This is a genomic window from Actinomadura sp. WMMA1423, assembly GCF_006547145.1.
Taxonomy (GTDB): Bacteria; Actinomycetota; Actinomycetes; order Streptosporangiales; family Streptosporangiaceae; genus Spirillospora.
In genome coordinates this window covers 5628776-5738381 of the sequence record NZ_CP041244.1, presented here as the reverse complement: position 1 = coordinate 5738381, position 109606 = coordinate 5628776, and the positions used below count along the sequence as shown (strand labels likewise).

The following is a 109606-nucleotide window of genomic DNA, read 5'->3' as shown; positions in this document are numbered from 1 at the left end:
CCACGATGGGTACTCAGCGCGACGTGAGGGGGACACGATGCGAGCCAGCGAAGGCGACCGGCTGATCATCCACGGGCACCACGTGGGCGACCCGGGCCGCACGGCCGAGATCCTCGAGGTGCACGGGCGGGACGGGGAGCCGCCCTACCTGGTGCGGTGGGACGACGGCCACGAGAGCACCTTCTACCCGTCCTCGGACTCCACCATCGAGCACCAGCCGGCCGAGTGGTCGAGGCACTAGGACCGGCGGAGCGGCAGGCGGGAGAGCAGGCGAGGCAGAGGAAGCACGCGAGGCAGTAGCGCAACGGGGGGATCTCATGGACCGGTCGACGACCAGCGCCGAGCCCGAGGTGGCCGTGGAGCATCGGGGAAGCGTGCCGGAGGGCTCCACCGACTACGCGCGCACCAAGGTGAGCGCGGTGTTCCGGCATGCGCCGGAGCCCGTGCTGTTCGCACGCGTGAAGCTCGCCGTGTCGCCGGATCCGGCGGTGGAGCGGCCCGCGACGGCCCAGGCCAACCTGGACGTCAACGGCCGCCTCGTCCGGGCGCAGGTGGCGGCGCCGACCATGTCCGAGGCCATCGACCGGCTCCACGACCGGCTGCTGAACCGGCTCGACCGGGTCTCCCGGCACTGGGAGGCCCGCCGCGGCGCCTATCCGTCGAGCCCCGCGACGGGCCCGCACGAGTGGCGGCACGGAGCCGAGCCGACGCACCGCCCGGACTACTACCCGCGCCCGCCGGAGGAGCGGGAGCTGATCCGGCACAAGTCGTTCACCCTGACGGCAGAGACGCCCGACGAGGCGGCCTTCGACATGGAGGTGCTGGACTACGGGTTCCTGCTGTTCCGCGACATCGAGACGGGTGAGGACAGCGTCATCTACCCGGCCGACCACGGGTACCGGCTGGCGCAGGCGACCCCGCGCGAGCAGGTGGGCAAGCCCCGGGCCGTCCCGCTGACGGTAAACCCCCGTCCGGCGCCCAGGCTGACCGTGCGGGAGGCGATCGAGCACCTGGAGGAGGCCGGCCTGCGCTGGGTGTTCTTCCGCGACGCCGGGACGGGGCGGGGCAACGTCCTCTACCACCGCTACGACGGCCATTACGGCCTGATCATCCCCGCCTAGCCGGGCCCGGATCCGGCCCGGCCCGGAGGGCCGCCCTCCGGCTGCCCGTGGGTCCTTATCGGCCCTTCAGCAGGGCGGTTTCGGTCTGCCCATGCATTCCGCCACCAGGTGACAAGAAATCCCCCGAGTTCGGGTCTTGCGGCGCACGCCACCCCTGCTTACTATCCAGTAACCAAAGTCTGAATACGGTGATGTTCGGATTTGGGTGGATTCCCACGCGGCCCACAAGGCCGGCGGAATCCGAGGGCCACGCCCGCGACCGACATCACCGCGCCACCGACGCCGCGGTACGCGCGGAAGGGCCCCCGCCCGTCGCCGCAGGCGTCGGCACGGACGCGGAAAGGTTCCGCGTTCCCGCCCGCCCCCGGGCGACCCACCCCCCTGGGAGAAGCAAGCATGCACGCTGCGACCACCCCTGCCCGGCCGCGCCCCGCCAGTCGGCGCCGTCGCCTGCGGAGCATCGCCGCGGCGGCCGTCCTGGCCGCCGGCGCCATCGCGCCCGCCGTCTCCGCGACCTCCGCCCACGCCGCCCCCCTGCGCGAGGTCATGTTCGTCGGCAACAACTGGGAAGGCACCGCCGACGTCATCAAGTCCAGCGGCGACTTCGCCAAGATCGGCCGGATCAACGTCATCCCCGACAAGAGCCAGCGCCTCACCGCGATCTACCTCAACCCGATCAACCTGGCCGTCTACCTCGGCATCCGGGCCACCGCCGGCGAGGGCCACGACCAGCTCGTCGACGACCTGTACTCCACCCCCGACGGCACCGCCCTGGTCGCCTCGCGGCCCAGCTTCGGCGACGTCGTCTCCATCGACCTCGCCACCGGCAAGGTCAAGTGGCGGTTCGCCGTCTCCGGGTACCGCGCCGACCACATGTCCGTCTCCCCCGACGGGACGCGGGTCGCGGTGTCGGCCTCGCTCGGCAAGGTCGTCCACGTCCTGGACATCAACACCGGCAAGCAGCTCGGCTCGTTCGGCACCGGCGACAAGCCCCACGAGAACATCTTCACCAAAGACGGCAAGTACATCGTGAACATGTCCATCGGGAACGTCGAGACCGACCTCGACGACCCGTCCCAGGACTGGACCAAGGGCGACCGCCACATCACCGTCGCCGACGCGTCCACCTTCAAGGTCGTCAAGACCATCGACATGCGCTCGCGCCTGGACGCCTTCGGCCGCAAGGACCTGTCGAACGCGATCCGGCCCGCGGTGTTCTCGCCGGACGAGTCGAAGCTGTACTTCCAGGTCTCGTTCTTCAACGGCCTCGTGGAGTACGACGTGGCCACCGACAAGATCACCCGGATCAAGACCCTGCCCAAGAACCCGGCCACCAGCGACGACCGCAAGACCTTCGTCAACGACTCGCGCCACCACGGCCTGTCGATGAGTCCCGACGGCGGCAAGCTCTGCGTCGCCGGGACCATGGACGACTACGCCACCATCGTCAACCGCTCCACCCTCCAGGAGGGCCCGCTGGTCACCGCGTCCAAGCCCTACTGGGCGACGGTCAGCGGCGACGGCCGCGCCTGCGTCATCTCCGAGAGCGGCGCCGACCAGGTCACGGCCATCGACTTCGGCACCGGCCAGAAGATCACCTCCGTGCCCGTCGGCGACCACCCGCAGCGCGTCCGCGTGGCCCACATCCCCGCCACCTGGACCGGCACCACCGGCTGACCGCCCCCGAACCGGGACGCAGGGCCCCGGCCCCGCGTCCCGGTCCCGTTCCTGCGGTCCTTGGCCTCGGGGCCGGCCGGGGATTCGTAAGTGTTTTCGAATGGAGCGATGAGTTTCGTCGGTGGGGCGGGTCTACTCCGGTATGACGACAACGCATGAGCAGGTGGGCGGCGAGGTGCCGGGGGCCGAGGCCGCGGGGGCCGGTGGGAGGGGCAGGACGCCCGCCGTGGTGCGGCTGCTGGTGATGGCGACGTTCGTGGTCATCCTGAACGAGACGGTCATGATCAACGCCATCCCGCGGCTGATGGCGGACATGCGCGTCACCGAGCAGGCCGCGCAGTGGCTCTCCACGGCGTTCATGCTGACCATGGCCGCGGTGATCCCGGTGACGGGCTGGTTCCTGCAGCGGGTCACCACCCGCCGCGCCTACGCCACCGCGATGGGCGTGTTCCTCGCCGGGACGGCGCTGGCGGCGGTCGCGCCGGTGTTCGAGGTGCTGCTGGTCGCGCGGATCGTCCAGGCGACCGGCACCGCGGTGATGATGCCGCTGCTGATGACGACGCTGATGACCGTCGTCCCCGAGAACGACCGCGGCCGGGTGATGGGCACCGTGACCATGGCGATCTCGGTCGCGCCCGCGATGGGCCCGGCGGTGTCCGGCCTGATCCTGCAGCTCGGCTCGTGGCGGCTGCTGTTCGCGGCGGTGCTGCCGGTCGCGGCCCTGATCGCCTGGCGCGGCCTCGCGCGGCTGGAGAACGTCGGGGAGCCGCGGCCGGGCACGATCGACTGGTTCAGCGTCGCGGCCGCCGCCTTCGGGTTCGGTTCGCTGGTGTACGGGCTGAGCCGGTTCGGGCAGGGCGGCGCGGTGGTCCCCGCGCTGATCGTCGCGGTCGGGGCCGTCACGATCGCGGTCTTCGCGGTCCGGCAGCTCCGGTTGCAGCGGCGCGGCGTCCCGCTGCTGGACCTGCGCGTCCTGCGGCACCCGGTCTACGCCCTGTCCCTGCTCCTGATGTCGCTCGGCTTCATGGCGATGATGGGCTCGATGATCCTGCTGCCGATCTACCTGCAGAACCTGCGCGGCCTCACGCCGCTGGAGACCGGCCTGCTGATGATGCCCGGCGGGCTGGCGATGGGGCTGCTCGGCCCCGCGGTGGGACGGCTCTTCGACCGCTTCGGCGGGCGGATCCTCATCATCCCCGGGGCGGCGGGCATCGTGCTCGCCCTGGCCGGGTTCACCCAGATCTCGGAGACCATGCCGTACTGGCAGGTGCTCGGCCTGCACTCGCTGCTCATGGTGTCGCTGGCGGCGGCGTTCACCCCGGTGTTCACCCTCGGCCTCGGGGCGCTCCCGGCCTCCCTGTACTCGCACGGCAGCTCCATGCTGGGCACGCTCCAGCAGGTCGCCGCGGCCTTCGGGACGGCGCTGGTGGTGACCGTGATGGCCGGACGCGCCGAGAGCCGGGTCGCGGACGGCGTCACCGCCGCGCTCGCCCAGCTCGACGGGATGCGGCTGGCGTTCGTGGTCAGCGCGGCGCTGTCCCTGCTGATGGTCGGGGTCGCGTTCCTGCTGCCCAAGCGCGCGCGGGCCGCCGGCGAGCCGTCCCTGGCGGCGGTGGAGCCCGACGCCGACCGGAGCCTGGAGCCCGCCTGAGCCGTCACAGGCTGAGTCGTCACAGGTAATGGCGGAGGACCAGGTCGGCGGGGTAGGGGTCCAGGTAGGTCTGCTGGGTCAGGTAGTCCACACCCTCGCCCATGGCGTGGTGGCGCAGCAGGGCGATGGGGACGCTCAGGGGTGCCTGGCCCTGCCGGTAGGTCTCGATGGCGTCCAGGAGGTCGTGGCGGCGGGTGTCGTCGAGGTGGTCGCTGAGCATCCCGAAGACGTGCTGGAGGGCGTTCATGTGGCGGCCCCGTTTGGGGCGGACGGCGAGCGCCGCGCCGAACGCGCGCCGGTAGTCCTCCTCCAGCTCCCCGCGCGGGCGGCACCCCGCGTCCGCGACGATCCGTCCGAGCGCCTGGTAGGCGGACGGGTCGTGGGCGAGGATCTGCAGCTTGTGGCGGCTGTGGAAGGCGACCAGGTCGCGGGGGCGCCAGTCGGCGGCGAAGAGCTCGCGGAGCCGGGCGTGGGCGAAGATGCGCTCGATGAAGTGCTCGCGCAGGAGGGGGTCGCGGAGCCGGCCGTCCTCCTCGGCGGGCAGGTCCGGGAGCGCCTCGCGGACGAGGTCCGCGAACACGCCGCGGCCCCGGCGGTCCACGGGCTGGCCGTCGGTGCGCTCACCGGGCAGGCCGGAGGCGTAGCGGGGCAGGCGGAACAGCCCGCAGGACGGTGAGCGCGACTTGAGCACGTAGCCGTCCAGGTCCTCCAGCTGGGGCATGCGGGTCTCGGCGAGCGCGGTCATCGCGGCGGTGTGGTCCGCGGTCCCGTCCCTGGTGACGAGGTGCCCGTCGGTGCGCAGCCGGAGCGTGGGGCGCGGCGTCCCGAGGCCGATCTCCATCTCGGGGCATACCGGGACCCAGTCGACGTGCGGGTCCAGCACGTCGGTGAGGAACCGGTCGCGGCTGTGGCTCGCGTTGTACCGGACCGGCGCGCCGAGCAGGCAGCTCGACACCGCCAGCCTGGGGCGCGGGTAGGGGCCGCCGGCGGTCACAGGAGCTCTCTCATCCGGCGCAGGCCGCGGGCCGTGCGCGCCTTCACCGTGCCGAGCGGGACGGAGAGCCGGTCGGCGATCTCCGTCTGCGTCAGCTGGCCGAAGTGGGCCAGCACGATCGCCTGCCGCTGCGGCATGGGCAGCACCGCCAGGGCGTCCCGGACGTCGCAGGCGGTCTCCACCGACGGCGAGGCGTCGGGCGTCCGGGCGGCGGGCAGCTCGGCGTGCTCCTCCAGGGGCAGAGTCCTGCGGTAGTGGCGGGCCTCGGCGCGGAGCTGGTCGATGGCGCGCCTGCGGGCGATGGCGAGGACCCAGGGCTCCAGGGCGCGTTCCGGGTCGAAGCGCCCGCGCGACCGCCACACCTCCAGGAAGACCAGCTGGACGACGTCGTCCACCGCGTGCCGGGGCACGAGCCGGACGACGTGGCGGCGCACGAGCGGGCCGAGCACGGTGTAGCACTCGGCAAGCGCGGTCTCGTCACCGCGGGCGAGCCGCTCTCCCAGGTTCATGAGCTGGGCCTTTCCCGAAGGAATCGTTTCAAAACTTGTTCATAGTCGATTCCGCGGGCATTGTCCAACCCGGCGGGGCGCGGGGGTGGGGAGGCGCGCCGCTTTCGCGGTGAATCAGGGGGCCGCGGGGCCGTCCAAAATCTCGGTGACGGCTTGGGAAAGGCTTGTCGCGAGCCGGGCGGCGTCCGGCAGCCGGTCCCGCCGCCAGCCCGGTCCGCCGACCACGAGCCGCACCGCCGGCCGGGTGCCCGGCAGGCCGGCCAGCCACTCCGGGTCGCCGGTCTCGGCGGTCTGCGACCAGACGAAGACGGCGCCCGGCCCGGTGCGCCGGATCGCGGCGGCGAGGGCGTCCGCGGGCAACCGCGCCCCCAGCAGGCTTGACGCGACGCCTGCCTGCGCCAGGGCGGCGGCCAGCGCGTAGAGCGGCAGGCTGTGCTGCTCCTCCGGGGCGCAGGCGAGCAGGACGGGCCGGACGTTCAGCGGCCTCTCGGGCGGCTGAACCTCCGCCAGGCGGCCGAGCACCACCGTGGTCAGCAGGTGCTCGACCTCGACGCAGTCGCCGCCCGCCGCGTGCTTGCGGCCGATGCCGACCAGGACCGGGACCATCAGCCCGTCCCACGCCCGCACGACCCCGTCCCGCGCGATCGCGGCCCTGAGGGCGGCGGTCATCGCGGGGACGTCCAGCGCCATCGCCGCCCGGGCCAGCCCGCGCGCCTCGGCCGTGTCCGCTCCACCGGGCGCCTCGCCGACGGGCACCCGGTTGCCGCCCGCGCCGTGCCCGCGCGGCGAGCGCGGGGCGGGGGGCGGTTCACGCAGCGCGGCGTGGGCGGCCTCGCCCGGCGGGGCGCCCGCGAGGATCAGCCGCTGCATCGCTTCCAGGCGCGCCACGTCGGCGGGCGTGTAGCGGCGGTGGCCGCCCGGGCTGCGCCCGCTCGGACCGATGCCGTACCTGCGGTCCCACGTGCGCAGGGTCGCGGCCGCGAGGCCCAGGCGCCGCGCCACCGCGCCCACGCCCAGCCCCGGCTCCCGGTCCGTCTCCCCGCGCATGCTCTTCGGTCTCCTGTGCTGCTCCGACGGCACAGCGTACGGCCCGGCCGGCCGTACGGTCTCACTGGATTTCGCCGCGACCGCGCCTCCCGGTTGCATCCGGGAGCGGCCGCGGACGCGTTGACCTCCGCCAATGCGGACGTGCGGAAGGCGCGGGAGCGGGAAGGGTCCCGGCCATGGAGCCGACGAACGAGCAGGACACGACGAGGCACCGCGTCCGGACGAGCAGCCGGTGGGCGGTCTACGGAGCCACCGCGGCGGCGGTGACGGCGGCGGCAGCGGCCGGGGGCAAGGCGGTCGACGCCGACAGCCGCTGGTACCGGGCGCTGAGGAAGCCGCCGTGGCAGCCGCCTTCGTGGGCGTTCGGGGTCGTGTGGACGCCCCTCTACGCCACGGTCGCCTGGGCGGGCGGGCGCGCGCTGCTGAGGACGCGGGGCCGCCCGCGCCGCGCCCTGGCCGCGAGCCTGGGCGTCAACCTGGTGCTGAACGCGGGGTGGAACCACCTGTTCTTCGGCCGCCGCAGCCCGAACGCGGGGGTCGCGGGCACGCTCCTGCTGGACGCCAGCAACGCCGAACTGATCCGCCGCACGGCCCGCACCGACCGGGTCGCGGCCACCGCCCTCGTCCCGTACGCGGCGTGGTGCGCGTTCGCCACCGCGCTGAACGGCGACATCGCCTACCGCAACCGCTCGCGCCCGCTGCTCCGAAGACTCAGGTGATGGACACCTCGATCCTGCTGTTCACCCGCGACCTGCGGGTGCGCGACAACCCCGCCCTCGCCGCGGCGTGCGGGGCCGGGCGGGTCGTGCCGGTCTTCGTCTTCGACGACGCGATCCTCGGCGGCCCGTTCGCCGCGCCGAACCGCGTCCGGTTCCTCCTCGACAGCCTCGCCGACCTGCGAAGGTCGCTGACCGAGCTGGGCGGGGACCTCGTGGTGCGGCGCGGCGACCCGGCCCGCGAGACCGCCCGGCTCGCCCGCGAGACCGGCGCGCGCTCGCTGCTGCTCGCCGACGAGCGGTCCGCGTACGCGGCCCGGCGCCTCGCCCGCCTCCGCGAACTCGGACTGGAGGTGTCGGTCCTTCCCGGCATCACGGTCGTCCCGCCCGGTGACCTCACCCCCGCCAGCGGCGATCACTACAAGGTGTTCACCCCGTACTGGCGGGCCTGGGAGGAGGTCCGGTGGCGTCCGGCCGTGGACGCGCCGAAGGAGGTCCGGCTGCCGTCCGGCGTGGAGCCGGGCGCGTTGCCGCGCCTGGCCGAGCTGGTCCCGGGCACGCCGTCCCCCGACCTCGCGCCGGGCGGAGAGACGAAGGGGCGCGAACGCCTGGAGGCGTGGCTGCGCGAGGACGCGGCGGAGTACGACCGGGTCCGCGACGATCTCGCCGCCGACCGCACGTCCCGGCTCGGCCCGTACCTGAAGTTCGGCTGCGTCTCGCCGCGCGAGCTGGCCGGCTCCGCGCCGGACGCCTTCCGGCGCCAGCTGGCGTGGCGGGACTTCCACCACCAGGTCGCCGCCGCGTTCCCAGGCCTCCCCCGGCGCGACTACCGGCCCCGCGGCCAGACCTGGAAGGACGACGAGGACGGCTTCGCCGCGTGGCGCGACGGCACGACCGGCATCCCGATCGTGGACGCCGGAATGCGCCAGCTCCGCCGCGAGGGGTTCATGCACAACCGCGCCCGGCTCATCACCGCCTCCTTCCTGACCCGCGACCTCGGCATCGACTGGCGGCTCGGCCTGGGCCACTTCAACGAGCTGCTCGCCGACGGCGACATAGCCGACAACGCGGGGAACTGGCAGTGGGTCGCCGGGACGGGGAACAGCACGCGGCCCGACCAGGTGATGAACCCGTTCCGGCAGGCGTCGCGGTTCGACCCGCGCGGCGACTACGTCCGCAGGTACGTCCCCGAGCTGGCCGGCGTCGAAGGGGCCCGCGTCCACCGCCCCTGGGCGCTGGACGAGGACCGGAGGCGGCATCTCGACTACCCGCCGCCCATCCTCGCCCCCGACGACCGATGACCCCGCGACCGATCCCCCCGCGACCGACGACCCCGCGACCGACGACCCCGACCACCGCCGCGGGCGGCGAGGACCGTCCCCGCGGACGACCGAACGAGGAGACGCATGGACACCGGTAATGGGCGGACCTGCCTCGTCACGGGAGCCACCGGCTACATCGGGGGCCGCCTGGTGCCGAAGCTCCTGGACGCGGGCTTCCGGGTGCGCTGCATGGCGCGCTCGGCCCGGCGGCTCCGCGACCACCCGTGGGCGGACCGGGTCGAGATCGTGGAGGCCGACGCGACCGACCCCGAATCCTCCCGGCGGGCCCTGGAGGGCGTGGAGGTCGCCTACTACCTGATCCACGCCATCGGCGGCGACGGAGGCTTCGCGGAGACCGACCGCCTCGCCGCCCGCACGTTCTCGCGCGCGGCGCGGGAGGCGGGCGTCCGGCGGCTGGTCTACCTCGGCGGGATGGAACCGGAGGGGGAGCTGTCGCCGCACCTGCGGTCCCGCGCCGAGGTGGCCCGGATCCTGCTGGACGGCGGCGTCCCGACCGCGTGGCTGCGCGCCGCGGTGATCATCGGTGCGGGCTCGGCGTCGTTCGAGATGCTGCGCTACCTGACCGAGCGGCTGCCGGTCATGGTCACGCCGCGCTGGGTGCGCACCCGCATCCAGCCGATCGCGATCCAGGACGTCCTGTACTACCTGGTCGCCTCCGCGGACCTGCCCCCGGACGTCAACCGGGGGTTCGACATCGGCGGTCCGGACGTGCTCACCTACGCCGAGATGATCCGCGGGTACGCGCGCGTCGCGGGACTGAAGCCGCGGATCATCGTCCCGGTCCCGGTGCTGAGCCCGAGCCTGTCGAGCCACTGGGTGGGCGCCATCACCCCCGTCCCGGGCGCCCTGGCACGGCCGCTGGTGGAGTCGCTGCGCAACGAGGTCGTGTGCAGGGAGAACGACATCGCCGAGTACATACCGCCGCCCCCGGACGGGCCGATCGGGTTCGAGCGCTCGGTGGAGCGGGCGCTGCGCCGCGTCCGGCAGGCGGACGTCGCCACCCGCTGGTCGTCGGCGAGCACGCCCGGCGCGCCCAGCGACCCGCTGCCGACCGACCCCGACTGGGCGGGCGGCAGCCTCTACACCGACGAGCAGGTCCGCTGGACGAGCGCGCCGCCGGAGCGGCTGTGGGAGGTGGTCGAGGGGATCGGCGGGGACCGCGGCTGGTACTCCTTCCCCGTCGCCTGGCAGGCGCGGGGCGTCCTCGACCGGCTGGTGGGCGGGGTCGGTCTGCGGCGCGGCCGCCGCGACCCGCGCCTGCTGCGGATCGGGGAGACGGTGGACTTCTGGCGCGTGGAGGAGATCGAGCAGGGGCGGCTGCTGCGGCTCCGCGCGGAGATGCGGCTGCCGGGGCTGGCCTGGCTGGAGTTCCGGGTGCACACCGACGACTCCAGGACGTCCCTCACGCAGCGGGCCCTGTTCCATCCCCGGGGCCTCGCGGGCCACGCGTACTGGTGGGCGTTCCGCCCGTTCCACGAACGGATCTTCGGCGGGATGTGCACGGGCATCGTCCGCGCGGCCGAGCGGGGCAAGGCGCCGAAGGCCCGCCCGGCGGTACGGGCCGGCTGAGGCCCGGGCCGCCGTCCCCGCCGCGGGGCGATGCAACCGACCGGCCGTCGCGTCTCGAAGAACTGTGCAGACCCGAAGAACCGCGCAGACCAGACATCAGCGGTCTTGGACGGGCAGCGGATCCGGCTCGGGCCGACAGGGAACGACGACGGAGGAAACAGTGCGAACCCGACATCGTGGGGCTCACCCGCACGGCCACCCTGGACGGTGCTGATGGGGAGGAGTCCGCGGGCAGGAGGGCGGGGCCCGGTCGTGGTGATCGGGGCGGGCCTCGGCGGCCTGTCCGCCGCGATCCACCTGGCGGCGGGGGGCCGCGACGTGGTGGTGGTCGAGGCCAGGGACGTGCCAGGCGGGTGCTGCGGCACGGCGCGCACCGGCCGCCCAGGGCGCCCCGGCGAGTACAGGTTCGACACCGGCCCTTCGGTGCTGACCATGCCGGAGGTGCTCGCCGAGACGTTCGGCGCGGCGGGCGCGGACCTGGACAGCGTGCTGCCGCTGCGGCGCCTGGACCCCTTCTACCGGCTGGCGTTCCACGACGGGACCCGGCTGGACGTGGTGGGCGGCGCCGAGCGGATGGCCGGGAACGTCCGGGAGCTGTGCGGTCCGGCCGAGGCGGCGCGGTACCTGCGGTTCCGGCACCGGCTCGGGGAGATGTTCGAGGCGGAGTGGTCGTCGTTCATCGACGCGGACATGACCCGCCTGCGCGGAATGGCCCGCCCCTACGCGCTGCTCAGGCTGGCGGCGGCGGGCGGGTTCCGGCGCCTGGACCGCTTCGTCGCCGCCCACCTGACCGACGAGCGGCTCGTCCGGGCCCACACCTTCCAGTCCCTCTACGTGGGGCTGCCGCCGCACAAGGCCCTGGCGATCTACGCGGTCGTCGCGCACATGGACACCGTCGGCGGCGTCTACTTCCCGGAGCGCGGCGGTATGCACGCCGTGCCGCACGCGCTGGCGACCGTCGCGGAGAAGGCCGGGGCGTCGATCCACTACGGCGTCCGCGCCGATCGGGTCGAGACCGGCGCGGACGGGGTGGCCGCCGTCCGGCTGGACACCGGCGAGCGGATCCGCGCGAGCAGCGTCGTCGTGGCCTGCGACCTTCCGCGGGCGCACGCCGGGCTGCTGCCCGAGGCGGCCAGGGACTGGCGCCTGCGCAGGCCGCGGTACTCGCCGTCCTGCCTGGTCATGCACTTCGGGCTGGACCGGCGGCTGCCAGGCCGGGCCCACCACACCCTGCACTTCGGCCGCGAGTGGGGCGGCGTCTTCTCCGCCCTCTCGGCCGGGCGGCCGCAGCCCGATCCGAGCCTCCTCGTGACGTACCCCGAATCGGACGAGACGGCCGCACCCTCCGGGCACTCCACGCTGAGCGTCCTGGAGCCCGCGCCGAACCTGGCGGGCGGAGCCGACTGGGACCGCCTCGCCCCGCAGCTCGAGGACCGCCTGCTGGGCCGTCTCGCCGACCTCGGGTACGGCGACCTGTCGGGCGCCCCCGGAGCGACCTTCGACCCACCGGCGTGGGCGCGCCTCGGCCATTCGGCGGGCACGCCCTTCGCCCTCGACCACCGCTTCCGGCAGACGGCGTGGTTCCGCCCGTCCGGCCGGAGCCGCCGTGTCCCGGGGCTGCACTTCGCCGGGATGTACACCGCGCCCGGCGTGGGGGTCCCGCCGGCGCTGATCTCCGGGAGGCTGGCCGCCGCCCGGATCCTGGAGGGCGCCCGATGACGCTGACCGCGAGCTACGAGCACTGCCGCCGACTCAACGCCCGCCACGGGCGCTCCTTCTACCTGGCGACGCTGCTGCTGCCCGGGTGGAAGCGCAGGCACGTCCACGCGCTCTACGGGTTCGCCCGCTACGTGGACGACATCGTCGACGAGTACAAGGCCACCGGCGCGGACGGACGGGCCGCCGCGCTGGACCAGGTCAAGGACCGTCTCGACACGGCTCTGGCGGGGGAGCCCGTCCGCGACCCCGTGCTGCCCGCGTTCGTGCACACCGTGCGCTCCTTCGACGTCGAGCGCGAGGACATCGACGCGTTCCTGGACTCCATGCGGGCCGACCTGACCGTCACCCGGTACGCGACCTACGACGACCTGCTCGGCTACATGGAGGGCTCGGCCGCCGCCATCGGACTGATGATGCTGCCGGTCCTGGAGGCCCTGCCCGGCAGCGGGCGGTCGGCGCGCGAGCCCGCCCGGGAGCTGGGCCGGGCGTTCCAGCTGACCAACTTCATCCGCGACGTGGCCGAGGACCTGGAACGCGGCCGCGTCTACCTCCCGATGAACGACCTGAAGAGGTTCGGCGTGACCGAGGCCGACCTCGCCTCCGGCACCTGCACCCCGGGCCTCCGCGAGCTGGTGGCCTTCGAGGCCGATCGGGCCCGGGAGCACTACAGCCGCGCCCTGGAGGGCGTGAAGCTGCTGGTGCCGTCCTCGCGTCCCTGCATCCGCGCCGCGCACGAGCTGTACGGCGGCATCCTGGACGAGATCGCCGCGGCCGGCCACGACGTGCTGGCCGGGCGGGCGCGCGTCCCCCGCCGCCGCCGCGCCGTGATCTACGCGCGGCACCTGGTGGCGGCGTCGGCCGCGGGCCGGGCCGAGCGGCGCGTCCCGGCCGGGACGGTCTGACATGACGGACGGGACGGCGGAGCCGCGCGGAGGGCCGGCCCGGGTCGTGCTGGACGCCATGGGCGGCGACCACGGGCCCGCCGAGACGGTGCCGGGCGCGCTCGCGGCGCGCCGCGAGCACGGGGTGCCCGTCCTCCTCGTGGGACGGGCCGACGAGGTCGACGAGGAGCTGCGGCGGCACGGCGGCATCGGTGAGGTGGAGGTCCAGCACGCCGACGACGTGATCCCCATGGCGGACCGGGGTTCGAGCGCCGCCTTCCAGTCGAAGTCGAGCCTGATGGTGGGCTGCGAGCTGGCCCGGCGCGAGGGGGGCGCGTTCGTGTCGGCCGGGTCCACCGGCGCGGTGGTGACCTGCGCGGTCCGCGCCTTCGGGCGGCGCGGGGGCGTGCTGCGCCCGGCGCTGGCCGTGGCGCTGCCGAGCGCGACGGGCTTCACCGTCCTGGTCGACGCGGGCGGGACCGCCGACCCGACGGCGGAGATGCTGGCGCAGTTCGCGACGCTGGGCGCCGAGTACGCGCGCGGCGTCCTCGGCGTCGCCGATCCGTCGGTGGGCCTGCTGTCCATCGGGGCCGAGCCGGGGAAGGGGAACCGGCTCGTCCGCGACGCCGCGCTGCTGCTGCCGGAGATGCCCGTGCGCTTCCACGGCAACGTCGAGGGGCACGACGTGCTGGCCGGAACCGTCGACGTCGTCGTGACCGACGGGTTCACCGGGAACGTCGTGCTGAAGAACATTGAGGGCTGCGTCCGGACCACCCTCGGCCTCGTCGCCCGCACCGGGGCCGATACCGGTCCGCTGGAGGAGGTCGCGCGGCTCTACGCGGCCGACACCCACGGGGGCGCCGCCCTCCTGGGCCTGACCGGAACGGTGGTCGTGGCGCACGGATCGTCCAGCGCGACGGCCGTCGCACGCGCGTGCGCGGTGGCGCGCGACCTGGCGGCCCCCTCCCTCACCGCTCCCGCCGAGGTGGCTGAGATGACGCATGCGACCGGGGGCGCGGGGGCGCCCGGCGTCGTCGGCGGTCAGCGCGCGCCCGGGCCGGTGCCGTGAGCGGCTCCCTCACCTCCGCCGGGGGACAGCGGGTCGCGGCCGTCCCAGGAGCCGTCACTCCCGAACGGGACGAAGCGGGCGAAGAGCTCCTCGCTGTACCAGTCCTCGCGGCGGACCCGCCCGATCACGTCCCGGTGGGCGCCCGCCTGGTAGGCGTAGCGGCGGACGGACGCCTCGTCCCGCCAGAGCGAGAACGTCGCCTGCCGGGCGAGCGGCCACTCCCCGATCCCGACCGTGTCGAGGCAGCCGTCCTGCCCGCGCAGCAGCCGGTCCACGTCCGGGACGGAGCGGTAGAAGGCCACCAGCCGTCGCGGACGGACCGACGCCCTGGTCAGCACGGCCACCGGCCCGTGCGGCGAAGGCGGGGGGCCGGCGCCGGCGAGCGGATCGGCCCCTCCCCAGCCGCCGTGGGACGCCAGCGGCGCGAGGCGCACATGCCAGGCCTCCTCGGCCTCCTCCCGCCACCGCGCCGCGATCGGCGAGCTCGCGAGGAAGCGCTCCAGCGCCGGTTCGCCGTCCCACACCGCGAACAGGGCCCAGCGCCGCAGGTCGGCGCCGAGGCCCGTGGACCTGCCCCGCCCCGTCCCGAGCAGCCGCCAGAACCGCAGGCCGCCGGTGCCGCGCAGCACCGGCCGGTCGAACGCCATGTGCCGCATGGCGTCCGCTCCCGGATACCTGATGAGGTGGAACGAGGCGATGATTTCCGTTCTCGCGGCGGGGTTTCCCGTGCTCGTCGCGGTCATCGGCGGTTACCTGCTCGGCTCGGTGCCGGTCGCGGTGCTCGTCGGGCGCGCCCACGGGCTCGACCCGCGCGACGCCGGCGACCGCAACCCCGGCTTCTGGAACGTCAAGGAGCAACTCGGGCGGCGGGCCGCCGTGCCCGTCTTCGCGGGCGACATGCTCAAGGGGACGGCCGCCGGGCTGGTCGGGCTGCTCGCGAGCGGGGCCGGGGCGAGCGTCCTGCCGGTGTACGCGGCGGTCGGCGCGGCGATGGCCGGCCACGCCTGGCCGGCGTTCGCCGGCCGCCGGGGCGGACGCTCGATCCTCACGTTCGCGGGCGGGTTCGCGGTGATCTGCCCCGCGGCGTTCGCGCTCGGCCTCGCGCTGCTCTTCGCGGGGAGCCTCGCCTTCTCCTTCGCGTGGGGCACCCGCCTCGCGGTGTTCTCGCTGCCGGTGCTCCAGCTGTTCTTCGCGCCGGTCGAGCAGGTCGCCGGGACCGGGGCGCTCATGTGCCTCATCGGGCTGCGCTTCGGACAGGCCGCGCTGGCCGGACGGCGGGCCTGAACCCGCCGTGCCTCCGGCCGTCGCCGCGGCGGCGGTGCCTGCCGTGCTTCCTGCCGTAGTCCCGGCCGCGCCAGGAGCGCGCCGGCAGCAGGACGGACCAGGTGAGCCGGGCGGCCGCCGCCACGTCCAGAAGCGGGGACGCCGCCAGGCCGGGGCCGGGGCTGACGTAGCTGCCGCGCAGCGCCGTCACGAGCAGCAGCCGCTGCGCCAGCAGGCCGAGGTCGAGCGGCGTCGGCCGTCCCGCCGCGAGCCGCAGGACGGGAAGCGCGGCGGTGAGCCAGACCACGGCCAGATCGCCCGCCAGCCGGGCCGCCGGGGTCACGTCCCGCAGCGCGATGGACCGCCCCCACTCGCGCCACACGTTCGCGGCGGAGGTGTGCATGTCCACCTCCAGGAGCGGGCCGGCGTCCACGAACGCGACCCGCCAGCCGTCACGGGCGAGCAGCCGCCCGAGCGCCACATCGTCGGTGAGGTGGTGCCTGACCCGCGCGAACCCGTCGGCGTCGGCCATCCGCGCCTTGCGGAAGGCCATGCACTGGCCGTTGACGAGCAGCCGCTCCACGGCCGCCTCCCGCCGGATGGGACCGCCCGGGCGTGTCGGGCCGATGGGACCGAAGCGGTAGACGAGCGTGGCCAGGAGCGATGCGTGCAGGGCCTGCTCCACCGCGCCGCCGCAGATGAACCGGGGCCCCGCGCTCACCAGGTCGCAGGTGCGCAGCAGCGCCGCCAGCTCCGCGCAGAGGCCCGCCTTGGGACGCGTGTCGGCGTCCAGCATGACGACGATCGGGCCGGTCGCGGCCCGCACGCCCTGGTGCAGGGCCCACTGCTTGCCGACCCACCCGTCCGGCAGCGGGGCGCCGGAGACGACGACGGCGCCGAGCCCCTTGGCCAGCCGCGCGGTGCCGTCGCGGGACTCGTCGTCCACGACGATCACCTCTCCCACCGCCGGGTCGCCGAGCAGCGGCACGAGGCAGCCTTCGAGGCGGGCCTCCTCGTCGCGGGCCGGGATCACCACGGACACGCGCTCCGCGGGTGGCCCTGAGGTCCCCGCGCTCAGCGGCGCGGGACGGTGGCGGCCCCGGGCGAGCCGCGCCGCGACGACCGCGGCGGCCGCCGCCTGGAGCACGGTGAGCGGTCTCATCACGTCTCCGTCCGGTCGGACGGCGCGGGGCGGCGGGCACCCCTCAAGCCCCGGCGTCCGAAGTCCTCGTCGACGAGGGAGGCGACGATCCGCCCGCCCATCGTGACGAGCGGGAGGCCGCCGCCCGGATGCGCCGACCCGCCCACCAGGTAGAGACCGCGCCGCGGCCCGCGGTTGCCCGGCCTGCGGAACGGCGCGAAACGACCCTGGTAGGCGCTGCCGTAGATGGCCCCGCCCCAGGCCCCGTACCGGTCGCGCAGGTCGGCGGGCGTGAACATCTCCACGAAACGGAGCCGTCCCGAGAGGTCGTGCCCGCGCTTCGCGAGCCGCTCCAGCACCAGGTCCCGGTACGACTCGCGGGACATCGGCCACCGGCCGGGATCGCGGGCCGGGACGTTCACCAGCATCACCCAGTTCTCCGCCCCGTCCGGGGCCTGCGTCGGGTCGTCCACCGCCGAGCAGCCGATGTAGACGGTCGGGTCGTCCGGCGGCACCCTCCGCCGGAAGATGTCGTCGAACTCCTTCCGGTAGTCCGCGGAGAAGACGACGGAATGGTGCGGCAGCCCCTCCGTCCGGCCCTCCACACCCGCGAGCAGCAGCAGCGCCGACGACGACAGGCCGAGTCCCGCGAGCCTGCGCAGCCTCCGCCGGTCGGGGAGCAGCCACCCGTACAGCGCGGCGGCGTCGGCGTTGACGACCACGGCGTCCGCGCTCACCCGCTCCCCCGACTCCAGCACCACGCCCGTCACCGCCGAGCGGTCGGCGGTCACCTCCGCCACCTCGGTCCCCGTGTGCACCTCGACGCCGGCCTCGGCCAGGAGGCGGGCGAGGGCGTCGGCGATCCGGGGCAGGCCGCCCGGCACGTACCAGCCGCCGTCCCCGTGCTCGATGGCCGGGACGCAGCCGAGGGCGGCCGGCGCCCGGTACGGGCTCGACCCCGCGTAGGTCGCGTACCGGCCCACGTACTGGCGCAGCCGCGGGTCGTCGAAGAAGCGCCGCGCCAGCCCGTCCAGCGTCCGGCCCGGCGCGACCGCGAACAGGTCGCCGAACCGGGGCCGTTCGGGGGGACGGCCGAGCGGCCCGGCGAAGAACGTCCGCTGCGAGGCCGCGAGGCACTCCTCCGCCCACCGGTAGAAGGACCGCCATGCCGCTCCCTGCGCCGTGCCCAGGCCGTCGACCTCCTTCGCCATCAGGTCGGGGTCGCGGAACGCGCGCAGCCGCGCCCCGTCGGCGAAGTGGTACCGGCACAGCTCGTCCAGCTCCACCAGCGGGACGTCGGCGCCGAGTTCCCGGAACAGGTGCGGCATGGTCAGCAGCGACGGGCCCAGCGAGAACGTGAACCCGTCCCGCTCGCGCTCCGCCAGCTTCCCGCCGAGCCGGTCCAGCCGCTCGTAGAGGCGGACGCCGTGCCCGCCGCGCGCCATGCGAAGCGCGGCGGCCATCCCGCCGACCCCGCCGCCGACCACGATCACTTCCGCCATGCGCGCCTCCAAGCCGGGACGGCGAACGCCCCCATCGCCGCACCGCCCGCCACAGCGACCAGCGGGTCCCGGGGCTCGAACACCGCCGCGAACGCAACCGTCTCCATGCCCGCCATCACCGTGTAGAGCGTGACGAGCCCCCGCGACGGGCCGGATCCGCCTGCCGGGACCGGCTCCCGGAACGGGTACGCGGTGACCTGCCGTCCCAGGCTCTCCCGTCCGGCGCTCCCGCGCCCCGCGCTCTCCCGGCCCACCAGAAGGTCGATCACCAGCATGACCAGGAAGGACACGATCAGCCAGCCGGCGAAGTTGCTGACCGGCACGTCACGGTAGGGGCCGCCGTCCGCCCACGTCCACAGGTCGAGCCGCAGCATCTGCGGGTCGAGGAAGAGGTCCCACGCCGTCAGGGCCGCGGCCCCCACCGCCCACCGCGCGAGTCCCCGCTCCCGCACGAGCGCGGACGCGACGGCGTGCGCGGCCAGGCCCATGCCGCCCCACGCCACCGCCACGATGACCGGGACGCCGCCGACCTGGGGTTGCAGCACGGAGGTGTAGGAGTACTCCCCGAACGGCAGGCCCGTGCGGATCCCGACCCACTCGGCCGCGAACCCGATGGCGACCACCGCGGCGAAGGCCCCGGCCGCGCGGCCGGGGCCGTGCCGGCTCGCGAGGAACGCCACGGCGCTCGACGCGAGCAGCACCACGACGACGCTGGTCAGCCGGATCGGCTCAGGTCTCAGCCCGGACGCGACCTGGGCGACCACCATCGCGCCCAGCAGGCCGGCGCCGAGCAGTCCGAGGGGTCTCGACGCGGGGGCGTCCCAGCCGAGCCGTGTTCTGCGTACGAATCCCACATGACCACTTCGTACGGATGCGACCCCTCGGATGCATCGGCCGTCAGGCGGACGCGTCCTGCGGTCGGGCGGCCGCCGCGCGGCGCGGCAGCAGCAGGCCGACCGCCGCGATGAGCAGGCCGAGCCCGGCCGCCATGGCGAAGACCCGGTCGTAGCCGGCGGCGAGGGCCTCGGCCGCGGTCGACCCGCCGGGTGCCGCCCGAGTCCCGGCGGTGGCGGCCGCCGCCAGGACGGCGAGGCCCACCGCGCCGCCCGCCTGGGCGGCGGTGTTGGCCAGGCCGCCTATGATCCCCGCGTCGTCCGCGGGGACGCCGGCGGTCGTCGCGGCCATGAGGGTCGGGAACGTCAGCCCGATGCCGACCGCGACGAGCAGCGTGGGCCCGAGCACGGCGGTGGCGTAGCCGCCGCCGGCGCCGGCCTGGGAGAGCCAGCCGAACCCGGCCAGGAAGCAGCCGCAGCCCGCCAGTACCAGCAGCCGCGCTCCGGCGCGGGGCAGCAGCCCGGCGGCGATGCGTGCCACCACCATGAACATCACGGCCGCGGGCGTCTGCCCGAGCCCGGCCTGGAGCGCGCCGTAGCCGAGGACGTTCTGCAGGAACAGCGACGTGAAGTACCACATCGCGACGGCGATCCCTCCGAAGAGCAGCAGCATGCCGCTGCCCACGGCGACACCCCGGATCCTGAACAGCCGCAGCGGCATCAGCGGCCGGGCGGCGAAGCGGCCCTCCACCACGAGGAAGACGGCGAGGAGGAGCACGCCCGCCGCGGCCGGCCCGGCGACCGGCGCGGACGTCCAGCCGTGGTCGGTGCTCCGCATGACGCCGTAGATGAGCGCGGCCAGGCCCGCCGTCCCGGTGACGGCGCCGGTGAGGTCGAGCGGCTCGCGCCGCCCGGTCCGGGCGCCGGCCAGCGACGTCATGGCGACCACGATCAGCACCGCGCCGATCGGCACGTTGATCAGGAAGACCCACCGCCAGGACAGGCCGGTCGTGAGGGCGCCGCCCGCGACGGCGCCCGCCATCCCACCGACGCCGCCGGCGGCCGACCACGCCCCGAACGCCCGGGCGCGCTCACGCTCCCCCGGGAAGCCGGTGTTGATCACGGCCAGGGTCGCCGGGGCCAGCATCGCGGCCCCCACGCCCTGGACGACGCGGGCCGCGACCAGGACCTGCGGGGCGGTCGCCAGGCCTCCGACCAGACTGGACGCGGAGAACAGGAACATCCCGGCGGCCAGCGTCCGGCGGTGGCCGAACAGGTCGGCGGCGCGTCCGCCCAGCAGCATGAGGCCGGCGAAGGTGAGCAGGTAGCCGTTCACCACCCAGGCCAGGCCCGCGGCGCCGAAGCCGAGGTCCCGGTCGATCGAGGGCAGTGCGACGTTGACGATGGACGCGTCCAGAATCACCATGAACTGGCAGGCGCACACCAGCACCAGGACCATCCAGGCGGGCCCGCTCCTCGCCTCCACGGGGTCGCGGGTCAGGGTCTTCGCAATCGGTTCGGACGACACAAGCGCCTCCTAAGGGCGATCGGGGTGCGGCCGGTGCGCGGCGGGCTGCCCTGCGGGCGCCCGCCCCGCGCCGGCGGAGCCGGGACGGAACACGAACGGCACCGCCGCTCAGACCCTCTGCGGAGCGGCTTCGAGCCCGTCCGCGCCGGCCTGCCCCCCGAGCGCGGCGCTTCCGTTCGCCTCCGTGGCGCGGCTGCCGGCGAGCAGGCGCAGCGCGGTCTCGGCCAGGCGCCGGCCCTGGTAGCGGGCAGCGTCGAGTTCCGCCGTGTCAGGGCCCTCGCCGGACGGGCCTGACACCGACGAGGCGCCGTAGGGATTGCCCCCGGCGGCGTAGACGGCCGGATCGGTGTAGCCGGGTGGGACGATCAGCGCGCCCCAGTGGTAGAAGACGTTGGCCAGCGAGATGATCGTGGCCTCGTTGCCGCCGTGGCGGTTGAACGCGGAGGTGAACGCCGTCACCGGCTTGTCGGCGAGCACGCCCTCCCGCCACAGCCCGGCGCTCTGGTCGATGAACTGCTTGAGCTGCGCGGCGGGCGTGCCGAAGCGGGTCGGCGTGCCGAACGCGTACGCGTCGGCCCAGGCGAGGTCCTCGACCTCGGCCTCGGCGATCGATGCGGTCGCGTCGGCGTGCCGCCGCCACCGGGGGTTCTCGTCGATCGTGCTCCCGGACGCCAGCTCGGCGACCCGGCGCAGCCTCACCTCGGCCCCGGCCGAGGCGGCGCCCTCGGCGACGGCCTCCGCGAGCGCGTGCACCGCACCCGTCGAGCTGTAGTAGATCACGGCGACCTTCACGGACATGTCGGCTCCTCGACGTCGCGCTAGAATTAGTTATCCGCATAATGTTATGCGCATAACTATCTCGTCAAGGAGGGGCCGTGGACTTCGACCGAGCCGACGCGATCAACCAGGCCATCCGCCTGCTGAGCCTGCGCCACCGGGCCCGGGCCGCGGCGCTGCTGGCCCCGCTCGGCCTGCATCCCGGCCAGGAGACGCTGCTGCTCGAACTCGCCCGGACCGGCCCGAGGATCCAGGCCCAGCTCAGCGAGGCGCTCGGCTGCGAGCCGCCCAGCGTGACGCTCATGGTCCGCAAGCTGGAGGCGTCCGGCCACGTGCGCCGCGCGCCGGCGCCCACCGACAAGCGCGCCAGCATCGTGGAGCTCACCGACTCCGGGGCCGCCCTGGCCGAACGGATCAAGGAGATGTGGTGCGCCCTGGCGGAGGAGACGGTGGCCGGCCTGCCCGAGCGGACGGTGGCGGAACTGCCCGGCGTCCTCGGGACCCTGACCGCCAACGTCGACACCAGGCGCGCCCGGCACGACGGAACCGGGCGCGCGCAGTGAGCGCGGGCCCGGCGGACGGCGCACCACGGCCCGGCCCCGGGTGCGCCGCCTCCCGGCCTACCCCCGGCATCGCGCCAGGGGAAGGCCGGGGTCATCTCGTCTCGGCGTCACGCCCTCATGGCGTCGGGGTTCTGCCTCCGAAGGTCACGACGAGGCGGCCGTCCGACGCGAAGGACCAGCCGAGGGAGCCGGCGTAGGAGGAGCACCGGGAGCCGTTCGAGCCGGTCCAGAACTGGTTGGAGCCGTCGGCGTCGCCGACGACCTTGTCGTTCGAGCCGTCCACGCCGAACCTGCACGAGGTGTTGCCACGGAACACCGAGGTGCCCGCGTCGAAGGAGAAGTTCCGCTCCTCGTTGTCGACGCCGACGTTGTCCGACACCGTCATCGGGCCGGGATTGCGGTTGTAGGTGAAACCGTGGTGGCCGTTGCGGTAGGCGATGTTGCGCCGGACGACATGCCTGACCGCGATGTCCTCGCCGCCGAGCTTGTAGCCGTTGCGGTCGCCGTTCCCGGCCTGGCCGCCGTTGGACAGCGTGCCGTTGCCGTAGGAGAGGGAGTCCTCGATGGTGACCGGGCCGATGGCGCCGGTGTCGCTCTTGGTGTAGAGGTCCCAGCCGTCGTCGATGTTGTTGTGCGACACGTCGTAGCGGAACACGTTGCCGGAGCCGATGGTGAGTTTCGCGGCGAAGCCGTCCGCGTCCTCCCCGTCGGAGTCGGCGTTGTCGTGCGACTCCGCGCTCAGCACGAGGTTGTTCGAGGGCCACTGGTCGCGTGGGGTGTCGGAGGCGATCCGCGAGATCTGGAGCCCGGAGTCGCGGTTGAAGCGGGTCACCGTGCGCTCGATGACGTTGCCGCTGCCGCCCACGAAGATCCCGTTGTCGCCGGCGTGCTCGACGACGACGCCGCGGACGTGCCAGTACGACCCGTTCACGGCGAGGCCGCGGTTGGCGGGGTCCTCGCTCATGGCGGCGAAGTTCAGGACCGGTGTCTCGCCCGGGTAGGCGAGAAGTTCGGTGCGGTCGCCCTGCGCGCCGTTCCGGCCCTGCGGGATGGCGACCGTCTGCGAGTAGCGGTAGGTGCCGCCGCGCAGGTAGATCGTCCCGCCCGCGGTGACGCGCCCGATCGCCGAGGTCAGCGTCGTCGGATCCGACTGGGTCCCGGACGCTCCGTCCCTGCCGTCCGGTGCCGCGTAGAGCGTGTCGCCGCCGGTGGGCGGCGGGGTGTCGCCGGTGTCGGCCTCGACGTAGTCGATGTTGGGCAGGCCCTCGGCGCCGGTGGGGGTGAGCCGGACGGTGTTGGCCCCTCCGTTCACCGGGACCGTGAGCGTCATGGAGGCCCAGGTGTCCCAGGAGCCCGTGCCCTCGAAGGTGACGGCGGGGACGGTGGAGCCGTTCACCGCGACGTCGGTGGGCCGCGCGGCGGAGGTGCCGTTGGCGAAGCGGATCCGCAGGGTCGCGGTGCCCGCCGCCGAGGCGTTCACGGTTAACTGCGCGTAGGCGCCGGCCTGGTTCGTGCCGTTGCAGAACCCGGTGCCGGAGTAGCCGCTGTGGTTGGAGTCGATGGTGCCGGTGCACACCGCCGGCGCGGTCTCGGCCTCGTAGCGGACGGTGGCGGCGTGCGCGGCGGTGGTTCCGGACAGTGCGACGAGCGCGCCGGACAGCACGCCTCCGCACGCGATGAGGGATTTCAGGTGCATGGTCGTTCTCCGTTGGGACGTGATTATGCCCGAAGGCAGAGGAAAGGCGAGAATGGTACGGCGACCGACGGGCGCCGCACCGGATGCTTTCTGAGTCATATCGCGGGATCCGAAGCCCGGCGGGGGGCGAGCACGCACGGAAGCGATCGATGACACGGTCAAGACGCCTTTCTGTGGCGACGCGGCCCGGAATGAGTCCACGTCGAGGTGGGAGCGATGTGCGGTCGGCATCCGACCGCCTTCAGAAAGCGCTTTCCATCACGTTAGATCTGCGCCAAGAATACGTCAACAGGATTGCAATCCTTTCATGACGCGACCCCTCGGAAATACCCATCCAAACCCGCGCGATCTTACGGCGCGCCAGGACAGGAAGCAGCCACCGCATTGCCATTTCGCCCGTCTGAATCGGCGGCCCGGGGGCGGGCCTCCGCAGTCCTTTACGGGTGCGGACCGCCTGCGAACGCGGCGGTGAGCCAGGCGAAGGCCGCGTCCTGCATGGCGCGGTCGAAGCGGTGCGGAGCGTCGAAGAAGACGCCCGTGTAGCGGCCGGGCGCCTCCCGGTACGCGTCGGTGATCTGCCGATGGGCCCGGCGCATGCCGCGCGCGGGGAAGAGCGGGTCCGCGGCGGCGTAGAGCACCATCAGCGGAGCCGGGGCGCGTGCGGCCACCACTCCGGGCCAGTCCGCCACCCGGGTCAGGCCCGGCGGGAACATCATCCAGGAGTGGGCCGCGACGTGCTCCTCACCGAGGTCACGGAACGAGGAGACGGCCGCGGCCATGGCCACGGCGCCGATGCCGCGATCGAGCGCGCCCAGGACGGCGGCACGCACCCCGCCGCCCGACAACCCGATCGCGGCTACGGAAGCGGAGCCGGGAACGGAGGCGATGTCCGGACGGGAGCGCAGGTACGCCGCGGCCGCGAGGTCCTCTGACGCGAGGACGCCCGTGAAGGAGGTGCCCAGCAGCGTGCACGCCTTCGCCAGGACGTGCTCGTGCTCGCGGGCGGCGCGCTCGTAGCGTTCGGGTTCGCTCGCGTCCGCTCCCAAGCCCGCCACCCGCGGATCCGTCAGCGTGAACCGGCGGCTGCCCCAGGCGAACCCGTCGTGGACCAGCACCGCGAAGCCGCCCCGGGCCAGCTCGCCCGCGTAGGCCCGGCCGCCGTAGAGCCGGTCGCGCAGGCGTGCGACCTCCGGTTCCGGCGGCTCCGGGCCGTCCGCGATCTTCTCCTTGCCCGCCCACTTCATGCCGGCGTGGCAGTGCATCGCGAGGACTCCGGGCAGCGGGCCCGTGACACCGTGCGGGCGCAGCAGGTAGGCGCGGGTGCGGGGGCCGAAGCCGACCGTCCAGGACAGCTCCTCGCCGTCCAGGCCGTCGCGGGTCCAGCGGCGCTCGACCCGGACGTCACGGGCGCGCAGATCGAGGACGCCCAGCGCGGCCCTGAGCCGCGCGGACAGATCGCGCCCCGGCGGCGGGAAGAGCCCGCACTGCCGCGAGGCGACCTCCGCCAAGCCCGCGAACTCCCCCAGCCCCTCGAACTCCATCCGGCCCTCAGAGTCCGGCATGCTCGCGGGCTCCTTCGCGCCCCCCGGCTCCGGCGTGCTAGCGGGCTCCCCCGCGCCCCGAGACTCCGGCGCGCCGCCGGAGTCCACCGGGCTCCCGGGCACTGGCAGGTGTGCGGGCCGGGGTGGTCCGGGGGACATCAGTCGGCCTGCCGGGTGCCTCGTGCCGTGAGCGCGACGGGGGCACCGGTCGCGGCGGACCGGTCGGCGGACACGCCGATCATCACACTGGCGACGCCCGCGCGGTACCCGGCCTGCCGGGCGAGCGGGTCGTCCGACGGCCCCCGGAACACGTCGTCCAGCAGCAGGGCGTCGCCGCCGCCGTGCGCCCCCGCGCCCTTCTCGATCACGATCTCCTCCGGCTCCCGCCAGTGCCGGTGCAGCACCAGCCGCTCGGACGCGCCCGCCGCGTGCTCCTTGCCGGACGCAGTCGGGTCGATCGCGGCGTGCGGCGGCGTCCAGGCGCGCTCGACGACGTCCAGTTCCAGCCGTCCGGCGGTGCCGTTGACGACCGCCCGGTAGCCCTCGGCGGGCGCGTGCGCGTTGAGGGAGTAGGTGAGCAGCGCGCCGCCCTCGTAGCGGACGAGGACCGCCATGTTGTCGTCGATGGTCACGCCCTCGCCGAAGACGTCCTGGTCGCGCAGGTAGCCGTCCTCGTGCTCGGCGTCCAGGTAGAGGCTCTTCAGCCGGGGGTCGGCGGACATGTCCAGCAGGAACGGGTCGGTGCCGAGCCGGGCCGCGCCGCGGGCCCGCGCGGGCCGGTCGGTGAGGCCGCGGGCCCGTGCGTTCGCGGCGCCGTAGAAGCGCAGGGACGTCTGGGCGTAGACGGAGGCGGCGGCGTCGGCGATCCACCAGTTGACCAGGTCGAAGTGGTGGGTGGACTTGTGCACCAGCAGCCCGCCCGAGTTCGCCCTGGCGCGGTGCCAGCGGCGGAAGTAGTCGGCGCCGTGGATGGTGTCGAGCGCCCAGTCGAAGTGCACCGAGGTGACCTCGCCGACGGCGCCGTCCGCGACGAGCCGGCGGACGGCGCTGTTGCGCGGCGAGTAGCGGTAGTTGAAGGTGACGACGAGCCGGCCCGGCCCGCGCTCGGCCGCCTCGGCGATCGCGGCGCAGTCCTCGGCGGTGGTGCACAGCGGCTTCTCCACCACGACGTCCTTCCCGGCGTCGAGGGCCGCGACCACGTAGCGGGCGTGGACGGCGTCGACGGTCGTCACCACGACGGCGTCGGCGAGGTCGAGCATCGCCCCGAACCCGCCCGGGGCGAAGCACGGCACCTCGCGGCCGATCCGGTCGAGGTAGTAGCGCAGGCGCGTCCGGTTGGGGTCGCAGAGCGCGGTGATCTCACCGGTGTCGCTCCACTCGCCGAGCAGCGCGTCCACGTACATCTGCGCCCGGTGGCCGAGCCCGACGAAGGCGTATCGCATGAGGGAGCACTCCAGAGGCGGACGGCGCCGCGGGGATGGCTCGTGCGGCCCGGCCGTCCTCGGGCCGCACGAGCCGGACGATCAGGAGAGCGCGTTGTCGGCCTCGGTGAGGAAGGTCTTGGCCGCCGCGTCCGGCTGCGCCTTGCCGAACAGCACCGAGTCGGTCGCGCGCTTGAGGATGTCCTCCATCTCCATCGCGCCCTTGGGCGGGACGACGACCGGGCTGAGGTCGCCCTTGATCGAGTCCATGAAGGCCAGCACCTTCTGGTCCGCCGGGGTCAGCTTGCCCTTGATCGACGTGATGACCTTGGAGTTGGTGGGCAGGCCGCGGTCGCTGAGCAGGATCCCGCCCGCGTCCGGGTCGTTGACCAGGAAGTCGACGAACTTACGGGCGTTCTCGCTCTTGTCCGTCCTGGCCGAGATCGTGTAGTACATCGCCGGCTGGAGGAACATGCCCGAGGCGGAGGCGCCCGGCGCCTTCGGCATGCGCAGCAGGTCGAGCTCCTGCCCGGAGCCCTTGGTCAGGGCGTCGAGCTGGTTGCTCCACCAACTGCCGAAGACGCTGGTCTTGGATCCGAGCAGGGCCAGGTCGACCTTGGTCCCCGTCTCCAGCATCTTGCTCGCCGACGGCCCCGCCTTCGTGTCGATGATCTTCTTCAGCAGGGCCCACCAGTCCTTGATGGTCTGCTCCGACAGGGCCACCTTGCCGTCGCCGTAGAACTGCTCGCCGCGCTGCGCGGCGAAGATCTGCAGGAACGCCGGGTTCTCGTTGTACTCGGTGCCCCAGACCTTGCCGCCGCTCTTCTCGGTGATCCGCTGGGAGGTCGCGATGTAGTCGTCCCAGGTCCAGGTCTTGTCGTCCGGCGTCTTCTGGCCGTACTTCTCCAGGGCCGCCCTGTTGACGATCATCGGGAAGGCGTTGACCCCGGTGGGGATCGCGTACTGCTTGCCGTCGACCTGCCCGGCCTTGAGGACGCTCTGGTCGAGGTCGGCCGTGTTCACCTTGCCGGTCAGGTCGGCGAGGGTGCCGCGGCCCGCGTACTCCGCCAGGCCGCGGATCTCGATCGACATGACGTCCGGGGCGTCCCCGGCGGCGGTCTTGGTGGCCAGCTTCTCGTAGTAGCTGTCCCAGTCGGAGAAGTCGCCCTCGACGTCGATCCCCGGGTTCTTCTCCTCGAACTTGGCGATGGCCGCCTCGGTCAGCTTCTGCCGGGAGTCGCTGCCCCAGTAGGAGAAGACGATTTTGTTCTTGCCGCCGGAATCGCCGTCACCGCTGCCGCACGCGGTGGCGGAGACCGCGAGCAGGGTGATGGCGGTGGCCGCCAGGATGCGCTTCATGTGTCGTGTACCTCCGGGGACGGGGGTGGGGAGGGACGGGGGGCGGTTCGACGTGCGTTACTTGAGGCCGGTCGTCGCCATGCCGCGGACGAGGTACTTCTGGCCGGCCAGGAAGAAGCCGAAGATCGGACCGAGCGAGATGATCGACATCGCGAACATCGGCCCCCAGGAGGAGTCGCCGCTGGAGTCCATGAACTGGCGCAGCGCGACCGGGGCGGTGAGCCTGTCGGAGTTGGTGAGGTAGAGGTTCTGGGTGAAGAAGTCGTTCCACGTCCAGATGAAGGTGAAGATCGCCGTGGTGGCCAGCGCCGGGACGCAGAGCGGCATCACCACCTGCAGGAACGTGCGCCAGTAGCCGGCGCCGTCGATCGCCGCGGCCTCGTCCAGCTCCCGGGGGAGGGTGCGGATGAACTGCACCATCAGGAAGATGAAGAACGCGTCGGTGGCGAGGAACTTCGGCACCACGATCGGCCAGATCGTGTTGATCCAGTCGATCTTGTTGAACATGATGTACTGCGGCACGACCGTCACATGGTGCGGCAGCATGATCGAGCCCAGCATGAGCGCGAACCAGAACCGCTTGAACGGGAACTCCAGCCGGGCGAACGCGTAGGCCGCCATCGAGCAGGCCACCAGGTTCCCGACCACCGCGAGGGACGTGATGACCGCGGAGTTCCAGAGGTAGTAGCCGAAGGAGTGCTTGAGGGCGCCCCATCCGCCGGTGTAGTTCGCGCCCGTCACCTCGGAGGGCACCAGGCCGGGCTCCCGGAAGATCAGCTCCTCGGGCTTGACCGAGCTGGAGACCATCCAGAACAGCGGGTAGAGCATGAACAGCCCGAACCCGATCAGCAGCAGATGCCTGGTCACCCGCGAGACGGGCCGGAAGAGCACCGGGGCGCGCGTACCGCCCTTCATGCGCCCGCCCTGCGTCCCGCCGCCGTCCGGCGCCGTGCGCTTACCTGTCGTCGCCATAGAAGACCCAGAATCGAGACATGAGGAAGTTGACGGCGGTCAGGGCCGCGATGATGAGCAGGAGCACCCACGCCATGGCGGCCGCGTAGCCCATCTCGTAGTTCTTGAAGCCCTTGATGTAGAGGTAGAGCGTGTAGAAGAGGGTCGAGTCGACCGGCCCGCCGTTGCCGCCGCTGACGACGAACGACTGCGTGAACGACTGGAACGACTTGATCACTTCCAGCACGGCGTTGAAGAAGATGATCGGTGTGAGCAGCGGCAGCGTGATCGAGCGGAACTGCCGGAGCCGTCCGGCGCCGTCCACCCGGGCCGCCTCGTAGAGGCTCTGCGGGATCTGCCGCAGCCCGGCCAGGAAGATCACCATCGGGGCGCCGAACGTCCAGACGTGCAGGACGATCAGCGTCCAGAGCGCGGTGTCGGGGCTCGTGACCCAGCCCTGCCCCTCGTAGCCGAACCAGCCGAGGAACGTGTTGACGATCCCGTCCACCCCGAAGATCTTCTTCCACAGGATGGAGATCGCCACGCTGCCGCCGAGCAGCGAGGGCAGGTAGAAAACCGACCGGTAGAACGACAGCCCGCGCAGCCCCCGGTCCAGGGCCATGGCCAGCCCGAGGGCGAAGGCGAGCTGCAGCGGGACCGAGACGACGACGTAGGTCGTCGTGACCCTGAGGGAGTTCATGAACCGGGCGTCGGCCGTGAACATCGTGTCGTAGTTCTCCAGGCCGACCCAGTGCGCCTCGCTGAGCAGGCTGTAGTCGGTGAACGACAGGTACAGCGAGGCGATCATCGGGCCGAGCGTGATGGCGAACAGCCCGATGAACCAGGGAGCCAGGAACAGGTGGGCCGCCCACGCCTGCGAGCGGGCGCGGGAACCCGCGCGGCGCCGGGGGCGGCGCCGCGGGCCGCGCGCGTCCGCCTCGCCGGGCGGCGCGGCCGGCGGCTGCGGCGTCGCCGCCGTGCCGGACGCCGCGGATCTCAGCGTCATCACTGGCCCTTCGGGTGAGTCGGGCGAATCGAGATAGCGCTTTCTTAACGCTCCAGCGGCGATCACGTCAACCCTTTGCAGTGAGCTGGCTCACGATCGCTTTCGAGCTCGCTTCGAATAGCCCCAGGTCAAGCTCGAATTAGCCACACAGCGCGAGCGCTAGATTGATGCGCGTTGCGTGCCGTTACTACAACCGCTTGCAGTTCAGGCATGACCGAAGCGATAGGTGGTGACCGAAACGTGCTCCTGGCCGGGCAGCAGGACCGCGGACGGGAACGCGGGCCGGTTCGGCGCGTCCGGAAAGCGCTGGGTCTCCAGGCACAGCCCGGCGAACGGGCCGAACGGCGTGGCGACGCCGTCCAGCATGTGGCCGGTGTAGAACTGGACGCCCGGTTCGGTGGTCGTGACCTCCATCGTCCGGCCCGTGGCCGGGTCGATGACCGACGCCCCGCCCCGGAGCACGAAGCAGTGGTCGTAGCGGCCGCCGAGCCGCGCGCCCACCCGGGTGGGGGCGGTGAAGTCGAACGGCGTCCCGGCCACCGGGGCGGGGCCGCCGGTGGGGATCTTCCCCTCGTCGACCGGCAGGTAGCGGTCGGCCTCGATCGCCACCACCTGGCGGCGCACGTCCCTCGTGCCGGACAGGTCGAAGTAGGAGTGGTTGGTCAGGTTGACCACCGTGGGGGCGTCGGTCGTGGCCCGGTACTCCAGCCGCAGGGCGTCGCCGTCCAGCAGGTACCGGACCTCGGCGCGCAGCTCGCCGGGATAGCCCTCCTCGCCGTCCGGGCTCACCAGGCTCAGCAGCAGCTCCGCCGGGCCCGCCGACTCCACGCGCCACACCCGCTTGTCGAAGCCCCGGACGCCACCGTGCAGGCTGTGCTCGCCGTCGTTGAGGGCGAGCCGGTGCTCCCTGCCGTCGAGCGTGAACCGGCCCCCGGCGATGCGGTTGGCGTACCGGCCGACGACCGCGCCGAAGTACCGGCTGCGGTGCAGGTAGTCCTCCAGCGTGGCGAGGCCCAGGACCACGTCGGCGCCATCGGCGACCTCCAACCGCTGGAGGATCGCCCCGTAGGTGAGGACGCAGGCGCGCAGCCGCCCGTTGTCGAGCACGTACCGCTCGACCCGCTCGCCTCCGGGGGTGACGCCGAAGTCGGTCACGGCCTCGGACTCGGAGGTGGCGCCTTCTTCGGGGGTGGCGCCGGGGGCGCCGTCGTGAAGCCTCATGGGGATCCTTTCGGGGGAGCGGTGGACTCGCGGACGACCAGGTGCGTCTCCAGGACGGTGGCGGCGCTCATCGACCTGATGAGCAGGTCGACGGCCATGCGCCCGGCGTCGGCCGTGGGCATCGCGACCGTCGTGAGCTTCGGCCGGTGCAGCCGCCCGGTGACGCTGTCGTCGACGCCGACCACGCTGAGGTCGCCGGGCACGCTGAGGCCCCGCTCCTCCAGGGCCTCGATGAGGCCGATCGCGACGAGGTCGTTGTAGGCGAGGACGCCGGTGACCCCCGCCTCGGCCACCCGTTCGGCGACGGCGATGCCGCCCTCCTCGGTGGGCGCGTTGGGGCCGATGACGAGCGTGTCGAGGCCGGGCACGTCGGCCACGGCCCGGCGGATCTCACCGCTCGTCCAGGAGCCGGCCGGCCCCGCGACGAGGGCGACGCGCCGGTGGCCGAGCGCGGCGAGGTGCTCCATGGCGGCGCGCGCGCCCTGGGCGACGTCCATCACGACGGTCGGGACACCGCGCATGCGCCGGTTGACCAGGACGAACGGGATCGTCTCGGCGAGCTTGTCCAGAACCTTGTTCGACGAGCGCGGGCTGCACAGCACGATCCCGTCCACCTGCTTGGAGAAGGCCTGGACGAGGTCCTGCTCCTCCGCGGGGTCCTCGTCGGTGTCGGCGACGAACAGGTGGTAGTCCTGGCCGCGGGCGGCGGCCTGGGCCGCCTTGATCAGCGGGGGGAAGAACGGGTTGGCGAGGTCGGCCACGATCAGCCCGAGGTTGCCCGTCCGCCCCGTGGTGAGCGAGCGGGCAGCCCGGTTCGGCCGGTAGCCGAGCCGCTCGGCCACCGCGAGGACCCGGGTCCGCGTCTCGGCGTTGACCATGTGGGGCGCGGAGAACGTCCGCGACACCGTCGACACATGCACGCCGGAGGCGTGCGCCACATCCCGGATCGTCACTGCCATGGCACCCATACTAACGCAACCGTTTGCACGCCACGGATCATCAGAAGGGTTGTAATAGCTGGTCAGACGCCGTCTCTTGACGTACGACGGGAGTTGGGGCGATCGTTACTGCAACTGTTTGCAGGAGAATCGAAGGAGTCGACGCGGTGAGCAGAGTGCTCGTCACCGGTAGCGCGGGCCGGCTCGGCCGAAGCGTCGTGGCCGTGCTGGCGGCCGCCGGGCACGAGGTGATCGGCGTCGACACCGCCCCCGGCACCCCCCGGGACGCCGCCGCCACCCTACCGGCCGACCTCACCGACCTCGGCGAGGCCCATTCCGCCATCACCCGGTTCCGGCCGGACGCGGTCGTCCACCTCGCCGCCATCGCGGTCCCCTTCGGCCGGACGGACGCCACGACGTTCCGCGTCAACACCCAGCTCGCCTTCAACGTGTGCGCGGCCTCGGTCGCGCTCGGCGTGGAGAGGCTCGTGGTCGCCAGCAGCCCGACGGTGATGGGCTACGGCGCGCCCGGCGGCTGGGCGCCCGACTACCTGCCGCTGGACGAGGAGCACCCGGCCCGGCCGTGGAACGTCTACAGCCTGTCGAAGCTGGTCGCCGAGCAGACCGTGCGGACGTTCGCGCGCTCGGCGGTGGGCACGCGGATGGCCGCGTTCCGTCCCTGCTTCGTGGTCGCGCCCGAGGAGTGGGAGGGCGCCCCCACCCAGTCGGGCCACACGATCCGCGAGCGGCTGGACCGGCCCGAGATCGGCGGCGCCTCCTTGTTCAACTACCTCGACGCCCGGGACGCCGGCGCGTTCGTCGACGCCCTGCTCACCGGGCTTCCCCGGCTGGAGCGCAACGGCGAGGTGTTCTTCGCGGGCGCGGCCGACGCACTGGCCCGCGAGCCGCTGTCCGAACTGCTCCCCCGCTTCGTCCCGCAGGCCGAGGAGCAGGCCGAGGGCCTCACCGGCACCTCCCCCGCCTTCTCCTGCGCCAAGGCCGAGCGGCTGCTCGGCTGGACGCCCGCGCGCAGCTGGCGCACCGAACTCACCGAGCCCTCCTAGCCGCCGGCTCCCCCGAAGGGACGGTCGCCCATGGAACGGGTACCAGAATGATCAAAGATCTGTCGGTCGCGCTGCGGTCGGTGCCGCTGGCCAGGCCGTGGGGAGCGGACGTGCCCTGCAACCACGTCCTGGTCGTGACGCTCACGCTGGACGACGGACGCTCGGGGACCGGCATCTCCTGGACCCCGCAGATCGGGGCGCACGCGGTCAAGGCGCTGCTGGAGCACGACGTCCGGGACGCGGTCATCGGGCTTCCGGCGCACCCCGGCCTCGTCTGGGACCACCTGTCGGCCCACCTCGGCGAAGCAGGACGGACCGGGATCGTCCCGCTCGCCATGGCCGGAGTGGATCTCGCACTGTGGGACCTGGAGTGCGGCGAGCGCCCGCTGACGGAGGTGCTCGGGGCGCGGCGCGAGAGCGTCCCCGTCTACGGAAGCGGCGTCAACCTGCACTACACGCTGGAGGAACTGACCGCGCAGGCCGCGCGGTGGGCCGCCGCCGGGTACCGCGCCGTCAAGGTCAAGGTGGGCCGGCCCTCGCTCGCCGAGGACGTCGCGCGCGTGGCCGCCGTCCGCGACGTCATCGGCCCGGACACGGCGCTGATGATCGACGCCAACCAGCGGTGGGACCTGCACCGGGCGCGGACCGCGCTGCGGGCGCTGGAGCGGTTCGACCCGTTCTGGGTCGAGGAGCCGCTGCCCGCCGACGACGTCGCCGCCCACGCGGAGCTCCGCCGCTCCATCGGCACGCCGGTCGCGGTCGGGGAGAACGTCGCCACGGCGCACGGCTTCCGCGACCTGCTGACGGCGGGGGCGTGCGACGTCGTCCAGCCGAACGCGGTGCGGGTCGGCGGGATCACCCCGTTCCTGCGCGTCGCCGACCTCGCCCGCGTCTTCGACGTGCCCGTCTACCCGCACCTGCTCACCGAGCTGTCCGGGCAGCTCGCCCTGGCGCTGCACCACCCCGCGATGGTGGAGCTGGTCGAGGACGCCTCGCTCACCGACCTCGGACTGCTCGCCGCCCCGTCGCCCGTGGAGTTCGCCGGGACGGACCTGCGCGCGACGGGCGCCCCGACGAGGTGGGTGCGATGACCGCCGCGGAGGACGGGCCGGTCCGGGTCGTCGTGGCCGGGGTCCACGGTTACGGAAAGCACCATCTGGACAACGTCGCCCGGCTCGCCGCGGCGGGCCGGGCGGAACTGGCGGGGGTGTGCGACCTGCGGCCGCCGTCCGGGCTCGGCGTGCCCGTGTCGGCCGACCTGCCCTCGCTGATCGGCGAGACCGGGGCGGAGATCGCGGTGATCGCCACGCCGATCCACACCCACGCCCCGCTGGCCGTGGCCGCGCTCGGAGCCGGCGCGCACGTGCTCCTGGAGAAGCCGCCCGCGCCGTCGGTCGAGGAGTTCGAGAGGATCTCGGGCGCGGTGGCCCGGACGGGGCTGGCCTGCCAGGTCGGCTTCCAGTCGCTCGGCTCGGAGGCGGTCCCGGCCGCCCGGGAGCTGCTCGGCGGGGCGGTGCGCGGCATCGGGGTGGCCGGGGCCTGGAGCCGGCCGTTCGCCTACTACACCCGCTCGGCCTGGGCGGGACGCCGCAGGCTCGACGGCGCCGACGTCATGGACGGCGCCCTCACCAACCCCTTCGCCCACGCGGTGGCGACCGCCCTTGCCGTGGCGGGGGCGGACACGGCGGAGTCGATCGCCGGAGTCGAGCTCGAGCTGTACCGGGCCAACGCGATCGAGTCCGACGACACCTCCAGCGCCCGGGTCCGGCTCGCGGACGGGACCGCCATCGCGATCACCGTGTCGCTGTGCTCCGACCAGCGCACCGAGCCCTACCTGCACGTGCACGGCCGGGCCCGGTCCGCCCGCCTCTTCTACACGGTCGACGAGATCGAGTCGGACGGGGTCATCACCGGCTACGGCCGGGCGGACCTGCTCGACAACCTCATCGCGCACGTCCGTGAGGGCGCCGAACTGCTCGTGCCGCTCGCGCGCACGGGCGGCTTCACCCGGCTGCTCGACGCGATCCGCCTCGCCCCCGACCCGCGTCCCGTCGACGGGCGGTTCGTCCGGGCCGAGCCGTCCAGGCTGGTCCTGCCCGGTATCGAGGACCTCGCCGTGCGCGCCGCCGAGGAGCTGAAGACGCTCTCCGAGCTGGGCTTCCCCGGCAGCCTGGGGTCGGTGCGGGCACCCTGGCCCCAGACCGGGCTGCGAGTGGGCGGGCGGGAGGTGGCCGCCTACGTCGAGCGCGGCGACCTCCAGGCCGCCGACGCGCCGCGCCCCCACCTGCACCCCGTCCGGACCCTCGGCGGGAGGGTCGTCACCGAGAGCCGCCCGGACGACCACGTCCACCACCTCGGGGCCGGCGTCGCGATCTCCGACGTCGACGGCGTCAACTTCTGGGGCGGCTCCACCTACGTGCGCGGGGAAGGGCCGCGGATGCTCGCGAACCACGGGCGGCAGAGGCGCCGATCGCTGCGTACCGTCGACGGCGGCTACGCGGAGGAACTCGACTGGACGGGACCGGACGGGACCGTCCTCGCCACCGGCGAGCGGACCCTGACGGCGAGGCCCGTGCCCGCGCGGATCGCGTCCGGCGCGTGGGCGCTGGACTTCGCGTTCACGCTGACCGGCCGGACCGGGCGGCCGCTCGTCCTGCAGAGCTCGGCATGCAAGGGCCGGGTGGGCGCCGGGTACGGCGGCTTCTTCTGGCGCGCCCCCAAGGGCTCCGCCGGCCTGGCCGTCTTCACCGGCGAGGCGTCCGGTGAAGAGGCGGTGCACGGCAGCGCCACACCCTGGCTCGCACTGACCTCCGACGCGTGGAGCCTGGTCTTCGTCCAGACCACGGGGCTCGATCCCTGGTTCGTCCGGGTCGCCGAGTATCCGGGGGTCGGGCCCGCGCTGGCGTGGGACGAGCCGCTCACCGTCCCGGAACGGCTGGAGCGCGCTGTCACCGTGGTCGTCGCGGACGGGCGGCTCGCCCCGGACCGCGCCCGCCTCCTCGCGGACGAGGCGGCGGGCCCGGCGGGCGAGCGCGTCAGGCGGCGGTGAAGACCTCGGCGGCGGCGCTCTCGTGGAGCTCCTCGAGGAGGGTGATCTGGCTCTGGGCCCGCTCGCGCAGGGTGTCCAGCTCCCCCGCGTCCAGGTCCGGGAACCGGTCGGCGAGGAGGCGCAGCGTGCGCCATCCGGCGGCCTTGCCCTCGACGGCCAGGCGCAGGGACTCGTACTCCACCAGGTCGGTCAGCGGGGAGCGCTCCTTCAGGCGGCCGTTGAACTTGAGCCGTCCCGCGACCTCGGCGGCGGACACCACGAGGCTCTTGTAGCGGCGGACGGGGATGCCGAGCGAGCCCATGATGGCCAGCAGCGCCCCCCGGTCGGCCGCGATGTCCCCGGCCAGCCGCCGCAACCGCTCCTCGTCCGGCCTGCCCTGGTGCGCCCGGGCGAGCGCGCGGGACCTCCCCACGCCGGCGGCCGCGCCCGCGAGATGGTCGTTCAGGTAGATCGCCAGGAACGGTCCGGCACTGCTGTCCATACAGGGTCCTCTCGCGTGCGGGCCGTGGCCCTGCCGGGTGTGACGGTGGCCCGTCGGTGACTCACCTCGCGGTACCCGGAGGACGGGCGGGTACTCGCCCGCGCCACGCGGCCCGGCCGCCCGTCCCGTGCGGTCCGGACACCCCCTCGTCCGGAGTGGGCAAAAACCGGCCAATGTGCGCTTGTGCAGGTGAACGCACGGGTACGGCCCGACCGACCAAGGGGGGAAAATGATCAAGACACTGCACAAGCGGGGCATCAAGTCGCACCACATGTACACCGCGGGGCTCGGGTCGATCGGGCTGGCGCTCGCGTCGTGGGCGCTCTCCAGCCGGCTGGAGGAGGCGGGCATGGACCGCGCCGACAGGTGGGGCATCTTCGTCGGCGAGTGGGCTCCGACCTTCTTCGCCATCGGCCTCGCCCTGCGCATGGAGGAGATGCGGGAAGAGGGCACCGAGGTCCCGCAGCAGCGCGGCGAGATGGACGAGCGCGCCAGGGGCCGCGCCTCCCACGCGATGCGCTAGCAGGATCCTCGGGTTACGGCCCTCGTCCGCCCTCGCCGCACACCCGTAGAAGCCAGGCGTCTCGGACGCGATGTCTGGGACGATGGCCCGCATGACCGAACGCACCGGCCTGCGGGCGGCCGAGGAGGAACTGCTTCCGCCGGCGGACTGGGGACGCGGTCGGGGCACCGCGACCGGAGTACGGGCGGGGTGGGCGTTCGGGGCGCTGGTGGCGGTCCTCGCGCTCGGCCGGACGTGGGCGGCGCCGCGCATCGACGCGCGGGCCCTGGACGCCTGGGCCACGATCTTCGTGGCGGTGTGCGTGCAGGCGCTGCCGTTCCTGGTCTTCGGCGTCGCGCTGTCGGCCGCGATCACGGCGTTCGTCCCGGCATCGCTGTGGCGGCGGGTGCTGCCGCGCCGACCGGGTGCGGCGGTGCCGGTCGCGGGCGCGATGGGAGCCGTCCTGCCGGGGTGCGAGTGCGCGTCGGTGCCGGTCGCGGGCGGGCTGATGGCGCGCGGGGTGGCGCCCGCCGCCGCGCTGACGTTCCTGCTGGCCGCACCCGCGATCAACCCGGTCGTGCTGGTCGCCACGGCGGTCGCCTTCCCGGGCAGGCCGGACATGGTGGCCGGACGCTTCGCCGCCTCGCTGCTGGTGGCGGTGCTGGCCGGGTGGGCGTGGCTGGCGCTGGGCAGAAGCGAGTGGCTCAGGGTGCCCTCCCGCCCGCACGCGCACGGGGCAGCCGGACGCCTGGACGCCTTCCGGCAGGCCATGCGGCACGACGTCATGCACGCCGGAGGGTTCCTGGTCGTGGGCGCCGCGGCGGCCGCGACCATCAACGCCGCGGTCCCGTCGCACTGGGTCTCCTCGGCGGCGGGCAACGCCGTGGTGTCGGTCCTGCTGCTGGCGGTGCTGGCCGTGCTGATGTCCATCTGCTCCGAGGCCGACGCGTTCGTGGCGGCCAGCCTGTCGCAGTTCTCCACCACCGCGCGGCTGACCTTCCTCGTGGTCGGGCCGATGGTGGACCTCAAGCTGATCGCGTTGCAGGCGGGCTTCTTCGGCCGGCGCTTCGCGGTCCGGTTCGCCCCGCTGACGTTCTGCCTGGCGGTGGGGGTCAGCGCGCTGGTGGGAGGGCTTCTGCCGTGAGCAGGCCCGCACAGAACCTGCTGCTGGGCCTGCTCGGCGGCGCCATGCTGTGGATCACGCTGGGCAGCGGCGAGTACGTCAACTACGTCCGGCCCGGGTTCGGCTACCCGCTGGTGGCCGCGGCGATCACGCTGGTCGTTCTGGGGGCCGTCGGACTGCTCCGGGAGTGGCGGGACACCGGCGGCGAGGACCCGGCCGCCCACCACGACCGGGCGGCCCGCAGAGACCGGACGGCCCGGAAGAACCCTGCCGGCCACGACGACCACGGGCATGGGCCGGGTGTGGCATGGCTGCTCTGCCTGCCGGTCCTGGCGATCTTCGTGATCGCGCCGCCCGCGCTCGGCTCGTTCACCGCCGCGCGCGGCGCCGGCCGCGCCGCGCCGCCGCCGTCGCCCGCCGAAGGCTTCGCCCCGCTGCCGAGCACGGGTGCGCCCGTCCCCATGAGCATGGGCGAGTTCATCGGACGCGCCTACGAGGCGCAGATGGGCGACCCCGCCTCGCTCGAGGGGATTCCGGTGCGGCTGACGGGCTTCGTGAGCCCCCCGGCGAAGGGCGAGCGCGGCTGGCGCGTCACCCGGCTGAAGGTCGCCTGCTGCGCGGGGGACGCCGTTCCGTTCCCGGTGATCGTGCGCGGCCTGCCCCGGCCGCCCGCCGACACGTGGGTGCGGGTCGACGGGGTGTGGGAACCGCCCGCGACCGGGCGCCGGGCGACGGTGGTCCAGACGCTGCGCGGACGGTCCCTCCAGCGGATCGGCAGGCCCGGCGACCCTTACGAGTGACCGTCCTCGCCGATCACTCGGCGCCCGGCGGGACCTCGTCGCTCCCGGGCACCCGCCGGACCTCGATCTTGGCTCCGGGGGCCGCCGGGACCCGCTTGGCCCACTCGACCGCCTCCTGCTTCGAGGCGACGTCGAGCAGGAAGAAGCCCCCGAACAGCTCCTTGGTCTCGCCGTACGGCCCGTCGGAGACCACAGGGGTCTCGCCGCCGAACTCGACCACGACGCCCTCGTCCGGAGTGTCGAGCCCTTCCGCCGCGAGGAGGACGCCCGCCTTGTCCATCTCCTCGATGAAGCGGCGGGTAGTGGTCATCAACGCGTCGATGTCGGCCATCATGGCCGCGTTCGACTCGTCGGTGCCCCGCATGATCAGCAGGTACTTCGCCATCGCGTCCTCCTCGTCCGGCGGGGCCGCCTCTCGGCCCGCGCACTCACAGGTCGAACGGGCGGGCCGCGGATCGACACGGCCCCGGAGAATTCTCTCGCCGCGCTTCCGGAACCGGGAGCGGCGGACGGCCCGCACCCGGGGTGGCCGGGCACGGGCCGCCGTCTACTCCAGCGGGGCGGCCGCCTCCTGATGGGGGCGGGCCCGCCGTCATCGCCGGGTCCCGTCAGCAGGTCAGGTTGCTCCCTGCGGGGACGCCGAGGATCTGGGTGAAGCGCTGGTAGGCGTTCACCCGGCTCTGCACCTGGGCCGGGTTCCGGCCGTCGCATTCCAGGGACCCGTTGATGCTGCGGATCGTCTCGCCGAAGCCGCGGCCGTTGACCATCGCGTTGTGGCCGGTCATGCTGCCGGGGCCGCTCTGGGTCATCCAGTACCAGAGCCCGGTCCGCCACGAGACCGACGCGTCCCGTTCGACCAGCCACGGGTTGTTCAGCAGGTCGAGGCCGAGGGCGTCACCGGCCGCCTTGTAGTTGAAGTTCCAGCTCAGCTGGATGGGACCGCGCCCGTAGTACGCCGCCTGTCCGGCCGGGCAGCCGTAGGGCCGGCCCGCGTCGCAGTAGTGCGGGTAGTTCGCGGTGTTCTGCTCGACGACGTAGACCAGCCCACCGGTCTCATGGTTGACGTTGGCCAGGAAGGCGGCCGCCTCCTGCTTCTTCACGGTGTCGCTTCCCGTGTTGGCGAACGCCGGGAAGGCCGCCATCGCCGCGGTCAGGCCGCCGTAGCCGTAGAACGAGTTGCGGCTCGGGAACATCTGGGCGAACTGGGACTCGCTCACGACGAACCCGCCCTGGCCGGGCGGATCACCGGGATCGGACGGCCCGCCGCACGTCCCCTGATCGGCCCACACGTCGGCGCGGCCCGGCGTCTCGTTCTGCGTCCACCACTTCGCCGACCAGTTGTGCCCGTTGTAGGACACCGTGGCACCGCCGGTGTAGACGGCGGAGGAACTCCATGCCGCGGCGCAGTCCGCGGCGAGGGCCGGGGGCGCCGAGACGACGCCCGGCAGCGCCGCCGCCGCGAGCAGGGCGGCACCGAGCAGCAGGGCGCCGAGCAGCCGGGGGACGCGCGGCGAAGGGACGCGCCGCGCCTTGCGGACGGGCATCACTGGACGTTCACATCCACGCAGGCGTAGAAGGCGTTGGCCGTGTCGGCGATGTTCCAGACCGCCAGCACCTTCTGCCGCCCGGTGACGCCGCCGAGGTCGACCGAGTGCGAGACGGTGGACGGCGGCTGCTGGCCGTTGCCGTCGACCACGGCGACGCGCGTGCCGCCGACGTAGTACTCGTAGTTCGAGGTGCGGTGCCGGGCGGTGAACGTCCAGGTGAAGGTCACCGTCCGGCCGACGGTGGTGGCCCGCCAGCCCTTGGCGTCGTCGTCGAGTTCGGCGAACCGCGCGTTGCCGCCGCTGCAGCTGCGCAGGCCCTTCGGGCCCTCGACGCTCTGCGGCTCCCACTGGATGGAGCCGCACTGGACGATGTGCTGCGCGCACTGGGCCTGCCGGCTCATCGGCGCCGAGACGTATCCGTGCGCCCAGGCAGATGTCGCCGGTATCACCACGGCGACGAGCGGGGCGACGGCGGCGCCCGCCGTGACGGCGGCGATCCTGCGCGAGCGCTTCGTGCGGGGGATCTTCTTCATGCGGGGGGTCCTTGCGTGGTGGGGTGGTCATGGGAGGTCGTCGCGGCGGGGTCCGCCGCGAGGGGAGCAACCAGCGGACGCGGGGCCGGCCTCGCGGTGCCGGAGGCGTCGGGGTGGGGCGCGGGGCATGCACACTCCATCGGATAGGAAACTTTCCTATCGGATTTACGGCACGTTAACCCCGCGCGCGGGGCACGGCAAGGCTCCGGCTGGGGCCGCCGGAGCGGGCCTGCAGGACCAGTGCAGGCAGGGCGGCGAACCAGCCGGTTCCGGCCGCGAGATTCGGCACCATTCCCCATACCGGCATCCAGATGGTCGGCAGTGCCTGCCAAAGGCCCCGGCCCAGACCGGACCAAGGCCCCCGCCCAGGGCGTGCTCGACCCGCCTGAGAAGGCGGCGGCGAGGGGATGCGCGGACGCGCGTGGGGGGCAGGTTCCGGTCACCGGGACACCCCTTGGAGGGGCGCCCTCGCCCTTCTACGATCGGGCCACCCATTTCTGTCGCCTGACCGGCGGGAACATCCCGCGTCCGGCCGGGACGGCGGCGCCGACAGGGCCAGGCGCGGGCCCTCGTTAGCGGTCGCCTCGCTGCGCGGTGCCCGCTGAGAGGAACACATGGACCGGAGCGCTGATTACGTCGTGGTGGGGGCCGGAAGCGCCGGCTGCGTGCTGGCGAAGCGGCTGGCCGAGTCCGGGGCGAGCGTCGTCCTGGTGGAGGCGGGCGGGCCGGACCGGACCCCGCTGGTCCGCAAGCCGGGGCTGATCGCCGTCTTCCACAACATCCCGCAGCTGAAGAAGCGGCTGGACTGGGGCTTCTACAGCGTCCCGCAGAAGAGCGCGCTCGACCGGAGGATCCCGCAGGTCCGGGGGCGCGTCCTCGGGGGCTCGGGGTCGATCAACGGGATGCTGTTCGTGCGCGGCCACCGCAAGAACTACGACGACTGGGCCGCCGAGGGCTGCGCCGGGTGGGGCTTCGACGACGTCCTCGACAGCTACCGGCGGATGGAGAACTGGGAGGACGGCGCCTCCGACCTGCGCGGCGCGGGCGGCCCGATCCAGGTGACGCGGCAGCGGGACCTGACGCCGGCCTCGGAGGCGTTCATCGAGGCGGTCGTCCAGACGGCGGGCGTCAAGCGCAACGACGACTACAACGGCGCCGAGCAGGAGGGCGTGGGGATCTTCCAGCAGAGCGTCGCGGACGGTCTGCGCTACAGCTCGTCCGTCGGCTACCTGGACGACCACGGCCTGCCGAACCTGACGGTCCTCACGAACGTGGCCGTGCACCGGGTCGTGATCGAGAAGGGGCGGGCCACGGGCGTCGAGGTCGCCGGCAAGAAGGGCAAGGCGACGATCCGGGCGTCCCGTGAGGTCGTCCTGTCGGCGGGGGCGTTCGGTTCCCCGCACCTGCTGATGCTGTCGGGCGTGGGCCCGGCCGGCCACCTGAAGGACCACGGGATCGCGGTGCGCGCCGACCTTCCCGTGGGCGACAACCTGCACGACCACATGTTCGTGCCGATGACGTTCGTCATGGACACCGCCCGCCACAAGGGCACCGCGCCCTACTTCGCCAGAGGCGTCGCCAAGGAGTGGACGAGGGGCGGGACGTGGGTCGCCCGCAGCGTGTTCGAGGCGGTCGGCTTCGTCCGCAGCGGGCAGGCGGGCGAGATCCCCGACATCCAGCTGCACGCGCTGCCGTGGTCGTACCCGTTCCCGAACCAGGACGCGCCGGTGCGGCACGCCGTCGACAAGCGGTCCGCGCTCACGATCATGCCGACGCTGATCTACCCGAAGAGCCGCGGCACGGTGCGGCTGGGGTCGGCGGACCCGTCCGCCGCGCCGGTCATCGACCCGGGCTACCTCACCGAGCCCGACGACGCCCGGCTGCTGCTGGACGGCATCGAGCTGGTCCGCGAGGTGATGGCCGGCCAGGTGATCGCCGGGGACGTCAAGGAGGAGCTGTCGCCCGGGTCGCGGTTCCCGGGCCGGGAGGAGCTGGCGAGAGAGCTGCCCAACCGCGCCACGACGGTCTACCACCCGGTGGGGTCGTGCCGCATGGGGGCGGACGAGCGGGCCGTCGTCGACCCCGAGCTGCGCGTGCGCGGCATCGAGGGCCTCCGGGTGGCAGACGCGTCGATCATGCCGAGCATCATCGGCGGCAACACCAACGCCCCGAGCATGATGATCGGCGAGCACGGCGCCAAGCTGATCCTCGGCGGGTAGCCGGTCGCCGGCGAGCAGGAGGCGCCCCGGCCCGGACCAGCGGGTTCAGGTCGGGAAGCGCGTCACCCACCGCCGCTGCCAGGGTGTCTCCACGGCGCGCGGGTGGTGGTGCTCGCGCGCCCAGGAGACGGCCTCGGACGGGGCCGCCCCCGACAGGACGGCCAGGCACGCGATGACGGTGCCGGTGCGCCCGACGCCGCCCCCGCAGGCGACCTCGACCGAAGCGCCGGAACGTGCCCGCTCGTGCAGGGCGCGGATCCGCCGGACGGCCTCGTCCCCGTCGCGGGGCAGCAGGAAGTCCGGCCAGTCGATCCACTCGGACGGCCAGCGCAGCGCCGGTTCATGCCTGCGGCGGAGCCGGCCGGAGCCGAGGTAGAGCCCGAAGTCGGGGACGGGGCCGTCCGGGAGCGGATCGCGCAGGCCGCGCCCGCGGACCAGGGTGCCGTCCGGGAGCTCGATCGCGCCGGTGAGCGTCATCGGGCCACCGCCCGGCGGCGGGCGCGGTGGTTGGCGACGTTGAGCCTGTTCCCGCACAGCTCCGGCATGCAGTAGCGGCGGCGGCCGGCGCGGCTGGCGTCGGCGAACACGCCGCCGCAGCCGGGGGCGGCGCACGCGCGGAAACGGCCGTGGCCGAGCGCCCGGACGAGGCCGAGCAGCGCGACGCCGGCGACGGTGGCCAGCTCCGCGACGAGCGGGGCGTTCCGGGCCGTCGGGACGTACCACTGCCACCGGCCGGACCGGTCGCGGCGCAGCACGGGCGCGAGCCCGACATGCCCGGCCATCAGGGCCGCCCGCTCCACCGCCTCGTCCTCGGACTCCGACTCCAGCACGGCCCGAACCTCGCGGCGCAGGAAGCGGACCTTCTCGACGTCGCCCGCGGTCAGCGCCGCGGGGTCGTGGGCGACGACGTCGTAGGCGGCCAGGTCGTAGCCGGAGAGCACGGCGGCGAGGTCGCCGGGCTCGGCGAGCGCCTCGGCCCCCCGTGCTTCCGGCGATGTGGCGACCAGGCCGTTCGCGACCTCGACGCCCGCCGTGTAGTCGGCGATCGGGATGAGCACGGTCCACGTCCTCCTCTGCCCTGCTGTAAGGGTTATAGGAGAACTGTAGCCCTTACTCGGTGGCGACGTCGAACTGGAGCCCGCCGTTCACCGCGGAGACCTCGACGTGCCCGCCGTGCCCCAGGTCGCCGGACAGGAGCAGGTCCGAGAGCTGGTCGTCGACCTCGCGCTGGATCGTGCGGCGCAGCGGCCGGGCGCCGAACTCGGGCTGGTAGCCGCGCTCGGCGAGCCAGTCCACGGCCTCGGGGCTGAAGGCCACGGAGACGTCCTGCGCGCGCAGGCGGCGGCGCGTCTCGTCCAGCAGCAGGTCGGTGATCTGGCGGAGCTGGCCCTCCTCCAGCCGCTGGAAGACGATGATCTCGTCGATCCGGTTGAGGAACTCGGGCCGGAACGACTCGCGCAGCCGCCGCATGATCCGGTCGCTCAGCACGGCGCCGTCGCCGGACGTGCCGAAGCCGATCTCGGTGGTACCGGTGATCAGCTCCGAGCCCAGGTTGCTCGTCATGATCACGACGGTGTTCCGGAAGTCGACGGTGCGGCCCTGCGCGTCGGTGAGGCGGCCGTCGTCGAGGAGCTGGAGCAGGACGTTGAACACGTCCTGGTGCGCCTTCTCGATCTCGTCCAGCAGGATCACCGAGTACGGCTGGCGGCGGACCGCGTCGGTGAGCTGCCCCGCCTCCTCGTAGCCGACGTACCCGGGAGGCGCGCCCATCAGGCGGCTCACGGTGTGCCGCTCCTGGAACTCGCTCATGTCGAAGCGGATCATCCGGTCGCGGCTGCCGAACAGCGCCTCGGCCAGCGCCTTGGCCAGCTCGGTCTTGCCGACGCCGGTCGGGCCGAGGAACAGGAACCCGCCGATCGGGCGGTCCGGGTCGCCCATCCCGGCACGGGACCGCCGGACGGCCCGCGACACCGCCTCCACCGCGTCCTCCTGCCCGATCACGCGCTCGTGCAGGTGCCCCTCCAGGTTGGCGAGGCGCTCGCGCTCGGCCTGGGTGAGCTGGGTGACGGGAACGCCGGAGATCCGGGAGACGACCTCGGCGATGTCCTCCGTGGTCACCTCCGGGACCGTGGTCGGCCCGCCGTTGCCGCGCGTCGCGGTGAGGTCCTCCTCCAGCCGGGCGACCTCGTCGCGAAGCTCGGAGGCGCGCTCGTAGTCCTCGTCCGCGACGGCCTGGTCCTTCTCGCGGCGCCGCCGGTCGAGGCGCTGCTCCAGCTCGCGCCGCCCGCCGTCGCGCGTGGAGCGCAGCCGGACGCGGGCGCCCGCCTGGTCGATGAGGTCGATCGCCTTGTCCGGAAGGAACCGGTCGGTCAGGTAGCGGCTGGACAGGTCGACGGCCGCGACGAGCGCCTCGTCGGTGAAGCGGACCTGGTGGTGCGCCTCGTACCGGTCGCGGAGGCCGCGCAGGATCTCGATGCTGTCGTCGGCGCTCGGCTCCGGCACCAGAATCGGCTGGAACCGCCGCTCCAGCGCCGCGTCCTTCTCGATGTTGCGTCGGTACTCGTCGATCGTGGTCGCGCCGACCACGTGGAGCTCGCCTCGGGCGAGCGGGGGCTTCAGCATGTTGCCCGCCGACATCGCGCCCTCCGCGCTGCCCGCGCCCACGATCGTGTGGATCTCGTCGATGAACACGACGAGGCCCTCTGCGTGCTCGCGGATCTCGTCCACGAGCTTCTTCAGCCGCTCCTCGAAGTCGCCCCGGTAACGGGTGCCCGCGACGACCCCGCCCAGGTCGATCTGGACGATGCGCTTGCCGCGCAGCGTCTCGGGGACCTCGTCGTCCACGATCCGCTGGGCCAGCCCCTCGGCGATCGCGGTCTTGCCGACCCCCGGATCGCCGATCAGCACCGGGTTGTTCTTGGTGCGCCGCGAGAGGACCTCGACCGTCTCCTCGATCTGGTCCTCGCGCCCGATCACCGGATCGATGCGCCCCTCCCGCGCGAGGGCGGTCAGGTCGCGTCCGAACTCGTCCAGCGTCGGCGTCCCGGTCGACTGCCCGCCACCGGACGGCGGCTGCCCGGAGCCGCCGCCGGACGCCGCCTGCTGGAGCGAGTCGGGCGTCACGTGCTCGTGGTCGAGGATCCGGCCGGCGCTCGAACCGCGATCGAGCGCCAGCGCGAACAGCAGGTGCTCGGGCCCGATGTAGGACGAGCCGAGCGCCCGCGACACCTGGTGCGAGTCGAGCAGCGCCCGCTTGGCCGCGGGGGTCAGCTCGGGCGGGACGTCCCGGGGCTCACCCCGCCGCGCGTGGTCCTCGATCTCTTCTCTGATCTTGTCCGGATCGGCGCCGGCCCGAGCCATCCACTGCCGCGTCCCCTGCTGGCGCGTCGCCGCCCACAACAGGTGATCGGTGTCCAGATCGTCGCTGCCCCACTGCGCGGCCTGCGCGGCGGCGTCCCGCACGAGCTCCCGCGCGGGCTCGCTCATCAGCCGCGCGAGGCTGATCCGCTCCATGGGCCGCCGGTGCGCCCGCGCCCCGAAGAAGCGGGCGAGCATCTCCTCGAACGGGTCCATTCCCCCTGGCCCGTACCATCCCGCGGTCATCTCCGAAAACCCCCCGGTAGTCGAAGGACACGTCATAACAACGGACATCCCCCTGCCCATGGCATGCCCCAGGAACCCCTCGCGCCAACCGTCTCACGACCACGGACCTGGGCATACGCGTTTCGCGGACGCCTGCCCGGGCCCGATCGACCGAACGCGCTCAGCCCGCGTCGATGCCGGCCGGCCCCCTGCCGAACCGGCGCCGGAGCCGCCGCCACGTCCACCCGCTCCAAACCCCGAGGACGAGCAGGCCGAGCATGAGGAAGAACGTTGCCCAGATGGCGTCCGGCGACCACCCGGCCGGATAGACGGCCCCCCGATTGCCGGTGTCGCGTGCCTTCACCCGGTCTCCCGCACCGTCGACACGCTCGCCGGAACCCAGCAAAACGTCACGGCGCACCACGGAGCCGTCGTCGGAGACGAAGTCGCCCCGCCATGAGCAGGACTTGCCGCACTTCTTGTCACGGGCAGTGAAGACCCCGGTTTTGCCGCCGTGGAAGAGCGCGGCGTACGACGGCACCAGGTCCTGCGCCGTGAAGAAGACGGCAATGACCGCCAGTATCGGCACGGCAAAGTTGAGGAAAACCGTGTTGACCACTCTGTCGAGCATCTCGCACCCCTTATCGGAGACGCCCGAGCCTCCGTCGGGCGTTTACCGGTGGGGGGTGTCGTCCAGGCGGCCTGGCCGGAAGAGGCCAGCGGCGGGGTGCGCGTCCTCAGGGCCTCGGGACCGGTGCGGCGCCGACCCAGCGGCGGTAGGCGCTCGCGTCGACGTTGCCGCCGCACACGATGGTGACGACGTGCCGGTCGGCGAAGCGTGCGCGGTCTTCGAGGACCGCCGCGACACCGAGCGCGGCCGACGGTTCGGCGACGAGGCCCGCGCGGTCGAGGAGCAGCCCCATGCCGGTGGTGATCGACTCCTCCTCGACCAGGACGGCGTCGTCGGCGACCACGAGGAGGTCGTCCAGCACGGCCGGGATGGGGCGTCGCCCCGCGACGCCGTCCGCGATGGTGTCGGTCGATTCGGTGGTGACGACGCGCCGCCGGTGCCAGGAGCGCGTCATCGCGGGCGCGCCCCGCGGCTGGACGCAGATCACCTCGACCTCGGGCGCGAACGCCTTCAGCACGTGCCCCACACCCGTGGCCAGCGCCCCGCCGCCGAGAGCGATCAGGACGGTGTCGAACGGCGGCGCGGAGCCGGGGGAGGTCATGGCGTCCACCAGTTCCAGGCCGATGGTCGCCGCGCCTTCGCAGGTCTCGATGTCCAGGCTGTCCTCGACGAGGCGGATGCCGTCGCGCCGCGCTATCGCCACCGCCCGCTCGCGCGCCATGTCGAAGTCGCCGTCCACCAGCTCCAGCCTGGCGCCGAGCGCGCGGATGCGGTCGAGCTTGGCCGCCGGCGCGGAGCGGGAGGCCACGACGGTGATGTCGAGCCCCCGGCCGCGGCCCGACCATGCGAGGGCCTGGCCGAGGTTGCCCGCGCTGGCGCACACCGCGGCTCGGGGACCGTCACCGGCGAGCAGGCTCGCGACCAGCTCGGTGCCGCGCCCCTTGAAGCTGCGGACCGGGTTCGCCGTCTCGAGCTTGACGCTCACCGCGCACCCGAGGTCGGGCTCCAGCGCCTCGCAGCGGTACAGCGGGGTGTCGAGGAAGATCGGATCGATCAGCTGGCGGGCCGCCCGGATCCGGGCGGTGTCGAGACGCGTCTCCGGCACGGCAAGGCAGCCTAACCCAGCGGCGCGCGGGCTCGCGGCGGGACGGATCACAGCCCGGAACCGCCCGTCGCGTCGATCACCCGGCCGGTCACCCAGCGCGCGTCGTCGGAGGCGAGGAAGGCCACGACGCCCGCCACGTCCTCGGGCCGCCCGACCCGGCCCAGCGCGGCCAGCGACGCCGCCCGCTCCTGCGCCTCGGGGTTCCCGCGCAGCCAGCCCGCGTTGAGGTCGGTGTCGATGATGCCGGGGGCCACCGAGTTCGCCGTGATGCCCCGGGGGCCGAGTTCCTTGGCGAGGTTGAGGGTGAAGGTGTCGAGCGCGCCCTTGGTCGAGCCGTAGGCCATGATCTCCGGCATCGCGATGCGGGCCACGCCGCTGGAGATGTTGATGATCCTGCCGCCGCCGCGCAGCCGACCGAGCGCGTGCCGCACGATGAAGAACGGCGCGCGGACGTTCACGGCGAAGACCTCGTCGAAGGCCTCCTCGGTCAGCGACGCGAGGTCGGGGCTGCGGCCGGCTCCCGCGTTGTTGACGATGATGTCGACGGCCCCGCCGGGCGCGTGATCGGCGCCGGCGGCGTCGAACGCGGCCCACAGGCGGGCCGCGTCACCGTGCCGCCCCAACTCCGCGTGCAGGGCGAAGGCCCGGCCGCCCTCCGCGCGGATGCCCTCCACGACCTCCTTCGCCGCCGCCTCGTCGCGGGCGTAGGTGACGGCGACGGTGGCGCCGTCCCGGCCGAGACGCAGGGCGATGGCCCGTCCGATGCCGCGGCCTCCCCCGGTGACCAGCGCGATCTTTCCTTCGAGTGCACGTGCGCCCATGGCTGCGACCTCTCCTCCGAATTCTTGAGCGTTTGCTCAAGAAGGAAGTTAGCACACATTCTTGAGCGCTCGCTATAGAATCCTGGGGTGAGCGAGACACGTGCGAAGCGGGGGCGGCCGAGGGCGTTCGACCGCGACGCGGCCCTGACCGCCGCCACGCGGCTGTTCTGGGAACGCGGCTACGAGGCCACCTCCGTCGGCGAGCTGACCGAGGCGATGGGCATCAGGCCCGGCAGCCTGTACGCGGCCTTCGGTGACAAGAAGTCGCTGTTCAAGGAGGTGGTGCAGAGCTACGGACGCTCGCCCGTGGGCGCGTTCATGGGCATCGCCCTGGACGAGGAACCCACCGCCTACGGCGCCTTCGCCCGCATCCTGCGCGAGGCGGCCGTGATCTACACCGACGCCTCCCACCCGGCCGGCTGCCTGACGATCAGCGCGGCGACCAACGTGACCCCGCAGGACGCCGAGGTGGCGGCGTTCCTCCGCGATCTGCGGAACACGAACCTGGAGGGCTTCCGGACCCGTCTCCAGGCCGCACAGCGGGCGGGCGAACTGGCCGCCACGGCGGATCCCGGCACCGTGGCCGCGTACTTCGCCGCCGTCATCCAGGGCATGTCGCAACGCGCCGCCGACGGAGCCACGGCCACCGAACTCACCGCGACCGCCGAACTGGCCCTGACCGCATGGCCGGCGCCACAAAGTTGACCACTACGGCCGCCAAGGCGCTGCGTAGCGCAGGCGGCCCCTGACGGCGAACCGCTCCCTTGGCTCCTCGCCAAGGGGGCCGTCCGGTCGCCGTCAGATCTCGGGTGGGCGCTCGTAGGAGGCGGCGATCGCGGTGGCGCGGTCGCGCAGGGCGGTGCGCAGCCACTGCGGAGCCAGGGCTTCCACGCCGGCGGCGAGCTGCCACAGCGCCCACTCGGCGTGTCTCGGATCCTGGAAGGTCACCTCCATGCGCAGCCGGCCGTCGGCGCCGGTCTCCTCGGCGCGGACGGCCAGGGCGGTGCCCACCAGGTCGTCCCGCCGAGCCGGGTCCACCCGGACCAGCACGGCGACCTGGTCGCCCCCGGTCCGGAAACGCGTGCTGCGCTCCTGCCAGGTCCGGTCGAGATCGACCCGGTCGGGCCGCTGGGCGGGTTCTGTGAGCTCCTCGGCGGCCAGGACCCGCGACAGCCGGTAGGTGCGCTCCGCGCCGGACCTCGTCGCCAGGAGGTAGCCCTGGCCGCGGACGGTGACCAGGCCGATCGGGTCCACCGTGCGCCATTTCGGGGCCCGGCCCGCGGCCGCGTAGTGGATGCGCAGCTTGTGCCCGGCGAACACCGCGCGCCGGACCTCCGCCACTACGGCGTCGGGCACCTCCTCGGCGTCCTGCCGGCGCGAGAGGAGGTCGATCTCGGGGTCGATCAGCAGCCGCTCCGCCGCGACGGCCGCGGTGTCGCGGTGGGTCGCGGGCAGCGCGTCGACGACCTTGAGCATCGCCGAGGCGAGCGCCGAGCCGAGGCCGAAGGCCTGCGCGCCGCGCCGCGATCCGGCGACCAGCAGGGCCAGGGCCTCGTCGTGGTTCAGGCCGGTGAGCTCGGTCCGGAAACCGGGCAGCAACGCGAACCCGCCATTGCGGCCGCGCTCGGCATAGACCGGAACACCGGCCGCGGACAGCGCCTCGATGTCGCGCAGGACGGTGCGGGTGGACACCTCCAGCTCGCGGGCCAGCGCGGACGCGGACAGCCGGCCGTGGCGCCGCAGCAGCAGCACAAGCGAGACCAGCCGGTCGGCGCGCACCCGAGAACTCTACTGAAATACATGACACAGGATGTCGTGATTCGTTGGGAGGCTCATCAGTGCGGTCGACGGAACGCGGTGCCGGCGGAAGGGTCCGGCGACGCGGTCGACCCGTGCGTTGTCGACGAACCGAATGGAGTCTGTGACGATGGAGCGAACGGTGGTCAACCCGTGGGCGTGGTCCGTGGAGATGGGGTACGACCAGGGTCAGGTCGTCTCCGGACACACCCGCACCCTGTACTGCGCCGGACAGACCGCTATGAGCGACGACGGCAAGCCCCAGCATGCCGATGACATGGCGGCGCAGCTGGCGCTGAGCCTCGACAACCTGGAGGCAGTGCTCGGCGAGGCCGGCATGTCCCTGGCCGACCTCGTCCGGCTCAACGTCTACACCACCGACGTCGACCGGCTCTTCGAGCACTACGGCGTGCTCGCGTCGCGGTTGGGCGCGGCCAGGGTGGCGCCGCCCACGACGATGCTCGGGGTGACACGGCTGGCGATCCCCAGCCTGATGGTCGAGCTTGAGGGAACCGCCGTCGCGTGACGCGGTCGCGCCGGGTGTCCACAGGTTGTGGAGCGGTCGCTACCGGGCTCCGCCGTCGCCGGAAGTGCCGGACGTACCGGACTTGCGCTCGACGCCCCGGCGCATCGCCTCCACGAAGACCTTGGCCACGAGGCCCAGGAAGATCAGGTCGCCGAGCATCTGCACCGCCGTCAGGGCGCGGGCCGTCTGGGAGATCGGGACGATGTCGCTGAAACCGACCGAGGTGAAGATCGTGATGGTGAAGAACAGGGCGTCGATGTGCGTCAGCGGCTCGGAGAAACCGGGCGGGACGTCGTAGCTCATCAGGCGGTAGCTGGAGGCGAACACCAGCAGGAAGAGCCAGAGGGTCGTCCCCAGCGCCTCGATGGTGCGCAGCCGGGGGGAGTCCGACCGCGCGATCGACCGCGCCTGCCACGCGACGAGCACTCCCAGCGCGACCAGCGCCGCGGTCAGCACCGTGCCGCTCACCACGGTGAACGCCCTGTGCAAGGGGGCCGCGAAGTACACGGCGATCAGGGCCACCGTGGTCAGCGTCGTGCGGAGGACCACCCGGGCCCAGAGCACTATGCGGGCTCTTCGCGACTGAGCACTCACTCTCCGTCAATGCCCCGGAGCGCCCCGTCTGATCCGTGGACGGGGCGCTCGTCCAGACGGCAGGGCCCCGGCGGAGCCGTTCGACGCTAGATGAGGCCCTGGGCGAGCATGGCGTCGGCCACGCGTTCGAAACCGGCGATGTTGGCCCCGACCACGTAGTCACCGGGGGCGCCGTAGCGTTCGGCGGTCTCGTAGCAGGTGTCGTGGATTCTCGTCATGATGGCCGACAGCTCCTCCTCCACCCGGGAGAAGGGCCACGCGGCGCGGCTCGCGTTCTGCCGCATCTCCAGCGCGCTCACCGCGACGCCGCCCGCGTTGGCGGCCTTGCCGGGGCCGAACGCGACCTCGGCCTCCTGGAGGATGTGCACGGCCTCGGGCGTGGTCGGCATGTTGGCGCCCTCGGACACGGCCTTCACGCCGTTGCGGACGAGGATCGCGGCGGCTTCGGCGTCCAGCTCGTTCTGCGTCGCCGAGGGCAGCGCGATGTCGGCGGGGACGTCCCACACCCGGCCGCCCGGGACGAACCGCGCGGAGGCGCCGCGCAGGTCGGCGTAGTCGGAGACGCGCCCCCGGTCGACCTCCTTGACCTGCTTGAGCAGGTCGAGGTCGATCCCCTTCTCGTCCACGACATAGCCGGCGGAGTCGGAGACCGTGATGACGTTGGCGCCGAGTTGCTGGGCCTTCTCGATCGTGTAGATCGCGACGTTGCCGGAGCCGGACACGACGATCTGCTGGCCGTCCAGGTCCTCGCCGCGGCGGCGCAGCATCTCGGCCGTGAACATCACGTTGCCGTAGCCGGTCGCCTCCGTCCGGACGGCGGAGCCGCCCCACAGCATGCCCTTGCCGGTCAGCATCCCGGCCTCCCACCGGTTCGTGACGCGGCGGTACTGGCCGAACAGGTAGCCGATCTCGCGGGCGCCGACGCCGATGTCGCCCGCCGGGACGTCGGTGTGCTCGCCGACGTGGCGGTGCAGCTCGGTCATGAACGACTGGCAGAAGCGCATGACCTCGGCGTCGGAGCGGCCGTGCGGGTCGAAGTCGCTGCCGCCCTTGCCGCCGCCGATGCCGAGCCCGGTCAGCGCGTTCTTGAAGATCTGCTCGAAGCCGAGGAACTTGACGATTCCGAGGTTCACCGTGGGATGGAAGCGGAGCCCGCCCTTGTACGGCCCGAGCGCGCCGTTGTACTCGACGCGGAAGCCGCGGTTGACGTGGATCTCCCCGTCGTCGTCCTCCCACGGGACGCGGAACATGATCTGCCGTTCCGGCTCGATCACCCGCTCCACCAGCTTGGCGGTGGCGAGCCCGGGCCGCGCGGCCAGCACCGGGCCGAGGCACTCCAGCACCTCGTGCACGGCCTGGTGGAACTCGGCCTCGCCCGGATCGCGGCGCAGCACCCCCGAGTAGGTCTCCTCCAGGACGGCCATGGTCTCGGGCGGGGCCGGCAGGCGTGAGGCGAGGGGCATAGCTCAGATCCTTCCTTGGGACCCCTTCACTCTAGGACCCGTCCCCGGATGCTGCCGGAAGCCTCGCCGCAACGACCGCCGCCAGAACCGCGTCCTGCCTGGTCGGACGCGGTCCGGCGGCGGGAGAAGGTGGATCAGCCGGAGTCGCGGAGGCGGGAGGCGAGGACGGCGGCCTGGCTGCGGTCGAGGTCCTTGGTGGCGGTGAGCAGGGTCACGGTTCCCTGCTGAGCCAGTTCCCGCAGGTGGTCGAGGGCCGCCGCGCGCTCCGGCTCGCCCAGTTCGGCGTCGTAGCGGCGGGTGAACTCCTCGAACCTGTCGGCGTCGTGCCCGTACCACTTGCGGAGCTCGGTGGAAGGGGCGACGTCCTTCTCCCACTCGTCCAGGCGCGCCTTGTCCTTCGACAGGCCCCGCGGCCATACCCGGTCGACCAGGATCCGCGTCCCGTCCTCGGACGAGGGCGACTCGTACACCCTGCGCAGCCTTACGTCCATGGCGTCCCTATACCCGCGTCACGGAAGTGACCCACCTCCCCCTGGGCACCGTGACTTGTGGACCGCGGGCCGTTCGGCTCATCGCGGGGTTCGGGGGTGTCCTGGCGGCGGTGTCAGGGGTGGGCGGCCGGGTCCGTCGAGGTCCGGTGAGGCGGGCGTCCCCGGTGGGAACGCCCCGAAGGCGCGCTCCCTGCCCGGGGCGTCGTCCAGGCCCCGGCGGTCCGAGGCCCGGCCGTCCGGAACCAGGGCGTCCGGGACGCGGATGTCCGGGATCCGGCTGCCGGGGACCCGGACGCGGTCGGCGGCGGCGCGGCGGGCGAACTCGGCGGCGGCCGTCCGGCGGGCGAACTCCCCGGCGAGGGCGCGGCCGAGGACGTCGTCGTCTGGCCGGTGCCTCTCCAGGTATTCGAGGGCCTCGGCGAGTTCCGCGGAGGTCAGCCGCCGCACCGGCTTCCCGGTCCAGCGCGGCAGGCCTCCGGGCCGTCCGGTCGTCGAGACGGGCGGCGGTGCCGGTGGCGGGACGGACGGCGCGGCGCGCGGTTCGGGGTTCATGGGCGGGATCCTTTCAATTTCCGGGGCATTCCCGCCCCGGCGGCGGGCGGCGCGGTGTAAAGGGCCGCATTGGTGTCGCCGAACAGGATCGGCACGTGCATTAATGGAACCGGCAGGCCGGCGAGGCGGCCGCGGAGGCTCACGATCCTTTGCCGGGGAACCTCACGGCCGCGGCCCAAGCGCAGGCACTCGATGGCCGAGGTGCTGCACCGCAGCGCGGCGGCATCGGAGCCGCGCGACGATTCCAAGCCGCCGCGCCCGTTCCCGCCCGGCCGAAATCGCGGCCCCCGCGAGAATACCGGTGCGCCCGCGCAAGGGGACGCACCGGTATCTCACAGCATTTCAAGCGTCGCTGAACAACGATTTGCGTTCCGGCCGTCCGTTCACGCTCGCCGCCCGGCCGTTCGTGCCCGGCCGTCCGTTCGTGCTCGCGGCCCGGCCGTTCGTGCCCGGCGGCCGCCCATTGGTGCTCGGGGCGAGGCGGGAGGTCTTGGCGGGGCGCGGCAGCGCGGACTCCACCAGGTGGTCGTGGTCGGGCGCCGGGACGGCCGGGCGCTGCTCGGGCTCGGCCACCGGGCGCTGCTCGGGCTCGACCGCCGGGCGGGGCTCCTCGCGGGGCCGGTCGCGCAGCCGCCGCGCCGCCTGCCTGAGGGCGCGCTCGCCGACGAGCCGCGCCAGCTCCAGGCCCCAGCAGTCCAGCTTGTCGGCGTCGGTGAGGTCGTCGCGTCCGCTCAGCTCGGCGGCGAGGCCGCCGAGCCGCTGCGCCTCGGACAGGTCGAACTCGCGCATGAGGTGGCAGCACAGCTCCGCGAGGGCCGCGTGGTCGCGTTCGAACGACAGCCCCGCCAGGTCGTCGTGCGACAGCCTGCTGAGCGCGCGCTTGCGCTCCAGCTCGCCGTCGGCGAGGCGCAGGATGCCGCTGAGGAGGGCGACGGGGCCGATGCCGCCGCCGCGGCTCTGCGCGGGGGCGAACGACATGCGCAGCACCGCGGCGGAACCGAGCCCGGCCGCGATGACCCGGACGACCATGAGGCTCGCCGGGGGCGTGTAGAGGGGCAGCCCGAACGTCCAGCCGGAGGCGGTCACCGCGATCAGCGCGACGATCGACGCGCTGGCGTTGACGAAGACGAACAGCAGCCCGCCCGGGGAGAGCAGGGCGGCGACGGGCTTGTCGCGGTAGCGCGCGACGAGCTCGGCGAGGCCGATCGCGCCGCCGATCAGGGCGGCGAAGAGCATCTCGATGGTCATGGGCTTCCTCTAGGCGCTGCGGGCGGACGACCGGCCGAACGGGGACTCCTCGGTCCCGCCGCGCCGGGACGGCATGGGGGCGGGGCCGCGGCGCGGCGCCGGCTCGGCGCGGCCGGCCTCCAGGAAGACCAGCAGCCACTCGGCGGGGCCGGAGGCGACCCCGGTGCGCGTGCGCCGCGCCCGCTCGCGGGCGCCCAGAAAGGCCAGGAGCCACTCGGTGGGGCCGGGCGCCCCCGCGGCTCGGTTTCGTGAATCCATGCGGGAGACCATTCCGCAGCCGGAGATCGAAGTCGACTCCATCCGGGTCAAGCTTTCAAGGATCGTGCTGGCAATGCGACCATTTCCGTCAGGTCGGAAAAATCCAGCGGACGACACGATCTCCACCCGGCTGGCATGGCAATGCCGAACGATGGCCCGGCGCGCGGGAGTTTGTTTACGGAGAAATGGGGCGATGCTCCGGGCGGCCCGGTGGGAGGAGATCCGCATTTATGCGGCGGCGGAGCGCCCGCGCGATGCCGGAGCCGCGCCTCGCGACACGCCGTGGGGCCGCCGCACGGCTGTCAGCCGGGTGACAATCCGGCACCTTTGAAACTTTCCACGCATGCCTATCGGTCCGTCGCTCCCGCGACCGAACCTGAAGGAGCTGTCGGCTTCAGGAGGGCGTGCCATGGCTCGGACCACACCGTCCGCCGGGAAGGGCTTTCCGCTGTCCGGGCTCCCGCCCGGGGTCGCCGAGCCGATGCGCCCCCACCTGGAGGCGGCGGCGGTGGAGATGGTCGAGGAGATCCAGGGGCTCGTCCCGGAGTACGCGCGCCCGCCGGAGAGCCGGTACGGGCGGCGGATGCGGTGGGCCGTCGAGGAGACCGTCCGGCAGTTCGTGGACGCCATCGGCCGCCCCGGGATGGAGTGGGAGAGCGTCACCGGCATCTTCGAGGGGATCGGCGCGTACGAGGCGCGGAAGGGCCGCAGCCTGGACGGGCTGCAGGCGGCGATCCGGGTGAGCGGGCAGGTCGCGTGCCGCCGGTTCATCAAGGACGCCCGGCGCCTCGACTGGTCGCTGGACACGCTGGGCTGCGTCACCGAGTCGCTGTTCGTGTTCCTGGAGCGCGTCGCGAGCGCGGCGGCCCAGGGGTACGCGCGCGCCCAGGGCGAGCTGGCCGGGGAGCGGGAGCGGTTCCGGTGGCGGCTGCGCGACCTGCTGGTCATGGACCCGCCGGCCAGCGCGGAGGCGATCGCCGAGCTGGCGAGGTCCGCCGGCTGGCCGGTGCCGCGGACGCTGGCGGCCGTCGCGCTGCGGCCCGACCCCGGCGGGGCGCCTCCGGTGCTGCCGCCGGAGTTCCTCGCCGACTGGCACGCGCCGTCCCCGTACCTGATCTGCCCCGACCCGGACGGCCCCGGCCGGGACCGGCTGCCGGCCGCCCTCAAGGGCACGCCGTCGGCGGCGATCGGCCCGACCGTCCAGCCGTCCCGGGCCGCGCTGTCGCTGCGCTGGGCGCGGCAGGGGCTCGCGCTGATGGAGCGCGGCGTGCTGCCGGGCAAGGAGCCGCTGCGCTGCCTCGACCACCTGCCGAGCCTCGTCGCGGCGCAGAGCGAGGAGCTGCTGGACGTCGCGCTGAACGCCCGGCTGGGGGCGCTGATGGAGCTGCCGGCGCACCGGCGGGACGCCCTGTCGCGGACGCTGCTGACCTACATGGAATGCCGCGACAACGCGGTGGCGGCCTCGGAACGGCTCCTCGTGCACGAGCAGACCGTCCGGTACCGGATCCGCCGGCTGGAGGAGATCCTCGGCGGCGTGATGTCCGACCCGGACCGGCGCATCGAACTGCTGCTGCTCCTGCACCACCTCGTCCGGCTCGATCCCGGCGACCGGCGCCTCTCGCCCGGCGGCGGCGCCGGACGGCGGTGACGGGCGGTCGGGCGGCCGCCACCACCGTCCGGCCGATCGGTCAGCCGGTCGGGCAGGTGCCCTCGTACTGGGCGATGGCCGCGTCCGGGCTCGGTTCGGGACAGAGGAACCGCTCGTAGCGGGCGTCCTCGTCGACGAACCGCTTCATCCACGCGATGGCGTACTTCGCGATCGTCGTGTTCGGCGAGTTGAACGCCAGGTGCCCGGCGTTCTTCAGCTCCAGGTACGCCTTCTCCGGGACGGCCGTGAGAGAGCCGTAGTACTTCTCCGCCATCGAGTCGGCCGGCGCGATCTGGTCGTTGTCCGCACCCATGATCATGGTCGGCGCCTTGACGTTCTTCCAGTCGTAGTCGGTGTCCCACGGGGCGAGGGGAACGGCGGCCCGCAGCGACGCGCGCTTGTTCGCGGCCTCCAGCGTCCCGCCGCCGCCCATCGAGTGGCCCATGACGGCGAGGCGGGACGCGTCGATCCGGTCCTTCGCCTTGCTCTTGCCGGTCATGTAGTCGAGCGCGGCCAGGAGCTGCTCGCCGCGGGCGGCCGGGACGTCCAGGAGGCTGTTGGTCTCCAGGGTCATGACGACGAACCCCTGGGACGCGAGCCGCGGTCCGTACCAGTCGATCAGGGCCTGCGCGGAGAGGAATCCGGGCGAGACGGCGATGGCGCCGAACGTGCCCTGGCTCCGGTCGGTCGGCGCATAGATGGTGCCCTTGTTGAATCCGGCCCCGCTGCCCGCCGGAACATCGATCTTCTCGATGGCGAACGGGCCCCGCTCCGCCGTGATGCTCGCCTCGGTCGGGTCGGGCCCGCGCTCGTAGGGACCGGCGGCGAGGAGGCGGGCGGCGAGGGGACCGGCGGCGGGGCGGACGGGCGAGGCGGGGGCCGCGGCCTGCGCGGCGGGCGCCAGCGCGGCGGCGGCCGCGAGGGCGACGGCGGGGAGCACTCTGAGCGCGTGCGTGGCATGCCTGTTCATCGGGGCGCACCCTTCACTGGGCGAATCCCGCGACGGGGGTGGAGTTCGCGGGTTCATGAATTGTGAATCGCCCCGGCGTCCTTTGCTTCGCCCGCAACCGCACCTTCGCTCCACCGGTCTCGTCGCCGGCTAACAAACTGGTCAGGCGGCGAGGCGGTCGGCCGACCGCGCGGCGGCGGTCAGCCCCTCCAGACGGGCAGGTGGAGGGCGGAGGGGTGTTCGCGGTCGCGGAGGATCTCCAATCGCGTGCGCCGGGACGCGACGGCCCGTGCCGCGGGCTCCGCGGTGCCGTGGTTGCGGGCGAAGCGGGGGAAGGCGCCGCCCGCGAGCATGACGCGCAGGCGGTGGCCGCGCCGGAAGCGGTACGCGGTCGGGTGCATCTCGATCTCGGCGCGCACGATCCCGGTGGACGCGGGGCCGGTGGGCGCCAGGCGCAGGATGCCGTCGGTGACGTTGCGCGAGACGCCGTCGCGGTCGACGTCGCAGAGCCGGACGAACAGGTCGCCCCGCCCCGTGCTGGTGCGCACGTGGACGGTGGCCGACACGGGCCCGATCAGGTCGAGATCCTCCGCCAGTGGGGCGCCGGTGAGGACGGCCACGTCGTCCCGGCGTTCCAGTGGGGCGTTGTCGCGCTGCTTGCCCTTGCCTGGGGAGAGGAGCGGGCCGCCGACATTCGGGGTCGGGTCGAGGGGGTCGTAGGTGAACGTGGCGGGGTCCGCGTCCGGCTCGTCCCAGACGAGGCCGTGCGACAGGTAGAGCGCGGTGGGCCGGGTCTCGGGCGGAGGCCATTGGTCGAAGTCCAGCCAGGTGTTGGCCTGTTGCAGGTACAGCCTTACCGGCGCCCTGCAGAGTTGGGCCCTGTCTCCGTTCAGGTGGGCGCCCAGCCAGGAGACCTGGTCGTAGAGCATCGCGCGGAGGGCTTTGGCGTCGTGTCCCCAGGGGCCGATCGTGATGCGGACCTGGCGTCCCTCGGCGTGCAGGGCCGTGAAGTCCCTGAGCTGGCGGCGCAGGAAGAGGTCCCACCAGCCCGTGACCATCGTGGTGGGCGTGGTGGTCGCGGGGACGGCGGCGCTGTGGTCGGCGGCCTTCCAGAAGTCGTCGCCGGGCTCGGCGTGGGCCACGACCTCGCGGAGGAACGATTCGGGGCGTCCGATGGCCGCGAGGTCGGCCTCCCCTACCGGCAGGTGCCGCATCGCCTGCCGGACGCGCCTGTTGTGGAACGGCCGTCGCCTCTCGTCCTGCGTGCCCATCAGCGACGACCAGACGAGGGTGTTGTGCAGGGCGAGCGCTCCGCCCGGATAGAACGAGCTCGCGAACTCGGACGCGGTGATGCCGAGCCCCATCGCCGTGAGCGGCGGGTCGGCGTACGGCGCGACCGCCCACTGGGTGAACCCGAGGTAGCTGGCACCGGCCATGGCGACCCGGCCGTCGCTCCAGGGCTGCGCACGGAGCCACTTGAGCGTGGCGAGGCCGTCGTCCTTCTCGTCGTGGAAGGCGTGGAACTCGCCGCCCGACCCGAGGACACCGCGCACGTTCTGCACGACGACCTGGAACCCGCGGCGGGCCAGCACGCCCGCGAACAGGCGCACGGCGGCCTGCCGCTTGCCGTACGGGGTGCGCACCAGCACGACCGGCAGCGGTCCCGCCCCGCGCGGCCGGTACAGGTCGGCGACGAGCGCGGCGCCGTCCGGCATGGGCACCCGCAGGTCCCGCGCCGTCTCGACGTGCGGGGACGGCGACTCGGGCAGGCCGAGGAAGCGGTCGACGAGACGCCCCGAAACGGTCACTGGACTCCCTCCGAGCGTGCACGGCCGCACCCGGCTCCGCGCGACCGCGTCCGACCTGGACGGCCTCGCGCCGGATGTTCCGTCTGCCAAGTCGTGCGGCGGCCGTGATGTGCCGGGCAGGGCCGGTGTCCTAGATTGCATGAATGATCGCAGTGCTCGACGCCCCGTCCAACCTGGGGCTCCGCCCGCCGCGCGAGGGCCACGAGCCCGGCGTGCGGCGGCTCGCCCGCGCGCTGCGCGGGCACGGCATCGTCGGCCGCCTGAAGGCCGACGACGCGGGACGGGTGGATCCGCCGCCCTACGCGTTCGGCCCCGACCACGGGACGGGCTACCTGAACGGCCCGGGCATCGCCGACTACACCGAGCGGCTCGCGGCCCGCGTCGGCGAGATCCTGGACCGCGGCGACTTCCCGGTGGTGCTCGGCGGGGACTGCGGCATCCTGCTCGGTCCCATGCTCGCGCTGCGCCGGCGCGGCGCCTACGGCCTGGCGCATCTGGACGGGCACGACGACTACTCGCCCCGGCGGGACCCCTCGGCCGTCGCCGGACGGCTGACCGCGGGCGGGGCGGCGCTCGGCCTCGCCACCGGGCGCGGTCCGGCCGCGCTCACCGGCATCGAGGGGCTCGGCCCCTATGTGCGGGAGGAGGACGTCGCGCACATCGGCGTCCAGCGGGAGCCCGAGGACTTCGAGCTGTTCGACCTGGACGCGTTCGAGGCCTCGCGCGTGCGGCGCTTCCCGATCGAGTACATCCGCGAGCACGGCGCGGACTCGGCCGCCGAGGGAGCCCGGGAGCATCTGGAGGCCGCTCCGATCGAGGGGTTCTGGATCCACCTGGACGTCGACATCCTCGACAAGAGCGTGATGCCGGCCGTCGACTCCCCCAACCCGGACGGTCTGTCGTTCGAGGAACTGACGTCCGTCCTGCGGACGCTGGTCAAGAGCCCGCGCGCGCTTGGGCTGCACATCGCCATCTACGACCCGGAACTGGACCCGGACGGCGTGGCGGGAGCAGGACTTACCGAAACGATCGTCGCGGCCTTCTCGTAGTCCGTGTCGGCCAGCGTCCACTTCGTATCCAGCGAGGCGATCGATCCCGCCGATGTCCACGAGTTGGTCGTGTCGATGGACGGCGGCCGCGATCCCGTGCGTCACGTCCCGGGCGAGGCCGTCCTCGCACGGGACGGCGCATGCGTCAACGTCTCCACCCGGAGCGTCGGCGAAGAGGAGCGGGAGCGCGCCCACGCGGCCGCCTGGGAGCGGGCTCTCGGCGCACCGCCCCGGACCCTGGTGACGATGGAGCTGGTGGGCCGTGACCACGCCCAGTGGCTCGCCGCCGAGATCGTGCTGGCCGCCGCCGAGCGCTGGCGCCTCGTCGTCGAGGACCTCGCGGAGGAGACCGTCACGGTCCCCGAGTTCGAACGGCGGTTGGCCCGGCGCCAGGGCGGCTTCTTCCTGCCGGACCGCTGGCTCGACCCCTCGCCCGCTGCGCAGCGCCGCCACCGCACGAAGGACGCCGCGCTGCTCCTGCCGGGCGGCGTCACCGCCGAGCGCTTCCTCGGGCTCGTCCGGTCCCTCGGTGCGGAGCCCGCACCGGATGACCGCACCGACGCGGTCCTCTCACGCGGCGCCGCCAGGGTCTGGGTGCGTGCGCAGCCGCCGGGATTCGCGGGCGTCCCTCCGCAGGACGTTCTGGGCGCCCCGCCCTACAACGCGGTCATCGTGGAGGTGTTCGAGGCGGCCGGTTCGCAGCTCCTGGCCGCCGAGCTCGTGGAGGCCGCCGCCGCGCACTGGCCGCTCCTCGTGCGGGGCTTCTCGGGGCAGGTGCTGAGCGTGGACGACGTGCGGGCGCGCGTCGCGACGGGGACACAAGACGTCTTCGACCCGTGACCGCGAGCGGAAGGGCGTCTGGTCAGGGCGTTGTCAGCCGTTCGTACTCGTAGAGGACGCTGGCGAACTCGCCCGTCGGGATCTCGCACGTGTGGCCGGGCAGCCACAGGTGCTCCAGCCGGACGGTCTGGACGTCGAGCCTGACATGGCAGGCGTTGCCTGTGTGCTCCCAGCCGGGGCGCGCGGCGCGGACGACTTCCAGATGGTGGCGGTGGCTCTGCACGTCGTGGAGCAGGAACGCCGTGAGGACGTGCCGCGGCCCGTAGACCGCGGACGTGAACGCGCTGGCACTGGACGCGGCGGCCGCCAGATCGACACCGGAATCGGCGAGTTCCGGGAAGAACACCTTGACGCGCCGCACGACACCGCCGATCTCGATGGGCTGGCACGGGAGCCGTAGGACGGTCTCAGGGTCGACGTAACCGTGCACAGGTACCCCCGCGACGAGACCCGACCACGCCCCCGGGATCCCGTCGAGGAAGCGGGCCTGGGTCAGCGCGTTCCCCAGTTCGCCCATGAGGCGTTCCGGGTCGAGGCCCTTCGGCATAAACGTCTTGGTGCCGCTGCGTAGGCGCGTCCCCGATTCGTCCAGGACGGCGAGGTCGGCCCAACAGGCACCGGAGCCGGTCTCCATGACGCCGTGCGGAAGGCAGGCGTCCGGGTGCGGGGTCAACCCGGCCAGGTCCTCCAGCACAGCACGGGGCGTCTGGACGAGTCCCCAGCCCTGCGTCCGCTGGGAGACCGAACCGAGTGCGAGGGAAGCGGCCATGGGCTCCCCACTGCCCGGGGAGCCGAGGTCGCGGTCCAGGCTGCGGCGGCTCTTGAGCGCCCCGACCTGGTGGAGGTACTCGTCCAGGCACCGCCGGAGGACGGCCGGTTCGAGGTCGCAGGACGCCCATCCGGCGACGTCCCGCACGTGCACGGTCGTCCCGTCGAAGTCGAGGCGGTGGTAGCGGTACTCCTCCTGCCAGGGCCGCGCCGCGCCGTCGCTCAGCCGCCCCTGGGCGCGCGCTATGGCCGAGACGTCCTCGCCCAGGTCGTTGATGAGAAAGTCGCGCAGCGGGGCGTGCAGTGGATCGGTCTCCACCGCCACCCGGACCCCATCGCTGCGGAACCGCACCGGAAGCGACATCGCCATTCGCGTGATTATGCCTATAAGAGAAGATCATCACCGGTATGGCGGAATGTTCGTTCCGATCAGATGGGCTCGTCGGCCATGTAGGGGGGCGCCGGCTCGTACTGGATGTAGCGGCGCACCGCTCGGGCGTGGTCGCGGCCGTGGATGCGTCCGACCAGCCAGAGGGCCATGTCGATCCCGGCCGACACGCCCTGGCTCGTCACGAGGTCGCCGTCCACGACGTAGCGTGCGTCGCGTACGACGGTCACGTCGCCCCGGGCCTCCAAGGCGTCCTCAGAGGCCCAGTGGGTCGCTACCTTGCGACCCCTGGCCGGGCCCGCGGCGTGCAGCAGGATCGACCCAGTGCACACGCTCGTCACCCAATCGGCCTGTTCTGCGACCTTCGCTATCCAGCCGGTGACGACCGGGTTGTTCGGTTGCGTCTCCCTAGCGCCGCGCCCACCGGGGACCAGAAGGACGTCCAGCTTCGGGTGGTCGTCCAAGGTGTGGTCCGGCACGACCCTCATGCCCTTGTTGCAGCGGACCGGCTCCGGCCGCTCGGCGACCAGGACCGCCCTGTCCCCTTGGTCGCGCACCATGGCCGAAGCCGTGAACACCTCCCACGGGCCCACGAAGTCCAGTTCCTCGGCCTCCTCGAACACCAGCAGCCCGTACGTGGTCATGCGTACTCCCTTGCTCCTCTGAAGCGGTCCCGGTAGTCCGAGGGCGCGACGCCGACGTGCCTGTGGAAGGCCCGGCGCAGCGTCTCGGCGGTGCCGAAGCCCAGCCGCCGCGCCAGCGCCTCGACCGGTTCGTCCCCTTCCGCCAGCGCCCGCCGCGCCGCCTCGACGCGGACCCGCTCCACGTAGGCGGCGGGCGGGACCCCCATCTCGGAGGTGAACCTGCGCTGCAGATGCCGCTCGCTCAGGCCGGAGCGTCCGGCCAGATCGGCGATGGTGTGCCGCGCGCCCGGATCCGCCTGGACGGACGACACCGCCGCGCGCACCGGATCGGTCGCGGGCTGCGCCGACCACAGCGGCACGCTGAACTGCGACTGGCTTCCCGGCCGCCGCAGGAACATCACCAGCTCACGCGCCACCTCGTGCGCGAGGTCCCGTCCGTGGTCGTCCTCCACGAGCGCCAGCGCGAGGTCCATCCCCGCCGTGACGCCCGCGGACGTCCAGACGCGCCCGTCCTGGACGAAGATCGGGTCGCAGTCCACGGCCAGCCCGGGATACTCCGCGCGGAGCTGCTCCTCCCGGGCCCAGTGCGTCGTCACGCGCCGGCCGTCCAGGACCCCGGCCTCGGCCAGCAGCAGCGCGCCGCTGCACACCGAGGCGACCCGCCGCGCCGCCCGCGCGGCCCGCGCGACCCAGCCGACGAGCGCCGCCTCGCCCCGCGCGTCGTCGACCCCGGCGCCGCCCACCACGACCAGGGTGTCGATGCCCTCCGGCGCGAGGTCCGTGCCGAAGGACGCGTGGACGCACAGCCCGCCGGACGCCGTGACCGGCCCCGCCTTCGGCCCGACGACCAGGCACTCGTACCGGCCGGTGGTCTCGAACACCTCGTGCGGGCCGGTCAGGTCCAGGATCTGGAACCCGTCATAGACCACGAACGCGACGCGCATGCGTCCAGGCTGTCACCGGGCCGGACATGGCGTCCACGACGGGCATCCCACAGATCACGCCACCCGCTCGCACACCTGGTCGCTCGCCCGGCTCTCGCCGCGCTGCACGGGGACGCCGCCGGACGTCCGGACGCGCGTGAAGCCCGTGCCGACGACCAGGTCCACGACGCCGGGGGCCGTCCTGGCGCGCGACGCGACCCGAGCGCCCGGCACGAGGCCGGCGAGCGCCCTCGCCTGGGGCTCCGCGCCCGTCCCGTAGCGGATGTGGGTGGCCCGCGGCCGGGAGCCGAGGTTGCCGACCCCGGCGACCTGCCAGCCGGCGTCCCCGAGCTGCGCCGCCACCTGCGCGGCGCGCCCCTCGACCCCGGAAGCGTTGAACACCCGCACCTTCCCGGGCCGCGCGCCCGGGGCCTTGGCGGGCGCCTGGGCGACCACGTCCCTGCGGAGGGCGTCGAAGAACTCGTCGGCCGCCGGCTGGGTCAGCGCCACCCGGTTGCGGTCCAGCGGGTGCGCCCCCGACGGCACGGTGACGAAACGCAGCTTCCCGGCGTCCAGGCCGCGCATGCCCTGCGCGAGCTTCAGCATCTCCGCGACGGTCAGCCCCTTGTCGGTAGTCAGCGACTGGGCGGTGGCGTTGAGCAGCGCGTTCAGGCGTCCCGGATCGGTGAGGACGCCCCGGCTCATCGCCTCCTTGGCGAGCGCGCCGAAGAAGTGCTGCTGCCGCGTGATGCGCTCGGTGTCGCTCCTGTTCCCGAAGCCCTTGCGGCTGCGCACGTAGGCCAGGGCCTGCTCGCCCTTCAGGCGGTGCGAGCCCTTGGCGAGGTTCAGCCCCGAGTCCTTGTCGTGGACGTCGCCCGTCACGCACACGGGCACGCCGCCGACCGCGATCGCTATGCGCTTGAAGCCCGTGAAGTCCACCTGCACGAAATGGTCGATGTGGATCTTGGTGAGCTGCTCGACGGTGTTGACCGTGCAGGTGGGGCCGGCGCGGCCGATGGCCTCGTTCAGCATCGCGGCGCGGCTGCCCGGCGCCTTCGTCCCGTCCCTGCGCGTGCACGCGGGGATCGGCACCATCAGGTCGCGGGGGAAGCTGACGGCGATCGCCTGCCCGCCGTCCGGCGACAGGTGCAGCAGCACCATCGTGTCGGACGCGGGCGGCTTGCCCCGCAGGCCCCGCCCGTACCGGGCGTTGGCGCCCCAGCAGCCTCATGAAGCCTCCCGGCATGTATCACCGCTTCCCCGCCGCCGGGTTCACACCGCCGGGCCCCCGCCCGCCGGCGCCGTGTTCGCGCGCGTTCCCGCGCGGGCCGGAAATCATTGGTTGACACGCCGCGGGGGGTCTGGTTAATTGTTCCCCATGAAGCTTTGATTCTTCTCCGGTTGAGCCGCCCCCGGCATTGCCGCGGGCCCGCTCCCGTCACCTCTCCCGGCGCTCGCTCATCTCACGGCGCACCCTGTGCACTGGGACGATGCTGCGCGCCCGCACACCTTCCCCACGGCCCTCCACGGCCGAATCCAGACGTGTCCGGAGGCGATCTCTTCATGCGCGCAATCAACCGAGAAATGGGCAACGACCCCTTCGCCAATGCCCGAAAGAAGGGCAGGCGAAAGAACTCCGACTCCAGGTCGGCGAATTTCGCGAACAACCGCCGCAACGCCCGGCAGATGCCGACCCGGCAGCTCAACCGGGGCCGCTGACCGGCGCCTCCCGGCCCCGGTCCCGCCCGTCGGCGGCGGCCGGGGCCGGGAACTCCGCCCACACCACCGTCCGGGCGCCGTCCGCCCGGAACCCCCACCGCGACGCGAGCGCGTCCACGATCCGCATCCCGCGGCCCGTCTCCGCGCCCGTCTCGTCCTTCACATGGGGGCGCCCGCCGGCCGCGCCCTCATCGGCGACCTCGACCCGGTGACCCCCGTCCCAGGCCAGGACGGCCACCGTCACCAGGCCGCCCTCCAGCCCGGACGCCGTGTGCGTGATCGCGTTCGCGACCGTCTCGCTCACCACCAGGACCAGGTCCTCCAGCGAAGGATGACCGGCCGCCACGCACCGCACGAAGCTCCGCGCGCACCCGACCGACCGCCGCACGCCCGGCAGCGTGATCTCCCCGATCACCACACGGTCCCGCGTCCCGACCACAGCACCGCCTCCCCGTCCCGGCCCCCCTCACGTCCGGAAGGCGGCCCGTCACCCTGGAGGTACGGATCGCGGCCCCTGTCCTGTTCACGGCGCGCGGCCGGGCACCGGAGGCGGCACCCGGGTCTCACGATGAGTCACTTAGAGTGACGTTGTGCGAGGTTCCGGGACACCACTGTGACGGCAGGGAAACGGGAGCATGCCCGCCCGCGGGGCAGGGGCCTGCTCTTCTCGGTGCGCGGGCGCGCGACTCTCATCACCGTCGCGGTGTCGGCGCTGATCCTGGTGCTCGCGCTGGTCCTGATGCTGCTGCTGGCGCGCGACTGGGCGGAGAACAGGGTCGCGCGCGAGACGGAGCGGACCGCCGAGCGGATCGCGTTCGGCCTGTCCAGGGGAACGAACCCCGGGATCATCGAAACCCGCCCGGACGAGGCGCAGATAGTGCAGGTCGTGAACCCGCAGGGAAGGGTGGTGGCGTCCACCGAGGAGATCCGCGGACGCCCGGCGCTCGCCACCGCCGACCTCGCGAGGGGCGAACTGCTGATCGACCAGCGGGTCTGCCCCCGCTACCTGCGCGAGTGCGTGTGGGCGTTCGGGCTGCGCCTCCGCACGTCCCCGTGGGGCCAGGACGTCATGGTCATCGCCGCGGCCCCGCTGCCCGGCCTGCTGAACTTGTGGCTGCTGCCCGTCCTCCTCTTCGGCCTGCTGGTCGCGCTGCTCAGCCTGATCGCGTGGTGGACGTGGCACACGATCGGGCAGGCGTTCGTCCCGGTCGACCTGATCCGTGCCGAGATGGCCGACCTCGACGAGCGGGGCCTGGACCACCGGGTGCCCGTCCCGGACGGCGGCGGGGGGATCCAGAACCTCGCCGAGACGGTGAACGCCACCCTCGACCGGCTGGAGGCGGCGGCGAACCGGGAGCGCCGCTTCGTCTCCGACGCCTCCCACGACCTGCGCAACCCGATCACGGGCCTCCAGACACGGCTGGAGGTCGCGCTGGACGAGCCGGACGACGCCGACTGGAAGCCGATGGTCCGCGGCGCGCTCCGCGACACCCAGCGCCTGAACGACATCGTCGGCGACCTCCTCGAGCAGTCGCGGCTCGACGCCCGCGCCCCGCAGCCGGTGGAGCCGGTCGACCTCGCCGCCCTGGTCCGCCGGGAGGTCGGGCTGCGGACCGCCGGCGTCCCGATCCGGATGCGCCTGGAACCCGGGGTGGTCGTCCGCGCGAACCCGCTGCGGCTGAGCCGCGTGCTCGGCAACCTGCTGGGCAACGCCGAGCGGCACGCCGACTCGCGCATCGAGGTGACGGTGGCGCGGGAGGACGGGGACGCGGTGATGCAAGTGCTCGACGACGGCTCCGGCATACCCGCGGAGTCCCGCGAACGCGTCTTCGAGCGCTTCGCCCGCCTCCCCGAGTCGCGGGAGCGGGACCCCCACGGCACCGGCCTCGGCCTCCCCATCGCCCGCGAGATCGCCGAGATCTACGGCGGCTCCCTGCGCATCGCCGACTCCCGCGCGGGCGCCCGGTTCGTCCTGCGCCTCCCGCTGGTCACCGGCGACGGATCTGCCCGATGACGCTGGACAGGCCGTCCGCGCCGTGCCCGGCCTCCACGGCGCGCCAGAACAGGTCCCGCAGGGCGGTCGGGCCCGCGGTATCGATCCCCGCCTCCCGGGAGGCCTCGACAACGTGGTCGGCACCGACGGCCTGCATGCGGAGGGTGTTGTCCCCACCCGGGGAGACGCCCGCGTCGATCTCCTCCGTGAGGTGCTTCAGAAAGCCCATCGGCCCTTCGCCACCGAGGGCGAGCAGCATGGACGCCGCGAACGGACGGAAGCGCTGGGCGGGCACGCCCGCGGTGCCCAGCAGCGCCACGGCGTGCATGTAGGCGGTCAGGGTCGACCAGAAGAGGTACAGCTGCGACTGGTAGTAGAGCATCGACAGGCCCGGGTCCTCGCCGACGAACGTGACGTCCCCCAGCTCGCCCAAGGTCTCGCGGTGGCGTTCCAGTACCTGCTCCGGGCCGCTGTAGAAGACATACGAACCCGGTTGGCCGATCCCCGGCGGAGGCACCATGATCCCGCCGGTGAGCAGGACGCCGCCGCGCCCGGACGCCCACTCGCTCGCGCGGCGCAGTTCGGCCGGGCTGCCGGAGCTGAGGTTGGCGATCACGCGTCCTCCGAGGTCCGCGCCGTCGAGCGAGTCGCGCATCGCCTGGTAGTCGGTCTGGCTCACGACGACCAGCTCCGAGGCCGCCAGGGCGTCGGCGGCGGTGGGGGCGAGGACCGCGCCGGCCTCCACCAGGGGGGCCGCCTTTGACGCCGTCCGGTTCCAGACCGTGGTCGGATGGCCGTTCTCGAGGAACGTCCTGGCCATGGTCGCGCCCATGGGTCCGAGGCCGATGACGGTCACCGGGGTGTTCACAAGTCCTGTGCTCACATGTCCTCCTGTGTGCTGTGTTCCCTCCACACTCGTCTCGGCCGCTACGGAACTGCCGCGGGTCTGTCCGTAGCGGTGGCTACGCTGACGGCGTGCGATTCGGGGTGCTGGGCCCGCTCGCGGTGTGGACGGACGCCGGAGCGCTCGTGCGCGTACCGGAGGTGAAGGTCCGCACGCTGCTGGCCGTCCTGCTCGCCGAGCCCGGGCGTCCCGTCCCCGTCGACCGGCTGATCGACGCGCTGTGGGGCGACCGGCCGCCCCGCAACCCCGTCGGCACCCTCCAGGCCCGGGTCTCGCAGCTCCGGAGGGCGCTGGAGGAGGGCGAGCCCGGCGGCCGGGGCCTCGTCGCCGCCCGCCCGCCCGGCTACGTGCTCGACGCCGGTCCGGAGGCGGTCGACGCCGGACGGTTCGCGGCGGCGCTCCGCCGCGAGACCGCCGACCCCCTCGCCCGCAAGCGGCTCCTCGGCGACGCCCTCGCGCTGTGGCGCGGCCCGGCCTTCGCCGACTTCGCCGACGCCGGGTTCGCCCGCACCGCGATCATCGAGCTGGAGGAGGCGCGGCTCGCGGCCCTGGAGCGGCACGCGCAGGCCCGGCTCGACCTCGGCGAGCACGCGGCGGTGGCGGCCGAGCTCGCCGCGCCCGCGGCCCGCCATCCGCTGCGCGAGCGGCTCCACGCCCTGCACCTGCGCGCCCTCCACCTGGCCGGCCGGCAGGGCGAGGCGCTCGCGGGCTACCACGAGCTGCGCGAGCGCCTCGCCGAGGAGCTGGGCGCCGACCCGAGCCCCGAGCTGGCGGCGCTGCACCTGTCGATGCTCGCGGGCGGCTCCGCCCCGCCGCCGCGTCCGGCCCCCCGGCTGCCCGCCGCGCTCGACGAGCTGATCGGGCGTGAGGGCGCGGTCGAGCGGGGCCGGGCGCTGCTCGCCGAGCACCGGCTGGTGACCCTGACCGGGCCGGGAGGCGTCGGCAAGACGCGGCTGGCCGTGGAGATCGCCGCCCGGTCGGCCGCCGACCACCCGGACGGGGTGTGGATGGTCGACCTGGCCACCGGCGACGACGTGGCCGGGCAGGTCGCCCGGGCGCTGGGGCTGCGCGAGGAGTCCGCCGGGCGGCCGCTCGCCGACGCGCTGCGCGGGCGGCGGGCGCTGCTCGTCCTGGACGACTGCGAGCGCGTGCTCGAACCGGTCGCCGAGCTGGCCGGGCGGCTGCTCGCCGACGCGCCCGGCCTGCGCGTCCTCGCGACCTCGCGCGAACCGCTCGGGATCGCCGGGGAGCGGCTCCAGGTCGTCCCGCCGCTCGGCCTGCCCGGCCCCGACGCCTCCCCGGAGGCGCTGCGGGAGGCGGGCTCGGTCCGGCTGTTCGTCGCGCGGGCCGCCGCCGCGTCCCCCGGCTTCGCGCTCGACGGCCGAACCGCGCCGTGGGTCGCGGCGATCTGCCGGCGCCTGGACGGGCTGCCGCTCGCGCTGGAACTGGCGGCGACCCGCGTCCGTGCCCTCGGGGTGCGGGAGCTGGCGGCGCGGCTGGACGACCGCTTCCGCGTGCTGGCGGACGGGCGGCGCGGCGGCCCGGCCCGGCAGCGGACGCTCCGCGCGGTGATCGACTGGAGCTGGGACCTGCTCGGCGAGCCCGAGCGGGTCGCGCTGCGGCGCCTCGCCGTCCACGCGGGAGGCTGCACGCCGGCCGCGGCGGAGGCGGTCTGCGGCACCGGCGTCGAGGTGCTCGCCCGGCTGGTCGACCGCTCCCTCGCCGTCCGGACCGAGGAGGGCCGGTACCGGCTGCTGGAGTCGGTCGCCGCCTACGCCCTGGAGCGCCTGCGGGAGGCGGGCGAGGAGGACGAGTTCCGCCACCGCCACGCCCTCTACTACACCGGCTTGGCCGAGCAGGCGGCCGAGCGGCTGCGCGGGCCCGAGCAGGGCCACTGGCTGAACCGGCTCGACGAGGAGGCGGCGAACCTCGGCGCGGCGCTGGGCGGCGGCGCAGGCCTCCGGCCGGCGAACGCGCTCGCCTGGTACTGGTACCTGCGAGGGCGCTTCGAGGAGGCCCGCCGCGCGCTCACCGCGGCCCTGTCCGCCCAGCCGGAGGCGTCGCCCGCCAGGACCGAGGCCGCGACGTGGCTGACCGCCTTCACCATGCTGGTCGGCGAGGGCGCCGATTCGGAGGAGCTCCGACGGGCCGCCTTGGCCGAGCACCACGATCCGCTGGCGAAGGCCAAGGCCGAGTGGCTCCTGAGCCGCGTCCACTGGGCGTACGGGGATCTGGCCGAGAACGAGCGGCGCGTCGACCGCGCCCTGGCGGTGTTCCAGGAGCGAGGCGACCGCTGGTTCACGGCCGCCGCGCTGGCGACACGCGCCAAGCTCGCGGTCGGGCACGGCGACCTCGACTCCATGGAGCGCGACGCGGTGCGCAGCGCCGCGCTGTTCGCCGAGCTCGGCGACCCGTGGGGGCGGCTGGAGGCGTCCGACGCCCTCGTCCGGCACGCCGAGATCACCGGGCGGTACGCCGAGGCCGAGCGGATCCTGCGCGAGGGGCTCCGGCCGGCCGAGGAGCTGCGGATGTGGCCGGAGGCCTCGTTCCGGCTGTCGGGCCTCGGCCGCATCGCGCTCCTCACCGGCGGCCTCGACGAGGCCCGCGACCTGCACGAGCGGGCGCTCGACCTGGCGCGGCGGCACATGGCGCGGTCGGCCGAGGAGTTCGCCGAGGTCGGGCTCGCGCTCGTGGCCCGCGCCCGCGGCGACCTCGCCGCCGCCGAGGCCCACCTGCGCGCCCGGCTCGGTTGGCTGCGCGGCATCGGAGGGACGGCGGGCATCGCGTTCGTCCAGGCCCAGCTCGGCTTCGTCGCCGAGGAGCGCGGCGACGCCGAGGCCGCGCTGGCCCTGCACACCGACGGGCTCGCCGCCGCGCGCGCCGTCGGAGACCCGCGCGGGATCGCCCTCGCGCTGGAGGGGCTGGCCGGGGCGCGGTCCCTGGCGGGCGAGCACGCGGCGGCGGCGGAGCTGCTCGCCGAGGCGGGCTCGCTCCGCGAGGCGGCCGGGGCGGCGCTGCCGCCCGCCGAGCGCCGCGACGTCGAGCGGATCGCCGGAAGAATCGGCGGGGCGGCCGGCGTTGTCGCCGTCAACGGCGAGAGGAAGACATGAGCGAGGACCTCGGATACGGGTGGCAGAGCGAGCTTCTCGACCTGCCCGCCTACCTGAAGCGCGTCGGCCACGACGGCGACCTGGCCCCAACCGGCGCGACACTGCGCGCCCTGCACCGCGAGCACGTCACGTCCATACCGTTCGAGAACCTGGAGATCATGCTCGGACGGCCGATCGACCTGTCGCTGGACGCCGTCCAGGCGAAGCTCGTCGGACGGCCGCGCGGCGGCTACTGCTACGAGCACAACCGGCTGTTCGCCGCCGTCCTGGAGAAGCTCGGGTACGAGGTCACGGCGCTGGCAGGGCGGGTGACGCTGGGGGCGGAGAAGGTCCTGCCCGCCACGCACGCCCTCCTGCACGTCCGCCCGCCGGACGCGTCGCGCGACGAGCCGGCGTGGCTGTGCGACGTGGGGTTCGGCGCCGGCCCGCTGGAGCCGCTGCGCCTCGTGGACGGCGAGGAGGCCGACCAGGACGGCTGGGGCTTCCGGCTCCGGCAGGGCCGCACCGTCACCGCCTGGACGCCGAACACGACGGGCTGGGAGATGCACCAGCGCGGCCCGGAAGGCTGGATCCAGCGGCACACGTTCGTGCTGAGCGAGGCCTTCCGCATCGACTTCGAGGTGGGCAGCTACTACGTCTCGACCAGCCCGCGCTCGCCGTTCACGACCCGTCCCTTCGCGCAGAGGTTCTCAGCCGACGCCCTCCACGTGCTGGACGGGACGAAGCTGACCCTCACCCGCCCGGACGGAAACGTCGAAACCCGCACCCTCGCCCCCGAGGACCTCCCCCAAGCCCTGGCCGACGATTTCGGAATCGTCCTGGAAGACGAGGACCCCGAACGCCTCGTCGAGCTCGTGCGAGCCAGAGGCTAGCCATCAGTGCGGCCCAGAGCCGCTCGGCGGTCATCCGGCCTGCGGGAAGGCTCATCTTGTCCCGGGCCCGTCGGAGACAGGACCGGCCCCGCGAAACGCGGGGCCGGTCGATTACGTCCGGGCGCTCAGGAACGACTGAGCGCCGCGGCTGAAGCGGTCACACGACGCGCTCGTCCTCGTACACCTGGCACTGGCGGCCGTCGGCGTTCTTGTTGATGCAGGTCCGCCGGGAGTACTCGTGGTCGCCGACCATCCTGATCTGCGTCACGGGGTCCCAGGTGTGCTCTCCGCCAGGGGGGGCAGTGAAGCCGCACTTGGACTTGGGCTTGGACATGGCGATGCCTCCTTGGGTTTTGTTTGTGCTTCTTGCCGTCGACCGTCGGTGTTCGAGGCTGCACGTCATCGTGTTCATGATCACTATGATCCGGAGCGAGCGGTCACGGACCGGGAGCGCCCGGGGCGAAACGATCGATTTGATCGTTGAAGCGGCGCCCGGCGATCAGATCCCTCACCAGCCCGAACCCGTCGCCAGCCAGACGGAGCTTGAACTACCCCAGGTCCAGGTGGGCGAGTTCGGTTCTCGCGGTGATGCCGAGCTTGGGGTAGGCCTTGTAGAGGTGGTAGCCGACGGTGCGGGGGCTGAGGAACAGCTGCGCGCCGATCTCCCGGTTGCTGAGGCCCGTCGCGGCCAGCCGGGCGACCTGGAGTTCCTGCGGGGTCAGCCGGGCGGCGAGGTCGTCGCGGGCGGGGCCGCCGCGTCCGGCGGCGAGGCTCTCCCCCGCCGCGCGCAGTTCGGTTCGGGCGCGCTCCGCCCACGGCGCGGCGCCGAGCCGCTCGAACGCCTCCAGCGCGGAGTGCAGCCGGGCCCGGGCGTCGTTCCTGCGCCGCGACCTGCGGAGCCACTCCCCGTACAGCAGCTCGGTGCGCGCCTGCTCGAACGGCGTCCCGCCCTCGCGGTGCAGGGCGAGGGCACGCGAGTACGCCGGGTCCGGGTCGTCAGGGTCGAGAAGGGCGGTACAGCGCGCCGCTATGGCCTGCACCCACGGCTGCTGGGTCTGCGCTGCCCATTCGCCGTACCAGGCGGCGGCGTCCCGCGCGCGCTCCGGGGCACCGGCTCTGACGGCCGCTTCGACCAGATCGGGCAGAGAGGCGATGACGCCTTGGCGGTTGGGCCCGGCGACGACGTCAGCGAGACGTTCCAGGGCGGCCTCGTACCGGCCGAGCCCGAGGTCGAGCAGGCTCCGCGCGGCGGCGGCGTGCACGCTGCTCGGCGGGACGCCGCGTGACAGCGCCTCCTCCGTCAGTTCCAGGCAGCGCCCCTCCTCGCCCCTGATCGCGGCGAGCTGCGCCAGGCTCGTGTCGAGGTAGACGCGGATGCGGTGCTGGCCGGTGTCGGCGGCGATCCGCGCGCCCTCCGTCGCGCCGGTCAGCGCGTCGCGGTGCCTGCCGAGGATCAGGTCCGTCCGGGACCGGAGCATCAGGACGGGCGCGAGCAGCCCGATCGCGCCCCGGTCGCGGAAGCGCCGCTCCAGCTCCGCCGCGACCTCGGCCGCACCCCGCACGTCGCCGATCATGAGGTGCCACATGCCCGCGCGGATCCGGTCGCGCGGCGCGTAGCACATGCTCATCGCGTCCATCAGCTCGCGCAACGCCGTCACGCCCTCCGCCGGGCCCGCGTCGGCGAGCGCGGTCGGGTTCTGTCCGGCGAACACCCGGCTCAGCGCCCGCAGGTGCGGCGTGTTCGGGACGCCGAGGCGCACGCCCTCGGCGGCGATGCCGTCCATCGCGGTGAAGTCCCCGGCGTTGGCCGCGGCCGCCGCGGCCTGAAAGAACAGGTAACCGGACGTACAGAGATCGAGCGGCGCGACCGACGCCGCCGTCTCGGCGAAGAGCCGGTAGGCGTCCCTGCCCCGGTCCTGCTCGTCGGCGAGGGACGCCCTGATCAGCGTCAGCTCCGCGCGGGCGAGCGGGTCCGGCAGGTCGGCCTCCGCGCGGGCGGCGAGCTCGACCGCGCGCTCGGGCAGCCCCGCGTCGGCGGACGCCCGCGCCGCCGCCGCCAGCCGCCGGCCGCGCTCGGCCCGGTCCGGGGTGAGGCCGGCGGCGGCCTCGTACATGGCCGCGACGGCCGCGTTGCCGCCCGCGTTCCGCTCGGTCTCGGCGGTCTTCTCCAGGACGGTCGCGACCCGCTCGTCGGGCTCGGTCACCGAGCGGGCCAGGTGCCAGGCGTGGTGGCACACATCGCCGCGGTCCAGGTACGCGTCCGCGAGCGCCCGGTGCGCCGCGAGGCGCTCGCCGAGCGTCGCCTCGCGGGCGGCGGCGGTGCGGATCAGCGGGTGCCGCACCTCCAGCCGTCCTTCGCGCGTGCTCCGCAGCAGGCCCGTGCGCTCGGCGGGCTCCAGGTGGTCGACGGGGGAACCGGCCGCCGCGCCGAACCGCTCGGCCGCCTTCACCACCACCCCCGCGTCGCCGAGGTCGTCCACCGCCACCAGCAGGACGAGTCGCCGCGCCGGCTCCGGCAGCGCGGCGATCCGCTCGGCGAACGACCGCAGGATCCGCTCGTACGCAGACCCGTGCCCGCCCTGCCCCGGCAGCTCCAGCAGCGCCAGCGGGTTGCCCATCGCCCCGGCGAGGATCTCCCGCCGGACGTGGCCGGGCAGGTCGGGGGCCCGTTCGGCCAGCAGCCCGGCCGCCGCGTTCTCGTCGAGGCCGCGCAGGCGCAGTTCCGGCAGCCCCTGGGCGTCGAACTCCGGCGCCGCGCATTCCGGCGCGACCGCGTCGCGAGCCGCGAAGACGACCGCGATGGGCTCGGCGTCCAGGCGGCGGGCGGCGAACAGCAGCGCCTCGGCGGACGAGCCGTCGAACCAGTGCGCGTCGTCGACCAGGCAGAGCAGCGGCCGCTCCTCGGCCAGGTCGGACAGCAGGGTCAGCACCGCGAGCCCCACGAGGAACCGGTCGCTCTCGGCGTCGGGGCCGCCCATGTTGAGCGCCGCTCGCAGGGCCTCGGCCTGGGCGTACGGCAGGCCGTCGATCCGGTGGAGGTGGCGGCCGAGCAGCATGTGCAGGCCCGCGTACGGCATGCCGCTCTCGCTCTCGATGCCCGTCCCGCGCAGGACGCGCATACCGTCCGCGGCGCCGGCGGCGTGGTCGAGGAGGGCGGACTTGCCGATCCCGGCCTCGCCGCGCAGCACGAGGGCCGCGCTGCGCCCGGCACGGGCCCGGCCAAGGAGCTCGTCGATCGCGGCCAGTTCCCCGTCCCGCCCGTACAGCATGCGTTCACCCTACTCAGCGCATCGCCCGCGGAGACCGGCCCCGCGACCCGCTCTCTGCCGCCCGGATGGTTGAAGCCCTCAGCTCGGGTATCGCCCGGAGTCGGAGCCCGACAGGAGTCGGGCGTTCACCGGAGGACACCGACAGGGGGTCGTGTCATGGCCGAGCAGGCCACCAAGGAGAACGTCGTCGATCTGCTGCTCGCGCAGCACCAGGAGATCCGCCAACTCGCCTCGACCGTGGAGAAGAACCACGGCAAGGTCCGCAAGGACGCCTTCGACCGGCTGCGCAGGCTCCTCGCCGTGCACGAGACCGCCGAGGAGGAGGTCGTCCACCCGTTCGCCCGGCGCGCCGCCGATGACGGCTCCCAGGTGGTGGAGGCGCGGCTGAGGGAGGAGAACGAGGCCAAGGGCGTCCTGTCCGAACTGGAGAAGATGGACCCCGAGTCGGCCGAGTTCGAGGAGACGTTCGCCCGGTTCCACAAGGACCTTGACGCGCACGCCTCGCACGAGGAGAAGGAAGAGTTCCCCCGCATCGCCCAGAAGGCGACGCCCGAGCAGATGCGCGGCATGGCCGCGGCCGTCAAGGCCGCCGAGGCCGTCGCCCCGACCCATCCCCACCAGGGGACGGAGTCGCCCACCAAGAACCTGGCGCTCGGGCCCGTGGCCGCCGTCGCCGACCGTGTCCGCGACGCCATCGGCAAGGCGCGCGGCTGACCGTCCAGGGGCGGCCCGGGCGGGCCGCCCCTTCCCGAGGAGGTGCCATGACCGACCGCAAGGACGACCAGGACAAGCCGCTCGCCGACCGGCGCGCCGAGGCCGGCGCGCCGCAGGAGGACGACGCCGACGTGGGGGCCGAGCACACGCCCGGCCCCACCGACCCGCCCATCGCCGAGGCCGAGACCCCGGGCGGCGAGGACGACGGCTACAGCCCGCAGACCGAGGTCCCCTGACCGCCGCCCGAAGCGCCGGTCATTCGCTGTCGTCCCGGTCGGCGCCGACCGTGACGCCGAGGACGTCCTCCAACTCGCTCGTGACGGCGGCGAACTCCGGGATCGAGCCCGTCCCCTCCAGCGTGAGCGTCACCACGGTGTTGCCGGGGCGGCGCCGGTCGGGTTCGCGCCGGTCCCGGCGCTCGTCGCGCCCGCGATCGGAGTCGTCCGGCAGGTAGTCCCGGTCGACGTTGACCTCGAGGATCACGAAGCCGCGCTGGGTGGCCTCCGTCAGGACCTGCCGCAGGACGCCCTGCCCGTCGCGGTAGACGATCCGCATCCGCGCGACCCCGGTCCGGCTGTACCGCTCCAGGGGCAGCCGCTTCGTGAGCCCGGTCAGCCCGTAGACGACGAGGAAGTGGATCGCGGTGACCGCCACCGCGAGGACCGGCAGCCCGCCGCCCGCCGCCATGCCCACGGCCGCCGTCACCCACACGACGGCGGCGGTCGTGAGTCCGCGCACCGCGTCCCGGCGGACGAAGATCAGTCCACCGCCGATGAAGCCGATGCCGGACACGATCTGCGCCGCGACCCGGGAGGGGTCCAGCGAGACGTTGCCCGGGACGTTCTCGAACCCGTACTTGCTGACCAGCATGAACAGGGCCGCGCCGACGCCGACGAGGGTGTGCGTGCGCAGTCCCGCGCTCTTGTTGCGCAGCCCCCGTTCCAGCCCGATCGCGGCCGACAGCACCATGGCGAGCAGCAGCTCGCCGATCTCCACCCAACCCTGCCCGGGGGACAACTCGAACACGCCCGTACCACCCCTCCCTCTTCCGTTGTCAATCCGCCGCACCCGGGCCCGAACGACACGGGGCCGGACAGCGCCGCTCACGCGGCACCACTCGCCCGGCAGCAGACGGGAGGCCGCCCCGGACACTCTCCGGGGCGGCCTCCGGCCTGCTGCCTAGGTCGGGTGCGGCGGCTTCTGGCCCGGCGGGGTGCCGCCGCCTTCGCCTCCGCCCCTGCCTCCCTTGTCGGTGCCGTGCGCGTGGCCCTTCGCCCTCGTCGGCTTCGGGTCGGTGGCCTCGGGCGCCGGCTCGTCGGTCACCGCGGTCTTCTCCGACCGCCGGATCTCGGGCTGCTGCGGGTTCGGCATGCTCTCGCCTCCTATGCGCTGGACGGCTGGGGACGCAGCGGGTCGTGGCCCACGCTCATGAGCGCGTGCCTCCACTCCTCGTCGCGTTCCGCGTTCGGAGGCCGGCTCTCTAGGCGGTCCTCCACGAAGTCCACGACCTCCTGCATCACCTCCCCGTCGCTTTCGGTCAGGTCGACCTTCCGCTTGCGCAGTACGTCCACCACGCGGGCGCCCAGCTCGGACACCCCGGGGCCGCGGCCGTCCGCCGGGAACGCCTCCTCGCCGGAGGCGTCCGTGAGCAACCAGGTGCGAAGTTCGTCGGAGGTCATGTTCACCAGCCGGTGGAAGTCCTCCCAGGCCAGCTCCACCTCGGGCGATACGCGGTTGTTCATAGGCAAAACTCCCTGTACGCGTTCACGCCCGCCGTACCCCGAAGACCGGTGCACCATTCGTGCCAGCTTGTGGTTACTTGACCCTGAACCGCCCTCGTTACAGCCGGGGCCGCGGGGGAACACGACGTCCATGGACCATTCGGAAGCCCCCGTTCTGGACGCCCTTGCCGCCTACCACCGCGAGGAGCAGCTTCCCTTCACCCCTCCCGGCCACAAGCAGGGCCGCGGCGCGGACCCGCGCGCCCGCCGGGTCCTCGGCGACGCGGTCTTCCGCTCCGACGTGCTCGCCATCTCCGGCCTAGACGACCGGGAGTCGGGCGACAAGGTGCTGGAGCGCGCCCAGGAGCTGATGGCGGACGCCGTCCGCGCCGAGCAGGCGTTCTTCTCGACCTGCGGCAGTTCCCTGTCGGTCAAGAGCGCGATGCTGTCGGTCGCGGGTCCGGGCGAGAAGCTCCTGGTCGGGAGGGACGCGCACAAGTCGGTCGTCTCCGGGCTGATCCTGTCCGGCGTCCGCCCCATCTGGGTCGAGCCGCAGTGGGACCCGGAACGCCGTCTCGCGCACCCGCCCGCGCCCGAGGCGTTCGCCGCGCGGTTCCGTGAGCACCCCGACGCGCGGGGCGCCCTGGTCACCAGCCCGACGCCCTACGGGACCTGCGCCGACCTCGCCGCGATCACCGCCGTCTGCCACGGGCAGGGCAAGCCCCTCATCGTGGACGAGGCGTGGGGAGCGCACCTGCCGTTCCACGACGACCTGCCCACCTGGGCCATGGACGCCGGTGCCGACGTGTGCGTGACGAGCGTCCACAAGATGGGCGCCGGGCTGGAGCAGGGATCGGTCTTCCACCAGCAGGGCGACCTCGTCGACCCGGCCGTCCTCAAGGCCCGGGAGGACCTGCTCGGCACGACCAGCCCGTCCGTGCTGATCTACGCGGGCCTGGACGCGTGGCGGCGGCAGATGGTGGAGCACGGGCACGCCCTGCTGAGGGACGCGCTGGACCTGGCGTCCGACGTCCGCGAACGGGTCGCGGCCATCGACGGCTTCGAGGTCCAGGGCCGGGAGGAGTTCACCGGCCCGAATCTCTCCCACGACCTCGACCCGCTGCCGCTCGTCATCGACATCACCGGCCTCGGCGTGACCGGCTACCGGGCCGCCGACTGGCTGCGCGAGCACCACCGCGTGAACCTGCACCTGGCCGACCACCGGCGGATCAGCGCGCAGCTCACGTTCGCCGACGACAAGGAGACGACCGACCGGCTGCTCGCCGCCCTGCACGACCTCCGCGCCCACATCGACGACCTGCGCGGGTCGTCGCCGACCGTCCGCGTGCCGCCGCCCGAGGAGCTCCGGCTCGAACTCGTCGCGCTGCCCCGGGACGCGTTCTTCGGCCCGGCCGAGCAGGTTCCCGCCTCCGAGGCCGCCGGCCGCGTCTGCGCGGAGATGCTGACCCCGTACCCGCCCGGCATCCCGGCCGTCCTGCCGGGCGAGCGGATCACCCCGCCGGTCCTGGACTACCTGCGCTCCGGCGTCGCCGCCGGAATGGTCATACCGGACGCGGCGGACGGCACGCTCGACAGCGTGCGGGTGTTCGTCGAGAAGTGACCCGAGCACCGCAGGGCCCTGCGGCGGGTGGAGCCGCCGCCTGCGGCGGGTGGAGCCGCCGCCTGCGGCGGGGCGGCGCTGTGGAAGACTCCTACCGGCGAAGACGGTGAGGTGAGGAGCGTCATGGAGCTGGTCCACTCGGGCAAGGTGAGGGACGTCTACGCGGACGGCGATGAGCTGATCCTCGTCGCGTCCGACCGGGTGAGCGTCTACGACGTCGTCCTGCCGACGCCGATCCCCGACAAGGGGAAGATCCTTACGCAGCTGTCGCTGTGGTGGTTCGAGCGGCTCGCCGACATCATCCCGAACCACGTCGTGTCGGCCACCGACGTGCCGCAGGAGTGGGCCGGGCGCGCCATCCGGTGCCGCCGCCTCACGATGCTCCCCGTCGAGTGGATCGCGCGCGGCCACCTCGCCGGGCTCGGCCTCAAGGAGTACCAGAAGTCGGGCACGGTCTCGGGCGTCCCGCTGCCGGACGGCCTGGTCGAGGCGTCCCGGCTGCCCGAGCCGATCTTCACCCCGACCACCAAGGCCACCGAGGGCCACGACGAGTTCATCACCTACGACGACGTGGTCCGCAAGATCGGCGACGACACCGCCGCCCGGCTCAAGGACGTCACGCTGGAGATCTACGAGCGCGGCGCCGCCCTCGCCGCGGAGCGGGGCATCATCATCGCCGACACCAAGCTGGAGTTCGGCCGCGCCGCCGACGGGACCCTCGTCCTCGGCGACGAGGTGCTCACGCCCGACTCCTCCCGCTTCTGGCCGGCCGACCAGTGGGTGCCCGGCCGCCCGCAGCACTCCCTCGACAAGCAGTTCGTGCGCGACTGGAGCAGCACGCTCGACTGGGACCGCACCCCGCCCGGCCCCGTCGTCCCCGACGAGGTCGTGGAGGCCACCCGCGCCCGCTACGTCGAGGTCTACGAACGCCTGACCGGCACCGCCTGGAGCTCCTGACCGCGCGGCGGACGTGCCCGGGGCCCGGCGGGCGTCCCGCCGGACCCCGGAGCCGGACCGTCAGCGGCCCTGGAGGCCGCGGACGTTGTCGCCGAACGTCCAGCCCTTCGACCCGTCCCAGTTGAGGGACCAGGTCATCAGGCCCTTCAACTGGCCGTTGAAGTGGTTCCACGCCTGGCCGACCAGGCTCGGCGACATGTGGCCGCCGCCCGCGCCCGGCTGCGCGGGAAGGCCCGGGGCCTGCTTGTCGTAGGGGACCTTGATGGTGGTGCCCTGGACGGTCAGGCCGTTGTTCAGGCACTCGGTCTGCCTGACGAAGCCCTCGACCGTCCCGGCGGAGTAGGAGTCGCCCGAGCACCCGTACATGCTGCCGTTGTAGTACTGCATGTTCAGCCACCACAGCCGGCCGTTGTCCGCGTACTTCTTGACGATCGGCAGGTAGGCGCCCCAGATGGAGCCGTAGGTGACGCTGCCGCCGGTCACGTACGCGGTCTCGGGTGCCATCGTGAGCCCGAAGTTGGACGGCATCTGGGCGAGCACGCCGTCGATGATGCGGATCAGATTCGCCTGCGACGCCGACAGCCGGGCGATGTTCCCGCTGCCCGACAGGCCCGTCTCGATGTCGATGTCGATCCCGTCGAAGTTGTACCTCTTCAGGATCGGCACGATCGTCTGGACGAAGCGGTCCGCCACGCTGCTGGAGCTGAGGTCGATGCCCGCCGTCGCCCCGCCGATCGACATCAGGATGGTGGCGCCCGCCGCCTTCGCCGCGCACATCTGGGCGGGGGTGGCGACCTTGACCGTCGAGTCCATACCGTCCTCCCACAGGACGGTGCCGTCCGAGCGGATGACGGGGAACGCCGCGTTGATCACGTTGTAGCCGTGCCGCCCGATCAGCGGGTCGTCGATCGGCGTCCAGCCGAACGGCGGGTGGACGCCGTTGGACGCGCCGTCCCAGTTCTCCCAGTACCCCTGGAGGATCTTGCCGGCGGGCTTCGACTTCACCGCGCAGGTGCCGTCCCCGCCCGGCGGCGGGGTCGTCGGCGGATCGGTGGTCGGAGGCGTGGTGGGCGGCGTGGTCGGTGTGTCGCAGGGGCCGAGGTCGCGCCACAGCGTGGGTGTGGACGCGGGGTTCCAGCCCGCACCCGGGTAGGCGGTGTGGGCGACGAGGGCCTCGTAGCCGCGACCGGTGTAGGCGACCTTGTCGCCGACCTTGTAGGGCGTGCCCTCCGCCCAGGCCGGATACGTGCAGGCGATCGCGGCCGCGGGCTGGGCCGACGACGGCGCGGACACGGCGACCAGCGTGCCGAACGACAGGACGGCCGCGGCGGCGACCGAGGCCAGTGCGGCGCCGGCGGCGGACCGTCTTTGCCTGGATCGCCTGGGATCGAGGTACGCGTGCTTGAACTTCACGGGGGACGACTCCTCAGCAGAGCGGGACACAGAGGAGCCGGTGCAAGAGCCGAACAAGCCCCGTGGGGACGGGACTCTCCCAGAGCAAGGCACATACGACCGGCGTGGACGCCAGTTAGAGACTAACCGCCCCATCCGACCCCGTGAAGGCCCCTCAGAGGCCGCCGGCGCGCCGACGCACGCCCACCGCGGTCAGTACGGGGGAAGGATGCCGCGCCGCAGCGCCGCGGTGACCGCCGCCGTGCGGTCCGAGACGCCCAGCTTCTCGAACGCCCGCAGCAGGTGCGTCTTCACCGTCGCCTCGCTGATGAGCAGCTCCCGGCCGATCTCCGCGTTCGTCCGGCCCGCGCCGACCAGGCGCAGCACCTCGATCTCGCGCGGGCTCAGGCCGCCCGGCGAACGCATCCGGGACACCAGCCGTGCGGCGACCGCCGGGGCGAGCGCCGTCTCCCCGCGCGCCGCCGCGCGGATCCCCTCGGCCAGTTCCCTGCGCCCGGCGTCCTTCAGCAGGTACCCGGTGGCGCCGGCCTCCACCGCCCGCAGGATGTCCGCGTCGTTCTCGCAGGTGGTGAGCACCACCACCCGGCAGGCCGGGTGGCGGGCCAGCAGGTCCCGCGTCGCCTGCACCCCGTCGCCGTCCGGCATCCGCAGATCCATCAGCACCACGTCCGGCTCGCACGCCCGGGCCGCGACGACCGCCTCCGCCGCCGACCCGGCCTCGCCCGCCACCTCGATGCCGTCCTCCGCGCCGAGGATGCCGCGCAGGCCCTCCCTCACCACCGGGTGGTCGTCCACGAGCAGTACCCGGATCATGCCGGCGCCTCCACGGTGAGCACGGTGCCGGAGCCCGGCGCGCTGCGGATGGTCAGGCGGCCGCCCGCCTGCGCGACCCGCTCGCGCATTCCGGCCAGGCCGAAGCCCGTCAAGGCGGTCAGGTCGAACCCGGCGCCGTCGTCCGAGACCTCCAACCGGACCCCGTCCGGCAGGTACCGCAGGCACAGCGCCGCCCGCGCCGCGCCCGCATGCCGCCGCACGTTCGCGAGCGCCTCCTGGGCGCACCGCAGCACGACCACCTCCGTACCGGCGGGCAGCCGCCGCGGCTCCCCGGCCAGCTCCCACGAGGTCGCCGCGCCGGTCTCCTCACCGAGCCGATCGACCAGCCGGCGCAGCGCGTCCGGCAGCGACGAGCCGGCCAGTGCCGCCGGCGGCTGCGCGCAGACCAGGGCGCGCGCCTCGGCCAGGTTCTCCCGGGCGGCGCGCGCCGCCCGCTCCCGGTGCGCCCTGGCCTGCTCCGGCGGCGCCGCGTCGGCCGCGTCCAGCAGCATGAGGATGCTGGTGAAACCCTGCGCCAGCGTGTCGTGGATCTCCATGGCCAGCCGCTGCCGCTCGGCGAGCATCCCCGCCCGCCGCTGCGACTCGGCCAGCTCCTCGCGGGTCGCGGCGAGCTGCGCGAGCAGGTCGGCGCGCTCCCGGCTCTGCTCGATGATCCGCTGGATCCACCAGGCGAACCACGCCCCGAACACCACGCCGAGCACCACGACGCCGGCCGTCACGACGCCGCCGGGGCCGGGCGCACCGACCGCCTCGACCAGCGGCACCGCGTTGAACGCCGCCAGCGCGAGCACGCCCCAGCCGACCGGCAGCAGCATGAAGGACTGCGGGACCAGCGCGAACAGCACCATCGAACTGGCCAGCACGGTCAGCTGCGCGGTCATCAGCAGGGCCAGCACCCCGAACAGGTAGCAGACGGTCCGGGCCGGCACAGGGCTGCCCCGGCGAGCCCCGCGCCCGACCAGGAGGTACCACGGGACGAGCGCGCACAGCGCGGCGATCGACACGGCGCGGCCGGTGCCGGCACCCGTGATCCACACGGCGGCGACCGACCCGGCCAGCGCGAGCCCGTAGTACGCGTCACGCATCAGCACCCCCCGCGTCCAGGCATGCTGGTCCGGCACGTGGGACAGGGTCTCCGACACACCGACAAGCATGCCGCACGGTCAACCCGCGCGGAGCTCCCGGTACGCGGCGGCCAGCGCGTGCGCCGCCCCCCGTCCCTCGACCTCGATCTTCTCCCCCTCGGCCAGCACGATCGCGACCTGCTGCCAGCTCCGCCCCGGGGTCACCGTGATGTCGGTGACGCGGTCCAGCGAGACCTGACCGACGTGCTCGCCGACCCGGTTCAGCATCGGGTCCGCGCGCCAGACGTGCAGCGCGTCCTCCGTGATGCCGAGGATCATCGCCCCGTCGAGCGGCACGTCGGTGCGCGCGGTCAGCCGGTGCGCGGCGGCCCGCGCCGCCGGGCGGGCGATGAGGTAGTTGCCCAGGGGCGACAGCATCCGCGCCGGGCCGAGGACGGTGTCGACCCGGGCGTACACGGCGGCGAGGAGGGGCCGGTCGGTCTCGGCGGACAGGGCGGGGACCAGTTCGTCGTCCTTGAGATGTCTCATGCCGAAAGCATCACTGCCGGCGCGGCCGTCCGGTGTCGACCGGACGTCGACTCCCGTGTCCACCGATCGACGGACGCCGAGCCCGCGACGCCGCCCGGGGCCGCTTGGGCCCTCGTTCAGAAGGCGGCGAGGTCGTCCGACGGGACGATCTCGACGCCCAGTGGGGCGAGGGAGATCGGGATCAGCTTGAAGTTGGCGATGCCGAACGGGATCCCGATGATCGTGAGGCAGAGCAGGACGCCGGTGACGAGGTGCCCGAGGGCCAGCCACCATCCCGCGAAGATGACCCAGATGACGTTCCCCACGAAAGACCCGACGCCCGCGTCCCGCCTGGGGACGGTCGTCCGGCCGAACGGCCAGAGCACGTAGGCCGCGATGCGGAACGAGGCGATGCCGAACGGGATGGTGATGATGAGGATGAAGCAGATGATTCCGGCGAACACGTAGCCCATCGCCATCCAGAAGCCCGCCAGGACCAGCCAGAGGATGTTCAGCAGCGTGCGCACGAGAACCCCCCGATAGTAGGCAAAACAGTTATTTCTCCCCGGGCCCGCCCTCAAACCGGGGGCGGAGAGCCCCGGCGCGGAGATTGCAGCGGCCTGCCCGCGCTTGACCTTGCCACAGTGACAAGGCCTTCACTGGAGCCGAGGAGGTGGTCCCGATGGCCATGCCGCGACAGGGCACGGAGACGGACATCGTGCGGGCTTCCCGCGGGCTCGAGGACGGCCGCTCGTCGGTGCGGCTGCGCGCGGCGATGGCGGTCGGAACGTCCCCCGACCAGCGGTTCGTCGACAGGCTCATCGAACGCTGCGCGGTCGAGCCCGACTTCCACGTGCGCGACATGCTCACGTGGGCGCTCACCCGCCACCCGGCGTCGTCGACCGTTCCGAGGCTCGTCGAGGAGCTCCGCTCGGATCGTCCGCAGGCCCGGAGCCAGGCGCTGCACACGCTGTCCAAGATCGGGGACCGGAGCGCATGGCCCGCGATCACACGGGCGCTCCTGTCCGACGCGGACGACGAGGTGGCGCGGGCGGCCTGGCGGACCGCGGTCGCCCTCGTGCCCGAAGGGGAAGAACCCGGATTGGCCGCCGTTCTGGCGACGCAGCTCGGGCGCGGCGGACGCGAGGTGCAGCTGAGCCTCAGCCGAGCGCTGATCGCGCTCGGCGAGGTGATCACGCCGATGCTGCGCGCCGCGAAGAGGGATCCGGACCGCCGTGTACGCGCGCACGCGATCGCCACGGAGCGGCTGCTGCGCGACCCGGAGGCGGGATTCGAGTTCGCGATCGAGGAGGCGAAGCGCGTCGTGGCCCTCGGCACGACCGCCCAGGAGGGGTGACAGGCATTGTTGATCGGCGAGGTGGCCCGCCGCTCCGGGGTCAGCGCCCGCATGCTCAGGCACTACGAGTCGCTCGGCCTGGTGCGGCCCACGGGCCGTACCGGCGCCGGCTACCGGGAGTACTCCAGCGAGGACATCCGGCGGATCTTCCACATCGAGAGCCTGCGGTCACTGGGGCTGTCGCTGCGCGAGGTCGGGCGCGCGCTCGACGATCCCGGCTTCGCGCCCTCGGACCTCGTGGACGACCTCGTCCGCCGGACGCGGGAGCGCATCACGAGCGAGACGGAGCTGCTCACGCGCCTCCACCGGATCGACGCCGCGGAGCCCGCCGACTGGGAGGACGTCCTCCAGACCGTCGCCCTCCTCCAGGCGTTGAGGTCGGAGAGCGCCGGGAAGCGGCAGCACGCGGCCCTGTCCTCGGCCGAGGAGATGCCGGTGCCGGTGGAGGCGCTGGTCGAGGCGGCGCTGAGCGAGACGGACCCCAACGTCGCCGGGGCCCTCCGATGGGCCCTGGCGCAAGCGGGCGATACCTCGTTGACACCTCTGGCGGAGGGCCTCGACTCAGCGGACGCCGAGGTGCGCAAACGCGCCGTCCAGTCGATCGCCGAGATCCCGAGCGAGAGGGCGACCGCCGTCCTGAGCGACGCGCTCACGAGCCCTGACCTCGTGGTCCGCCGATACGCGGCTCTGGCACTCGGCCCCCGGGGCGTCGAGGACGCCGTCCCCACGCTGATCGACATGATCGCCGACGAGGCCAACGACGTCGACGCCGCCGACGCCCTCGCCGCACTGGCCGGCCGCCCCGCCCTGGCGGACCAGATCGCCACCGCCCTCATAACCCGCCTCGCCCGCGCCGCCGCAGATCCCCCCGCACGACGACGCCTGACACAAGCACTCGCGGACATCCCGGGAACGAAGGCGTCCCACGCCCTGGCGGAACTGTCACAGGACGAAGACCAGTCCGTCGCACTGACCGCGAGCTACATCCTCAAACTACGCACCGGCCAATGACCTCCCGTCCCGGTCGAGCCAGCCCGAACGCCCCTCGCCGGGCATGAGCGAGAGGCGTTCTCCACCGCGTTCAGTGGCAGTGCTCGGCCGTCCCGACGACGGCCCAGAGGACGATGACGCCTCCCGCGAGCCACTGGCTGTAGGTGGGCCAGCACGCCGTCTCGATCGCCAGCAACGCGCGCTTCGCCCGGTCCCGGCTGACCACCCACTCCGGGACGCGCGGATCCGGTCGTCGCGGGCTACCGGGAGCTGCTGGCCTCCAAGCCCGGACACAATGCCAGCACGTGAAGGTTCTCGCGAGGCGCCGACGGGAACGTCACCGAGGGCGATGGGCCCGGATGTCGACAGCGCGTCCATCGGGATCGCGAGCCGTCATCGTCCATTGCGTAGGCAGCGTCTCGACCTGTCCGACAGGGTGCCCGGCTTCCAGAATCCGTTCGCGAAGCCGGCGCAGCTGGGCGTAAGTACCCACGCGCAGGCCCCAGCCCGCCCGGTTCAGGGGATCGAGATCGAGGGCGGGGAGGGCGGCCGTTTCTACGATCATCAGATGGTCGGCCCCGCCGACATCGAGGACTGCGATCCGGGGATCGGCGGCGGTCGCGGCGCGCTCGAACGCGAGCGTCGCCCCGAGCAACTCCGTGTAGTACGCCACGAGCTGGTCGAGTCCGGTCGTGGACAGTGTCACATGGTTGATTCCGAGCAGATCGGTCATGATCGTCCGAGCGTAATCCGGCCACGCCGCGATCTCGCGCCTGGAATCCAGGGGCGGCAGCCGCGAAACGGCCAGTAGCCGCCGCTTCACCGCCCCGATGAGGTCGTGAGCCCCCGCAGTTTCCGGACGGCGGAGCGCCTGGCGACCGCCGGCCCGTTGATCTAGTGTCATGCCGGTCCAGCGGGCCTTGGCGCCTCGAACCGCGTGACGTTAGGAGTCGATGCCGGGATGACGGCAGGGCGACCGGTGCCCACCCAGGACGACGTGCTCGGGTACTTCGACACGCTGTCGAACTGGGGGCGGTGGGGCGACGACGACGAGCTCGGCACGCTGAACCACATCACGGACCACGTCCGCCTCGCGGCGGCGCGGGCCGTGCGCCACGGCAGGAGCGTGTCGTGCGCATGGGAGGTCGCCGTACCGGGGGACATGGAGCGGTCGACGACGGCGTGCCCGTGCGCCGCCGACATGCCGGGTGCCGAGAACATGCCGGGCGCCTTCCACAACGATCGGCGCTGGGGCTTCTCGTCCGATCGACTCGGCATCACGTTCCACGGCAACACCCTCACCCACGTCGACTCGCCGTGCCACATTTTCTGGGACGGCGCGATGTACAACGGGCGGCCGCACTCCCTGGTGGACGCCGCGACGGGATCGGCATGGGCGGCCGTCACGGCGGCGGCGAACGGGATCATCACGCGCGGCGTCCTGCTGGACATCGCGAGGGTCCGCGACGTGCCGTGGCTGGAACCGGGGCAGGGCGTGTTCCCCGAGGATCTCGAGGAGGCCGAGCGCCGCCAGGGCGTGCGGGTGCGACCCGGTGACGCGGTGCTCCTGCGGACCGGCTACGGCCGCGTCCGGCACGAGTCCGGTGAGGCCGGCGGTTTCACACAGGCCGGCTGGCACGCGTCCTGCCTGCCGTGGTTGCACGAACGGGAGGTCGCGCTGATCGGAGCCGACACCCCTCAGGACGTCCAGCCGTCGGGGTACGAAGACGTGTTGATGCCGGTCCACGCCGTGAGCCTCGTCGCGATGGGGCTGTGGCTGCTCGACAACTGCGACCTGGAGGCGTGCGCGGCGACGGCCGCCGAGCTCGGCCAGTGGGACTTCCACCTCGCGGTCGCGCCGGTCCGCTTCGCCGGTACGTCCGGCAGCCCCGTCAACCCGATCGCCACGTTCTGACCGCGGACCTCGCGCCCTGCCGGAACCGCGGGTCACGGCCTCGGGCTGTTCTCCAGCCAGCCGGGGAGGGGTTCGCGGGATTCGAGCCAGGCCGGTGGGATGCCGTCGATCCCGGTGCCGGCGGCGATGATGCCGCCGACGATCGCGGCGGTGGTGTCCATGTCGCCGCCTGCCGTGACGCAGGCCCGGACGCCCGCCGGATAGTCGTCCAGGTGACGGGTGGCCGCCCAGAGCGCGAACGGGACGGTGTCCTGGGCGGTGATGCGTGATCCGTTGCCGAGGGCTTGCGCCGCTTGTTCGGGCGTTGCCCTCTTGAGGCCGCGGGCGCGTTCGAGGCCGCGCCTGACGTAGGTTCCGGGGACGTGGTCGAGTGCCGCCTCGATCAGGTTCCCGGCGGTCCCGTTGGCGGCGAGGGACGCGGCGACGGCGACGGCCATGGCGCCTGCGACTCCTTCGACGTGGGCGTGGGTGATCTCGGCTTGGAGGGCGGCCTCCGCGGCGGCGCGTGCCGGGTCGCCCATGCAGAACGCGCCCAGAGGAGCGACGCGCATGGCGGCGCCGTTGCCGTAGGAGCCGTTGCCGCCGAAGGACTCGGCCGTGGCGGCCCGCCACGGGTGGCCGTCCCGGATGCGTTCGAGGAGTTCCAGGGCCCCGGCGCCGTATCGGCGGCCGGTGTCCATGCGCGTGGCGAAGGAGGCGGCGAGAGCGTCCTGGTCGATGCGTCCGTGACGGCGCAGGCAGGCGACGACCGAGCAGGCCATCTCGGTGTCGTCGCTCCACTCCCACGGCGGCGACGGAAGGTCCGCGGCGGTGAGGTGCCGGTTGGCACGCAGGAAGAACTGGTCACCGAACGCGTCACCGACCGACAAGCCCGCCAGGGAGACGTGCATGGACGCGGCCGCGCGTTCGGGAGCCGGCGCCGGGCCGCGTTGGTCGTGGTTCATGGCGAGGGTCCCGAATGTCGTGGAAGCGCGGCGGATGCCGCTTCGCGGCAGCCTATGCCGGGATCACGATCTTCAACGCGGAACGCTGGACAGTTAATTAGCTAATCGCCATAATGCTTGGGTGCTGGACGTGGAGCTGATCAAGGCGCTGGCCAACGACAGGCGCCTGCTGATCCTGGAGTGGCTGCGTGACCCCGAGCGGCACTTCGCGCCGCAGCGCGACGGCGACCTGGTCCGCGACGGGGTCTGCTCGCTGTTCATCGCCCAGAAGCTGGGCGTGAGCCAGCCGACGTGCGGCGAGCATCTGCGGGTGCTGTCGCGGGCCGGGCTGGTGCGCGGCAAGAAGATCAAGCAGTGGGTGTTCTACCAGCGCGACGAGGACCGGATCGCGCGGGCCAAGGAGTTGCTGAGCGGTGAGTGGTGAGCTCGACGGGACCGTCACGGCGTCCCAGGACCTCGATCTTCACGAACGCCTCGTCCGGGACCTGGACGCCGCCGGGGCGCGGTACCGGCTGATCGACCACGCGCCCGAAGGGCGGACCGAGGTGGTCAGCGAGCTTCGCGGGCACGACGTCGCCCATGCCGCCAAGTGCCTGATCGTCATGGTCAAGCTCGGCAAGAAGCGGACCCGGTACGTGCTGGCGGTGGTGCCCGGCGACGCCCGCCTGGATCTTCAGGCGCTGAAGGCTCTGCTGGAGGGCACCTACGTCGCCTTCGCGGGACGGGAGAAGGCCGAGCGGCTTGCCGGCAGCGTCAGCGGCACCGTGCTGCCCTTCAGCTACCACCCCGACCTGGAGGTCATCGCCGACCCGGCGCTGCTGGAGAGTCCGGAGCTCTACTTCAACGCCGCCCGGCTGGACCGTTCGATCGCCCTGGCCACCGCCGACTACCGGCGCCTCGCCTCCCCCCGGATCGCCCCTATCACCCTCGCGCCCTGACCCGCCCGTCCGACCGATCACTCGCCGGGCGCGGACGGCGGGAACCGTTCCGGCTCCGGGCCGGTCCGATCACGGTGATCACGGAAGGGGCTCCCATGGAGAAAGATGCCGGAGAGGCCGAGTTCCAGGAGGCGAACTCGCTCCAGAAGCAGGGCCGGACGCGCGAGGCCGAACCGCGGTTCAGGGCCGCCGCCGAGGCGGGGCACACCGGCGCCATGCTCAAGCTCGGCGTGCTGGTCGTGGGCCGGGACGAGGCCGAGGCCGAGCGGTGGTGGCGCGCGGCGGCCGAAGCGGGCGAGAGGGTCGCGCAGCTCAACCTCGGCATCCTCTGCTCGGAGCAGGGACGGGACGAGGAGGCCGAAGGCTGGTACCGCAAGGCGGCCGAGGCCGGGGAGGTCGGCGCCCGGCACAATCTCGGGCTCCTGCTCATCGGACGCCGTGACGTGGAGGCGGCCGCCGAGCAGTTCCGCATCGCGGCCGACGCCGGGCACGCCGACTCGATCACCAACCTCGGTCTGGCGCTCGGCGAGATGGGCCGGGCGGAGGAGTCGGAGGAATGGCTCCGGCGCGCCGCCGGGGAGGGCGACGGCCGAGCGCTCAGCGCCCTCGCCAACCACCTCTACTCCCAGGGCCGGCGCGAGGAGGCCGACGCGTGGTGGGAGAGGGGGGCCGCCGCAGGCGACCCGGACTCCCTGTTCAACCTAGGCGTCCGCTGCGAGCACAAGAACGACATGGAAGGAGCGGAGGAGTACTTCCGCAAGGCCGGTCGAGCCGGGCATCCGCGCGGCGCGGCAAGGGCTAAGGCCCTGGCCAGCGGGATTCGCGAGAACGGCGCCCCCTACATGCCCGGCCTGTTCTGACCGGGCCTCAACGCTCCGACTGGGAGTCACGGCCCCGGCGCGGGCGGCCGCCGGGGCCGCGCCTCACTCAGCGGTCGGTCGCCCGGCCGGCCAGGTCGGCGCCGTCGTGGCCCGGCAGTAGCCGCGGGAGATGTCGAGAACGTGGCGCGGGCTCCGTCCCAGGGTCACCAGCGGCCGCGCACCGGCCGCGCGATCAGAAGCTCAACAACCTCACCAAGTTCGCCTCGGCCGACCGTCCGGCCGCGCCCGCCTCTAGGGGAGGGCGGTGAGCTTCTGGTGGAGGAGCGCGCGTTCCCGCTCGTTGGCGGCGAGCTTGATCGCGCGTTCCAGTTCGGTGCGGGCTTCTTCGGGACGGCCCAGGCGGGTCAGGAGTTCGCCTCGGACGCTCGGAAGGAGATGGGAGTTCGCGAGGGCGCCCGAGGCCGCGAGGCCGTCCACGATGGGAAGGGCGGCGGCCGGGCCGCCGGCCATGGAGACCGCCACCGCCCTGTTGAGATCGACCACCGGGGAGGGCGCCAGGCGGCTCAGGGCCTCGTAGAGCAGGACGATGCGGTCCCAGTTGGTCTCGGCCACCGAGGGGGCCAGGGCGTGGCATTCGGCGATCGCCGCCTGGAGACCGTAGGGGCCGAGGCCGCGGCCCGCCTGCTCCGCGCGGGTGAGGGCGGCGCGTCCTCGCTCGATCGCGGCGCCGTCCCATCGGGTGCGGTCCTGGTGCTCCAGGAGTACCGGCTCGCCGTCCGGTGCGGTGCGGGCGGGGAAGCGCGCCGCGGTCAGCTCCAGCAGGGCCAGCAGGCCGTGGACCTCCGGCTCGTCCGGCATCAGCCGGGCCAGGACCCGGGCCAGCCGCCGCGCCTCGCCCGCCACGTCGAACCTGATCAGCTCCCCGCCGGAGCTGGCCGTGGAGCCCTCGGTGAAGATCAGGTAGACGACGTTGAGGACGGAGGGGAGGCGCCTCGCCCGGTCCTCGGCCGTCGGCGCCTCGAACGGCACCCGGGCCGCACCGAGGGTCTTCTTCGCGCGGGTGATCCGGGCCTGCACGGTGGCGGTCGGGACGAGGAACGCCCGTGCGATCTCGTCGCTGGTCAGGCCGCCGACCACCCGCAGCGTCAGCGCGATCCGCGCCTCCCGCGCCAGGACGGGGTGGCAGGAGACGAACATGAGCGCGAGCACGTCGTCGTCGATCCGGTCGGGGTCCCAAAGCACGTCGTCGGCCTCCTCGGGAGGGCTTCCCGCGGCGACGCCGCCCTCCCCCAGCTCGTGGGCGAGGGCGGCGTACTTCTCGTCGAGGGCGGAGCGGCGGCGGAACGCGTCGATCGCGCGCCGCCTGCCGACGGTGAGCAGCCACCCCGAGGGGTTGCGGGGGACGCCGTCGCGCGGCCACGTCACGAGCGCCTCGGCCAGCGCCTCCTGGGCGAGGTCCTCGGCCAGGGCGAAGTCGCCGGTGTAGCGGGCGAGGCCGCCGACGATCCGCGCGGACTCGACCCGCCAGACCGCGGCGACGGCCTCGCGGCCGGTGGGGTCGCCCGTCACAGCTGGCCCGTCGCCTCGCGCCACGCCCGCTCCTTCTTGATCCACTCGTTGTCCTGCGGGAACTCGTCGATGGTGGGGACCCGGCGGATCTCGGTCTTGAAGCCGGCCCCGGCCGGTGCGCGCTTGGCCCACTCGACGGCCTCCTCCTTCGAGGCCACGTCGAGGATGTAGAACCCGCCGAACAGCTCCTTCGTCTCGCCGTAGGGGCCGTCGGTGACCGCGGGCGGCTCGGTGGAGTGGTCGACCACCACGCTCTCGGACGGGTCGTCGAGCCCCTCCGCGGCGAGCAGCACGCCGGCCTGGATCAGCTCCTGGTTGAACCGGCCCACGGTCTCGATCATCTCGGCGTGGTCCGTCTCCGCCATGCCCGCGTACGCCTCGTCGGTCGCCCGCATGATCAGCATGTACTTCATTTCCGTGTCTCCCTGTTCCTCCGGACCCCTCCCTCGGGACCCTCTCATCCCTAGGTCGAACGGAGGACGGCCGTAATCGACACGCCCCCAGCATTTTTTCCCGGAGACTCCGACGAGAACGTTCCGCCTGGTCGAACCGCGGACCACGGACCGGTGTGCGCCCTCGCCGGGACGGCGACGCCGCCCCGGGTCAGCGGTTCGGTTCCCGAGCCGGGCGACCGGCAGGCGTCCTTCCCGGCCCCCGCGCCGTGACGATCAAGGCCGCGGCCGTCATCGCGGTCAGGATGCCCCAGGCCGAGGAGAAGCCGCCGGTCATGTCCTTGAGGAGGCCGAGCCCCGGCGGCACCAGGACGATGGCGATCTGGTTGGCGGCCATGGCCAGGCCGAGGACCGATCCCGTCCTGTCCGGCGGGGCCGATTCGGTCACGTAGGCGACCCACGGGCCGTACCAGCCGAGCCCGAAGAAGCCGAGCCAGACGAAGACGGCGCACGCCGCCGCGGGCGAACGGCCGAGCGGCGTCATCAGCACGGACATTCCGGCGATCACCGCGACCATGCAGGCCATGACGGCGACGTAGCGTCCGCGTCCGCTGCGGTCGCTCCAGGCCGCCAGGCAGATGCGGCCGGCTACGCCCGCTCCCTGCGACGCCACCAGGACGAGCGCCGCCGCGCCCGCCTCCACGGACGTCCTCTCGTGGAGGTACAGCACGGTCAGGATGCCCACCCCGCACTGGACGGAGATCAGGCTCGTCCCGGACAGCACGATCGTCACGAGGGACGTTTCGCGGTGCGTCCGCTTCCGGAGGCCCGGCCGCGGATCGACCGGGTCCGGCGGCCGGGCGGGCGGCCGGCGGTAGAGGCCCATGAACCCGCCCGCGCCGAGCAGCGCGACGAGTCCGCCGGTCAGGAGCGCCGCGCGCCAGCCGAACGCCCCGGCGACGAGGGGCAGGACGGCCGAGGCGAGCGCGCCGCCCAGGGGCAGGCCCGCTTGGCGGACGCCCATCGCGAACCCCCGCTGGGACGCGTCGAACCAGGACGCCACCGACTTGCTCCCGCCGGGTTGCACGGTGCTGTACCCGGCGCCGACGACCAGCAGGACCAGGAGCAGGGACGCGTAGCCCGGCACCGCGCTCCCCGCGCACAGAGCCGCACCGACCAGGCAGGCCCCGAGCCCGACGACCCAGCGCTCGTCATGGCGGTCCAGCAGCCTCCCGGCCACCACGAGGCCGGCCATGGGCAGCAGCTGCGCCGCCGAGATGAGCAGCCCCAGCTGGGCCGTGCTCAGGTGCAGGTCGCGCTGGAGGTGGAGGCCCATCGCCCCGATCCCCTGCACGAAGAACGCGGAAGCGGCTTGCGTGAACGTCGCGATGCCGAGGATGGTCCACCGGTACCGCCAGGCACCGGACGCCCGCGCGGCGACGCCGTTCGCGGATGAGGCGACCGCCTGCTGCACCACGGGGGGTCGTCTGTCCTGATCCATGGGGACCAGGGTGATGTAATGCCTTTATGCACCTCAACCCTTACGGCGCGGACGCCGTGAACCTGGCGGCCGAGCTGGCCAACCGCCGTCCGGCGAGCCCGCGCGAACTCGCGGACCGCTGCCGCGCCGCAGGGCTGGCGCTGGAACAGCCGGTCGCCCCCGATGACCTGGAACGCGTCAACGCCGCACTGGACGCGTGGGAGACGGTCGTCGACACCACCGGCGAGCACGAGCGCGCCGCCCTGGTCAACCGGATGCTGGCCGCGAGCGCCGCCCACCCCCGGCTGACCGACCACACCGGCGGCGGCTGGCACCTGCACTACCGCGACGAGGACCAGTCGCCCGGGTCGCTGCTGTGCACGCTCATCTCCGTCGGGACCGCGCTGCACCTCGTGGGACGCGGCATGAACAGGCTCCAGCGCTGCGCGGTCGCCGAGTGCGGTGTGATCTTCGCCGACACCTCCCGCACGGGACGCCGCCGCTACTGCTCCCCCAGATGCGGCACCCGCGACGCGGTCCGCAGGCACCGCGCACGGACCGCACCGGACGCGGCGCAAGGGGGACGCCCAAGCCCGAGCGGGCGCTGACTCGGCGGCCGGCGGAAGCAGCGGAAACGCGACGGACGCGCGTTTCCGCCGCAAGGGCCTACCCGGCGGAGGCGGCGGTGCCGAAGGGGTTGTCCAGGACGTAGCGCCAGCGGCCGTCCGGGCCCCGGCGGGCGACGTCGGTGGCGGTGCCCTCCAGGCGGACCGGGCCCTCCTCCCCCGCGCCCTCGATCACCCAGTCGACGATCAGCAGGGCGAGCTCGCCCGAGGTGTAGACGTGGCGGGGGCTGACCTTGATCGGCAGGCCGAGGGCCATGAAGCCGGCGTTCGCGGCGTGGGCGTCGGAGCCCGTGAGCGGGGTGCCCGGCTCGGGGACGAACACCGCCCCCTCCTCGTACAGCTCGGCGATAGCCGCCGGGTCCCCGCTGTTGAAGCGGTCGGCGAACACGAGCACGACGTCCTCGGGGCGTTCGGCCAATGGGCGCATCGTCGTTCCTTCCGGGTAGACAGGATCGGGAGGCGAAACGCTAGGAGGCGCTCTCGTGACTCACCAAACGGTCAGCCATCCGGGGCTGCCCGACGATCCGCGCGCGAACGCGGCGGAGCCCACGCCGTCCTGTCCGGTGGAGATCACCATGAACGCGCTGCGCGGGCGCTGGACGACCCTGGTGGTCCGCGAGCTGCTGCGGGGCGACCGCTCGTACAGCGAGCTGCGGCAGGCCCTCCCGACGCTGTCCGACAAGGTGCTGACCGACCGGCTGGCGCATCTGGTCGAGACGGGCGTGCTCGAACGGGAAAGGCGGGCGGGTTGGCCGCCGCGCACCCAGTACGCGCTCACTCCGCAGGGCCGCCGGCTGGGGCCGGTCCTCCAAGCTCTCTGGGACTGGGGCGCCGAGCTCTAGTCAGGTGAGGAGGCCCCTGACCAGGTCGCGGTAGGCGTCCTTCATGGGGAGGTCGCGTTCGGTGCGGATCCGGCGGCGGACGGCGGTCACGTCCGTGCCCCGGATGGGGTCGTGCCCCGTCTTCTCGTAGGTCTCCCACCAGAACCCGACGCCGCGCCGCTGCCAGACGGGGACCTCGTTGAAGTTGACGCCGCGCGAGAACAGCAGCTCGTTCTTGTCCGCGGCCGACGTGCGTTCCAGCTCGCGGCTGGCCTGGCGCGCGGACATGCCCTCGCCGCGCAGCGTCCAGTAGCACCAGCCGTTCAGCGCGCAGCGCGCCGCGTCGGCCTGGCGCCAGGACAGGTAGTCGACCACGTCGTCCAGACCGGTGCCCATCCAGACGCGGGCGTCGAAGACGGCGGGCTCTCCCGCGGCGTGGGTGAACGCGGCGGTGGCGATGCCAGCCGACAGCGAGACGAGCTTCTCCACCTCGCGGCCGAACAGGTCGAAGGCGGGGTCGAGGACGACGGAGATCTCGTCGCTCTCGGTGTAGGCGTAGCGTCCGCCGAGTTCGGTGAGCAGGGCGGTCGCGGCGTCGGTCATGAGCGCGGAGAAGCGCGGGTCGAAGGGCTTGTCGAAGCGGGTCTCGGTGTAGCGGGAGAAGGAGCGGCCGTCCACGCGGACGACGGCCCACGCGCCGGGGAGCAGCGTCAGCGAGTGGAACCACTCGCGCGAGCGCATGCGCGCTTCGAGATCCTTCATGGGGGGAGGTCCTTCATGGGGTGAGGGCGGCCACGAGGTCGGCGGCAGGGGTCTCGGTGGTCTCGCGGAAGGATTCGCCCGCCCAGAGGTTGACGCCGTCCGGGTCGCCTTGGGCCGTCGACGCCCTGCGCAGCGGCGCCGTCATGTAGTGGATGTCCGGGTAGGCGGCGGGCGCCTCCCCCGAGTGCTCGGCGAGGAAGCGGTTGACGAGGCCGCGGGCTGGACGTCCACTGAAAGCCCTGGTCATCGCCGTCGAGGTGAAGCGGGAGTCGGCCAGGGCGGCCTTGTGGAGGTCGCTTGCGCCGCTCTCCGGGCAGCGCAGGAAGGCCGTCCCGAGCTGGGCGGCGACGGCGCCGAGGGCCAGGACGTCGGCGACGTCGGCGGCGGTGGCGAGGCCGCCGGCGGCGATGAGGGGCTGCCGGGTGGCCGCGCGGACGGCCGGGACCAGCTCGCGCAGCGGCGGCAGGTCGTCGAGGACGTTGGCGAACGAGGCCCGGTGGCCCCCGGCCTCGGGCCCCTGGAGGCAGAGCGCGTCGGCGTCGGACGCGCGGAGGGCCTCGTCCACGGTGGTCACGGTGACGATGACGGTGGCGCCGCGGTCCTTGAGGGCGCGGACGACGTCCGGTGCCGGGCAGCCGAACGTGAAGCTGACGAACGCCGGCGGGTCGGACACCAGGTCGGCGATCTTCGCGTCGTAGGCGTCGTCGCGGGCGCCCGGGGTGCCCGGCTCGACGCCGAGGCGGGCGGCCTCGGGGGCCAGGCGGTCGCGGTAGGCGGCGACGGCGGCCGGGTCGACCACGTCCAGGGACGGCATGAAGACGTTCATCCCGAACGGGCGGGACGTCAGCTTCCGCGTCGCGGCGATGTCGGCGCGCATGGCCTCCGGCGTCCTGTACCCGGCGGCGAGGAAGCCGAGGCCCCCCGCCTCCGAGACGGCGGCGGCCAGCTCAGGCGTCGACGGCCCGCCCGCCATCGGCGCCTGCACGATCGGCAGTTCCGGCCACATGGCGCTCACCTCGGTCCGATCGATCCGACTCCCGGTCACTACGCACGATAATCGCGGGGGACCCCGCCGGGTGACGCCGGGGTCGCACAGGGAAGGGGGTCGGCATGCGGGTGCTGCTGCACTACGACATGGACCACGAGGAGCCCGGGCTCGACATCGCGAGCTGCTCGGAGCAGGACGACGCGCGGTTCGCGGAACTGCTGGCGGACACCGAGGTGCTCTGGCACGTGCTGCGCCCGGTGACGGCCGCCGACATGGACCGCGCGCCGAGGCTGAGGCTGATCCAGAAGCTCGGCACCGGCGTGAACACCATCGACCTCGACGCGGCGGCCGACCGCGGCATCGCGGTCGCGAACATGCCCGGCCGCAACGCGCAGGCCGTCGCGGAGACGGCGCTGCTGCTCATGCTGGCGGCGCTGCGGCAGGTCGTGCCGTTCGACGCGCGCACGCGGCGCGGCGAGGGCTGGCCCGCCGACCGCTCCCTGTTGGGCGGGGAGCTGGCCGGACGGACGGTCGGACTGCTCGGCGGCGGCGAGATCGCGACGCTGCTGCGCGGGATGCTGGAAGCGGTCGGGGCGACCGTGCTCTACACGACCCGAACGCCCCGGAGTGACGATCCGTCCTGGCGGGAGCTCGACGAGCTGCTCCGCGCGAGCGACATCGTGTCGGTGCACATCCCGTTGACGGACGAGACCCACCATCTCCTGGACGGTGAGAAGCTCGCGCTGCTGCCGGAGGGCGCGATCGTGGTGAACACGGCGCGCGGCGCGGTGATCGACGAGGCGGCGCTGGTGGCGGCCCTGGAGTCGGGGCGCCTGGGCGGCGCGGGCCTGGACGTCTTCGAGAAGGAGCCCGTCGGCGCGGGCAACCCGCTGCTGGCGCTCGACACCGTCGTCGTCATGCCGCACGTGGCGTGGCTGACGCGCGAGACGTGGAACCGCTACTTCGAGGTCGCCGCGGAGAACTGCCGCCGCCTCGCGCGCGGCGAGGCCCTCCTCCACCGTGTCGTCTGAGGGAGATCCAGGCATCAGCACGCGTCGGCCGCCGCTCGGATTCCGGATGCAATGCGGAGGGGCCGCTCCACCGCGGTGGAGCGGCCCCAGTTCAGGCGGCCATCCCCGGACCCTTGAGAAGTGCGAGGTGTTGTTCGAGGAGGGCGACCAACATGGCATGGGCGGCCGTCATTGTCTCATCGGCCACTGCCCAGGCCCGGAGAGCGGTTTTCCGGGCCTCAAGTGCGTCCTGCTTGGGCGCGCGACCGGAAATGGAGAGCTCGGTCCCGCAGCGTTCACTGACGCGCTCTGCCTCGTCGGCGAGATCCCTCGCCTCCTGGCGGATTCTCTCGGCCGTCCGGGCAGCCCTTTTGAGGCGAGTGGAGAGCAGGGCGGCCGCGTGATTGACGGCACCCCACTCTTCGTATTCGGCCCCACCGCGGGCGATCACCGCGAACCGGTCGGCGATTTCCCTTCCCCGCGTGAGTTGGGTGCCGGTCATCTGGCGGGCGCCTTCGGCGTCGGCGAGCGACTGGGAAGCCTGCTCTATCAGCTCCAAGATGACCCGGTCCGCCGGTATCGGCCCGCTTCTTCCGCCGACGTCGTTCGGGGGATTGCTGGTAGTCATGTGGGATCAACCTTTCGTTACGTACTGCACGAGGCAGAGCACCCCTGCTTGATCAGGGGGCTGACCAAGACCGTGCGGATCCGAAACGGAAGGGCAACCGGGGGACGTGTCGGCCGGGAACCGGGTCAGGGTCCGGCTGGCTCCCACCAGGTGAGGTTGGCGGCCGCGCGGGCCACCGGCTCGATGATCTCCCAGGCCTCGCTGATCAGCCCGTCCTCGATCCGCCAGATCTCTATGACCGCGATCTCCGGCCCGTCCGGGAGCCACCGCCGCGTGTGCAGCACCACGTGGCCGCCGTCGCCCAGCAGGTGGCGGACCTCGACCTGCATGCCGGCGAGCGGGATGAGCGCCGCCTGCACGGCGGCGAGCCATTCGTCCTTGGTCGAGAAGGTCGCGTCCGGCCGGTGGTGCACGAAGTCGTCGCTGAACAGCGGCCGGAGCCCGTCGACGCTGCCCGTGGTCATCAGTTCCGAAAGGGCCCGCTGGATGATGTCCTTGTTGGTCGTGGAATCGGGATTGGTGAGGGACGCGGAATCGGTCATGGACGCAGTGTTTCCGCGGCTCTGGCGGATTGTCGATGAAGTCCCATTTCATGGCGTCCCGTTCCACGATGAGTACGCTCGATGTCCGTGGACACGGTCGGGGAACTCCTGCGGCGGTGGCGGCATCACCGGCGGCTGAGCCAGCTCGACCTGGCGATCGCCGCCGACGTCTCCGCCCGGCACGTCAGCCTCGTCGAGACGGGGAAGTCCAACCCGAGCCCCGCCATGATCCTGCGGCTCGCGGACCGGCTCGACGTGCCGCTGCGCGAACGCAACCGGCTGCTGCTCGCGGCCGGCTTCGCGCCCCGGTACGCCGAGCGGCCGCTGGACGACGCCGCGCTGTCCGCCGCCCGGAACGCGGTCGAGAGGGTGCTCCGCGCGCACGAGCCGTACCCGGCGCTGGCGTTCGACCGCCGCTGGGACATCGTCATGACCAACCGCGCCGTCGAACCGTTCTTCGCCGAGGTCGACCCCGAGCTGCTCCGGCCGCCGGTCAACCTGCTCCGGCTCGGGCTGGACCCGCGCGGGCTCGCCCGCCTCGTCGTCAACCTGGCCGACGTGCGCGCGGTGTTCCGCTCCCGGGTCAGGCGCCAGCTCGCCGCCGCGCCCGACCCCGGCCTCGCCGCCCTCTACGAGGAGCTGCTGGAACCCGGGGCCGGGGACGCGCCGGCCGGCGCCGACGTCACGATCCAGATGGTCGTCCGTCTGGAGGGGCGGGAGCTGCGGCTGTTCTCCACCATCACCACGTTCGGCACCCCCATGGACATCACGCTGGACGAGGTCGCCGTCGAGTCGTACTACCCGGCGGACGCCGAGAGCGCCGCCTACTTCGAGGGCCCCGGGAGCGGGCTCACGGGATCAGGACCGGCTTGACCACCTTGCCGGACGTCGTGTCCGCCTCCGCCTCGTTGATCTGGGCGAGCGGGTAGGTCGCGACGAGCCGGTCGAACGGGAACCGGCCCCGCCGCCACAGCTCGATCATCCGCGGGATGAACGTGTGCGGGACGGCGTCGCCCTCGATGATGCCCTTGACCGTCCGGCCCATCAGCAGGAGGTTCGCGTCCAGCCGGTACTCGGCGGCGCCGACGCCGACCAGGCCGCAGACACCCGTGGTGCGCAGCGACGCGACCGCCGCCCGGACGACCTCGGGAACGGCCGTCGAGTCCAGCGCGAACTGCACGCCCTCGCCGCCGGCGATCGCCCGGACCTGCCCGGCGATGTCGTCGTCCGCCCCGTTCAGGACGTGGGTGGCGCCGAGTTCGCGGGCCAGGTCGAGCCGGGACTCGTGCAGGTCGACGGCGACGATCACGGAGGCGCCCGCGACCCGGGCCGCCATCACCGCGGCCAGCCCCACCGCGCCCGCCCCGAAGACCGCGATGCTGTCGCCCGCACGGACCCCGAGCGAGATCAGCACCGAGGCGGCCCCGGTCTGCACGCCGCAGCCGAGCGGCCCGAGCACCTCCAGGGGGACGTCCTTGCTCACCGGGACGACGTTGTGCGCGGTGCCGAGGGCGTGGCTCGCGAACGACGACTGCCCGAACCAGCGCGTGTGGACGGGCTCGCCGCCGGTTGTGGTGGCGCGGGGCGTCCCGTCCAGCGGCATCGCGAGCATGTTGAGCGCGGTCATCTGCGGGCAGGCCCCGGGCTTGGCCGCGCGGCAGTTGTCGCACGTCCCGCACGAGTCGAACGACATGACCACGTGGTCGCCCACGGCGGGGCCGGTGACGCCGGGGCCGACCGCCTCGACCACGCCGGAGCCCTCGTGCCCGAGGACGACCGGCTTCGTGACGAGGTCTCCGGGGACGCGGCCGAGCATGTCGGTATGGCACATCCCGGCGCCCGCGACCTTGACGAGGATCTCGCCTGGCCCCGGGTCCGCGAGGTCGAGCTGCTCGATCGTGTAGGGGGCGTCTGCGGCGCGCAGCACCGCGGCTTCGATCTGCACCAGGGGTTCCTTAGGCGAGGGAGTAGCGGATGGGGAGGCGCTTGAGGCCGCCGACGAAGGTGGTGGCGATGCCCACCGGCGACCCGGCGAGCTCGACGGAGCCGAGGCGGGGCAGCAGCTCCTCGAAGAAGGCGCGGACCTCGATGCGGGCCAGCGCCGCGCCCAGGCAGTAGTGGACCCCGAAGCCGAACGCCAGGTGCTTGTTCGGGTCGCGCCCGACGTCGAAGCGGAACGGGTCGTCGAAGACGTCCTCGTCCCGGTTCGCGGACGGGTAGGACAGCAGCACCGACTGGCCCTCGCGGATGGTGGTGCCGCGCAGGTCGTAGTCCCGCACCGCGGTGCGCATGAACTCCTTGACCGGCGTGACCCAGCGGATCATCTCGTCCACGGCGAGCGGCATCAGCTCCGGCTCCTTCTGGAGCCGCTCGAGCTGGTCGGGGTGCTCGATGAGCGCGTGCAGGCCGCCGGTGATCGTCGCGCTGGTCGTGTCGTGCCCGGCCGTCGCGATGATGACGTAGTAGGACGCGGTGTCGAAGTCGTTCAGCGGCTCGCCGTCGACGCGCGCGTTGGCGATGGCGGAGGCGAGGTCGTCGGTCGGGTGCCTGCGGCGCTCGGCCGTCAGCCCCTGGAAGTAGGCGAAGAAGTCGAGCAGGACCTGGAGCTTCTCCTCGTTGGTCGTGCCCCGCTGGAACTCGTCGTCGTCGCCGCCGAACAGCTCCTGCGTCAGCTTCAGCATGCGGTCGAAGTCGCTCTCCGGCAGCCCGAGCAGCGACAGGATCACATACAGCGGGAAGTGGACGGCGACCTCCCGCGCGAAGTCGCACTCGCCGCCGAGGTCGACCATCCGGTCGACGTACCGCTTCGCCAGCTCGCGGACGCGCGGCTCCAGGGCGCGCATCGCGCGCGGCCGGAACCAGTCCGCGCCGATCGCCCGGATGACCCGGTGGTCGGGGTCGTCCATGTGGACGAGCGTGCGCAGCGCGATGCCCTGCTCCACGCGCTCCCGGTTCAGCGCGTCGAACTCGGCCGTGCCGAGGATCGGGCGCGGCGCGTTGAGGAAGAGCTGGTGGTTGCGCTCGACCTCCAGGACGTCCTCGTGCCTGGTGACGCCCCAGAACGGGGTGTATCCGGGGGCCTCGACCCAGTGCACCGGTGACTCGCGGCGCAGCCGGGCGAGGGCCTCGTGGAACCGCCGGTCGTCGGCATAGGCCTTCGGGTCGGCGAGCGCCAGGCCCGCCTCGTCCAGGGTCAGCGTCATCGCTTCACTCCTCGGTCACGGCGGCCGCCCACCAGGAACCTACGGGCCCGAATCGCATTCGGTCAACGGCCTGCCGGCTGATGTCGAACGGGACCGCGCGCCGGGCGCGGCGGCCTACAACGGTCGCAGAAGCTCAGGGCGGGAGCGGGGTTTTCGGTGCAGGAGCCGGGCTCAGCGCGGGCCCTGGAGCTCGGACCTGGGACGGGGCCCTCCGGGGGCGGAGGCTCAGATGTCGGCGAAGTCGCCGTGCCGGCCGCGGCCGCTCGCGAACCTTCCGGCGCCCTTGATCGCCTCCTCCATCGAGCCGAGGCCGTACCGGTACTCGGCCTCGATCGCCTCGTCCTCGGCCAGGCCCTCCGCCTCCAGCGCGGACAGCCGGTCACCCCGCATGCAGGCCTGCGGGAACCGGGCCAGCTCGGCCGCCAGTTCCTCCGCCGCCTCCCGCGCCTTGCCGTGCGGGACGAGCCGGTTGGCAAGGCCGATCTCGAACGCCTCGCGCCCTTCCACGGGCCGTCCGGTGAGGATCAGGTCCATGGCGCGGCTCGCGCCGATCAGCCGCGGGAGCCGGACCGTCCCGCCGTCGACGAGCGGGACGCCCCAGCGCCGGCAGTAGACCCCGAACGTCGCCGTCTCCTCCACGACACGCAGATCGCACCAGAGCGCCAGCTCCATGCCCCCGGCGACGGCGTGGCCCGCGACCGCCGCGATGACCGGCTTCGACAGGCGCATCCGCGTGCAGCCGAGCGGCGCGTCGGCCGGGGGCGGGTCGAGGCGCGGGCCGCGGTCGGTGCCGACCGAGGTGAGGTCGGCGCCGGAGCAGAACGTCCCGCCCTCGCCCCACAGGACGGCGACGCTCGCGCCCTCGTCCGCGTCGAACTCGCGGAAGGCCGCGGCCAGCTCCCGCGCCGTGGCGCCGTCCACGGCGTTGCGCGTCGCGGGACGCGACATCACCACCGTCGTCACCGGCCCGTCCCGCTCGATCCGTACCGCCACGCGCCCCTCCTCGCCACCGACGAACCCGGCCACCGGACGAACCTAATCGGCCGTGAAGGCTCCGTCCGCCAGGTCCTCGAAGCGCTCGAGGTCGTCGGCCGGGGCGTCGATGCCGCGCAGCGGGCCCGGGTCGGCGAGGTGGTTCCGGGCGTACAGGCGCGCGACCAGCGCCTTGCGGTCCTCGCCGGAGTCGGCGCGCTCCCAGCCTGCCTGCTCCAGTAGCAACGCGGCCGCGTACACGTCGGCCATGTACTGGGCGAGCGGGTAGAGGCGGGCTTCGGCCACCGTCCTGTCGAGCCCGCGCCACTTCTCTATGGCCTCCCGGAGATGCCCGATGCTCTGCCCGACGAGCGCGGCCGTCTCGTCGTCCCCGCCGGGCGCCCGGTCGAGGGCCCGGTCGAGCCGTTCGAGGAACGGCTCGTGGGCGTTCTGCCGCTCGATCGCGCGGCGGACGTCCAGGCACAGGATGTTGTCGCCGCCCTCCCAGATGGGGTTGACCTGCGCGTCCCGGAGGATGCGCGCGACCGGCCACTGCTCGATGTAGCCGTTCCCGCCGTGGATCTCGATGGCGTCGCTCGCGGCCGTCACGCCCAGCCGGGCGGCCCGCAGCTTGATCAGCGCGGCCCCGAGGCGGAGCCGGGGACGCCCCAGGTACCCGTCGAAGACGAGCGCCTGCACCGCCTCGGTCTCCACGATCAGCTCGGCGAGCTTGCGGCGCATGAGCGGCTGGGCCCCGAGCGACGCGCCGAACGCCTCGCGGGCCTGCGCGTAGCAGAGCGACTCGACCAGGGCGCGCCGCGCGCAGCCGAGGCCCATCATGGAGATGCCGAGCCGGGCGCCGTTCGTCAGCTCCATCATGCGGGCGAGGCCCTTGCCGTCCCCGCCCTCGCCCGCGCTCGACGCCGGGGCCAGCAGGAACGCCTCCGCGTCGGTGAACTCGATCTCGGCCGACGCCACCGACCGCGTGCCGAGCTTGTCCTTGAGCCGCCGGATCCGGACGCCGTTGCGCGAGCCGTCCCGCCGCTCCCGCAGGACGAGGAACGGCGCGATGCCCCGGACCCCGTCCACGGCCCCCTCGGGCTTGGCGAGCACCACGAACGCCGAGCCGCCCGCGTTGGAGGCGAACCACTTGAACCCGTTGAGGCGCCAGGCGTCCCCGTCCCTGGACGCGGTCGACTCCAGCGCGCCGAGGTCCGAGCCGCCCGACCGCTCGGTGAGCATCTGCGCGGCCTCTCCGGACATCTCCCCGGCCGCGAACAGCTCCCGCACCCGCGCCCTGACGTCGTCCGGCGCGAACATCTCCGCCAGCCCCACGACCATGTCGCCGCCGGTGCCGAGCGCGCACGCCATGCCGATGTCGGCCTGGTCCAGCAGGTAGCTCCAGGCGACGCCCATCGGCGCGGGGTCGACGCCGGCGCGCTTCGCCTCGGCCACGAAGTCGGGCCGGGTGAAGGACGTCGCCACGATGTCCCGGTGCGCCGCCTCGAACGACGGCGGCATGACGACCTCGCTGACGTCGCGCCCCCACCGGTCGTACTTCTCCAGGCGCGGCGGGTTGCGGTCCGTCTCCTCGGCCCGCTCGGCGATCGGCCCGCCCATCAGCGCGCCCATCTCCCTGAGCCGGGGCTCGGCCCAGCCGAAACCCTCCCCGAGGTGCCGCCGCATGAGGAAGCGCAGGGTGGGGTCGCAGTCGTACCAGTTGCGGCCGGCCGCGCCCCGGTAGCGCTCGGTGGCGTAGCGGCGGGCCTTCTCCGCACCCCCGAACGGCAGCCGGTCGAACGACTCGATGAGGTAGGACGCCATGGCTCGACATTACACTTCATGTTCACGCGACAAAAGACTGTAATCTGAGGACGGGGTCACCCGCCGTCCCCGGTAGGGTCACGGACAGCCATGGACAGCCTGGAGATTCGCCCGCTCACCGCTCGGTCGGTCGTCCTGAGCACGCTGCTGGGCGTCCACCCGCCCCGGCTCCCGGCCCGGTACCTCGTCCGGGTCGGCGAGCTGTTCGGCATCGCGGAGGGGACGATCCGGGTGGCGCTGTCGCGCATGGTCACCGCCGGCGACCTCGTCCAGTCCGGCGGGACGTACGCCCTCACCGAGCGCCTCCTCGCCCGCCAGGCCCGCCAGGACGAGGCCCGCCTCCCCCCGACCCGCCCGTGGGACGGCGGCTGGGAGATCGCCGTCATCACCGCCGAGCGCCGTCCCGCCGCCGACCGCGCCGCACTGCGCCAGGCGATGTCCACGCTGCGGCTGGCCGAGCTGCGGGAGGGCACCTGGCTGCGGCCGGCGAACCTGTCCCGGCCGCGGCCCGAGCCCGTCCTGCGCCAGTGCACCTTCCTCACGGGCCGCCCCGAGGGCGACCCCGCCGCCTTGGCCGCGTCCCTCTGGGACCTCGACGCCTGGACGGCCAAGGCCCACGCCCTGCGCACCGCCCTGGCCGGCGCCGCCTCGATCGCCGAACGCTTCACCTACGCGGCGGCCGTCCTGCGGCACCTCCTGAACGACCCGCTCCTGCCGCCGTCCCTGCTGCCCCCCGACTGGCCGGGGCCTGACCTGCGCGCCCGCTACGAGGCCTTCGAAGCCGACTTCGAGCAGCTCCTCACCACGCAAGTCCTCGCCTGAATCCGGGATGGGACTGGTACCAGTGTTTTCGCGAAGGGAGCCGATGGGCGTTCCTGGGCTGCCTGCGCCCGCTGCCATGCCGAGTGCTCATCCACGCCCGCATCGCCCGCCATCTGGTGAGTTAAAACGATAACACGCGAGCCTGTTTCTTCAAGAAAACGTGATCAGCTGGCGGACCGCCTCGGCGGTGTGGAGGCGGTCGAAGCCCTCGTTGATGTCGTCGAGGGGCAAACGGCCGCTGAGGAGGGCGTCCACGGGGAGGGCGCCGTCCCGGTAGAGGGAGACGAAGCGCGGGACGTCGCGCCGGGGGACGCAGGAGCCGAGGTAGCTGCCGCGCAGGGTCCGCTCCTCGGCGACGAGGCTGAGCGCGGGCAGGGACAGCGGCGCGCCGGGGGCGGGCAGCCCGACGGTGACGGTCGTGCCGCCGGGACGGGTGGCGGCGTAGGCCTGTTCGAGGACGGCGACGACGCCCGTCGTCTCGATGACCTTCTCCGCGCCGCCGGAGGTCAGGTCGCGGATCGCCTCGACGGCGTCCGGGCCGCCCGCGACGGGACGGGCGCCGAGGCGTTCGGCGAGGTCCCGCTTGTGGGCGACGACGTCCACGGCGAGGACGGTGGACGCTCCGGCGGCCTTGGCGGCGAGGACGGCGGACAGGCCCACGCCGCCGAGGCCGAACACCGCGACGGTGTCGCCCGGCGTGACGGCGGCGCTGTAGAGGGCGGCTCCGGCGCCGGTGAGGACGGCGCAGCCGAACAGCGCGGCGATGTCGAAGGGCAGGTCCTGGTCGACCTTCACGGCCGAACGGGACGAGACGACGCTGTACTCGGAGAACGCCGAGACGCCG

General features: G+C 73.4%; 111 protein-coding genes (1 of these 111 only partly in view). 43 read left to right on the top strand and 68 right to left on the bottom strand.

The genetic code is table 11. The annotated features are described in order from the left end of the window. The first annotated feature begins 37 nt into the window (after positions 1 to 37). The 4 genes from FKD65_RS26650 (at position 38) to FKD65_RS26635 (ending at position 4449) form a co-directional block, all read left to right on the top strand. A complete protein-coding gene (locus tag FKD65_RS26650; RefSeq protein ID WP_141580067.1) occupies positions 38 to 241 on the top strand; it encodes a DUF1918 domain-containing protein in 204 nt (67 codons plus the stop codon). Positions 242 to 317: 76 nt separating this feature from the next. Continuing rightward, complete coding sequence (locus FKD65_RS26645; protein ID WP_141580066.1) at positions 318 to 1121, top strand: HPF/RaiA family ribosome-associated protein; 804 nt, start codon at positions 318 to 320, stop codon at positions 1119 to 1121. Positions 1122 to 1517: 396 nt separating this feature from the next. After that, positions 1518 to 2798 carry a YncE family protein gene (locus FKD65_RS26640; RefSeq protein WP_141580065.1) on the top strand — a complete coding sequence of 427 codons (1281 nt, stop codon included), beginning with the start codon at positions 1518 to 1520 and terminating at the stop codon, positions 2796 to 2798. Positions 2799 to 2940: 142 nt separating this feature from the next. Then, on the top strand, positions 2941 to 4449 hold the full coding sequence (locus FKD65_RS26635) for an MDR family MFS transporter (RefSeq protein ID WP_141580064.1): 1509 nt from the start codon (positions 2941 to 2943) through the stop codon (positions 4447 to 4449). A gap of 19 nt (positions 4450 to 4468) precedes the next feature. On the opposite strand, the gene FKD65_RS26630 is transcribed toward FKD65_RS26635, so the two are convergent. From FKD65_RS26630 to FKD65_RS26620, 3 genes are all read right to left on the bottom strand, one after another. Beyond that, positions 4469 to 5443 carry a DUF523 and DUF1722 domain-containing protein gene (locus FKD65_RS26630; RefSeq protein ID WP_240809619.1) on the bottom strand — a complete coding sequence of 325 codons (975 nt, stop codon included), beginning with the start codon at positions 5441 to 5443 and terminating at the stop codon, positions 4469 to 4471. Beyond that, positions 5440 to 5952, bottom strand: coding sequence for an RNA polymerase sigma factor (locus FKD65_RS26625; protein WP_141580063.1), 513 nt, complete (start codon positions 5950 to 5952; stop codon positions 5440 to 5442). The genes FKD65_RS26630 and FKD65_RS26625 overlap by 4 nt, the downstream gene beginning before the upstream one ends. Positions 5953 to 6066: 114 nt before the next feature. Continuing rightward, positions 6067 to 6999 carry a MerR family transcriptional regulator gene (locus FKD65_RS26620; protein ID WP_141580062.1) on the bottom strand — a complete coding sequence of 311 codons (933 nt, stop codon included), beginning with the start codon at positions 6997 to 6999 and terminating at the stop codon, positions 6067 to 6069. A gap of 176 nt (positions 7000 to 7175) precedes the next feature. On the opposite strand from FKD65_RS26620, the gene FKD65_RS26615 reads away from it, so the two are divergent. The 6 genes from FKD65_RS26615 (at position 7176) to FKD65_RS26590 (ending at position 14296) form a co-directional block, all read left to right on the top strand. Next, on the top strand, positions 7176 to 7718 hold the full coding sequence (locus FKD65_RS26615; RefSeq protein WP_141580061.1) for a TspO/MBR family protein: 543 nt from the start codon (positions 7176 to 7178) through the stop codon (positions 7716 to 7718). After that, positions 7718 to 9016 carry a deoxyribodipyrimidine photo-lyase gene (locus tag FKD65_RS26610; RefSeq protein ID WP_141580060.1) on the top strand — a complete coding sequence of 433 codons (1299 nt, stop codon included), beginning with the start codon at positions 7718 to 7720 and terminating at the stop codon, positions 9014 to 9016. The genes FKD65_RS26615 and FKD65_RS26610 overlap by 1 nt, the downstream gene beginning before the upstream one ends. 105 nt (positions 9017 to 9121) lie before the next feature. After that, the gene (locus tag FKD65_RS26605; protein WP_141580059.1) at positions 9122 to 10627 is read left to right on the top strand and encodes an SDR family oxidoreductase; all 1506 of its coding nucleotides are present in this window, start codon (positions 9122 to 9124) and stop codon (positions 10625 to 10627) included. Between the two features lie 252 nt (positions 10628 to 10879). Beyond that, complete coding sequence (locus FKD65_RS26600) at positions 10880 to 12346, top strand: phytoene desaturase family protein (RefSeq protein WP_240809618.1); 1467 nt, start codon at positions 10880 to 10882, stop codon at positions 12344 to 12346. Then, positions 12343 to 13248, top strand: a complete 906-nt coding sequence (locus tag FKD65_RS26595; protein ID WP_141580057.1) for a phytoene/squalene synthase family protein — start codon at positions 12343 to 12345, stop codon at positions 13246 to 13248. Before FKD65_RS26600 ends, FKD65_RS26595 begins: the two co-directional genes overlap by 4 nt. A gap of 1 nt (position 13249) precedes the next feature. Then, entirely contained in the window at positions 13250 to 14296 is a 1047-nt protein-coding gene (locus FKD65_RS26590; protein ID WP_141580056.1) for a phosphate acyltransferase, read from the top strand. Here the strand turns inward: FKD65_RS26590 and FKD65_RS26585 are convergent. Beyond that, positions 14269 to 14952 (bottom strand): spheroidene monooxygenase, encoded by a 684-nt coding sequence (locus FKD65_RS26585; RefSeq protein ID WP_240809617.1) that lies wholly within the window; start codon positions 14950 to 14952, stop codon positions 14269 to 14271. The two genes, FKD65_RS26590 and FKD65_RS26585, sit on opposite strands and share 28 nt — an antisense overlap. A 40-nt stretch (positions 14953 to 14992) precedes the next feature. Here FKD65_RS26585 and FKD65_RS26580 point away from each other — a divergent pair, with 40 nt between their 5' ends. Next, positions 14993 to 15580 (top strand): glycerol-3-phosphate acyltransferase, encoded by a 588-nt coding sequence (locus FKD65_RS26580; protein ID WP_141580055.1) that lies wholly within the window; start codon positions 14993 to 14995, stop codon positions 15578 to 15580. Here FKD65_RS26580 and FKD65_RS26575 read toward each other — a convergent pair. The 5 genes from FKD65_RS26575 to wrbA all read right to left on the bottom strand — a co-directional run bounded on the left by FKD65_RS26575 (position 15531) and on the right by wrbA (position 21361). Further along, the gene (locus FKD65_RS26575) at positions 15531 to 16721 is read right to left on the bottom strand and encodes a glycosyltransferase family 2 protein (RefSeq protein ID WP_141580054.1); all 1191 of its coding nucleotides are present in this window, start codon (positions 16719 to 16721) and stop codon (positions 15531 to 15533) included. The two genes, FKD65_RS26580 and FKD65_RS26575, sit on opposite strands and share 50 nt — an antisense overlap. Further along, entirely contained in the window at positions 16721 to 18202 is a 1482-nt protein-coding gene (locus tag FKD65_RS26570; RefSeq protein WP_168221203.1) for an NAD(P)/FAD-dependent oxidoreductase, read from the bottom strand. The genes FKD65_RS26575 and FKD65_RS26570 overlap by 1 nt, the downstream gene beginning before the upstream one ends. Further along, positions 18190 to 19056, bottom strand: a complete 867-nt coding sequence (locus FKD65_RS26565) for a carotenoid biosynthesis protein (RefSeq protein WP_240809616.1) — start codon at positions 19054 to 19056, stop codon at positions 18190 to 18192. Before FKD65_RS26565 ends, FKD65_RS26570 begins: the two co-directional genes overlap by 13 nt. A 43-nt stretch (positions 19057 to 19099) precedes the next feature. Next, positions 19100 to 20563: an MFS transporter gene (locus tag FKD65_RS26560; protein ID WP_240809615.1), complete on the bottom strand. Its 1464-nt coding sequence runs from the start codon at positions 20561 to 20563 to the stop codon at positions 19100 to 19102. 108 nt (positions 20564 to 20671) lie between these two features. Next, entirely contained in the window at positions 20672 to 21361 is a 690-nt protein-coding gene (gene wrbA, locus FKD65_RS26555) for an NAD(P)H:quinone oxidoreductase (RefSeq protein ID WP_141580053.1), read from the bottom strand. Between the two features lie 77 nt (positions 21362 to 21438). Between wrbA and FKD65_RS26550 the strand changes: the two genes are divergently transcribed. Then, on the top strand, positions 21439 to 21903 hold the full coding sequence (locus FKD65_RS26550) for a MarR family winged helix-turn-helix transcriptional regulator (protein ID WP_141580052.1): 465 nt from the start codon (positions 21439 to 21441) through the stop codon (positions 21901 to 21903). A gap of 115 nt (positions 21904 to 22018) precedes the next feature. Here FKD65_RS26550 and FKD65_RS26545 read toward each other — a convergent pair whose 3' ends face one another. From FKD65_RS26545 to FKD65_RS26510, 8 genes are all read right to left on the bottom strand, one after another. Next, positions 22019 to 23599 carry a carbohydrate-binding protein gene (locus tag FKD65_RS26545; RefSeq protein ID WP_168221202.1) on the bottom strand — a complete coding sequence of 527 codons (1581 nt, stop codon included), beginning with the start codon at positions 23597 to 23599 and terminating at the stop codon, positions 22019 to 22021. A 437-nt stretch (positions 23600 to 24036) separates the two neighbouring features. Further along, positions 24037 to 25161 (bottom strand): hypothetical protein, encoded by a 1125-nt coding sequence (locus tag FKD65_RS26540; RefSeq protein ID WP_141580050.1) that lies wholly within the window; start codon positions 25159 to 25161, stop codon positions 24037 to 24039. 137 nt (positions 25162 to 25298) lie between these two features. After that, complete coding sequence (locus tag FKD65_RS26535) at positions 25299 to 26582, bottom strand: Gfo/Idh/MocA family protein (protein WP_141580049.1); 1284 nt, start codon at positions 26580 to 26582, stop codon at positions 25299 to 25301. Positions 26583 to 26663: 81 nt separating this feature from the next. Further along, entirely contained in the window at positions 26664 to 27920 is a 1257-nt protein-coding gene (locus FKD65_RS26530; RefSeq protein WP_141580048.1) for an ABC transporter substrate-binding protein, read from the bottom strand. Positions 27921 to 27977: 57 nt separating this feature from the next. Continuing rightward, on the bottom strand, positions 27978 to 28748 hold the full coding sequence (locus FKD65_RS26525) for a carbohydrate ABC transporter permease (protein ID WP_240810359.1): 771 nt from the start codon (positions 28746 to 28748) through the stop codon (positions 27978 to 27980). A 127-nt stretch (positions 28749 to 28875) separates the two neighbouring features. Next, the gene (locus FKD65_RS26520; RefSeq protein ID WP_141580046.1) at positions 28876 to 29877 is read right to left on the bottom strand and encodes a carbohydrate ABC transporter permease; all 1002 of its coding nucleotides are present in this window, start codon (positions 29875 to 29877) and stop codon (positions 28876 to 28878) included. Between the two features lie 204 nt (positions 29878 to 30081). Then, on the bottom strand, positions 30082 to 31098 hold the full coding sequence (locus FKD65_RS26515) for an aldose epimerase family protein (protein ID WP_141580045.1): 1017 nt from the start codon (positions 31096 to 31098) through the stop codon (positions 30082 to 30084). Next, entirely contained in the window at positions 31095 to 32057 is a 963-nt protein-coding gene (locus tag FKD65_RS26510; protein ID WP_141580044.1) for a LacI family DNA-binding transcriptional regulator, read from the bottom strand. Before FKD65_RS26510 ends, FKD65_RS26515 begins: the two co-directional genes overlap by 4 nt. Before the next feature lie 146 nt (positions 32058 to 32203). Between FKD65_RS26510 and FKD65_RS26505 the strand changes: the two genes are divergently transcribed. The 3 genes from FKD65_RS26505 to FKD65_RS26495 are packed head-to-tail and all read left to right on the top strand — an operon-like array spanning position 32204 to position 36149. Next, a complete protein-coding gene (locus tag FKD65_RS26505) occupies positions 32204 to 33100 on the top strand; it encodes an NAD(P)-dependent oxidoreductase (protein ID WP_141580043.1) in 897 nt (298 codons plus the stop codon). Positions 33101 to 33147: 47 nt separating this feature from the next. After that, on the top strand, positions 33148 to 34191 hold the full coding sequence (locus FKD65_RS26500) for a mandelate racemase/muconate lactonizing enzyme family protein (protein ID WP_168221201.1): 1044 nt from the start codon (positions 33148 to 33150) through the stop codon (positions 34189 to 34191). Further along, positions 34188 to 36149, top strand: a complete 1962-nt coding sequence (locus FKD65_RS26495) for a DUF6807 family protein (protein WP_168221200.1) — start codon at positions 34188 to 34190, stop codon at positions 36147 to 36149. The genes FKD65_RS26500 and FKD65_RS26495 overlap by 4 nt, the downstream gene beginning before the upstream one ends. Here FKD65_RS26495 and FKD65_RS26490 read toward each other — a convergent pair. After that, entirely contained in the window at positions 36136 to 36630 is a 495-nt protein-coding gene (locus FKD65_RS26490) for a hypothetical protein (RefSeq protein WP_141580041.1), read from the bottom strand. The two genes, FKD65_RS26495 and FKD65_RS26490, sit on opposite strands and share 14 nt — an antisense overlap. 229 nt (positions 36631 to 36859) lie before the next feature. Between FKD65_RS26490 and FKD65_RS26485 the strand changes: the two genes are divergently transcribed. From FKD65_RS26485 to FKD65_RS26475, 3 genes are all read left to right on the top strand, one after another. After that, the gene (locus tag FKD65_RS26485; protein WP_141580040.1) at positions 36860 to 37153 is read left to right on the top strand and encodes a hypothetical protein; all 294 of its coding nucleotides are present in this window, start codon (positions 36860 to 36862) and stop codon (positions 37151 to 37153) included. An 82-nt stretch (positions 37154 to 37235) separates the two neighbouring features. Further along, positions 37236 to 38276 (top strand): permease, encoded by a 1041-nt coding sequence (locus FKD65_RS26480; protein ID WP_141587091.1) that lies wholly within the window; start codon positions 37236 to 37238, stop codon positions 38274 to 38276. Continuing rightward, positions 38273 to 39055, top strand: a complete 783-nt coding sequence (locus FKD65_RS26475) for a TIGR03943 family protein (RefSeq protein ID WP_141580039.1) — start codon at positions 38273 to 38275, stop codon at positions 39053 to 39055. Before FKD65_RS26480 ends, FKD65_RS26475 begins: the two co-directional genes overlap by 4 nt. 13 nt (positions 39056 to 39068) lie before the next feature. Here the strand turns inward: FKD65_RS26475 and FKD65_RS26470 are convergent, their stop codons facing one another. The 3 genes from FKD65_RS26470 to FKD65_RS26460 all read right to left on the bottom strand — a co-directional run bounded on the left by FKD65_RS26470 (position 39069) and on the right by FKD65_RS26460 (position 41135). After that, entirely contained in the window at positions 39069 to 39440 is a 372-nt protein-coding gene (locus FKD65_RS26470) for a YciI family protein (protein ID WP_141580038.1), read from the bottom strand. Positions 39441 to 39663: 223 nt separating this feature from the next. Continuing rightward, a complete protein-coding gene (locus FKD65_RS26465) occupies positions 39664 to 40599 on the bottom strand; it encodes a glycoside hydrolase family 19 protein (RefSeq protein WP_141580037.1) in 936 nt (311 codons plus the stop codon). Further along, entirely contained in the window at positions 40599 to 41135 is a 537-nt protein-coding gene (locus FKD65_RS26460; RefSeq protein WP_141580036.1) for a lytic polysaccharide monooxygenase auxiliary activity family 9 protein, read from the bottom strand. The genes FKD65_RS26465 and FKD65_RS26460 overlap by 1 nt, the downstream gene beginning before the upstream one ends. A gap of 614 nt (positions 41136 to 41749) precedes the next feature. Here FKD65_RS26460 and FKD65_RS26455 point away from each other — a divergent pair. After that, complete coding sequence (locus tag FKD65_RS26455; protein ID WP_141580035.1) at positions 41750 to 43354, top strand: GMC family oxidoreductase; 1605 nt, start codon at positions 41750 to 41752, stop codon at positions 43352 to 43354. Positions 43355 to 43399: 45 nt separating this feature from the next. Here FKD65_RS26455 and FKD65_RS26450 read toward each other — a convergent pair whose 3' ends face one another. The 6 genes from FKD65_RS26450 to FKD65_RS26425 all read right to left on the bottom strand — a co-directional run bounded on the left by FKD65_RS26450 (position 43400) and on the right by FKD65_RS26425 (position 49493). Next, positions 43400 to 43831, bottom strand: a complete 432-nt coding sequence (locus FKD65_RS26450; RefSeq protein WP_141580034.1) for a protein-tyrosine phosphatase family protein — start codon at positions 43829 to 43831, stop codon at positions 43400 to 43402. After that, positions 43828 to 44412 carry a CGNR zinc finger domain-containing protein gene (locus FKD65_RS26445; protein ID WP_141580033.1) on the bottom strand — a complete coding sequence of 195 codons (585 nt, stop codon included), beginning with the start codon at positions 44410 to 44412 and terminating at the stop codon, positions 43828 to 43830. The genes FKD65_RS26450 and FKD65_RS26445 overlap by 4 nt, the downstream gene beginning before the upstream one ends. Before the next feature lie 52 nt (positions 44413 to 44464). Continuing rightward, the gene (locus FKD65_RS26440) at positions 44465 to 46957 is read right to left on the bottom strand and encodes an ATP-dependent Clp protease ATP-binding subunit (RefSeq protein ID WP_141580032.1); all 2493 of its coding nucleotides are present in this window, start codon (positions 46955 to 46957) and stop codon (positions 44465 to 44467) included. Between the two features lie 160 nt (positions 46958 to 47117). After that, entirely contained in the window at positions 47118 to 47567 is a 450-nt protein-coding gene (locus tag FKD65_RS26435; RefSeq protein ID WP_141580031.1) for a hypothetical protein, read from the bottom strand. A 106-nt stretch (positions 47568 to 47673) separates the two neighbouring features. Continuing rightward, the gene (locus tag FKD65_RS26430; RefSeq protein WP_141580030.1) at positions 47674 to 48672 is read right to left on the bottom strand and encodes a threonine/serine dehydratase; all 999 of its coding nucleotides are present in this window, start codon (positions 48670 to 48672) and stop codon (positions 47674 to 47676) included. Positions 48673 to 48719: 47 nt separating this feature from the next. Continuing rightward, on the bottom strand, positions 48720 to 49493 hold the full coding sequence (locus tag FKD65_RS26425) for an SDR family oxidoreductase (protein WP_141580029.1): 774 nt from the start codon (positions 49491 to 49493) through the stop codon (positions 48720 to 48722). Positions 49494 to 49580: 87 nt separating this feature from the next. Here FKD65_RS26425 and FKD65_RS26420 point away from each other — a divergent pair, with 87 nt between their 5' ends. Continuing rightward, positions 49581 to 50198, top strand: coding sequence for a TetR/AcrR family transcriptional regulator (locus FKD65_RS26420; RefSeq protein WP_141580028.1), 618 nt, complete (start codon positions 49581 to 49583; stop codon positions 50196 to 50198). Positions 50199 to 50291: 93 nt separating this feature from the next. Here the strand turns inward: FKD65_RS26420 and FKD65_RS26415 are convergent, their stop codons facing one another. After that, a complete protein-coding gene (locus FKD65_RS26415; RefSeq protein ID WP_141580027.1) occupies positions 50292 to 51272 on the bottom strand; it encodes a YafY family protein in 981 nt (326 codons plus the stop codon). A 148-nt stretch (positions 51273 to 51420) separates the two neighbouring features. Here FKD65_RS26415 and FKD65_RS26410 point away from each other — a divergent pair, with 148 nt between their 5' ends. Further along, a complete protein-coding gene (locus tag FKD65_RS26410; protein ID WP_141580026.1) occupies positions 51421 to 51816 on the top strand; it encodes a RidA family protein in 396 nt (131 codons plus the stop codon). Between the two features lie 39 nt (positions 51817 to 51855). On the opposite strand, the gene FKD65_RS26405 is transcribed toward FKD65_RS26410, so the two are convergent. The 6 genes from FKD65_RS26405 to FKD65_RS26380 all read right to left on the bottom strand — a co-directional run bounded on the left by FKD65_RS26405 (position 51856) and on the right by FKD65_RS26380 (position 56422). Continuing rightward, positions 51856 to 52380, bottom strand: a complete 525-nt coding sequence (locus FKD65_RS26405; protein ID WP_141580025.1) for a potassium channel family protein — start codon at positions 52378 to 52380, stop codon at positions 51856 to 51858. Between the two features lie 116 nt (positions 52381 to 52496). After that, complete coding sequence (gene gdhA, locus FKD65_RS26400; protein ID WP_141587090.1) at positions 52497 to 53834, bottom strand: NADP-specific glutamate dehydrogenase; 1338 nt, start codon at positions 53832 to 53834, stop codon at positions 52497 to 52499. Positions 53835 to 54007: 173 nt separating this feature from the next. After that, complete coding sequence (locus tag FKD65_RS26395) at positions 54008 to 54364, bottom strand: DUF488 domain-containing protein (protein ID WP_141580024.1); 357 nt, start codon at positions 54362 to 54364, stop codon at positions 54008 to 54010. Positions 54365 to 54442: 78 nt separating this feature from the next. Then, complete coding sequence (locus FKD65_RS26390; protein ID WP_141580023.1) at positions 54443 to 54916, bottom strand: hypothetical protein; 474 nt, start codon at positions 54914 to 54916, stop codon at positions 54443 to 54445. A 342-nt stretch (positions 54917 to 55258) separates the two neighbouring features. After that, a complete protein-coding gene (locus FKD65_RS26385; protein ID WP_141580022.1) occupies positions 55259 to 56164 on the bottom strand; it encodes a hypothetical protein in 906 nt (301 codons plus the stop codon). Positions 56165 to 56173: 9 nt separating this feature from the next. Further along, positions 56174 to 56422 carry a hypothetical protein gene (locus FKD65_RS26380; RefSeq protein ID WP_141580021.1) on the bottom strand — a complete coding sequence of 83 codons (249 nt, stop codon included), beginning with the start codon at positions 56420 to 56422 and terminating at the stop codon, positions 56174 to 56176. Between FKD65_RS26380 and FKD65_RS26375 the strand changes: the two genes are divergently transcribed. Beyond that, a complete protein-coding gene (locus tag FKD65_RS26375; protein ID WP_141580020.1) occupies positions 56421 to 56753 on the top strand; it encodes a hypothetical protein in 333 nt (110 codons plus the stop codon). The two genes, FKD65_RS26380 and FKD65_RS26375, sit on opposite strands and share 2 nt — an antisense overlap. A gap of 78 nt (positions 56754 to 56831) precedes the next feature. Next, positions 56832 to 58070, top strand: coding sequence for a CdaR family transcriptional regulator (locus FKD65_RS26370; RefSeq protein WP_141580019.1), 1239 nt, complete (start codon positions 56832 to 56834; stop codon positions 58068 to 58070). 40 nt (positions 58071 to 58110) lie between these two features. Here the strand turns inward: FKD65_RS26370 and FKD65_RS26365 are convergent, their stop codons facing one another. Further along, positions 58111 to 59040, bottom strand: coding sequence for a dienelactone hydrolase family protein (locus tag FKD65_RS26365; protein WP_141580018.1), 930 nt, complete (start codon positions 59038 to 59040; stop codon positions 58111 to 58113). Positions 59041 to 59219: 179 nt separating this feature from the next. Then, positions 59220 to 60827 (bottom strand): CocE/NonD family hydrolase, encoded by a 1608-nt coding sequence (locus FKD65_RS26360; RefSeq protein WP_205718262.1) that lies wholly within the window; start codon positions 60825 to 60827, stop codon positions 59220 to 59222. A 143-nt stretch (positions 60828 to 60970) separates the two neighbouring features. Here FKD65_RS26360 and FKD65_RS26355 point away from each other — a divergent pair, with 143 nt between their 5' ends. Beyond that, entirely contained in the window at positions 60971 to 61876 is a 906-nt protein-coding gene (locus FKD65_RS26355; RefSeq protein ID WP_141580016.1) for an arginase family protein, read from the top strand. A 3-nt stretch (positions 61877 to 61879) separates the two neighbouring features. Further along, positions 61880 to 62716 (top strand): hypothetical protein, encoded by an 837-nt coding sequence (locus tag FKD65_RS26350; RefSeq protein WP_141580015.1) that lies wholly within the window; start codon positions 61880 to 61882, stop codon positions 62714 to 62716. Positions 62717 to 62738: 22 nt separating this feature from the next. Here FKD65_RS26350 and FKD65_RS26345 read toward each other — a convergent pair whose 3' ends face one another. The 5 genes from FKD65_RS26345 to FKD65_RS26325 all read right to left on the bottom strand — a co-directional run bounded on the left by FKD65_RS26345 (position 62739) and on the right by FKD65_RS26325 (position 67597). Then, positions 62739 to 63854: a hypothetical protein gene (locus tag FKD65_RS26345; RefSeq protein ID WP_141580014.1), complete on the bottom strand. Its 1116-nt coding sequence runs from the start codon at positions 63852 to 63854 to the stop codon at positions 62739 to 62741. Between the two features lie 59 nt (positions 63855 to 63913). Beyond that, positions 63914 to 64516, bottom strand: coding sequence for a DJ-1/PfpI family protein (locus FKD65_RS26340; RefSeq protein WP_141580013.1), 603 nt, complete (start codon positions 64514 to 64516; stop codon positions 63914 to 63916). Then, positions 64513 to 65460 (bottom strand): GlxA family transcriptional regulator, encoded by a 948-nt coding sequence (locus FKD65_RS26335; protein ID WP_141580012.1) that lies wholly within the window; start codon positions 65458 to 65460, stop codon positions 64513 to 64515. Before FKD65_RS26335 ends, FKD65_RS26340 begins: the two co-directional genes overlap by 4 nt. A 54-nt stretch (positions 65461 to 65514) precedes the next feature. Continuing rightward, complete coding sequence (locus tag FKD65_RS26330; protein ID WP_141580011.1) at positions 65515 to 66600, bottom strand: LCP family protein; 1086 nt, start codon at positions 66598 to 66600, stop codon at positions 65515 to 65517. A gap of 541 nt (positions 66601 to 67141) precedes the next feature. Continuing rightward, complete coding sequence (locus FKD65_RS26325) at positions 67142 to 67597, bottom strand: ATP-binding protein (protein WP_141580010.1); 456 nt, start codon at positions 67595 to 67597, stop codon at positions 67142 to 67144. A 174-nt stretch (positions 67598 to 67771) separates the two neighbouring features. Between FKD65_RS26325 and FKD65_RS26320 the strand changes: the two genes are divergently transcribed. Then, positions 67772 to 69172 (top strand): HAMP domain-containing sensor histidine kinase, encoded by a 1401-nt coding sequence (locus tag FKD65_RS26320; RefSeq protein ID WP_240809614.1) that lies wholly within the window; start codon positions 67772 to 67774, stop codon positions 69170 to 69172. Here the strand turns inward: FKD65_RS26320 and FKD65_RS26315 are convergent. Further along, positions 69147 to 70034, bottom strand: coding sequence for an NAD(P)-dependent oxidoreductase (locus FKD65_RS26315; protein ID WP_205718261.1), 888 nt, complete (start codon positions 70032 to 70034; stop codon positions 69147 to 69149). The two genes, FKD65_RS26320 and FKD65_RS26315, sit on opposite strands and share 26 nt — an antisense overlap. Positions 70035 to 70126: 92 nt before the next feature. On the opposite strand from FKD65_RS26315, the gene FKD65_RS26310 reads away from it, so the two are divergent. Both FKD65_RS26310 and FKD65_RS26305 read left to right on the top strand, forming a co-directional pair. Next, positions 70127 to 73165 carry a BTAD domain-containing putative transcriptional regulator gene (locus FKD65_RS26310; protein WP_141580009.1) on the top strand — a complete coding sequence of 1013 codons (3039 nt, stop codon included), beginning with the start codon at positions 70127 to 70129 and terminating at the stop codon, positions 73163 to 73165. Then, positions 73162 to 74037, top strand: coding sequence for an arylamine N-acetyltransferase (locus FKD65_RS26305; protein ID WP_141580008.1), 876 nt, complete (start codon positions 73162 to 73164; stop codon positions 74035 to 74037). Before FKD65_RS26310 ends, FKD65_RS26305 begins: the two co-directional genes overlap by 4 nt. Before the next feature lie 157 nt (positions 74038 to 74194). On the opposite strand, the gene FKD65_RS44430 is transcribed toward FKD65_RS26305, so the two are convergent. Continuing rightward, positions 74195 to 74371, bottom strand: a complete 177-nt coding sequence (locus tag FKD65_RS44430; protein WP_168221199.1) for a hypothetical protein — start codon at positions 74369 to 74371, stop codon at positions 74195 to 74197. Positions 74372 to 74585: 214 nt separating this feature from the next. Next, positions 74586 to 77306: a helix-turn-helix transcriptional regulator gene (locus FKD65_RS26300; RefSeq protein WP_141580007.1), complete on the bottom strand. Its 2721-nt coding sequence runs from the start codon at positions 77304 to 77306 to the stop codon at positions 74586 to 74588. Positions 77307 to 77462: 156 nt separating this feature from the next. Here FKD65_RS26300 and FKD65_RS26295 point away from each other — a divergent pair, with 156 nt between their 5' ends. Further along, the gene (locus FKD65_RS26295) at positions 77463 to 78020 is read left to right on the top strand and encodes a hemerythrin domain-containing protein (protein ID WP_141580006.1); all 558 of its coding nucleotides are present in this window, start codon (positions 77463 to 77465) and stop codon (positions 78018 to 78020) included. 47 nt (positions 78021 to 78067) lie between these two features. Further along, positions 78068 to 78256 (top strand): hypothetical protein, encoded by a 189-nt coding sequence (locus FKD65_RS26290; RefSeq protein ID WP_141580005.1) that lies wholly within the window; start codon positions 78068 to 78070, stop codon positions 78254 to 78256. Positions 78257 to 78275: 19 nt separating this feature from the next. Here the strand turns inward: FKD65_RS26290 and FKD65_RS26285 are convergent, their stop codons facing one another. The 3 genes from FKD65_RS26285 to FKD65_RS26275 all read right to left on the bottom strand — a co-directional run bounded on the left by FKD65_RS26285 (position 78276) and on the right by FKD65_RS26275 (position 79762). Next, a complete protein-coding gene (locus FKD65_RS26285; protein ID WP_240809613.1) occupies positions 78276 to 79046 on the bottom strand; it encodes an MgtC/SapB family protein in 771 nt (256 codons plus the stop codon). A 153-nt stretch (positions 79047 to 79199) separates the two neighbouring features. Further along, the gene (locus FKD65_RS26280) at positions 79200 to 79391 is read right to left on the bottom strand and encodes a hypothetical protein (RefSeq protein WP_141580004.1); all 192 of its coding nucleotides are present in this window, start codon (positions 79389 to 79391) and stop codon (positions 79200 to 79202) included. Between the two features lie 11 nt (positions 79392 to 79402). Beyond that, positions 79403 to 79762, bottom strand: a complete 360-nt coding sequence (locus tag FKD65_RS26275) for a DUF3140 domain-containing protein (protein WP_141580003.1) — start codon at positions 79760 to 79762, stop codon at positions 79403 to 79405. 130 nt (positions 79763 to 79892) lie between these two features. Here FKD65_RS26275 and FKD65_RS46330 point away from each other — a divergent pair, with 130 nt between their 5' ends. Further along, positions 79893 to 81362 (top strand): aminotransferase class I/II-fold pyridoxal phosphate-dependent enzyme, encoded by a 1470-nt coding sequence (locus FKD65_RS46330; RefSeq protein ID WP_141580002.1) that lies wholly within the window; start codon positions 79893 to 79895, stop codon positions 81360 to 81362. A gap of 123 nt (positions 81363 to 81485) precedes the next feature. Next, complete coding sequence (locus FKD65_RS26265; RefSeq protein WP_141580001.1) at positions 81486 to 82319, top strand: phosphoribosylaminoimidazolesuccinocarboxamide synthase; 834 nt, start codon at positions 81486 to 81488, stop codon at positions 82317 to 82319. A 60-nt stretch (positions 82320 to 82379) separates the two neighbouring features. Here the strand turns inward: FKD65_RS26265 and FKD65_RS26260 are convergent, their stop codons facing one another. The 5 genes from FKD65_RS26260 to FKD65_RS26240 all read right to left on the bottom strand — a co-directional run bounded on the left by FKD65_RS26260 (position 82380) and on the right by FKD65_RS26240 (position 86685). Next, positions 82380 to 83732: a glycosyl hydrolase family 18 protein gene (locus FKD65_RS26260; RefSeq protein ID WP_240809612.1), complete on the bottom strand. Its 1353-nt coding sequence runs from the start codon at positions 83730 to 83732 to the stop codon at positions 82380 to 82382. Between the two features lie 192 nt (positions 83733 to 83924). Beyond that, entirely contained in the window at positions 83925 to 84545 is a 621-nt protein-coding gene (locus FKD65_RS26255; RefSeq protein ID WP_141580000.1) for a response regulator transcription factor, read from the bottom strand. Continuing rightward, on the bottom strand, positions 84542 to 85708 hold the full coding sequence (locus tag FKD65_RS26250) for a sensor histidine kinase (protein ID WP_168221198.1): 1167 nt from the start codon (positions 85706 to 85708) through the stop codon (positions 84542 to 84544). Before FKD65_RS26250 ends, FKD65_RS26255 begins: the two co-directional genes overlap by 4 nt. A 21-nt stretch (positions 85709 to 85729) precedes the next feature. Continuing rightward, positions 85730 to 86179, bottom strand: coding sequence for a hypothetical protein (locus tag FKD65_RS26245; protein WP_141579998.1), 450 nt, complete (start codon positions 86177 to 86179; stop codon positions 85730 to 85732). Between the two features lie 116 nt (positions 86180 to 86295). Further along, entirely contained in the window at positions 86296 to 86685 is a 390-nt protein-coding gene (locus FKD65_RS26240; RefSeq protein ID WP_141579997.1) for a YccF domain-containing protein, read from the bottom strand. 161 nt (positions 86686 to 86846) lie between these two features. Between FKD65_RS26240 and FKD65_RS26235 the strand changes: the two genes are divergently transcribed. Continuing rightward, on the top strand, positions 86847 to 87515 hold the full coding sequence (locus FKD65_RS26235) for a HEAT repeat domain-containing protein (RefSeq protein ID WP_205718905.1): 669 nt from the start codon (positions 86847 to 86849) through the stop codon (positions 87513 to 87515). 6 nt (positions 87516 to 87521) lie between these two features. After that, positions 87522 to 88526, top strand: a complete 1005-nt coding sequence (locus FKD65_RS26230; protein WP_141579995.1) for a HEAT repeat domain-containing protein — start codon at positions 87522 to 87524, stop codon at positions 88524 to 88526. 70 nt (positions 88527 to 88596) lie between these two features. On the opposite strand, the gene FKD65_RS46325 is transcribed toward FKD65_RS26230, so the two are convergent. Then, on the bottom strand, positions 88597 to 88731 hold the full coding sequence (locus FKD65_RS46325) for a hypothetical protein (protein WP_302931551.1): 135 nt from the start codon (positions 88729 to 88731) through the stop codon (positions 88597 to 88599). Positions 88732 to 88842: 111 nt separating this feature from the next. Beyond that, entirely contained in the window at positions 88843 to 89238 is a 396-nt protein-coding gene (locus FKD65_RS26225) for a VOC family protein (protein WP_141579994.1), read from the bottom strand. A 228-nt stretch (positions 89239 to 89466) separates the two neighbouring features. Here FKD65_RS26225 and FKD65_RS26220 point away from each other — a divergent pair, with 228 nt between their 5' ends. Continuing rightward, positions 89467 to 90420: a cyclase family protein gene (locus FKD65_RS26220; protein ID WP_240809611.1), complete on the top strand. Its 954-nt coding sequence runs from the start codon at positions 89467 to 89469 to the stop codon at positions 90418 to 90420. Between the two features lie 32 nt (positions 90421 to 90452). Here the strand turns inward: FKD65_RS26220 and FKD65_RS26215 are convergent, their stop codons facing one another. Continuing rightward, the gene (locus FKD65_RS26215; protein ID WP_240809610.1) at positions 90453 to 91364 is read right to left on the bottom strand and encodes an ADP-ribosylglycohydrolase family protein; all 912 of its coding nucleotides are present in this window, start codon (positions 91362 to 91364) and stop codon (positions 90453 to 90455) included. Positions 91365 to 91485: 121 nt separating this feature from the next. Between FKD65_RS26215 and FKD65_RS26210 the strand changes: the two genes are divergently transcribed. From FKD65_RS26210 to FKD65_RS26200, 3 genes are all read left to right on the top strand, one after another. Further along, positions 91486 to 91788 carry a helix-turn-helix transcriptional regulator gene (locus tag FKD65_RS26210; RefSeq protein WP_168221197.1) on the top strand — a complete coding sequence of 101 codons (303 nt, stop codon included), beginning with the start codon at positions 91486 to 91488 and terminating at the stop codon, positions 91786 to 91788. After that, positions 91778 to 92302, top strand: a complete 525-nt coding sequence (locus FKD65_RS26205; RefSeq protein WP_141579993.1) for a YbaK/EbsC family protein — start codon at positions 91778 to 91780, stop codon at positions 92300 to 92302. Before FKD65_RS26210 ends, FKD65_RS26205 begins: the two co-directional genes overlap by 11 nt. A 95-nt stretch (positions 92303 to 92397) precedes the next feature. After that, positions 92398 to 93162 (top strand): tetratricopeptide repeat protein, encoded by a 765-nt coding sequence (locus FKD65_RS26200; protein WP_141579992.1) that lies wholly within the window; start codon positions 92398 to 92400, stop codon positions 93160 to 93162. Positions 93163 to 93414: 252 nt separating this feature from the next. On the opposite strand, the gene FKD65_RS26195 is transcribed toward FKD65_RS26200, so the two are convergent. From FKD65_RS26195 to FKD65_RS26185, 3 genes are all read right to left on the bottom strand, one after another. Beyond that, the gene (locus FKD65_RS26195) at positions 93415 to 94716 is read right to left on the bottom strand and encodes an RNA polymerase sigma factor (protein ID WP_168221196.1); all 1302 of its coding nucleotides are present in this window, start codon (positions 94714 to 94716) and stop codon (positions 93415 to 93417) included. After that, positions 94689 to 95105, bottom strand: coding sequence for a YciI family protein (locus tag FKD65_RS26190; RefSeq protein ID WP_141579991.1), 417 nt, complete (start codon positions 95103 to 95105; stop codon positions 94689 to 94691). The genes FKD65_RS26195 and FKD65_RS26190 overlap by 28 nt, the downstream gene beginning before the upstream one ends. 190 nt (positions 95106 to 95295) lie before the next feature. Further along, positions 95296 to 96585, bottom strand: coding sequence for an MFS transporter (locus FKD65_RS26185; RefSeq protein ID WP_141579990.1), 1290 nt, complete (start codon positions 96583 to 96585; stop codon positions 95296 to 95298). Between the two features lie 26 nt (positions 96586 to 96611). Here FKD65_RS26185 and FKD65_RS26180 point away from each other — a divergent pair, with 26 nt between their 5' ends. Then, positions 96612 to 97172, top strand: coding sequence for a CGNR zinc finger domain-containing protein (locus tag FKD65_RS26180; RefSeq protein ID WP_141579989.1), 561 nt, complete (start codon positions 96612 to 96614; stop codon positions 97170 to 97172). Between the two features lie 58 nt (positions 97173 to 97230). Here FKD65_RS26180 and FKD65_RS26175 read toward each other — a convergent pair whose 3' ends face one another. Beyond that, positions 97231 to 97617 carry a DUF4440 domain-containing protein gene (locus FKD65_RS26175; RefSeq protein ID WP_141579988.1) on the bottom strand — a complete coding sequence of 129 codons (387 nt, stop codon included), beginning with the start codon at positions 97615 to 97617 and terminating at the stop codon, positions 97231 to 97233. A gap of 55 nt (positions 97618 to 97672) precedes the next feature. Here FKD65_RS26175 and FKD65_RS26170 point away from each other — a divergent pair, with 55 nt between their 5' ends. Next, complete coding sequence (locus FKD65_RS26170; RefSeq protein ID WP_141579987.1) at positions 97673 to 98032, top strand: helix-turn-helix domain-containing protein; 360 nt, start codon at positions 97673 to 97675, stop codon at positions 98030 to 98032. Here FKD65_RS26170 and FKD65_RS26165 read toward each other — a convergent pair whose 3' ends face one another. Further along, positions 98033 to 98773, bottom strand: a complete 741-nt coding sequence (locus tag FKD65_RS26165) for a tRNA(His) guanylyltransferase Thg1 family protein (protein WP_141579986.1) — start codon at positions 98771 to 98773, stop codon at positions 98033 to 98035. A 13-nt stretch (positions 98774 to 98786) separates the two neighbouring features. Next, positions 98787 to 99779, bottom strand: coding sequence for a nitronate monooxygenase (locus FKD65_RS26160; RefSeq protein ID WP_141579985.1), 993 nt, complete (start codon positions 99777 to 99779; stop codon positions 98787 to 98789). A 104-nt stretch (positions 99780 to 99883) separates the two neighbouring features. Between FKD65_RS26160 and FKD65_RS26155 the strand changes: the two genes are divergently transcribed. Further along, positions 99884 to 100792 carry a D-isomer specific 2-hydroxyacid dehydrogenase family protein gene (locus tag FKD65_RS26155; RefSeq protein WP_141579984.1) on the top strand — a complete coding sequence of 303 codons (909 nt, stop codon included), beginning with the start codon at positions 99884 to 99886 and terminating at the stop codon, positions 100790 to 100792. 91 nt (positions 100793 to 100883) lie between these two features. Here the strand turns inward: FKD65_RS26155 and FKD65_RS26150 are convergent, their stop codons facing one another. Further along, positions 100884 to 101399 (bottom strand): hypothetical protein, encoded by a 516-nt coding sequence (locus FKD65_RS26150; RefSeq protein WP_141579983.1) that lies wholly within the window; start codon positions 101397 to 101399, stop codon positions 100884 to 100886. 125 nt (positions 101400 to 101524) lie between these two features. After that, positions 101525 to 101941: a nuclear transport factor 2 family protein gene (locus FKD65_RS26145; RefSeq protein ID WP_141579982.1), complete on the bottom strand. Its 417-nt coding sequence runs from the start codon at positions 101939 to 101941 to the stop codon at positions 101525 to 101527. Positions 101942 to 102022: 81 nt separating this feature from the next. On the opposite strand from FKD65_RS26145, the gene FKD65_RS26140 reads away from it, so the two are divergent. Continuing rightward, positions 102023 to 102814: a helix-turn-helix domain-containing protein gene (locus FKD65_RS26140; protein ID WP_368367132.1), complete on the top strand. Its 792-nt coding sequence runs from the start codon at positions 102023 to 102025 to the stop codon at positions 102812 to 102814. Here FKD65_RS26140 and FKD65_RS26135 read toward each other — a convergent pair. From FKD65_RS26135 to FKD65_RS26120, 4 genes are all read right to left on the bottom strand, one after another. Next, the gene (locus tag FKD65_RS26135) at positions 102792 to 103886 is read right to left on the bottom strand and encodes an NAD(P)-dependent alcohol dehydrogenase (RefSeq protein WP_141579980.1); all 1095 of its coding nucleotides are present in this window, start codon (positions 103884 to 103886) and stop codon (positions 102792 to 102794) included. The genes FKD65_RS26140 and FKD65_RS26135 overlap by 23 nt on opposite strands. A gap of 10 nt (positions 103887 to 103896) precedes the next feature. Beyond that, complete coding sequence (locus FKD65_RS26130; RefSeq protein WP_141579979.1) at positions 103897 to 105144, bottom strand: cytochrome P450; 1248 nt, start codon at positions 105142 to 105144, stop codon at positions 103897 to 103899. A 225-nt stretch (positions 105145 to 105369) separates the two neighbouring features. Then, positions 105370 to 106137, bottom strand: coding sequence for a crotonase/enoyl-CoA hydratase family protein (locus tag FKD65_RS26125; protein ID WP_141579978.1), 768 nt, complete (start codon positions 106135 to 106137; stop codon positions 105370 to 105372). 42 nt (positions 106138 to 106179) lie between these two features. Next, positions 106180 to 107940 carry an acyl-CoA dehydrogenase family protein gene (locus tag FKD65_RS26120; protein WP_141579977.1) on the bottom strand — a complete coding sequence of 587 codons (1761 nt, stop codon included), beginning with the start codon at positions 107938 to 107940 and terminating at the stop codon, positions 106180 to 106182. A 90-nt stretch (positions 107941 to 108030) separates the two neighbouring features. Between FKD65_RS26120 and FKD65_RS26115 the strand changes: the two genes are divergently transcribed. Then, on the top strand, positions 108031 to 108762 hold the full coding sequence (locus tag FKD65_RS26115; RefSeq protein WP_141579976.1) for a PaaX domain-containing protein, C- domain protein: 732 nt from the start codon (positions 108031 to 108033) through the stop codon (positions 108760 to 108762). A gap of 150 nt (positions 108763 to 108912) precedes the next feature. On the opposite strand, the gene FKD65_RS26110 is transcribed toward FKD65_RS26115, so the two are convergent. Then, positions 108913 to 109606: the 3' portion of a zinc-dependent alcohol dehydrogenase family protein gene (locus tag FKD65_RS26110; RefSeq protein ID WP_141579975.1), read on the bottom strand. 431 nt of this gene lie beyond the right edge of the window; the window shows 694 of its 1125 coding nt (coding positions 432–1125); its start codon lies beyond the right edge, outside the window — the gene reads right to left on this strand; it ends in the stop codon at positions 108913 to 108915.

Excerpts from the sequence above, each read along its gene's own strand:
- FKD65_RS26160 (WP_141579985.1), bottom strand. The coding sequence starts at position 99,779 with ATGTGGCCGGAACTGCCGATCGTGCAGGCGCCGATGGCGGGCGGGCCG.
- FKD65_RS26340 (WP_141580013.1), bottom strand. The coding sequence starts at position 64,516 with ATGACCACGTACGGGCTGCTGGTGTTCGAGGAGGCCGAGGAACTGGAC.
- FKD65_RS26395 (WP_141580024.1), bottom strand. The coding sequence starts at position 54,364 with ATGGACGTAAGGCTGCGCAGGGTGTACGAGTCGCCCTCGTCCGAGGAC.
- FKD65_RS26265 (WP_141580001.1), top strand. The coding sequence starts at position 81,486 with ATGGAGCTGGTCCACTCGGGCAAGGTGAGGGACGTCTACGCGGACGGC.
- FKD65_RS26435 (WP_141580031.1), bottom strand. The coding sequence starts at position 47,567 with ATGCTCGACAGAGTGGTCAACACGGTTTTCCTCAACTTTGCCGTGCCG.
- FKD65_RS26215 (WP_240809610.1), bottom strand. The coding sequence starts at position 91,364 with ATGAACCACGACCAACGCGGCCCGGCGCCGGCTCCCGAACGCGCGGCC.
- FKD65_RS26130 (WP_141579979.1), bottom strand. The coding sequence starts at position 105,144 with ATGACGCTGACCCTGGACGAGGCGGGCCTGGCGCTCGCCGACCCGAAG.
- FKD65_RS26330 (WP_141580011.1), bottom strand. The coding sequence starts at position 66,600 with ATGGTGCTGCTGCACCTGTCGCCGGACGGCGGGCAGGCGATCGCCGTC.
- FKD65_RS46330 (WP_141580002.1), top strand. The coding sequence starts at position 79,893 with ATGGACCATTCGGAAGCCCCCGTTCTGGACGCCCTTGCCGCCTACCAC.
- FKD65_RS26460 (WP_141580036.1), bottom strand. The coding sequence starts at position 41,135 with ATGAAGAAGATCCCCCGCACGAAGCGCTCGCGCAGGATCGCCGCCGTC.
- FKD65_RS26180 (WP_141579989.1), top strand. The coding sequence starts at position 96,612 with ATGCACCTCAACCCTTACGGCGCGGACGCCGTGAACCTGGCGGCCGAG.
- FKD65_RS26275 (WP_141580003.1), bottom strand. The coding sequence starts at position 79,762 with ATGAACAACCGCGTATCGCCCGAGGTGGAGCTGGCCTGGGAGGACTTC.
- FKD65_RS26455 (WP_141580035.1), top strand. The coding sequence starts at position 41,750 with ATGGACCGGAGCGCTGATTACGTCGTGGTGGGGGCCGGAAGCGCCGGC.
- FKD65_RS26515 (WP_141580045.1), bottom strand. The coding sequence starts at position 31,098 with ATGAGGCTTCACGACGGCGCCCCCGGCGCCACCCCCGAAGAAGGCGCC.
- FKD65_RS26235 (WP_205718905.1), top strand. The coding sequence starts at position 86,847 with ATGCCGCGACAGGGCACGGAGACGGACATCGTGCGGGCTTCCCGCGGG.
- FKD65_RS26345 (WP_141580014.1), bottom strand. The coding sequence starts at position 63,854 with ATGGCGATGTCGCTTCCGGTGCGGTTCCGCAGCGATGGGGTCCGGGTG.
- FKD65_RS26510 (WP_141580044.1), bottom strand. The coding sequence starts at position 32,057 with ATGGCAGTGACGATCCGGGATGTGGCGCACGCCTCCGGCGTGCATGTG.
- FKD65_RS26190 (WP_141579991.1), bottom strand. The coding sequence starts at position 95,105 with ATGAAGTACATGCTGATCATGCGGGCGACCGACGAGGCGTACGCGGGC.
- FKD65_RS26375 (WP_141580020.1), top strand. The coding sequence starts at position 56,421 with ATGCGGGAGACCATTCCGCAGCCGGAGATCGAAGTCGACTCCATCCGG.
- FKD65_RS26530 (WP_141580048.1), bottom strand. The coding sequence starts at position 27,920 with ATGAAGCGCATCCTGGCGGCCACCGCCATCACCCTGCTCGCGGTCTCC.
- FKD65_RS26500 (WP_168221201.1), top strand. The coding sequence starts at position 33,148 with ATGATCAAAGATCTGTCGGTCGCGCTGCGGTCGGTGCCGCTGGCCAGG.
- FKD65_RS44430 (WP_168221199.1), bottom strand. The coding sequence starts at position 74,371 with ATGTCCAAGCCCAAGTCCAAGTGCGGCTTCACTGCCCCCCCTGGCGGA.
- FKD65_RS26650 (WP_141580067.1), top strand. The coding sequence starts at position 38 with ATGCGAGCCAGCGAAGGCGACCGGCTGATCATCCACGGGCACCACGTG.
- FKD65_RS26585 (WP_240809617.1), bottom strand. The coding sequence starts at position 14,952 with ATGCGGCACATGGCGTTCGACCGGCCGGTGCTGCGCGGCACCGGCGGC.
- FKD65_RS26625 (WP_141580063.1), bottom strand. The coding sequence starts at position 5,952 with ATGAACCTGGGAGAGCGGCTCGCCCGCGGTGACGAGACCGCGCTTGCC.
- FKD65_RS26305 (WP_141580008.1), top strand. The coding sequence starts at position 73,162 with ATGAGCGAGGACCTCGGATACGGGTGGCAGAGCGAGCTTCTCGACCTG.
- FKD65_RS26245 (WP_141579998.1), bottom strand. The coding sequence starts at position 86,179 with ATGAGACATCTCAAGGACGACGAACTGGTCCCCGCCCTGTCCGCCGAG.
- FKD65_RS26640 (WP_141580065.1), top strand. The coding sequence starts at position 1,518 with ATGCACGCTGCGACCACCCCTGCCCGGCCGCGCCCCGCCAGTCGGCGC.
- FKD65_RS26175 (WP_141579988.1), bottom strand. The coding sequence starts at position 97,617 with ATGCGCCCATTGGCCGAACGCCCCGAGGACGTCGTGCTCGTGTTCGCC.
- FKD65_RS26280 (WP_141580004.1), bottom strand. The coding sequence starts at position 79,391 with ATGCCGAACCCGCAGCAGCCCGAGATCCGGCGGTCGGAGAAGACCGCG.
- FKD65_RS26440 (WP_141580032.1), bottom strand. The coding sequence starts at position 46,957 with ATGACCGCGGGATGGTACGGGCCAGGGGGAATGGACCCGTTCGAGGAG.
- FKD65_RS26225 (WP_141579994.1), bottom strand. The coding sequence starts at position 89,238 with ATGACCGATCTGCTCGGAATCAACCATGTGACACTGTCCACGACCGGA.
- FKD65_RS26150 (WP_141579983.1), bottom strand. The coding sequence starts at position 101,399 with ATGACTACCAGCAATCCCCCGAACGACGTCGGCGGAAGAAGCGGGCCG.
- FKD65_RS26480 (WP_141587091.1), top strand. The coding sequence starts at position 37,236 with ATGGCCCGCATGACCGAACGCACCGGCCTGCGGGCGGCCGAGGAGGAA.
- FKD65_RS26605 (WP_141580059.1), top strand. The coding sequence starts at position 9,122 with ATGGACACCGGTAATGGGCGGACCTGCCTCGTCACGGGAGCCACCGGC.
- FKD65_RS26185 (WP_141579990.1), bottom strand. The coding sequence starts at position 96,585 with ATGGATCAGGACAGACGACCCCCCGTGGTGCAGCAGGCGGTCGCCTCA.
- FKD65_RS26425 (WP_141580029.1), bottom strand. The coding sequence starts at position 49,493 with ATGGGCGCACGTGCACTCGAAGGAAAGATCGCGCTGGTCACCGGGGGA.
- FKD65_RS26580 (WP_141580055.1), top strand. The coding sequence starts at position 14,993 with ATGATTTCCGTTCTCGCGGCGGGGTTTCCCGTGCTCGTCGCGGTCATC.
- FKD65_RS26145 (WP_141579982.1), bottom strand. The coding sequence starts at position 101,941 with ATGACCGATTCCGCGTCCCTCACCAATCCCGATTCCACGACCAACAAG.
- FKD65_RS26520 (WP_141580046.1), bottom strand. The coding sequence starts at position 29,877 with ATGACGCTGAGATCCGCGGCGTCCGGCACGGCGGCGACGCCGCAGCCG.
- FKD65_RS26155 (WP_141579984.1), top strand. The coding sequence starts at position 99,884 with ATGCGGGTGCTGCTGCACTACGACATGGACCACGAGGAGCCCGGGCTC.
- FKD65_RS26335 (WP_141580012.1), bottom strand. The coding sequence starts at position 65,460 with ATGCGCGTCGCGTTCGTGGTCTATGACGGGTTCCAGATCCTGGACCTG.
- FKD65_RS26575 (WP_141580054.1), bottom strand. The coding sequence starts at position 16,721 with ATGAGACCGCTCACCGTGCTCCAGGCGGCGGCCGCCGCGGTCGTCGCG.
- FKD65_RS26590 (WP_141580056.1), top strand. The coding sequence starts at position 13,250 with ATGACGGACGGGACGGCGGAGCCGCGCGGAGGGCCGGCCCGGGTCGTG.
- FKD65_RS26365 (WP_141580018.1), bottom strand. The coding sequence starts at position 59,040 with ATGAACAGGCATGCCACGCACGCGCTCAGAGTGCTCCCCGCCGTCGCC.
- FKD65_RS26385 (WP_141580022.1), bottom strand. The coding sequence starts at position 56,164 with ATGACCATCGAGATGCTCTTCGCCGCCCTGATCGGCGGCGCGATCGGC.
- gdhA (WP_141587090.1), bottom strand. The coding sequence starts at position 53,834 with ATGGCCGTCCTGGAGGAGACCTACTCGGGGGTGCTGCGCCGCGATCCG.
- FKD65_RS26200 (WP_141579992.1), top strand. The coding sequence starts at position 92,398 with ATGGAGAAAGATGCCGGAGAGGCCGAGTTCCAGGAGGCGAACTCGCTC.
- FKD65_RS26450 (WP_141580034.1), bottom strand. The coding sequence starts at position 43,831 with ATGACGCTCACCGGCGCGATCGAGCTCCCGGACGGCACCCTGGTCCGC.
- FKD65_RS26255 (WP_141580000.1), bottom strand. The coding sequence starts at position 84,545 with ATGATCCGGGTACTGCTCGTGGACGACCACCCGGTGGTGAGGGAGGGC.
- FKD65_RS26485 (WP_141580040.1), top strand. The coding sequence starts at position 36,860 with ATGATCAAGACACTGCACAAGCGGGGCATCAAGTCGCACCACATGTAC.
- FKD65_RS26295 (WP_141580006.1), top strand. The coding sequence starts at position 77,463 with ATGGCCGAGCAGGCCACCAAGGAGAACGTCGTCGATCTGCTGCTCGCG.
- FKD65_RS26525 (WP_240810359.1), bottom strand. The coding sequence starts at position 28,748 with ATGCTCTACCCGCTGTTCTGGATGGTCTCCAGCTCGGTCAAGCCCGAG.
- FKD65_RS26635 (WP_141580064.1), top strand. The coding sequence starts at position 2,941 with ATGACGACAACGCATGAGCAGGTGGGCGGCGAGGTGCCGGGGGCCGAG.
- FKD65_RS26165 (WP_141579986.1), bottom strand. The coding sequence starts at position 98,773 with ATGAAGGATCTCGAAGCGCGCATGCGCTCGCGCGAGTGGTTCCACTCG.
- FKD65_RS26595 (WP_141580057.1), top strand. The coding sequence starts at position 12,343 with ATGACGCTGACCGCGAGCTACGAGCACTGCCGCCGACTCAACGCCCGC.
- FKD65_RS26290 (WP_141580005.1), top strand. The coding sequence starts at position 78,068 with ATGACCGACCGCAAGGACGACCAGGACAAGCCGCTCGCCGACCGGCGC.
- FKD65_RS26370 (WP_141580019.1), top strand. The coding sequence starts at position 56,832 with ATGGCTCGGACCACACCGTCCGCCGGGAAGGGCTTTCCGCTGTCCGGG.
- FKD65_RS26390 (WP_141580023.1), bottom strand. The coding sequence starts at position 54,916 with ATGAACCCCGAACCGCGCGCCGCGCCGTCCGTCCCGCCACCGGCACCG.
- FKD65_RS26570 (WP_168221203.1), bottom strand. The coding sequence starts at position 18,202 with ATGGCGGAAGTGATCGTGGTCGGCGGCGGGGTCGGCGGGATGGCCGCC.
- FKD65_RS26220 (WP_240809611.1), top strand. The coding sequence starts at position 89,467 with ATGACGGCAGGGCGACCGGTGCCCACCCAGGACGACGTGCTCGGGTAC.
- FKD65_RS26410 (WP_141580026.1), top strand. The coding sequence starts at position 51,421 with ATGGAGCGAACGGTGGTCAACCCGTGGGCGTGGTCCGTGGAGATGGGG.
- FKD65_RS26355 (WP_141580016.1), top strand. The coding sequence starts at position 60,971 with ATGATCGCAGTGCTCGACGCCCCGTCCAACCTGGGGCTCCGCCCGCCG.
- FKD65_RS26300 (WP_141580007.1), bottom strand. The coding sequence starts at position 77,306 with ATGCTGTACGGGCGGGACGGGGAACTGGCCGCGATCGACGAGCTCCTT.
- FKD65_RS26465 (WP_141580037.1), bottom strand. The coding sequence starts at position 40,599 with ATGCCCGTCCGCAAGGCGCGGCGCGTCCCTTCGCCGCGCGTCCCCCGG.
- FKD65_RS26540 (WP_141580050.1), bottom strand. The coding sequence starts at position 25,161 with ATGCCGGACTCTGAGGGCCGGATGGAGTTCGAGGGGCTGGGGGAGTTC.
- FKD65_RS26620 (WP_141580062.1), bottom strand. The coding sequence starts at position 6,999 with ATGCGCGGGGAGACGGACCGGGAGCCGGGGCTGGGCGTGGGCGCGGTG.
- FKD65_RS26380 (WP_141580021.1), bottom strand. The coding sequence starts at position 56,422 with ATGGATTCACGAAACCGAGCCGCGGGGGCGCCCGGCCCCACCGAGTGG.
- FKD65_RS26610 (WP_141580060.1), top strand. The coding sequence starts at position 7,718 with ATGGACACCTCGATCCTGCTGTTCACCCGCGACCTGCGGGTGCGCGAC.
- FKD65_RS26535 (WP_141580049.1), bottom strand. The coding sequence starts at position 26,582 with ATGCGATACGCCTTCGTCGGGCTCGGCCACCGGGCGCAGATGTACGTG.
- FKD65_RS26495 (WP_168221200.1), top strand. The coding sequence starts at position 34,188 with ATGACCGCCGCGGAGGACGGGCCGGTCCGGGTCGTCGTGGCCGGGGTC.
- wrbA (WP_141580053.1), bottom strand. The coding sequence starts at position 21,361 with ATGTCCGTGAAGGTCGCCGTGATCTACTACAGCTCGACGGGTGCGGTG.
- FKD65_RS26615 (WP_141580061.1), top strand. The coding sequence starts at position 7,176 with ATGGAGCCGACGAACGAGCAGGACACGACGAGGCACCGCGTCCGGACG.
- FKD65_RS26140 (WP_368367132.1), top strand. The coding sequence starts at position 102,023 with ATGTCCGTGGACACGGTCGGGGAACTCCTGCGGCGGTGGCGGCATCAC.
- FKD65_RS26470 (WP_141580038.1), bottom strand. The coding sequence starts at position 39,440 with ATGGCGAAGTACCTGCTGATCATGCGGGGCACCGACGAGTCGAACGCG.
- FKD65_RS26115 (WP_141579976.1), top strand. The coding sequence starts at position 108,031 with ATGGACAGCCTGGAGATTCGCCCGCTCACCGCTCGGTCGGTCGTCCTG.
- FKD65_RS26545 (WP_168221202.1), bottom strand. The coding sequence starts at position 23,599 with ATGCACCTGAAATCCCTCATCGCGTGCGGAGGCGTGCTGTCCGGCGCG.
- FKD65_RS26490 (WP_141580041.1), bottom strand. The coding sequence starts at position 36,630 with ATGGACAGCAGTGCCGGACCGTTCCTGGCGATCTACCTGAACGACCAT.
- FKD65_RS26120 (WP_141579977.1), bottom strand. The coding sequence starts at position 107,940 with ATGGCGTCCTACCTCATCGAGTCGTTCGACCGGCTGCCGTTCGGGGGT.
- FKD65_RS26645 (WP_141580066.1), top strand. The coding sequence starts at position 318 with ATGGACCGGTCGACGACCAGCGCCGAGCCCGAGGTGGCCGTGGAGCAT.